Genomic DNA, 115,343 nt, shown 5'->3' with positions numbered 1-115,343 from the left:
CGTGGCCGGGTCGAAGGGGTCGAGTTCCTCCTCGGCCGATCCATCGGGACGCAGTACCTCCAGCTCCACGCGGGAGCGGTGCGGGTCCCCCGGAACGGTTCCGGTGGCCAGGAACAGGACGGCGAGGGCGAGTTGGGGGTGGCGCTCCATCACCTCCTGCCCGGTGCCGTAGCAGTGGGAGGTGGTCTTGGTCTCGCGGATGACCGCTGCTCCGCGCTCGGTGTAGAGGAGGTCGCAGTCGGCGATGACGACGACGTCGGCCTCGTCGTCGTACACGGTGATGCGCTGCTGGGGAAGGCAGCGGTCCCGGGGATCGAGCCGGTCGAACGGGCAGCGGGAGCGGTGCTGTCGGAGCATGGCCAGCGCGGGGGCGAGTTCACCGGCGGTCAGGCCCGGCAGTGTCTCGGGCAGCGGGGCATGCCTGCACGGCAGGCGGTCGGCATCGGCGTGCCGCTCGTTGAGCCAGGCATCGACCGCCCTGCCGCGCCGGATCCACTCGGGTTCCGGCGCGCGCTCACGCAGATTCAGGGTCCTGGTGAGGTGGTACCGCGCGGGGCATTCTTTGAAGGCCCGCAGGTCGGAGACCGAGACCGTGCGGCGCTTACGGCGGCCTGGCGCCGGGTCGACCACGCTGAGCAGACCACGGGTGCGCGGGAGTTCGGGGCAGACGGGCAGCACCTTGCAGTCGACACAGCCGTCGCCGGGACGTCGCTCGCTCCCCGAAGTTGCCGGGGTGATCAGCGGGGCGGCGTGCCGGTTGAAGAGGTCTCGCGCCTCCTGGGCCGTCCAGTCGGCCTGCCTCCCGTCCTCCTCGGCGGCCAGCACCCTCACCTGCCCGTCGCCGAGGCCGAAGCCGATGATCCGCACCCGTTCCGGGACGGACGCGGCCGGCTCGATCGGGACCCGTGCGGCCTTGTAACTGCTGGTGTCGCACGGTCTGCCGTAGACAAGTACGCCGGCCGCTGCCGCGAGTTCGGACAGGGGGCGGGTGGGCTTGAGCTGCGAGAGGTGCGGAATCCATAGTTCACGGATGGAACCGTCGCTGGTGGCGTACTGCCGCCCCCACACCTCGAGTTCGTAGGTGTGGACGCCGGGCACGTCGTCGACCGACCGACTGGCCACCCAGCGGTCGAGCACAGGGATGGCGCGTGAACTACCCAGCACCTCCTGCTCCTTGAGGAATCGTTCACGGGCACCGAGAAAGATCCGCGCCGCCTGCCGCCCCCACTCCTCGTGCGCGGGTGCGACGACGGCGCTACCCCGGCGCCGCCGCCGTTCCCCCGGGAACTCGGCGGCGTCGATGAGGTGCTCCGCCGGGGCGAACCAGAAGTCCTCCACGGGAGAGGGACGCCACCCATCCCCCGAAGAGCCCACCAGGGGGCGCGACTTGAGGGATCGACGCTGCGGACAGGCCCCCTCGTCCGGCCGCAGCGCGGGCAGCCCGACCCGCACCAGTGCACTGTCCCCGTTCACACCGGGCGGTTTCTGCCACATCGGCACAGCGGACTCCTTATGCTCCAGAAGGACCAGCGAGAGAAGAGTCCCGCACTTCGTGAACAGAGTCAATGACCGTTTCGCGCGATCAGGTCGGCACCTGCCGCTATTCTTGTCCGGGAACAGTCGCACCCCGCAGCCCCTGCGCCACCACACCTGCACCAAGAACCCCAAGGAGGAGAAGTGCGGTCGATGGAGTTCCCGCCTGACGGAGCGTCATGGCTGCTGAGCGACCGGTTCAAGATCACTGGTCCGCTCGGCAGCGGCGGCATGGGCATCGTCCACCGAGCCATCGACCTGGAGACTTCCGCACACGTGGCGGTGAAGTTCCTCGCCCCCAGCGGACCGGACGAGAGCAGCGTTCTGGGCCGCCTGCGCCCCACCCCCGGTGACCTCAAGCGCTTCGGCCGGGAATGCCGGATGCACGTGGACCTCGGTGGCGACGGCGTACCCGCGCACGTCGCCCACCTGCTGACCGGCCCCTCCCCCTACCTCGTCACCGAGCTCGTGGACGGCGTGAGCCTGTACACGTGGCTGCGGACCAACCGCCCCTCGTTCGCCGCCTCCGTATGCGTCCTCCTCCGACTGGCCCAGATCCTGGACCGGGTGCACGCGTGCCGCGTCGTCCACCGGGACGTGAAGACGCTCAACATCCTCATCAGTACGAAGGGGGAGATCTTCCTGGTCGACTTCGGCATCGCGCTCCCCCTCACCCCGGGAGCCACCCGGCATACCGACAAGGGCACCCGCACCCCCGGAAGCCTCGGCTATATGGCCCCCGAGATCATCAACGGCGAGCGCAATCCCACTCCCGCTGCCGACGTGTACGGAGCTGCCTGCGTCTTCTTCCAACTGGTCACCGGCCGCACGGTGTTCGTGCCCAAGGGCGGTGAGTACACCGTCGAGAAGCAGCACTGCGAAGACGTCGCACCTCGCCTGTCCGAGTTCGTGCCCGGCAGTGTTCCCGCCGAGGTGGACGACCTCGTCGCACGCATGCTCGCCAAGGACCCGGCGCTGCGCCCCACCGCCCGCGAAGTCGCGCAGATCCTCCTCGCGCACGTGCCCCCACCCGACGCACCGGCGCCGCACCCCGTCCTCTCCCCGGACCCGACCCTGCCCCGCCGCAGGCAAGACCCGGACACCGCCGCCTCCGGCGCACCCGCCCGCGCCCGGTCACGCCCTTCCGTGCGCAGGCCGGCTTCCGGCGGCCTGACCAGGTCTCAGCTGCGCGCCGCCATGGCTTCAGCCGCCGAGGAGGTGGCCGAGGGCGAACCCGGTGTGCACACCCGGCAGCTGGCCGGTCTGCTCGCCAAGGCCGGCCAGAAGTGGGGCGAGGACGACAGAGAGGTTCTTTCGGCGGTCCTGCTGTGCGCGGACGGTGACCGATGTGTCGGTGACATGGTGACGGCCGGTTCGCGCTACCGGTCGGTCGGACGCCTCACTGCCTCGGTCGCCGAAGGTTCCCCCGTGTACACGGTCGCTCTGGCGGCCCGCCTGGGTGCGGCGGAGTGCCGGCTGTCCGAGGACGAGGAGGGCGAAACCGTGCTCCCGGTGTGGGTGGACGTGTGCCGGGCCGTGCTCGCGATGGGCCCGACCGCACCCGCCGAACTGACCGAACGCTTCCGGGAATTGGGGGACGATCTCGCGGAGCGCGGCCACGAGACGACCGTGGCCGCGTGGCTCGGGCGGCTGCGCGAGCACTGATCCGCACAACCCGCCGCGATGGGACGCACCTGAATACCGGCACCGGGGCCGTGGGCAGGGCCGCCCCGGCAATCAGCGTCCGGCCACCGGCCTGCGACACCGCCCGTCAACCGGCATCCGCTCCCTCGGCCGGCCCCACCCGCCCCGCGGACAGCAGCCCACCGAGCGCCCCGCTCAACCGCGCGCCCATGGCACTCACCTCGGCGACGCTCTCCTCGAAGGCGGCGAGTCGACGGTGGGCCTCACCCAGGCGCCGCTGGTCCTCTACCGGCAGGCGCAGCACGTGCAGACGCCGTACGTCGATACGCGAGGAGACCGAGGCGTGCGTCCCGGCCCGGCGGGCGTTGGCCCGCACCCTCAGGCATGCGGCCAGGAAGAACGGGTCCAGGATGGCGTTGTCGACCCGCAACCGGTACAAGTACGGGCTCAGCACCCGGGGTTCACCCGTCGCCACCCAGGCGTCGAACCCCACCGGGGTGCCGACGACGACAACGTCGCCGAAGCGGGTGAGCACCGCTGTGCCATCCCGTTCCAGGCCATACGCGGTCTCGGCGTCGACCCACTGCCGCTCGCGCTCCTCGTGCGCCTCAGTGGCGAGCATCGACGGAGGCAGGGTCAGCAGTTCCGCTGCCGAGTCGCCCGACATCCGGTGACCACGCTGGACCAGTTCAGCCGGGAGCGCCACGCCCACGGCCAGAGTGAGCGCACCGCTGCGCTCCAGTTCCGCCACGGTAACCGTCGGCAGCTCTGCCTCCTGGTCGGCGACCGCGAGCCGGCGCAGGGCAGCGCCGGCGTCCGTCAGCTTCAGCACGGCACCGTCGAGTCCGGCCCACATCCGGCGCACATCCACTGCGGAGGCAGCCTCTTCTGTGCGCACGTGCCGCGCCGGGGCCAAGTCCGTCTCGTCACCGATCAGTTCGACCACCGGCACACGAGCCGTGCGCTCGGTGCCCAGCAGGCCGCGCAGTGCGCCAACTGTCCGGTCAAGGACAGTGCCCCAGTCGATGGCAGCCGCCCGGCCACCGGTCTGGGTGGTCCGGCAGTCGGCCGCATCCACGAACGCCACGGGGGCGTCGGCTCCGGTCGCGGACGGAGCCGCGAGCAGCCAGAGATGAAGGCCGACCCCGTACGGTGCCGCCGCGCCGGCGGGCAGCGCAACGACCCCCCGTACCGTGCCGGCCCGCAGGAGGGCGGCCCGGATGCGCCGCCCCGCCCGCCGGGAGGCAACCGCCGGGGGCAACAGCACGACGGCCACGCCGTCCCCGGCCAGCTCCGAGAGAATGTGCTGGACCCAGGCCAGCTCGGACTCGGTGCGCGGCGGCTGACCGAACTGCCAGCGCTGGTCCGTGGCAAGTTCTCCGTAGCCCCATTCCCGTTCATTCGACGGCGGGTTGCAGAGCACCACATCGGCCTCCTCCGCCAGGGACAACGGCCGACGGAGAGTGTCGCTCGCAGCGATGTCCAGGCTCGCCCGGGGCGCCTTCAACGCGAGGCGGGCGCGCGCGAGCCCGGCCAGTACGGGGTCGATGTCCACGCCGGAGAGCAGCATCTTGTTCCGCACGCCCCATTGCCGTACGGCGGCGGTCAGCAAACTGCCCACACCACAGGCCGGGTCGGCGACGTGCCGGACCGGCACGTCGCCGCGCAGCTCCGCAGCGATCGCTGTCATGGTGTCGGCAAGCTGGGATGGGGTGACAGCGACCTGCCGCACGTGGGTGGACAGCCAGCGGTCCATCAGCGCGTCGAAACCGGCCCGGCTGCCGTTCCTGTCGGCGAGGATCAACGCCTCGTCCACCAGGGCGCGTTCCCCCTCCGTGAGCTCTGCAGGATCCACCGGGCCCGGCCCGTCACGTCCCGCCAGACGGTCCCCGACCTCGATGACGATGCGTCCCATACGGTGACGGTCACCCAGGTCCTCGATCTTCGGCCACAACCGGTCCCACCCCGTTGACGACGCGTCGACCTTCCCGTGCCGCACGAGCCATGCCTCGATGTCGTCGAGGGAGAACTGCGGGCTGGCATCGGATCCGCCGATGGGCTGCGGGAAATCGTCACGGCGCCGCCGCCAGTTGCTCACCGCCGCACGCCCCACTCCGGCCATGCGTGCTACGCCGGCCAGGGTCAGCGTTACCGGTGCGTTCTGCTGGGGCATGGGGCCTTCCTCGGATCCGGGACATCGCGATGGCGGGGCGGTCGTTCCCAGTATGCCGGTCACGATCACACGCGGCCATGACCTTACAGTCAACGCATTGACTACGCTCACACGCGGGTGGGTGGTACGGGCCCCTCCCGGAACGGCGCCCAGCACCGTCCTGGTGTCACACGGCTGCCACTCCCGTTGTCATGGCGAGCAGCGACAGTGCGTCCCGGCGGCTGAGGACGTCGTGGAAACGCTGGTTACGGTAGCTGCGCAGACAGGCGTAGCAGCTGCTTTCCTGCCCGCACTCGCAGCCGGCGACGCGGACCGCGGCGGCTGTCACCACGTCGACCAGATGATCCGCGATGCGCACGGAATTTCCTGCGCCGCCCGGCGTGGTGTCGAAGACGAGCAGGGACGGCAATCCGTCGGGTCCCGTGTGTACGGTGCCGTCGATGTCGTCGCGGCTGATGTCGAGCGTGGTGGCGGCCCCGTCGAGCAGGGCGTACAACCCTGAACGCAGTTCGGCAGGCGTGGCGGTCATCGCGGTCAGGGAGTCCAGATGGATCTGGAGGAAGTCCGTCTGGTAGCGGTGAGCGAGGGCGACCACGCGCAGTGGGCCCGAGCAGGTGCTGTCCTTGAGAAGGTGCGGATGGCTTCTGCCGCGTGAACGCGCCGACTGCGTGTGCGGGCGGCCCCAGCCGCACCAGTCGCAGATCGCATACCCGGCGCCGCCCGGTCCCTCCGAAACGACGACCATCTCACCGCGCGTACCCGTCGACCAGGCCAGGGTGCGTCCGGGGGCGAAGTCCGTCGAGCCGTCCCGAAGATCACCGGAGCCGGCCGCCATATGGACGTCGCCGTGCCACGCGCGGCGGGGCGGGGTCGGCCCCGGTCGGCGCTCCGGGCCGCGGGCAGCGACGAATCCGTATACCGGTTCGACGTAGCGGCGTTGCGCTGTCGTGGCGACGGCGCCGCAGGCGGGGCAGGCAGGCTCGACCGGTCCGGTCGCTTCGCGGTAACGGCCGCAGGCGGAGCAGACCGCGTAGTGGCGGGCGACGAGTTCCCGGTCGGGAAGGCGGTAGACACCCGCAGCCGTCCACAACTGCCCGCCCGCCACGATCTCGCTGCCGGGCGCGTACTCGTACACGGCTGCGCTCAGGTCACGGGTCAGTTCCAGCTGGCGGGAGACGGCGCCGCTCTCCTGCGGGATGCGCAGTTCGACGGTGTCGACGGGGAAGCCGTACTTGGGCAGGACGTTGCGATTGGCGAGGGTGCCGAGCAGGTCCCGTTCGGTGAGGTTGCGGATCACCCTCTCGTACAGGTCGGCGAGGCGGAACTTCCGCTCCGCGACGGCCTCGTCGCACCGCTCGCGGTAGGCCGCGACGTCCTGCGCGAGAATCTGCTGGGCTACGCGCAGAAGTCGGTCCAGCTCGGCGACCCACCCCTGTGTGTCGACTCCGATCTCGCGCTGCACCGCTTCGGGCAGGACGCGGTGCAGCGAGGCCGCCACAGCCGGGGGCACCGGGGTGAGCCAGTCGCGGACCTGGTGTGCGGCAATCTCACCAGTGACACCGTCGGGCAGGAAGAACTCGCCTGCCTTGCGCCAGATACGCCCCCGCTCATCCTTCATGGCTCGGAAGAACGCGGCCAGGGCGATGGAATGAGCGTGTCTGCGGTCGATACGGACATTGCCGACGGGCACGACAGGCGGCCGGACCTGACCGTTGATCATCTGCTCCGGTTCGGCGTACCGGGCCAGGTCGTGCGGGCGCCGCTGAGCGTAGGTGAGCACCAGGGCGGCGGACTCCGCCCGGCGTCCGGCACGGCCCGCTCGCTGGACGTAGTTGGCGGTGGAAGGCGGCATGTTGCGCAGCACGACGGCCTGCAACTCACCCACGTCCACGCCGAGTTCGAAGGTGGTGGAGCAGGACAGGGCGTTGATCTCTCCACGGACGAACCTGCTCTGAATCTCGGCGGCCTTCTCGCCGGTCCACTGGGCGGTGTGCTCCTGGCTCGTCAGCGGCACCGGGTCGAACGTCCGGTACAGGCGGAGCAGATGCCCCTCGGGATCGGCCCCCGGCTTGTGTTCCTCCAGGCGGCCGGTGCAGCGCAGGGCCGGACACACGCCCCGCACGGAGACACCGGTGATCCGCCGGCAGCGGTCGCAGACGAAGGGCGGTGCGTCGCCCTCGCCGACAGGTGTCAGCCGCAGCCAGGCGTGGTCGAGGCGGCGTACAGAGCCGATGCCGGACTGGGTCTCGGCGGGCAGCCAGTCGGCGAGGTGCCCCTGGGTCAGGTCCGTCCAGAGGGCGGTGAGCGCGGCGAGGGCAGCGGCCCGCGGGTCGCCGGGGTGGCCGAGCCCGGCGATGACACGGGTGAGGTAGTCGACGCGCCGGTTGGTGGCACCCGGGGTGCTCGGCAGCCAACTGATGACCTTGGTGCGGGCGTCGGATCCCTGCAGGCGCAGCCAGACGGGCCCGCGGCGCGGTGCGAACACCTCGTCCGAGGCGTCGACGTCCGGGAGCATGGTGAGCGCACCCTGATTGCGTACGCTGCGCAGCAGTTCGCCGAGCAGCTGCCATGCCTCGTCGGCGCTCAGCCCCAGGCCGGTCAGTGCGGCCGGCGGCAGCCAGTGGGGTTCCCGGTCCAGGTCCACTCGGACCAGGCCGAGTCCTTCGAGGGACTGGCGGTCGTCGAGGCTGAGAACTTCCTGCATGGCCCACAGGGCGACGGTCCGCTGCCTGGTCTGGCGCGAATCGTTGCGGTGGAAAACGCCGGCGCGGTCCGCCGCACGCACGGTGTCGGCGACGAGGTCGTCGAGGTGCAGTCGTTCCCCCTGGTTACGGCCGTCCTCCAGTGCTTGCGTGATCAGCCGGCGGTGTTGGATCCGGGTGTAGGAGTCCTCCAGGTAGGGCGCGAAGTAGGCGGCGGCCTGGCGGCTGTCGCTGAAGAAGAGGAGTTTGCGGCCCTGCCCGGGCCGGGCCGCGGCCGGTCCTTCGGTGTCGGGCGGCAGCGCCTGGTAGAGGGCGGTGCCGAGCACGGACACGGCGGCCTCGTTACCGGCCTCGAACAAGCGGATGGTGCCGTGCCCGCGTGCGCCGCACGCCCGGCAGTTGGTGGGATCGCCGTCGCGCGCGTCGAGCTGGCGAACCTTGCGCAGTTCCGCGTCGGCGCAGTCGGGTCCGGTGCAGGTACCGACCGTGGCGGGATGGACGGCGGCGCAACCGGTGCACAGCAGCTTGTCGGTGGCGGAGCCGCGCGCCGTCTCCTCGAACGTCGCTTCGTCCTCGTCGACCGTATCGCTCGCGCCTGCTCCCGCGTCGAGGAGCAGCCACGTGTGCGGCAGGCCCGGGGACTTGCGGTGCGCGAAGCGCGGCGCGCCGCCGCTGTCCGTCAAGGTGCCGTGCAGATGGACCGCCCCGCATCGGCGGCACGCACCGATCTCGAAGGACGGCCGTGCACACGTCGCGCAGGTCTCGTGCCGCGCCAGCTCCAGATGCGGTCCTGCCGGGTCGAAGCAGGTAAAGGCGCCCTCGGTGGCACGGGCGAAGAGGTGGTACCGGGCCGACAGGACAGTGGCGCCGTCCGTGTCGGTGAGGGCTCCCGCCAGCTGCACGAGCGCGGTGACGGCGGCGAGCGCGGCCGGCTCACCCGGGAACACACGGCGGGCTATCTCCTCGACCGGCTGCGGGCCGTCGGCGAGGGCCCTGCGCAGGGCGACCGTGCCTGCTTCCCGGGCGAGGGCTGTGGCAGGTGCGGCGATGGAGGGATCTCCATGCAACCGGGCGGCGGCCAGGATCTCGGGTGCCGGGTCGGCACTCGCCGCGAGCCGGATGTACTCGGCGACCGGCAGCGGCCCCCAGTGGGGCCCGGGGGCGATGTCGACGCGGGTGGCGGTGACCAGGTCCTGCGCTCGCGGATCGGCCGGGTCCCACGCGAAGGGCACGTCGAACAACGCCTGGGCGAAAGCGGTGACGGCGGCCGGGTCCTCCTCGGCGCCGACGGTGGCGCTGGTGGCGATCGCCTGGAGGGGGCGGTCCGGGGCGACACGGTCCTTCAACCGGCGCAGCAGCATGCCGAGTTCGGCTCCGCGTGCTCCGTCGTACATGTGCGCTTCGTCAACCACGACGAAGCGCCAGCGGTCACCGTCCCGCTGCTCGAACAGCTCCATGTCCTGGGGCCGCAGCAGCAGGTATTCCAGCATGGCGTAGTTGGTGAGCAGGAGGTGCGGCGGCGCGGCCCGCATCTCGCGGCGGCTGAGCAGCTCGTTGACGAGCCGTGGCTCGCCCGGGTTGAGTTGCTCGAAGGTCTCCTGTGCGCGCCGCGGGTCGTCCTTTGTGTCACCCGTGTACCGGCCGAACGTGATCTCGGGGGTGTGCGACAGGAGTCTGCGCAGGCGTTTCATCTGGTCATTGGCGAGGGCGTTCATCGGGTAGAGCAGCAGTGCCCGCACGCCGGGGCCGAGGGTGCCGCGAGCGTGTTCCTCCAGGAGGGCGTCGAGGATGGGGAGCAGAAAGCTCTCGGTCTTCCCGGATCCTGTTCCGGTGGCGACGACGAGATTGCGGCCTGCCGCGGCCTTGCGCAGCGCCTGCTCCTGGTGGCGGTACAGGGGCCGGTCCGCGGGCAGTGCCGGGCCGGTGAGCCTGCGGAAGGCCGGGGTGAGGACGCCCTCGGTGATCAGGGCGTCGAGGGTGGCCCCCGGCGCGTACGCGGGGGTGGCCTCCAGGAGCGGGCCTTTGGTCAGCAGCGGGCTGGTGTCGACGGCGCGGGCGAAGGCGGCGGCCAGGACCGGCTCGCGCAGTGGCAGCAGGGATCGCAGGTAGCGCCGGTAGGTGTCGTCGATGCCGGCGGCGGTGGCGAGCGGGTCGAGGGTGTCCACGGGTGGGTGCTCCTGGCGGGGTCGGGCGGGAGAGAAGCCGGGGTGTTGCGGTCGGTGGCCGGGCAGCCATGTCGGGCTCACGGTCGACGGGCGCGGATTCAGGCGTGTCCGTTGCCGCCTGCGGCCCCTGTCAGGCGCACAGAGGTCACCAAGCCCTCGGCCAGCACCAGGTCCACCGCGGTCAGTTCGGGGGCCCGCACGGCGAGTGCGCTCCACACCGGACGGGCGCTGTGCTCCAGGCGTGCCGCCCGGCCGTCGCCCGCTGCTGCGAGCCGGGCCACAAGGGCGAAGCCGAGGGAGAGCTGCGGTACCCGCATCCAGGCCTCGTCGAGGCCGCGCAGCGGTCCGGGTGCACGGTCCCGCACGGCGTCGGCGAGCGGTGCGGCGGTCTCGGCAAGAAACCGCTCCAGCGCGTCGGTCCAGTCGCCGCCCTCCTCCCGCAGTGCAACATGACTGAATTCGCGGCGGGCGCGAAACGCCTCCCATGCCGCCGCGACACGCGTGCTCTCGTCAAGGAGCGCTGTAGGCACCGCGCCCACGCTCGCCCACAGCGCGCGCTGCTGAGGAGCGGGCAGTTCGGCCAGTGCCCGGGTCCGCGCGTCGAAGCGGCCCACGCCGCGGTGCGGGTCGGCGCCCGAGGCCAGCAGCGTCCGCAGGCCGTCTCCGGCGAACTCCCCCACCTCGTCGAGAAGGTGGACCTCCTGCGGGTACAGCTCCGCCAGTTCGTAGGCGTCGCCGCCGGCGAGGTACGGCAGGAGCGGCGCCGTCAGGAGCAGAGCGCACAGCGGAGCGTGGCGCCACACGTGGCGTACGTCGTCGGGCCGGGCCACGTCCCGTACGCGCAGGCCGGCCAAGCCGGTGGCGACCAGCACCGGAGCGATCGCCTTCGTGCTCAGCCCGGCGTCGGCGGCCGCGTACAGAGCCTCGGTCCCGGCCTCGGCGAGCAGTGCCCGGCAGTCCGCCGGGGCGGACGTGCGCGCGCCGCAGTCCTGCAGGTCGCGTCCACGTGCAGCGACGATCCAGACGAGGGGAGCGAACTGCCGTGACCATGGACGGAGTTCACCGTATCCTGCCAGATACGCGGAAATGGCGGAACCTGCGTCCTGCCCGCCGTGTACGGCCACCGGGAGGCGGCGGGCCACGAGGGTGTCCCGGCGGCGCAGGTCGGGCCAGGGCGGCGGGACGTCCGGCTCCGCGCGGGCACGTAGTCGCACGATCAGCGGGCCCGCGTCGCGCAGTGCCTGCGGAAGGGCGATACGTCCCATGTCATCGGCCTGCGCGTCGACAGCGGGCTGCCAGGGGGCGAGGACCCGGTACAGATGGGCGCCGACGCCAGCTGCCCGTCCGCCGCGCAGCACCAACTGGTGCCCCTCGGACACCACTTCTCGGGCGATCGGCTGTGTACGCAGGGTCGCGACGGGCAGGTCCTGGCCCGCGACGACCAGGTGCAGGCGCGCCTCGGTCCAGTCCCGTGCGGTGTCGGCAAGCTCGGAGAGCACGTACCGCAGGTCGCCCTTGCGGGTGCTTGCCCGGCGCTGCGGGCGGAGGGTGTGCAGGCGCACGCCGTCGACGACCAGAGCGACGACGGGTTCGACGCTCACCGCACGGTCGGGCAGCCGGACGGTCAGCACGCATCTGCGGCCGAGCTCGGCGGCTTCGACGACGAGCGGGCCGACCGTCCAGGGGCCGGGCGAACCATCGGTCTCCAGCCGCAGTTCGGAGTGCGGGACCACCAGGTGCACCCCGTGCGTCCGGCCGCTCGTGTCCCGCAGCTCCAGCGTCTTCGCAGTGTCGTACGGGCCGAGGGAGATGCTGCCGCGGAACCCGAGGAGCGGTTCGCCGTCGACACGTGCCCGGGCGGACGCGAGGCCGCCCGAGGGCGTGAACTGCCGCCACTGCACGGAGGGTTCGGCGATCACTCCCTCGGCGAGGAATGCGGCGATCGCCCGGCGAGCACGACCGGGCCCGTCAAGGCGGATCTCGTACGCTCCGACAAGCGGCCGGGGCATGTCCCGCCATGGTTCGACCAGGCTGCCCCGTGCGCCGGTCAGCTGGGCGAGCGGTGGGCCGCCCGGCCGCTGCACCGTGATCCGCCAAGGCTCTGCGGCCGTCTCGCCACGCCTGCGCGGCAACCGCAGGGCGGGCGGTTCGCTCCAGACCGCGGCCCCGTCCGATGTCCTGAGGCAGTCAAGGATCCTCCCGCCCTCCCACGCCAGGGAGGTACCGGCGGCCACGTCCCACCAGTGCCCTTCGGCTCCGTCGGTGGCACGTATCCGGTGAGTCCCGTCGAGGCTGAGGCGGGTCATCGTCCAGCCGCCCCACCCGTATGGGACGGGGAGTTCCACGCCCGCGTCGCGCCCTCCGTCAACCTGGAGCGGGCCCACGTGGAGCAGGGTGACATGCGTCGGCGGCAGCGCTTCGTGCGCGGGCAGGAGCAGACCGTCGGCGTCGAAGGCGAGCAGCGCCGTCCGCGGGTCGACGACCGGGACCACGTGCTCGCTCTCGCCCGCGGCGGTCGCGGTCACCCGGCGCACCGGCCCGGGAAGCATCCAGTACGGGGGTGTGGCGGCGCAGGTTCGCCCGTCCGCCGTCAGTTCCCACGGTCCGCCGCCGGCGGGCTCCGAGAGAGCAATCACCACGCCGGTGCCGCCCGGGCCGAGTCGTATGTCGAGATCGCCGCTCGCCCTTGAGGGGCCGTGATCCTGAGCAGTCTGTGTGCTGTGCGGCGCCGTCTCCGGTGTGGCAGAGGTGCGTGCCGCGCCGAGGTGGCGCTCGGCCTGCGCGGCCGCGCTCGCCCATCGGGCGCGCAGCGCGTCGACCGACGTCTCGGCCTGCTCGAGGGCCAGTTGCGGGTGTGCCTCGGCGAGCTGCTTCGGGACACGTTCGATCAGCTGCCGTATAGGCCCGTCCGCGCTCGCTGCGATCATCGCCGCCGCGTGGACCGTGCAGGCCGGCCAGCGGTCCGCGACAACGCCCTGGTCGAGACCGGCGGCTTCGGCCAGGGTTGCGTAGGCCGTGAGCGCTTCGACGACGAGGGCACTGCGCCCGCGCTCGCGCGTAAGCACAGCGGTCCGCTCGATGGTGCACCACACGCGCTCGCAGTCGTCGAGCAGCGCCACGGGATCGATCGGCATCCCGCCCCCTTCCCCGCTGCCGTCCCTTCGGTCGCTCTGCGCGCAACGCCTCGCTCATGGTCCGTCAGCTCCCCCTGTTCTAGCATTTCTTCACGAAAACTACACAGCCGATCTCCGTGTCGGTCATGCCGCGGTGCGCGCGAGGAGTCTGTGCAACCTCACCGCCTGATCGATTGTCAGTAACGAGTGATGCACTGAGGGCCGGGTTCGGTTCTTGTGCGAGCGAGGCACACGGGGGAGCAAGTTGACGACAGGATTCAGGCCGTCCACGGCAGCGGACGGCGAGACGGATGTGGCGCGCTTGTGCGCTGAGGTCATCCAGGCGTCCGGACCGCAGAAGGTGCTGAGTGCGATCGCCCTACGAACCGTGCTGACGGGTACGGACAGGGCGCTGCACTCCGCAGCCCTGGCCCGCGCGCTGGCCCTCGGGGTGCGGCTGCCGCCCGGCATCGCGGAGGCGTTCGGGCTGGGTGCCGTCACCGCAGTGCCCGCGCCGGCGCCGGCGCCGGTCGGTGCTGCTCGCACGGACGGCGCACCGGGCAGCGCGGCGGTCCGGCCGGTGTTCCGCCTTCGGATTCCCGACACGGCCGTCCTGGACTTCGGCGCGTTCGACGTGCGCGTCCTCGACCCGCATGCGCGGGTGCCGCGGCGACGGGCCACCTGCGCCCCGCCGCCGAATCCCGCTGCTCCCCCCGTCGAAGCACTTGGCAGCAGCACCCCCGATGCATCCGTATCCCCGGCCCGCACGGTGGCCGTGCCCGTCCCTCCCGTGGCTGCACCCACCGCCGCCGACTTCGACTGCCTCGCGTACTACCGCAAGCAGATCGGCCGCCGCGCGCTGCTCGATCACGCCCGCGAGAAGGAGCTGGCCCGTGCCGTGGAGGCGGGCCTGCTGGCCGGGGAACGGCTGAAGGCACAGCGCAAGATGGCCCCTCGCCTGCGACGCGAACTGGAGGAGATCGTGGCACGGGGCGGGCGGGCACACACGGAGTTCTTCGAGGCGAACCTGCGGCTCGTGGTGAGCATCGCCGTCCGCTACCAGGGGCGCGGCGTCGATCTCCTCGACCTGGTCCAGGAGGGCAACCTCGGCCTGCTGCACGCCATCGAGATGTACGACCATGAGCTCGGCCTCAAATTCTCCACGTACGCGACGCACTGGATCCGGCAGGCGGTGCGGCGGGCCCACGCCGACCTCGGGCGGACGGTACGGATACCGGTCCACGCCCATGAACTTCTGACCGCGTTGGACCGTGCCTCGCACGAGCTGGGGCTCGACAGGCCGCACGACGCGCTGGACCAGGTGGCCGCGCACGCCGGGACGACCCAGGACCGGGCCCGCGGGGTTCTCGGCCAGGTCCGGGAGACGGTGTCGCTTGAGGCCCTACGGGAGGAGCTCGGCGACGAATGGCTCGCCGAGGCGGCGGACCGGTCCGAGGTGCCGCAGTCGCCTGCCGACGGCCCGTACGGCGACCGGGCGGTGGTGACCGAGGAGGTCGCCGCCGCCGTCGACGACCTGTCGCCGCGCGAGATGTTCGTCCTCTCCCTGCGGTACGGGCTGAACGGCGACACCCCGCAGACCCTGAACGCCATCGGCCGACAGCTCGGCGTCACCCGCGAGCGGGTACGTCAGGTAGAGAAGAAGGCCACGGACCAGGTGCGGGCGACCGTGGCCGTCCGCGGCGTCCTGAGCCTGCCCGCACTTGCCGAGCCCAAGGTCGAGGGCAGGGGCAAGCGTCAGGGCAAACCGTCCGCGGCCCGCCGCAGGACCGTGCCGGACACCACCACCGGCCGGAAGGCAGCGGCTGAGGCGCGGACCGTCCAGCCGGGAACACGCCCCGCCCAGCTGTCGGACCTCGACCGACTCGAACCGTCCTGGGCGTCCCAGCACCGACACCTCGTCGGCCGCCCGGCTCGGCGGTACGGCCACCCCGTCACCGTCCGGTGCGATGTCGACAGCGCGGGCCGGATCGTGGTCGAGTCCCAACCGATCCTCCTGGGGCCGCGCTTCGCCCGCACGACCGTGGTCGTCATCGTCGAGGACGACATGTTCCGTGTCGTCCTCGACGGCCGCCAGATCACCACAGTCTCACGCAGGAGCGCGGCCGGGACGACCCTGCCCGTGCACGGAACGAGCACACCGGCGTGAGCGGCCGGGCGCCGTTCACCGGCCCAGGAACTCGCTGGGCGTTTTGTGGTACGTGACCGACAGCGCCTCGCGAGCGCGCGTGCAGGCGACGAAGAGCAGACAGCGTTCGGCCGCCAGGTCGGTGGCGTGCTGCAGGTGGTCGACGGCCCGATCGGTGACGGCGGGCCCGTACGGGAAGGCACTCGCGGTCACCCCCGCGACCGCAACGCAGCGGTATTCCAGGCCCTTCATGCTGTGCAGCGTCGACAGGCGCACCCCAGCCGCTCCTTGCTGTTCGCCGTCACGGATCCGGACGACCGGGATTCCGGCCCGGGCCAGACGCTCGGCGAGTTTGTCCATCAGGGTGTTGAAACGGGCGCACACGGCGATGTCGGAGGCGATGACGCCCGCCTCCAGCCAGTCCCGTACGCGCGCGACGACCGCGTCCGCCTCCGCCGCCTCGGCGTCGTATCCGGTGCAGGAGGGCTGCGCTCCGTGCAGCAGGGAACGGTATCCGGCGAGGGTGTCGTCGCCGTCGCCTCCCAGGTCGGTGACGGGGGCGCCGTCGAGCAGGGCGCGCGACCATCGCAGAATCTCTTCCGTGGAGCGGTAGTTGATGCGCAGTCGGCCGGCGCGCCCGGTGACGGGGATGCCGAGGGAGCGCAGGCTGACCCGGGAGTCGTAGATCCGCTGGTGCGGGTCGCCGGTGATGAACAGGTCGTCGGGGCCCGCGGGAACGAGGGCCCGCAGCAGCCGCCACTGCGCAGGGTGCAGGTCCTGGGCCTCGTCGACGACGACATGGTCGTACGAAACCCCGTCCGTCGCCCCCTGGCCGGCGAGCAACCGGGTCGCCTCGGCGCACAACTGCAGCCAGGTGTGGGTGCGTTCACGGGCAAGGTCGGCCTCGAACTCGGTCACGGCCTGCCACACCTGGACCCGCTGGGCGCGGCGCAAGGCACTCCCGCGGCCGTGCCGCTCGCACGCCAGGTAGGCGTCCTCGTCGCGGAGGTTCTGCGCGAGGATCACGTGCCGGTATTCCTGCGCCAGGAAGGCGGCGTTCCACGGCAGTCGGCGGCGGCGCGCGAGGCGGTCCCACCGGGTGCGCTCGTCCTTGCCGGACAGGGGGCGGCCCGGGTTGCCGCGCGCCGCCCGTACGGTGCGGGTGGCGACGGCATCGACGGTGGTGACGTCGACGCGGGCGAGGAGCTCCTCGTCATGGTCGAGGAGCAGCGCGAGGCCCGCGCGCAGCGAGCGGGCCAGGGCGCCGGTGTACGTGGTGAGCAGGATGCGGGTGCGCGGCGCGCGGCCGAGCAGGTGCTTGACGCGGTGCAGGGCGACGACGGTCTTGCCGGTGCCGGGCCCCCCGGTGATCTGGGCAGGGCCCGCGTAGGTGGGCCGGTAGGCGATGCGTCGCTGGGTGGGGTGCAGGAAGATCCGCCAGGCGTCGAAGGGCTTGGCGAGGATGTCGTCGAGCTCTTCGGGCCCGGTGACCAGAGCGATGCGGCTGCGGGTGCGGGTGACGGCGGCAGCGATGTCGTCGCCCTTCCCGGCCGCACTCGGGTCCGCAGCGTCTTCCTTCAGCCGCGGTGCCACCAAGTCACGATAGATGTCCGCGGGTTCATACCCTTCGGCCAGCAGCCACAGCGCCTCGAACTGGTCCTCGGGCATCAGCGACCCGAACGCCTCCAGCTGCCCCTTCCCGGTGATGGTGCGGGCTGCGCGCAGCGTCACGTCGTCGACACCGAGGTCGCGCAGCACGGTGTCGGACCACGGCGCGAACAGCAGCGTCGGTGCGGCGGCTGCCTCCTTCTCGAACATGGGCGTGATCTGCTCCATGGCAGTGAGGTCCCGGACCTCCAGGCAGCGGGTCACGGAGTTCACCGTGTACAGACGCCGCCGCGCCCACGCGTACGCCTTGTCGTGCGGGACGACGTGCACGAACACGAAGAGGTCGCTGCCGTCGTCGGGGGCGAGCAGCACGATCCGCAGGCCGTCGTCGACCCTGATCGTCCGCATCCGTGGATCACGCGAGCTGACGACGGACTCCAGGTGCAGCCCCTTGTCCGCGTGGAGTTGAGTGACCGTCATATTCTGGAACTTCGCCATGGCCTTGTGCACGCGGGCACGAGCAGGCTTGTCGAGCCGGTCGACCCCTTCCCAGAACGTGCTGGTGATCGCGATCTGCGGCATGCTCCCCACCTCCGTCAACAACCCCATCCAAAACAGGCGTTGACTCAGTTTACGCGGCGGAGGATGCTCCAGACGGAGACATCTTCCCTCGTGACGTTCGTACGACCCTAGGGGGCGGCCGTGCAGGCCAAGGAGACTTTGTTCGCGGATCTGGTGCAGGGCCGCGCCCAGCAGTTCCAGGTGCCGCTGTACCAGCGCACGTACTCCTGGACGGAGAAGCAGCTGCGGCAGTTGTGGAACGACATCCTCGAACAGGCGGAGATCGTCGCGTCCGAGGAGTCCGCGCACACCGCGAGCACCCACTTCCTCGGCTCTGTCGTCCTGGCACCGTCGCCGCAGTACGAGGTCACCTTCCCCTACCACCTCGTGGTCGACGGACAGCAGCGGCTGACCACGCTCACCCTCGCCCTGGCCGCGCTGCGTGACCACGTCACAGACACCCACCCCGAGGAAGCGGACCGGATCAACGAGGAGTACCTGGTCAACAAGCGCAAGAAGGGCACCGAGTACTTCCGCCTGCTGCCGACCCAGGCGGACCGGGCGGCGTTCGCCGCGCACATCCGCGGCCCACTCACCCAGGAGGGCGCGGTCGGCGGGGTGGCGACGGCGTACGCCTTCTTCCGGCGCAAGCTCGTCGAGGCGGACGACCGGGCCATCGGGCAGGACGTGTTCCGTATCGAGCAGGCCATCACGTCCCGGCTCACGCTGGTGTCGGTGACCGCGGAACGCGGTGACAACGTGCATCGCATCTTCGAGTCCCTCAACAACACCGGTCTCCAGCTCAGCCAGGCCGACCTGCTTCGCAACCACTTGTTCATGCGGCTTCCGACGCGCGGCGAGCACGTCTACGAGACGTACTGGCTGCCTCTCCAGGACAGCCTCGCCAACGACGAGCTGGAGCAGCTGATGTGGCTCCAGCTGGTTCTCGACGGCGACGACCGGGTGCGCCGCCAGGATCTGTACGCGGCTCAGCAACGCCGCTTCGAGCGCCAAGGGGTCACGGGCGAGGCCGAGATCGAGGCCTATATACGGGAACTGCACCGCCGCGGCGCGCACTTGCGTCGTCTCCTGCACCCCGAGGAGGAGCCGGACCCGGGCGTGTGCGCCGCCCTGCACCGGCTCGATGTGTGGCAGGCGACCGCCACGCACCCGGCCCTGATGCTGCTGCTCGACCGGCGCGAGCGGGGCGACCTCGACGACGCCGAACTGGCGCGGGCCCTCGCGTACGTGGAAAGCTTCCTGGTCCGCCGAATGATCTGCCGCATCCCGACCAACAACCTGAACCGCGTCTTCCAGGCCCTGCCGGGGCAGCTCCCGCTGGATGTACCGGTCGCGGAGGGGCTGCGCCGGGTGCTGTCGGCGGAGAACCGCTTCTGGCCGGACGACGAGGAGCTGCGCGAGCGGATCCGCACGGCGCCGTTCTACCAGTACGGCCGGTGGAACCAGCGGGCGTTGGTGCTCCAGCGCCTGGAGGAGAGTTACGGGCATCCGGAGCCGGTCGACTTTGCTGCGGCGCAGCTCACCATCGAGCACGTGCTGCCGCAGTCTCCGGGTAAGGAATGGCTGGCGACGCTGGCCGAGGAGACACAGGACGGCGAGAGCGCGGAGGAACTGCACGCCCGGCTGCGCCACACGCTGGGAAACCTCACCCTCACCGCCCAGAACACCGAACTGTCGAACCACCCCTTCACCCGCAAACAGGATCTGCTCGACGCCAGCCATCTGGAGATGAACCGCCGGATCGCGGCCACGGACCGCTGGGGCGCCCGCGAGATCCTGGCCCGCGCCGACGAACTCGCCGACCGGGCCGTCGAGTTGTGGCCCGCTCCTCTGGGTGGTGTAGGCCGGGCCGAGCGCGGCCGCGACTGGGGCCTGGCCCATCAGGCCCTCGCCGCGCTCCCCCACGGCACCTGGACCTCGTACGGCGACGTGGCTGCGCTGCTCGGTTCGTCGGCGCAGGCGGTCGGCCAGCACCTCGCCCAGCCCACCGGCATCATCCACGCCTACCGGGTCCTCACGTCCGAGGGACGGGTCGCCGCCGGCTTCCAGTGGCCGCCCGGATACACGGGACCGGACGTACGGGCTCGGCTGGCCGCCGACGGCGTCTTGTTCACCGTCTCCGGCGCCGCGGACCCGGTGCAGCGCCTCACTCCGGACGACCTGGCCGCGCTCGTGAGCGGCGAGGACGGGGACCAGGAGATCGACGGGTCGGCCTCCATGGAGACCGGCGCCGACCGGTTCTTCCGACAGCTGGCCGCGGACGACTCACCGGAGACAGTGGCCGCGGTCGCCGCGGTCCTCGTCCGCTGGGAAGAGCTCGGCGGCTGGATCGGTCACGGTGGCGGCACTGTCACCACCAGTGCGTTCCTGATGCTCGGCGAGGCGGGTGCCCCGGGCCGTGGCATCTGGCCGCTCACCCTCTACCCGGGCAGCGGCCGCGGCGGTACGGCGGAGGTGGTGTTCCAGCACCTGACGGCCCGCGCACCGTTCACCGACCGGGCGTTGCGCGCCGAACTCCTCACCAGGCTCAACCAGTTGGAGGGAATCGACATCCCCGAGGGCAAGTTGGAGCTGCGCCCGTCCTTCCGCCTCACGGTGCTGGACAAGGAACACAACCAGGAGCTGCTGAACGAGACCTTGGAGTGGTTCCGCGGCTGCTGGGAGCGGCGCGACGCCTCGTAGCGGGCACGCCTCGGGGCGGGCGTCACCGCGCCCGCCGGAGGTCGAACTCAGCCCAAACACTCTTGCCGCTCGGCGGGTACGGCGTCCATCCCCACCGGTCCGCGAGCGCTGCCACGAGCAGCAGCCCGCGACCGCTCTCGCCGCCCTGGACCGGGGGCGGGGCGGGCGCGCGCTCGCCGCGCGCGTCCGTGACCTCGACGCGCAGGACGCCGTCGGTGGCGAGGGCGAGTGTCGGGCGGGCGCCGCGGCCGGACACCCGGCCGTGCAGCGCGGCGTTCGCGGCGAGTTCGGCGACGACGAGCACCGCCGACTCGGCGATCTCTTCCGGCACACCCTCCCATGCGGCGAGTTCACGCTCCGCGAGGTGGCGTGCGGCGTGCGCGCCGCGCCGGGTCGCAGGGAAGCGCGTACTGAAGTGACGTACGGGACGGGCGAGTTCACGTGGGGTGAGGAGTTCGCCGGTTGCGGTGGTGGATTCCTGGTTCACCTCACCGAGCGTGACGGAGTGGCTCTACGGTGGGGAGGTCGCAGGCCGGTACACATGGTGACTGTCCGGCTGCGCAGGGTGGACTGTACGGGCGTACGGCCGTGACCGGGACGTATGCCGGGGGAAGCGGAGGTGTGCGCATGGCCGAGCAGGAGACCGACACCACGGACGAGACGGCGGACCTCTTCCGGGCGGTGGGGCGGCAGATCAAGGTGGCCAGGGAGCGGGCGAGCCTGAGCCAGAAGGAGCTGGGCGAGCGGCTCGGTTACGGGGAGGAGACCGTCTCCTCCATCGAGCGCGGCAGGCGCACACCCCAGCCTGACCTCCTGGTTGCTGTCGATGAGTTGCTGGGGTGTGGGGGCCTGTTGGCGGCCGCGGCGGAGGTTGTGGGGCGGGCGAAGGCGCGGCGGCGGGTGCGGCATCCGGAGTGGTTTCGGGATTATGCGCGGTTGGAGGGGGAGGCGGCGGAGGTCAACGATTACAGCGCCACTGCCGTCCCTGGGCTTCTCCAAACGGAGGCCCACGCGCGCGTAGTGTTCCGTACGCGCCAGCCCCTACTGGACGAGGAGACCATCGAGCAGCGGGTGGCAGCGCGACTCGCACGTCAAGAGGTGTTCGAGCGCTGGCCGCCGCCCCGCACGACGTTCGTCATCGAGGAGTCGGTGCTACGCCGCCCGCTCGGCGGCCGGGACGTGCATGGCGAACAGCTGGAAGCGCTGTTGCGGTTCGGGGAGCTGCGCAGTGTCGAGCTCCAGGTGCTGCCCATGGAGCAGCAGGAGCATCCGAGCTTGGGGGGGTCGTTCATTCTGCTCAGGCCCAAAGGGCGTGCCCAGGTTGGGTATTTGGAGGTCCAGCACGTCAGCCGACTCGTCACGGACCCGGACGAGGTGCCTATCCTGGCGGCACGTTACGGAAGTATCCGCGCCCAGGCCCTCACCCCACGCGAGTCCCTGAGCCTGATCAAGCAGTTGCTGGGAGATTGATGAGCAGCGAACAGCCCGCACAGCTACGTTGGTTCAAGAGCAGCTACAGCAGCGGCGAGGGCGGCGCCTGCGTCGAGATCGCCCCCGACCCCGCCCGCCCTGCCCTTCACGTCCGCGATTCCAAGCGCCCCGACGGCGCCCGGCTCGCGTTCACGCCGGGCGCCTGGAACAGGTTCGTCGCCGGCCTCAGTTGACCTCGTGGCGCGGCCCCTTGCCGGGCGGCGGGTCCAGAAGGGTCTGGTACTCGGCGCCGGTGGCGCGGGCCTTCGTCATGCGGTCGTAGGCGTCGAGGATGAGGTCGCGGGTGCGGTAGGTGCCGTGGGCGGCCTCGTCCCGCTTCCTCACCGTGGGGAACGTCCCCATCACGTACTCGACGTCCTCGCGGCCGAGCCCGTAGATGTGAAACATGGCGGCGTCCAGTTCGGCTCGGATGAGCTCTCGGCGTTCCTCGTTCCAGCGGAAGGGCGCGCCCTCGTCGCCGTGGTCACGGGCGAAAGAAGCCATGTCCCGGCTGGTGAAAGTGAGTTCAAGCACGCGCGGCGTGAGCCACGACGCCAACCTCGTCCCGAAGGGGCCCTCGCCATCGGGCGTCGGCACTGGAAACTGCATGACGTACCCGTAGGTCATCGACGTGCCGGCGACCTTCTGACGGACGACGTAGTCGAACACGTACGACGACAGCACTCCCGTCAGCGCTGCGGCGCCGGTCGGCACGAACATCAGCGGGAACTTGTGGCCGACCCCATGCGCGGGGAGCGGGCAGCCAATCATTGTGCGCGTGTCCGTAGACCGAGCAACATCGCGCCACCCCATCAACCACCCCCTCCACCACTCCCGCTCCGCCAGTCGCGCAGCAACCCCAGGCCACATGATCGGCTCGAACTTCTTGTTCCGCTTACCCGAGTCCACGTCGAACTCCGGCACCCAGTACCGCGGCAACGGCGCAAACCCCGGATCATCATGCTGCTGCACCGTCGCCCGCGGCAGCGTCCCCACATTCGCCTGCGCCCGGGTCTGGCCCTCGTACGTGCCGAGGCGGTGGTCGTAGTGGTGGAACATCTTCGCCTCGTACAGCGGGAGGTACCGGCGCTGGTCCCCGGCGCGGATCTCCTCCTCGCTCCGGGCAAAGATGTTGCCGGTCAACTGCCAACCCTCCGCCTCCAGTTGCTCCTTGGTGCGGAAGAGGTGGGAGTCGTTGGACATGTGGAACATGGTCATGAACGACAGGTCCCACGGGTTCGAGCCGCCCTTGCCGTCCGCGTCTGGCTCCCGCATCAGGACCGGGACGCGGCGGTAGATGCCGAGGGTGATCTCGGCGTCCCGGCGGCTGCGGAAGACCGGCAGGGTGCCAGTGTTGGGGTTGACGAGGAGGATCTCCTCGGGCGGCATCGCGAAGCGCCGCTCCTCCAGGGTCTCCATGTGGCGGGTGCCGAAGGCGAAGGACGCCTCCTCGACGCGCGAGCCGACACCCGTGGCGGTGAGCAGGGAGAAGCGGACCCGGTGGTCTACGTCGCGGCTGAGGATGAACGCCTCGTTCTCGAAGTCCAGGAACGAGGCGAGCCGCGCGGCGCGGACCAGGTCGGAGAAGAATTCCGCCGTGGTCGCGTCCGTGGCGATGCCGGTCGGCAGGACCAGGCCGAAGCGGCCCTGCGGTGCGATCCCGCGCGATGCAGTCTCAGCGAAGACGGCGTACGTGTTCACGTCGCCGCGGCCTGCCAGCGGGAAGCGGCCCGAGGCGCGCAGCAGATGGCTGACCCCCTCGGAGAGGCGGCGGGCCGCGATGAACTCGGCGTGCAGCTCGCGGTCCGTACTGTCGTCGCTGTTGGCGAGGGCGTCGATGCGGCGTTCGCGCTCCGCCTTGTTCGCGGCCTTGGCGATGTCCTCGTCGCGGGTGGCGAAGAACTCCTGTTCCTGGAGTTTGACGCGCTCCCACGGCGGATTCCCCAGCACGCAACTGAACCCGCCCCGCCACCCGGTCCGCTGGTCCACACCCGGCGCCGCCGGATCCCCCGGCACCCGGAACACCTCCGGGAACTCCAGGTGCCAGTGGAAGAACCGGTAGGCGTCGGCCAGGCCACCCACCAAGTCGACGGTGCCGTTGGGCAGTTCGCGGCCCGCGGGGTCGGCGTGCAGGGCGAGCAGGCCCTTCGTGGTGAGCGCCGGAACCCGTTCGGCCGCACCCCCCTTCGGCCACACGAACGCCGCGCACCACGCGTTGGCGAGCAGCAGTGCCCTCCGGTGGTCGCGAGACGTGGTCAGCTCGTGGTAAGCGCGGGCCTGTTCCTGGACGTCGGCCAGTATCCGCGTCTCCTTCGCGGTGATCGCCGAAATGCCCTTCCCCACACCGTCGTTGGGGTCCGCGAGGACGATCGCGTCCTCGTCGAACAGGGAGTCCTGGGACGCCTTCTTGTCGAGGGCGGTGCGCCACGCCTCCCGCTCGGCCTTGTTGCGGGCCTTCAGGGCCGTGACCCACTTACGATCGTCGCCCTCAAGGGGCTTGAACGCGTCGTCGGGCAGGCCGCCCGCGAGGAGCTTAGGCGTTGTGCCGAGCAGGCCGTTGCCGTGCTTGATGTGCGCGTCAAGGAACGTGAGGGGCCGCCCCGGCTCCATCGCCTCGATCCACAACGAGACCTTGGCGAGTTCGACGGCCATGTGGTTGAGGTCGACCCCGTACACGCAGCGCCCGATCACGTCGCGCAGCGCGTGCGTGACGACCTTGGCGTCGGGCTCGGGGTCGTCGGCGCGGATCTCGGCGAGGCGGCGGGCAATGCGTCGGGCCGCGGCGACGAGGAAGTGGCCCGAGCCGCAGGCGGGGTCGCAGACGGTGAGGGCGAGGAGGGCGTCCTCGCGTTCCTGGCGGGTGCTCGCGGAGCGGACGGCCTCGTCGATGACCGGGTCGAGCGCCGAGTCGAGGAGGCAGTCGATGAGCGGGGACGGGGTGTAGTAAGAGCCGGACGTCTTGCGGTCGTTGCCGTCGAGCTTGCGCAGGACGTAGCGGTCGCCGGTGTCGAGGCGGGGTTCGAGTTCGAGCAACGACTCGTAGACGGAGCCGAGTTCGTCGGCGCCGAGGTGGCGGTAGTCGACCTTGCGGGGACGCTTCAGCCGCTCGTCGTAGATGACGCAGAGCGCCGCCACGACGTCGTACAGGGCCTCGTTCGTGAGGCTGAGGCCGTCGAGCGCCTCGTCCTCGGGCTTCTTCTCGAACAGGCCGCCCAGCGCGGGCAGGGCCAGTTCGGGTCGGCCGCCGCCGGCGCCGAGGCCGTCGATGACCAGGCGCAGGGCCTCCCACTGGTCGCCGTGGGCGGTGCCGGTGCGGCCGGCGAGGCGGCGCAGGCGGGCCGTGGAGAAGTACTTCTCGTACGTCTCGCGGGCGCGGGGCGTCGCCTCGGGGTCGAGGAGGACGCCGCGGTCCTCGGTGACGAACAGGAACAGCAGGCGGTAGACGAGGCGGAGCAGGCCGGGGTGCAGGTCGCGGACGCTGCGGCGGCGGGCGTGCAGATCGTCGAGCAGGGCCGTGTTGTCGGGATGGGCGATCAGCCCCGTACCGATCGCCTCCAGAGCCTCCTCCACACCCTTGCGCAGCGCCTTGAGGGCGCGGGTGCCGGAGTCGATGGCCTCGGTGCGCCACTTCTCCAGGAAGCAGTCGGCGACCGGGCCGCCCGCCGTGCGCTTCTCGAAGCGGGTGCGGTGCAGCAGTCGCCACAGCAGGACGAAGTCGTCGCTGCGGTTGCCCTCGAAGATGGCCTCGAGGTCGAACTCGACGTAGGCGACACCGGTCAGGGACGCCGACTCGCGCAGCACACTGAGGAGTCGGCCGTTGGAGACCACACCCCACAGGGCCGCGTCGCCCGAGCGGTTCAGGTACTCCTGAAGCATCGACTGCGGCGCCTGGGCGGGACGGCCGTCGGTACGCCGGTCGAGGTGGACGTTCCAGCCGGTGAGGTGGACCGGGACGTGCTCCCAGCGGTGGCTGACGGGGAAGTTCTTCGTCTCGTCGTGCGCGGGCAGGCCCGGTTCGGCGATCGGTGCGAGGCCGCCGAAGCCGAGCTGCTCGAAGAGCGGCAGCAGCCAGCGCTCGCGGGTCAGGCCCACCGCGTGCACGAAGTCGTCGGCGTTCGCGCCGTCGCGGGCGAGGGCGTCCTGGTAGGCCGTCCACACGCCGCAGAGGTAGCCCCAGGAGCGCTCGGCGGCGTCGCGCACCGAGTCGCCCTTGGCGTAGAGACGGTAGTCGGCAGGCTGGGAACCGGTCTGTTCCTTGCCCTCCTTGATCCGCTCCAGGAGGTCGTACGGAAGGAGGCCGCCGACGGTGGCGACCGTGTCGGTGACCAGGGTGCGCGCGAGACTCATGCGTCCACGTCCTGCGAGTCGTCCAGCGAGTCCAGGGCCAGCGTCGGCGCCGGGAGGTAGTGGTAGACGCCGAGGACGTCCGGATCACCCTGCGACGTGACCTTCAAGCCCTGAAGGCGGGCGCGGGACGCGGTGCGCACCCGGCGATGCGAATCCTCCAATTGTTTCCCCAACTCCTTTGAACGGACGCGAAGTTCAGGCATCAGGGCATCAGGAAGCGCGTCGAGGATCTCAGCGATGCGGCCCTCGGAGGCGGCCGGTTCGGTGTTGCCGGTGGCGCGGACGTCGAGCAGGGCCAGGGCCTCCTGTTCGGTGAGCCATTCGGGGGCGGCGGCCGAGCCGCGGAACGCGACGAGGCGGGCGTCCTCCGCGAGCTGCGGGTGCACCGAGCCGTCGCGGGTGGGCAGCGCGAGCTGGAAGCGGTGCCGTATGAGGAGAAGCGTGGTGCGGCGGGAGACCGCCGTCGTACGGATAACACCGCAGCGGCGGGCCGGACGCTGCCAGGCCAGGGTCTTGGCGTCGAGGGCGGAGTCCAGGACGAAGCGGGCGGTCGCCGCCACGACCGGGTCGGTGCGGGTGAGGGCCGCCTCGCCGCGCGGCGCGCTGGGCGCGTCGTGCAGGACGACGGGGCGCGGGTGGCGCGGGCCGAGCGCGCGCGTGATCGTCTCGCGCAGCGGGCGCGGGAGGGCGTCGGTGTGCACGGTGAATCCGCCCTCCTTGCGGTCGGCGGGCACGCCGCGCAGCGCGTTCAGGGCACGGCGGGTGAAGGCCTGCACCTCCTCGACGGTGCCGAGGGCGGCCCGGACCTCGGCGACCTCCACGGCCACGTCGTCCTTCTTGATGGTGTGCTGGGCGTAGCGCGAGCGCGATGCCTTCTCGCGGTCGGCGGACGACTGCCAGGCGATCTCCAGCTGCTCGGCAGCCTCCTCCTGCGGGAACAGGCCCTCCTGCTCGTACGCGGGCCGCTCCCCGCGCAGGATCAGGCCCTCGAAGACGGCCTGCACGGCGCTCTCGGACTCCTGCGGCACCGGCACGGAGATGCCGGTGGCGCGGCGGATGCGCTCGTGCTTGCGCAGCAGGACGTTCAGGACGATGCCGTCGACCGGGTTGTCGGCGCCGTACAGCGTGAGGGCCTTCACCGTGTCGGTGCGCTGTCCGAACCGGTCGACGCGGCCCTCGCGCTGCTCGTGCCGGGTCGGGTTCCAGGCGAGGTCGTAGTGGATGACCGCGTCGAAGGACTCCTGGAGGTTGACGCCCTCGGACAGGCAGTCGGTGGCGACGAGGACGCGGCGCTCGGCGGGCGGGTTGCCGTCCTCGTCGGTGCCGGTGAGCGCGGCGATCCGGGCCAGGCGCTGGTCCGGGGAGAGCTCGCCGGTGACGGAGGTGACGGCGATGTCCCCCGGCCGGGCGCCGGGCGGGGCCGTGTCGCCCTTCTTCGCCTTGGGGTTGAGGGCCTTGCCGAGGTGCTCGGCGACGTAGTCGGCGGTCGCGATGTAGCGGCAGAAGACGAGCGGCTGGTATCCGGCGGTGAGCAGCTCGGTGACGGTGTCCGTGACCTTTCTCAACTTGGCGTCGCGGAACGGGCCTTGGAGCTTCTTGGCCGCTTCGGCCATGGCGAGCAGGCGGACCTTCTCCTTCTCGTCCACGTCGGCGCCCGGCACCTCGTCCGCCGAGTGCGCGCCCTCGCTGTCCGCCGGGTCGGAGACGGTGGCCTCGCCGGTGTGGTCGGCCTCTTCGGGGGTGTCCGCCTCGGTGACACCGGCCCGCGTGTTCAGTGACTTCACGGCGGCGGACGGGGACGAGGACAGGGTGCGCAGCAGGGCGAGCGTCGACCACCAGCGCTGGCGCTGCTGGAGCGCACCGTCGGCGGAGCGGACCGTCTCGCGGGCGTAGGCGAGCACCTCGTCCAGGAGCTTCTTGTAGTCGCGGTGCAGGGTGTACGCGGCTTCGGCGGTGTCACGGTCCGAGGGGAACAGGGCGCCGTCGCCCTCGAAGTCCTCGCGGATGTCGGCGCGGCGCCGCTGCACCAGGAACTCGGCGAGCAGGCGCCGTCCCGCGTCGGTGTCGAGGCTGACGGAGGCGAGACGGTCGTCGAGGAGGCCGATGAGGCGGCGGAAGGGCTCCTCCTTGCCGCTGTGCGGGGTCGCCGTGACGAGGAGGAGGTGGCGCTTCGCGTCGTCGGCGAGGGTGCGGATGAGGGCGTAGCGCTGCTGCGAACCGCGTCCGGTGGCACCGGCGCCGCGGGCGGTGTCGGCGACGCACGCGTGCGCCTCGTCGACGATCACCAGGTCGGGGCAGTTGCGCAGGAAGTCCTCGCGGTGGCGGGGCGACTTGATGAAGTCGGTCGACACGACGTAGGCGCCCTCGGGCCTGAACACCGACTGCCCGTACGGCGTCTCCCGCACCAGGCGGCCGATCGTCGAGGGCAGCACGAGCCGGGCGTCGATGCCGAACTTGCTGTGCAGTTCGGCCCGCCACTGCTCGGCGAGCGCGGGCAAGCACAGCACGACCAGACCCCGCGCGTCACCCTGTGCGAGCAGCTCGGCGGCGATCAGGCCGGCCTCGACGGTCTTGCCGATGCCGACGTCGTCCGCGATCAGCAGCCGCACCGTGTCCTGGCGCAGCGCCATCAGCAGCGGCACCAGCTGGTACGGGCGCGGGTCGACGGAGATCGACGCGAGCGACCGGAACGGTCCTGCGCCCGACCGGAACCCAATCCGCAGCGCCGTGCGCAGGAGGCCGGCCGCATGCTGGTCGCCCAGGTCATCCGGGGTAGGCGGCGCGAACGTGGCGGGCACCACGGTCTCCAGAGCAGGCAGCACCCCCGCGATGTCGTCGTCGCTGCCGCCGAGAGGCCGCAGGACGAGCAGATCGGCCTGTGACTCGGGCAGCACGACCCATTCGCGGCCCCGAGCGTGGACGAGAGAGCCGACCGCGTACTGCGGGGCGGCCGGCTGTGCGGCGGTGGTCATGCGGGCCTTCCGTACGGACAGGGGGCGGATGAGGACTCGGGGGCCTCGGGGGCTGTGGAATTCGGACGAGGTACCGCATTATCGCGCGCGGCGGCCCGGGGGTGGCCAGGACGTCCGAATCGCCTGTATCGATGCGCGCTCTCGTTGACGTACCGGCACACGACATGCGAAGGGGACTGCGCGCCGCTGCGACACCGTCCCGTCGCCGCGGTCGGCCACGGGACGGTGTCGTGCGCGGAAGGTGTCAGCGCGTCGCCTCTCCGAAGAGAGAGGCGTGTGCGGCGACCACCTGCGCCCAGTCGTCGTCGTAGCGGACGCGGACGACCTCCCAGCCGATGTCCTTCAGGCGCTCCTCGGCCTCGCTGTCGCGCTCGGCGACGTCCTCGTGGTCGTGGGGCTGCCCGTCGACGAACACGGCGGTCAGTCCGTACGCCGTCCGGTAGACGAAGTCCGGCTTGCTGAGCGCGTCGCGGACCTTCACCTGACTGCGGTCCGGCAGACGGTGGCCGTGCGCCTTGAGGTAGGCGATGAATCGCTCCTCCAGCGGCGAGTCGGCGTTCTCCACGAGGTGTGCCGCCTGTTCGTCGCGGGTGCGTCCCGCGTGACTGGCGCCCACCTCGCCGTCCGCGAACTCCATCAGCAGATCGCGTACGAGCGTGCGGTCGATGGCCCGGTGATGGCGCTGGTTGCCGAACGAGAGGAGGCAGTCGTAGCAGCCCTTCTCGCATGCGTCGCCCGACTTCTTCTCGTCGCCGCGGTCGCGTCCCTCCTGATCGAAGTGGCAGATCTCCAGGGCTCGGCGGGCCGCGTCACGCAGCGCGTGCTTCTCGGACTGCAGGCGTCGCAGCACACCGGCGCCGCCCTCGGCGCTCTCGATGAACAGCAGCCGCGCGCGCGGTCCCGCGGCCGGCGGCAGTTCCTCGGTGTCCAGCTCGGAGTCCTCCAGCTGGAACTCGGCCTCGATGCCGCGCTCCAAGGCGTACTGGAGGGTGATCGCGGTCGCCGGGTCGACGAGCTCGTTCAGTTTGAGGACGAGGATGTTGCGGGTGTCCTGTACGTACGGGACGACGGGCACCTTGCGGACCGCCTTGTCGGCGTCGGCGAGGCCCTCCTGCTCCTCGGCGCTCTCCCGGCCGGGCGCCGCCCCGTTCTTCCCCTTGACGGGCGCGGCCAGCCACTCACCAGTGACCGGGTCGAGCCAGAAGCCGATCTCACCCTTGGCGACGGCGCGACGGTAGCCGAGGTTGGTGAGGCGCACGGTGGCGCTGTCGCCGTAGGCCAGTTCGGCGAGTTCGCTTCCGCCCTTCGCGGTGGCCTTGGCGCGCAGGGAACCGTCGCGGCCGTCGTCCCGCTTCTTGAAGCGGTAGGAGATCTCCACCTTGTAGCCGGTGCGCTGGCGCTCCTCCTCGTCGGAGGAGATCCGGTCGCGGCGCACGGTGGACACCGTGTGCAGGTGCAGCAGCCCGGTACGCGGGTCACCCAGCTCGGCGTCACAGCCCAGGCAGGTGTTCTCTCCCTGGTCCTCCGGGGAGAGAAATCCGCACATGCCGCACACCTTGGCGGACTCGGTGGTCAGTTCGCCGGAGGTGTCGGTGGGCAGCTGGACCCGGTTCACCTTGAACCGGCTGCCCTCGTGGTAGATGAGCGCCCCGGGGCCGAACTCGCGGATCGCGATGAACCGGGACCGCTGGAGGTAGTCGCCGTCGTAGCCACGGTGGGTGCGTCCGGTTCCGGGGATGAACGCGGCGAGCGGCAGGCGCGGGAACGAGTAGCCGGGCAGGAAACCCTCGGAGGCGAAGTAGCGGTACGGGTAGAAGTCGGAGAGCACCGTGCGCTCCCCGCCCTGCGCGTTGCACAGCAGCTTCAGCTGGTTCTCGGCCTGGGCACGGCGGCGCGCCGCCTGCTCGCGGGAGCGGCCGGTGGCGGTGCGGTTACGGATGTTGTCGTGCTGCACCTCCCGCTCCTCAAGTGCCTTGCGGAACAGCTGCCGCCATCGGTCGCAGGCCCGGTTGAACCTGCCCGGCGCCTTGCCGACGACCTCCTCCAGCCACTGCTCGTGCCACCACGATGTGGCCCGCAGGTCGTCGATGCAGCCCGCGAGGACCGCACGCGCCCGCAGCAGAGCCTTGCGCTGTGCCACCTCGCTGCTGGTCTTGACGCGGGTGTCCTCGCGCAGTTCCAGCGTCGGGTACTTGCCGTCCGCGTCGATGATGCGCTCCATGGAGTTGCCCAGCTCCAGGCGTGTCTCGGCGAGCCAGACGGCGTGCACGTGCGCGGCGATCAGGTCCTCGTTGGCGAGGTCGAGGCGGGGCGGGGTGACGGCCCCGGCCACCATCTCCTTGGACCGCGTGAAGTAGTACTGGTCGTGGCTGTTGCCGGTCGCGCAGTACGTGGTGACGAGCGCGGGCTGTCCGCTGCGGCCCGCGCGGCCCGAGCGCTGCGCGTAGTTGGCGGGCGTGGGCGGCACGTTGCGCAGGTTCACCGCGTTCAGGCTGGCGATGTCGACGCCGAGCTCCATGGTCGGCGAACAGTAGAGCAGCGGCAGCGGCGTGCCCAGACTGAACAGGTCCTCGCGCTCCTCGCGGATCTCGGGGTGGACCTGGGCGGTGTGCTCGGCGGCATGCAGGCCGGCGAAGGTGGCGGCGACGTTCTGGTAGAGGCCCTTGAAGAAGGCGTTGACGCGCGGGCCGCGCGCATCACGGTAGGTGCGGCGCAGCCGGTCGACGGTGCCGTGGTCGTCGTCGCGGGCGTGCCAGCGGATCACGGTGTGGTTTATCTGGAAGCCGGGCTCCTCGCCCCGGCCGCGCGAGACGCGGGAGAGCACCCCGCCGTCGGCGAGGACGTCCAGGAGGCTGGCGATGACGGCCTGTGCCTCGTCCAGGGAGAGCGGCTGCCCCCAGTCCGGGAGCGTGCCGGGCTTGCGGACGTGGCGGCCGAACGCGCCGCGCCCGGTCAGGTTCAGCTCGCTGCGCCCGCGCCCGGTACGGCCGGGCACGCCGGGCTTGGGCACGGCGACACCGGCCGGGGGCGGCGCGGACTCGGTGTCGGCCACGGCCCAGGCGGGGTTGAGTTTCGCGGATTCCTTGCGCAGCTCGTTGAACCGGGCCTCGGTGAAGTACGGGGTGTCGACGGCGCGTTGACGGCGCAGCTCGTCCATGAGGACGCGGGCGAGATCGGTGCGGACGGCGGGCGAGGCGGCCCGCAGCGGTGCCGCGGCCTTCTCCCAGCGCCCCTCGTCCCCGGTGATCTCGTCGAGGCCCGCGTACTGGAGGCCGAGCAGCCCGGTCTGCTCCAGGTTCGGCATGGTGACGCGCCAGCCGCGCTCCAGATCGAGGAAGAGGCGGTACTCGGCGACCGCGGCCAGCGCCTCAAGGGTGACCTCCGCGAGCGAGGACACCTCGGTGGGGTTGTCCGCGTACTCGACCGGCGAAAGACCCATGGCGGCCACGACCTCCTCGCCGAGCCGCCGCCAGCGCAGCCCCTTGTCGCCCGCTTCGAGCATCGCGCGGTACAGGGCGCCGCGCAGCTGGGTGACGAGGACGAAGTCGTTGAAGTGACCGGCCTGGAGGGAGGCGTCCTGCCGGTTGTCGACGAAGGTCAGCAACTTGCGTGCGTCCTCTGTGAGTTCGCCCTCGGGCAGGCCCTTGAGGTGGCGCACGATCGAGGCGCTGATGACGGAGGTGGCTGTGGAGCGCCCCTCCTGGTCGAGGGTCATCAGCTTGGCGAAGTCACGCTCCTTCACCTGCTCGTAGCTGACCCCGCACTCCAGGCAGAAGAGGAACGGCGCCGGCAGATAAGCGGCATGCACGGTGTCGTCGGCGCGGTCGCCGGCGCGTCCGTCGGGCCGCACCCACACCGGCTGCGGGGCACGCTTCTTGCGGCTCGCGGTGAGGACGGTGGTGCCCTTCTTGTCGTCGAACGTCAGCCAGCTGTCGGGGAACCGTCGCTCCTCGACGGCCTCGCCGGGCTTCTCGGGCCACGGGTTGGCGGCGGAGATGTACAGGTAGCCCTGTTCCTCGTCCTCGTCCTCGCGCGTACGAAAATTGACAGTGCCGTCGTCGCGCTGATCGCGCGCGACCGCGAGGTACTCCTGCCCGCACTCGCGGCAGAACGACAGCGGCAGGAGCAGTTTCTCCGAGGCTCCCGGCACCCGCTGCTGGTACGTGCGCGTGATGTAGCGGGTGTCCTCGGGCTCCAGGGACACATACGCCGAGCCGCCCTTGGAGAGGAACTGGTGCAGACGGAAGGCGAACAGAGGGCGGCCGGTGTCGGGGTCCTTGGCCTGCGAGCCGGCCTGCAGCGTGGCGCGGATGGCGTCGCGGCAGGCGGTGTACGCCTCCTCGTCGGGAGAAGTGACGGGGATCTTGAATGCCTTTGCGCGCAGCAGCCGGGCAGCTCCCTCCACCGTGATCGGCTCGGCGCGCACGAGGAGCCGGGTGCCGTCCTCGTCCACGGCCTCGGTGAGCCCGAACGTCGTCTCCACCCAGCGCGCCAGCGGATCGGCGGCAAGCCGCTCGCGATCCTGCGGCGGGTTCATCTCCTGCACGCACGCGGCAAGTTCAGCCGCCGACGGATCGGCCACGCCGGTGGCCCGCACCAGCGTCTCACCGACGACGCGATCCGGCTCGATCGTGGTGTCGAAGAGGGTGGAGGCGACGCGGGCCACCTCCCTGCGCCGGGCGGCAGGGGTGCCACCGCTCGCCATGGTCGCCGAGGTGCCGACGCACTGCAGCGCGGGCGACTGACAGGCCTCGCGCACCCGGCGCACGAGCATCGCCACATCGGCGCCCTGGCGGCCGCGGTAGGTGTGCAGCTCGTCCAGGACGAGGAAGCGCAGCCCCTTCGCGCTGCCGATGAGGCGGTCACGCTCCTCGGGGCGGGTGAGCATGAGCTCCAGCATCACGTAGTTGGTGAGCAGGATGTCGGGCGGGGAGTCGAGGACGGCGTTCTTGGCATCACCCCTCTCCTGTCCGGTGTAACGGGCGTACGTCACCGGCTCGTTGCCCTTGCCGTACCCGGCGGTCAGGAACTTCTCCAGCTCGCGCATCTGGCTGTTGGCGAGAGCGTTCATCGGGTACACGATGATGGCCTTGATGCCGGTCGACGCGTCGCCGCCCTGCCGCTCCTTGTCGCGCAGGACCCGGTCGACGATCGGCACGATGTAGCCGAGGCTCTTGCCGGAGCCCGTGCCGGTGGTCAGAACGTAGGAGTCGCCGGAGCGGGCGGCCTTTATGGCGTCGTACTGGTGCTGGTGAAAGGTGACGGGGCGAACCTCCTCGCCCGGCCTGCCCTTGTTCGTACGGAAGATGTCCTTGCACTCGGGGTGCAGCAGCCCGAGTTGGTCGGCGAGATGGTCGACGGTGCCGCCGGAGGCGAAGCTCGGATTGAGCGAGAGCCAGGGGTCGGGCCACTGGTCGCCGTCGGCGAGCGACTTGGAGACCCGCTCCCCGATACGGGGGTCGTCGATGACCACCGATCCGGAGGTGTACTCCTTGTAGTCCCGGATGAGCCGACGGTGCACCTCGAAGACGTCCACGTGATCCTCACTCGCTCCTGACACGTATCCCCGCCACGGTAGTCGGCGGGGAGCCCAGCCGTGTACCTCACGCTAGGACGAGACTGTGAACACAGTCAATGTCACTCCTTGCCTGGTCGGTCATGCCGCGCCGACGGCTCGGCGCCCGCACACATGACACAATTCCCTTGCATCACTTACCAGTTGACATGACACACGGACAGAGCGGGGTCGCACGGGCCATGGACATCGGATCGCTGGTCGGCGGACGCTATCGCGTCAAGAGCCTGATCGGGCGCGGCGGCATGGGCGTCGTCTGGCTCGCCCACGATGCACACCTCGGGCGGGACGTGGCCCTCAAGACCCTGACCGTGCCGCCCGGCCTGACCGAGAGGGAGCTCGAGCGGGACGCCACCCGTTTCCGCCGCGAGGCCCAGGCCGTCGCGCGCCTGGATCACGCCGGCATCGCCACGGTGTACGACCTCGGCGATGAGGACGGGGTGCGTTTCCTCGCGATGCAGTACGTGACCGGCCCCTCGCTGGACGAGCGCATCGCGGAGGCCGCGCCTCTGCCGATCGAGGAGATCGCGTCCATCGGCGTCCAGATCGCGTCCGTCCTGGCCTCCGTTCACGCCCGCGACATCGTGCACCGTGACCTGAAGGCCGACAACGTCATCATCCGCACGGACGGCGTGGTCAAGGTCCTCGACTTCGGCGTGGCCGCCTTCCTCGCCCCCGACGTCACCAAGCTCACGGCCACCGGTGAGCGCCCCGGCACCCTCGAATGCATGGCCCCGGAACAACTCCTGGCCGAGCCCGTGGACGCCCGTACCGATCTGTACGCACTCGGCTGTCTGCTGTACGCGATGCTGACCGGCGAGCCGGTCTTCCAGCACGACTCGGACGTCCTGCTGTCCCAGATGATCCTGGACCGGACACCCGCGCCACCGCGCCGACTCCGCCCTGATGTGCCCACAGAGCTGGAAGAACTGGTGATGCAGCTCCTCACCAAGGATCGCGCCGACCGCCCGGCCCACGCGGTCGAGGTGTGGCGACGCCTGGCCACCTGGCTGCCTCCGCGCGGAACGCCCGACGAGGCGCTCGTCCCCTGGGGCGACGACGAGGCCCCGCTGCGCCCGTTCACCCACCCCATGGCACCCGACGCCCGACCGGTACGCACTTGGTTCCGCCCGCGACCTTGACGGCGTACCCGAACGAGCGCTTCGGCAGGCCCGCCGAAGCGCTCGGGGACAACCGCGCGACGGCTTCTCCAGCAGCACGGCGACCGTCCGTCTCCGGAGAGCGGTGGGCTGCCACTGCAGTCGTTGCCAGAGGCTGCTCTTTCGGGCCGCTACTTGTCGCTGCTGGAACTCACCAGATCGCCACTCTGCGCGAACGCGGCCCCGAGAGTCCGGGAAATAGCTGAACGGCTCGGACGGCAGCCGTCCACGGTCAGCCTGTGGGGCTCGTAAACTCATCGCTGCAGGTGGGAGCCAGGTGCAAGGACCTCGGCGGTGGCTGGGATGCTGCACCGGTGATCGTCTCGATGCTGTACGGGGCCACCGGACGTTGCTGTCCGTACCTGTAGTCCTGCTGCGCGGGGACACCGCCAAGGACGCCGAACTGCTGGTGCTGCGGCACGAAAACGCAGTTGTGGGTGCCGAATATAGCGTCGGTGCAGTTCAGCCCCGCTATCGCGCCGACGACAGCAATCGGCAATGATCACTGCTCATGCTCGTACGCCTGGCCTGCATCGCCGTCACTCACGGCTTCACCGCCCTGCGGCTGATCCCGATGAGCGACCACGACAAGGACGTCGAGATCCTCGCGTTGCGTCACCAGCTCGCCGTCCTGCAACGTCGGCTCGGCAACCAGCGCCCCGGTCTTCAAGCGGCAGACCGCGCCTTCCTAGCTGCTCTCCTCGCCCCGCTGCCACGAGCCGCCCTGCGCCGGTTGCGGCTCATTGTCTTCCCGGACACTGTCCTGCGCTGGCACCGCGACTTCATGAATAACCGTCATGTCCGTCTCAGCCGCAGCCGGAGCCCCGGCCGCCCCCGCACAGTCACTTCCGTCCGACGCCTCATACTCCGCCTCTCGCAAGAAAACCCCACCTGGAGCTACCGGCGCATCCACGGCGAACTCGCGCTCCTCGGCATCAAGCTGGCGCCCTCCACCGTCTGGGAAATCCTCAAGGCCGAAGGCGTCGATCCTGCGACCCAGCACTCGAACGTCACCTGGGCCACCTTCCTGCGCTCCCAGGCAGAGGCCATCCTCGCGATGGACTTCATCGAGAGCGTCACCTTCAGCGGGCAGCGCCCGTACATCCTCGCCGCCCTCCACCACGCCCGCCAAGGTGTCCGTGTGCTCGGCACCACCTCGCATCCCACCCATGCCTTGGTCACCCAGGCAATCAAGAACCTGGTCATGGACCTCGAAGATGCTGGACAGCTCGCCGCCATCAAGTTCATGATCCGCGACCGCGACGCGAAGTACCCCGAGCTGGGTGACGCGGCCGCCGACGGTCTGGCCGATCTGCCCGGCGAGCAGTGGCATCGGGTCTTCGTGTAGGGGCTTGAGTGACAGTGACACCCGTTCGCGGATCGGGTCGACGTCAAGAATTTCGGCGCTGATCTCCTGGCCGACGGCAACGACGTCGGAGGGGTGGGTGAAGGGACGCCATGACAGCTCGGGGACATTGATCATCGCCTCGAAGCCGCCGATGTCCACAAAAGTGACCCAGAATTCGGCGATCCGGGTCACCCGGCCGGTGACGGTCTCACCTCGGTGAAGAGTCTTGAGGAAGGCTCATTTCCGGGTGCTCGGGGTGCGGTCGATCTCCCAGCGGGCCCGTACCACTCCGTCACTGTCGGGCAGGACGGCGGCGAGCAGCGGGACACGTTCGTCGGCGTACACGGACAGGATCATCGCGGCGGAAGCGCCGGAGAGACGGGCAGTCAGCTCCGGGAACTCGTCCGAGTCGGCGCTGACACTGTGCATCTGGCCGTCACTGTCCTGCCAGACACACTCGACGTGGCCCTCGGCCGGGAACGTGGCGAGGACCGTGTCGATGTCGGAGGACAGGTCCGGCCATATGGCTATCCGAGCTCGAGGAGCGAGCCCGGCGCGGACCTCGTCGATATTGTCGAGGGTGAGGCGGTGCCATCGCTCGGAGTTGTGGGCGTACTGCTCTTCCAGGACTCTGGCGTTGCTCCCATGCATCGACCAGCGCAGATGGACCCAGAATTCGTCGTCGGCCGGCCGCTGGGGGCCTTCGTCCCCGGCTTCGAAGTCGTACGGAGAGGCGTCGATGCGCTCCGGAAACAACCCGAGCGCGCGTGTCCGGGCCACCGCGGTTTCGCAGGGCCGACTGCTGCCGATGTACATGTACTGGTCCCAGCCCACGTGCACGGCGAAGGTGTCCTCCACCTCCAGCCGACACCAGGCGCCACCATCGCGCAGCATGACCCGTACAAGATCCATCGCGGTACCGACCGACACCTCCGCACCATCGTGGAAACCATCCGGCCCGGTCAGGAAGAGACCGTCCAGCCCGTAGCCGTCCAACGGTGGCTCCAGCCCGAAGCTCACGCATGGCACCGGGAGGTGCGGCGCACGCACGGCCAGGCGCTCGACGCCGGTGTCCGAGGCGAACGCCTCGATCACTTGAAGGTAGGCACCCTCGACCTGGCCGTGATCGCTGACCGTGTCCTCGGCACCGGTGTAGTGGCCTTGCTCATCACGGTCGGCGGGGTCGTACTTGGTAACGCGATAGACACAGGGCAGCACGCCCCCATCTTCCAGCATGGTTCGGACGCGGCCCTGCGCAATGCCACTACGCACCAAAGGGCCAGGCACTCAGTCCGCGAATTCCGAGCCGATGTTGTTCCACATGAAGTCGCTCCTCCAGTCCGTCCTGCCGGCAGCCCAGCCCAGCAAGGCGGTCAGGACCTTCTCCTGGGAAATGGTCCGCGTCTGATAGTGCTCGGCCGCTACGCCGTCCCGGAACTCGAGTTGGTACGTGTTGTCGTCGCGCAGCAGTACCTGGATGTACCAGTTGCCCTCAATGGCCTCCTCCACGCTCTCCAGGATCAGATGAGCGTTCCCACGACGGAGGTTCGCCAACATCCTTCCTATCGCCGGCTTCGACGGCTTCTCCTTCACGAGCCCAGCCTCGTCGGTTGCAATCAGCATGGCGTGATCCTCCACCATCGCTCTGACAGTGCCTCGATGAGCGGGCAGAACGGTCCTTGGCATCATTGGCTGGTGACCACATGGATGCGCTGCTACTGGGACGAGGAAGACACCTGGTTCTACTTCGAGGTCGATGCCGAAGGCTGGGTGATCCGGCAGATCGAGCTCGAAGGGCCTGACCTGACCCCGATCGCGGCTGCCTCCCTCGAAGAATGGCAGCAAGCCCACGACGCAGGTCGCCTCAACGAGTACGACAGCAGATTCGGGATCACTGCCGAACTACCCGTCTCCGAGTGGGAAGGTCACGAGCCACAGCCGCTGACCGCAGAGAAATTCGAGGAGGTCTGGAAGACCGCTCGTCGGCAGATCGCCGCCCGCTCGTCATAACTCCCGAAGTGCTCGTCAGGAATCGCCACTCGTCCTGCGACGAGAGCCCCCGGCCACTGCGTGAGACAACCTGAGAAACAGCGGCTCAGCTTGTTCTTTATGGTCTGAGTCGGTTTCGTTCGGTGATGCTCTCGGGTCGGCTTCACGGTCTTGCCCACGTCGTAGCGGGTGGCGGGCCACCGGTTCCTCAAGCCAAGTGCCCTCCCAGGTCCAGGCGTTGAGGCTTTAGGCGCACGGGCCGGGCAGGTGAGATGTGGGCGGAGGTTTCTGAACCCTCGGCGGACTCGGGCCGGGGTGAGTCGGCCGGGCTCGGCGCGCTTCTCCCACGGCCGCCGCAAGTCGGCAGCGGCCCCGCGCAGGAGGCGGATCTGGGTGTGCGCGGCGATGATCAGCCAGGTCCAGCGCTCGCCAGCTCTTCCCCAACCCCGTCGTCGCCGAGTCCCTCCTCGACCGGGTCATCAACACCAGCCACCAAGTCATCACGAACGGTCCCAGCTACCGTCCCAACAAGCGTCCCAGGAGTGGAAGTTAGTCTCGCCTCACCCAAATCAAGGAGGTTCGGATGCTCGAAGGAGTACTGATCGCTGAAAGCCTGCGGGTCGGATCCCAGCTGGCCGGGATCCCTCTGCAGGTCACCAAACTGTCGCGGATCGAGGTGACGAGCGCGGCGGATGACCAGCCGCGGCTCTGGACACTGCTGGACTTCACCGCCGACGATCCCGAAGCCCAGCAACTCGCGGATCAGCTGGCTTCCTGCCTCTCAACCGGAACTTGGTACACCGACTTTCACACTTCGACCGACACATTTGTGATCTTCGCCAACAAGGTCTTCCGCTATCCCCGTGGGCAAGCCGAAGGCCGACATGAGGCCCAGGACTACGGGCGATCCGTCGGAATCCCGGAGCAGCAACTCGACTGGCGGGACTGACCCCCGGGCTCCGCGAGAGCGGAGCCCGCTCCCCAGCCCCTGGGGAATTACGTGAACTCAGCCCTGGGGAATTACGAGAAGTTCCACAAAGCCCAGCCATCTTGAAGTCGCAGGCGATCAGGGTGGCATGGTGTCGTATCAGGATGCTTGTGGTGGATGTGTTCGGGAAAATGCAGTCTTGATCCTCTGTCAGGATGCGACATCCTGTCCCGCTCTGAAATACGATTCTGGTTCTGGTCTGCAGCTTCTCCGCGCAGGGCTGCTCTTGCCAAAAACTCATCCGTCCTGGTGGGAGCCAGTGTGCGGGGTCTGGCGCGTGGCAGCTGTGGCTGATGACGCCGCGGCTCTCGCCCGGCTGACGAGAGCCGCAGCATGATGATCCACCATACTGCTGCGACTGGCCTACCTCGGTGCGGCGAACACGTTCGCGATGCTGCGCCTGCTGCCGATGAGCGATCGGGACAAGGCCGTCGAGATCCTCGCCCTGCGCCACCAGATCACGGTCCTGGAGCGCCAACTCGGCAAGGAGAAGGTGCGGTTCAGCCCAAGTGATCGGGCATTCCTGGCGGCGCTGCTGCACCGGCTTCCGCAAGATGTGCTGCGCAGGCTGCGGCTGCTGGTCCGGCCGGACACGGTGCTGCGCTGGCACCGCAACCTGGTCGCACGCCGCCACGCTGCCGCGTCGCGACCGAAGCGCCCCGGCCGGCCGCGCACCGTGCACTCCATCCGCGCTCTGGTCCTGCGCCTGGCCCGGGAGAATCCCAACTGGGGCTACCGGCGCCTCCACGGCGAACTACTGGTCCTCGGCGTGAAGGTGGCCGCCTCCACCGTCTGGTAGATCCTGCGGGAGGTCGGGATCGACCCGGCGCCCGAACGAAGCTCGAGTACCTGGGCGGACTTCCTGCGCTCGCAGGCCGAGGCCCTGCTGGCCTGCGACTTCCTGGAGACGATCACCTTGTCCGGGGCACGGCTGTACGTCTTCGCGGTGATCGAGCACGGCACCCGCCGGGTCCGGGTCCTGGGCGCGACCGCGCACCCGACCACCTCCTGGGTGGCGCAGGCCGCGAAGAACCTTGTCATGGACCTCGAAGACGCCGACTCCAAAGCCAAGTTCCTGATCCGGGACCGGGACGGCAAGTTCCCCGAGCTGTTCGACGCCATCCTTCGAGACGCGGGGATCGAGGTCGTGCTCAGCGGCGTCCAGATGCCGAGAAAGAACGCAATCACGGAAAGGTGAGTGCAAACCTGCCGACGCGAACTCCTGGACCACACCCGGATCTGGAACCAGCACCATCTCCTCCATGCCCTTAGGGAGTTCGAAGACTTCTATAATTCCCATCGGCCTCACCAGGGCATCGCGAACGCCCGCCCACTGCGTCCCGCGCCTGTGCCAGTCGCCGATCCGACTGGCACCGATCCTCAACGCAGCCCGATTGCCTTGACGAAACTCATGGGGCCCCTGGGCCTCACAGAACTCGGTGTGCCGATCGGCCACCATTCCTACTCACCGGCGCGCCTACAGCCGGACAAGCGCACAGCGTCCGCTCAGCACGCCGAACAACCGTCGGTGGCCACGACCAGACAGCAATCGGCTCCCCCCAGCCGCCCACGTCTCCAAAGTTCCCCACAAGACCCACCCTCGCGTTCAAGATCTCCATGCATCCCGCAACGTCCACCACCAAAATCCGACATACCGCCCAGCTGAAATCGGAACTGGGGCCAAGATTTCGCATGGCCCCATACCGTCCGTTCCGGCTATGGGGACGCCACTCCCAGCCCTGCTCCCACTGGGAGCGAGTGTGACCTGCGCGAAGAGCGGAAGCTCATACCCATCAGACCCCCCGAACGACGGGGAGCCAACAGTCACAAAACAGACACGAATGTGAACACGTGGGCAAGAAATCGAATATGTGCGCAGCGGCTCGAGTGGGAGCAATCCGTTAAGGGGACTGGGAGGGAGCGTGCTCCCTCCCATCGCTCCCAGGGAGCGAACCCGGAAACAGAAAAAGGGCCGTTATGAAAACGGCCCTTCACCTGCGACGTTCGATACGTTCGAACTGTCGGGACGACAGGATTTGAACCTGCGACCCCTTGACCCCCAGTCAAGTGCGCTACCAAGCTGCGCCACGTCCCGGTGCTCGTCTGACCTGGGCTTTCCCCTGGCCGAACGCGCACGGAAACCATACCGCACTCGGAGCCGTGGTCGCGCATCCCTTTCCCGACGGCCGATGCTCGGCAGATCACTCTTGACCTCAAGCAGACTTGAGGTTGCACGCTCGTGTCATGACAACGACAGCGGCACGTACAGCGGCGGGCCCCTACAGCTACGAAGACGTTCCGGCCCTCATGGGACGCATGACCGGCGACGAGAAGCACGGCCCCGCGGCGACCTCCACCCTCGATGTCCTGTGGGTGCTCTACGACCGGGTGCTGCGGGTGACGCCGGACGGCGTGCGGGATCCGGAACGTGACCGGTTCCTGTTGTCGAAGGGCCACGGTCCCATGGCGTACTACGCCGTACTCGCGGCGAAGGGTTTCGTGCCGGAGGAATGGCTGCCCGGCTTCGGGTCGTACGACTCCCCGCTCGGGCACCATCCGGACCGGGTGCTCATCCCCGGCGTGGAGATCGGCAGCGGGTCCCTGGGGCACGGGCTGCCCATCGCCGTCGGGACCGCGCTCGGACTCCGTGCGCAGGGCCTCACGGGACCAGCGGTCTGGACGCTGATCGGGGACGCCGAGCTGGACGAGGGCAGTAACCACGAAGCCATCGCCTACGCGGGACCCGCCGGCCTCGACCGGTTGCACACCGTCGTCGTCGACAATTCCTCCGCCAGCCACGCCAGGCCCGGTGGCATCGCCGCCCGCTTCGAGGCGGCCGGCTGGTCGGCCACGGCCGTCGACGGTCGCGATCACGCGGCGCTGTACGAGGCCTTCACCGCGCCGCACCCGGGAAAGCCGCGCGTGGTGGTCGCCCGCGTGGAGCCCAAGAACGCCTGAGTCGCGCCGGCCCCTCTTCGGCCGACCCTGTTCCTTCTTCTGTTCCTTCTTCTGTTCTCTCTCGTGTTCTGTCTTCTTCTTCCCTGGAAGGACACCCGCGTCATGGAAACCATGCGTGATCGATTCGCCCCCGTCGTCTCCCGACTGCTCGACGAGGACCCCCGGGTCGCCGTCGTGCTCGCGGAGATCGGCAGGGATCACTTCGTGGAGGCGGAGCGCAGGCACCCGGACCGGGTGATCAACGTGGGCATCAGGGAGCAGCTGCTCATCGGGACGGGCGCTGGGCTCGCGCTGACCGGACTGCGGCCCGTCATGCACACCTTCGCGAGCTTCCTGGTGGAGCGCCCCTTCGAGCAGGTGAAGCTCGACCTCGGGCATCAGGACGTGGGTGGGGTCCTGGTGAGCGCCGCCGCCTCCTTCGACTGGCCATCTGGCGGCGTCACGCACATGGCGCCGGGCGACGTGGCGCTGCTCGACACCCTCGACGGCTGGACAGTGCATGTGCCGGGGCACCCGGACGAGGCCGAGACGCTGCTGCGGCACGCGGTCGGCGCCGGTGACGATCGCGTGTACGTCCGCCTCTCGGTGCAGTCGAACAGGGAGGCACTCGCCGTCGACGGGGAGCGCTTCCTGACCGTCCGCGAAGGCCGCCGCGGCGTCGTGGTCGCTGTCGGGCCGATGCTCGACGCGGTCCTCGCCGCGACGGAGGGCCTCGACGTGACCGTGCTCTACGCGACGACAGTGCGGCCCTTCGACGCCGGGGCGCTGCGGCGTGCCGCGGGCGCGGCCGATGTCGCCGATGTGGTGATCGTCGAGCCGTATCTGGCGGGTACGTCGACGATGGCTGCGAACGACGCGCTCGGCGACCTGCCGCACCGGGTGCTGGGGCTTGGCGTGGGCCGCCGTGAGCTGCGCCGGTACGGACAGATCGAGGAGCATGTGGCCGCGCACGGCCTCGACCCCGCGTCGCTGCGGGAGCGGATCAGCGGCTTCCTCCGCGGGCGGGCTCGCGGCTAGCGGGGGCCTTGCGCGGGCTCCCGCCGGGCACGGTGCTGTCGACCCGTATCAGGCCTCTGATCGCGGGGACGGAGAGCAGGGCAGCCGCCACGAGGACGGTCGTCACGCCACCGACGAGCAGGACGTGGCGGGTGCCGAAGACTTGGGCGGCGGGTCCCGCGAGGGCCTGGCCGACCGGTGTCATAGCGAGGGAGCCGGCGACGTCGTAGGCGTGTATGCGGTTGAGGACGTCGCGCGGGACCTGGGTCTGGATGCTGGTCGCCCACATGACGCCCCAGAACGACATCCCCGCGCCCGCGACGACCGCGCCCGCCGCCATCCACTCCACGCTTAGCCCGGCACCCACCGTCGCCGGGAACAGGCTGAACCCGAACAGGGCGACGGCCCCGGCGCGCAGCATCCGGCGGGGGCGCAGCCGCAGGGCGAAGACGCCGCCGATGACCGTGCCGAGCCCGAGCGCCGAGTTGACCAGGCCATAGACGCGCGGGCCGTGCTCCTGCACGACCTGCGTGGCGATGAGCGGGACAGCCGGGCCCCAGGCGGCGATCATCAGCACGCACCAGATCGCGATGACGCCCCAGAGCCACGTGCGCGATCTGAACTCCCGCCAGCCCTCGACGAGATCGGCCCGGAACCCGCTGCCACGGATCGCCTCGGTGCCCGGTTGTGCCGCGGGCAGCCGGAGCAGCAGCAGACACAGGGCGCTCAGCCCGTACGTGCCTGCGTGGGCCGCGAAGACGACTCCCGGTGAGGCGAACGCGACGAGCAGGCCGGCGACGGCCGGGCCCGCGAGCTGTGCCACGGACTCGGCCACGCGTATCGCGCCGTTCGCCGCCTGGACGTCGGCGGCGAGGCGCGGGACGGTGCTGGCGACGCCGGGCTGGAAGAGCGCGGACGCCGCGCCGTTCACCGCACCGATCACGCAGATCTCCCACAGCACCACGTGCCCGGAGAAGAACATGACCGCGGCGAGGGACTGGGTGACGAGGCGCGTGACGTCGGCGCCGATCATCAGCAGTCGCGTGCTGAACCGGTCCGCGAAGACACCGCCGAAGATGACGAGTCCCGCGAAACAGGCGACGGAGGCGGCCATCGCGAGACCGACGGCGCCCGCGCCGTACCCGTGCTGGAGCAAGCCGGCGGCGAGCGCCACCGGCAGCATGGTGTCCCCCAGCTTGGCCACGGCACGCGCCGAGAAGAACAGCCCGAAGTCCCGCGACCAGATACCGCCACGGGGCCGCTTCAATTCACCGGGGCCAGGATTCGACCCCTCAATCGAATCCCGCGGCCGCCTCGGTTCACGAGGACCAGGAATCGACCCCCCAGTCGAACCCCCGGTCCGCTCCCGCTCCTCCCCCGATCCCCGTGGCCCTTCCTTCGACATTCCGCCCATGCCTGCCCGTACCCTCTCCGGCGGCGCGGCGGCCCCAGCGGCTCCGCGTCCCCCACCCCTGCCGGATCATGCCACGCAGCACTGACAACGCCCCGGGAATATCAGTCCGTCGGCTCCGGCGGGCCCAACTCCGGGTGGGCGTCCAGGAGTCGGCCCGGGGCGGCCTGCCGCCAGGAGTCGGTGAGGATGTCACGCAGCTCGTCGCCGTCGTCGAGCGCGGCGAGCCGCACCCGCACCCACGCGAAGCCCGCCTCGTGGTCCGCGATCCAGAACTTCTTGGGCTCCGCGAGAACCAGTTCGTCGCGCTCCACCTTGGGGCAGCGCACCGCGATGGAGGTCTCCTCCTCGGGCATCGTGGCGAACATCTTCCCCGCGACCCGGAACGTCGGCATACTCCAGGCGATCTTCTCCGTCACCTCCGGCAGGGCGAGTGCGATGGAACGTACGTCGTCGGCGTCTTGCATGGAAGAAACCTAGCCAAGGCCACTGACAACCGCCGGTCGGAGCGCATACGCGGACAGTCGCCCACCGGTTCGGGAGTCACCGGCGCCGGGTCCCCGCCCCGTCCGCGTCCCCGCGAACGACGACCGGCCCGCCCACCACTTGAGACGCCACCGCCATCGCCACCGCCACCGGCCCTCCGCGATCGCCGGCCAACCGCTCAACCGGTTCACCGGCGACTGCAACCCAGTCCCCGCGTCGCGACTGCCACGCCACCCGCTCCCCCGTGATCGCGGCACCCCTCCGCGCCCCCTGGCCCGTTCCGACCCATTGACCCCTCTCCGCCCGGAACCTACGCTGTGCGATGCCATCGGGAAAGCGCTTTCTAAGCTTCGGCTTCCAGGCGCTCCGGCATTCCCGCAGCACTCACCGCACGCCCGAGTCGGCCAATCGGCCAACAGCCCAGGGAGCGCCATGAGTTCTACGAGTTCCGCCACACCCGTACCGTCCGGGAGACACGGTCCTCCCGCGTCCGTCATGCGAAGCCCCCGAAGGCGACGCCGTCCATGCTCGCCCTGGACCGTCCTCCTCGCGCTGATCGCGCTCGTCGTCGGCCTCGGTCTGGCGTCCCCGCCGCGGGCCGAGGCCGCCGCCTCGTACCGCGTACTCGTCTTCTCCAAGGTGACGAACTTCGCGCACGACTCGATCCCGGCGGGCATCGACGCGATCAAGAAGCTCGGCAGTGAGAACGGCTTCGAGGTCGAGGCGACCGACGACGCCGCCGCTTTCACCGACGAGAACCTCGCCCGCTTCAAGGCGATCGTCTTCAACAACACCAACTCGACGCCCGAGAAGGGCGATCTGCTCGACGCCGACCAGCGCGCGGCCCTGCAGAAGTACGTGCGTGGGGGCGGCGGCTGGGTAGGGCTGCACGCCGCATCGGCCAGCGAGCGGGACTGGGGCTGGTACGAGGGGCTCGTCGGGGCCATCTTCGACCAGCATCCCGCCGTACAGACGGGCCGGATCAAGGTCCTCGACCACGCGCACCCGTCCACGAAGGGGCTTCCGGAGCTCTGGGAGCGTACGGAGGAGTGGTACAACTGGCGCACCAATCCCACCGGGAAGGTGCACACGCTCGCGCAGATCAAGGTGCGCGACGGGGTCACCGGCCTCGACGAGGGCGTCGACCATCCGTGGTCGTGGTGCCAGAACTACGACGGCGGCCGCTCCTGGTTCACCGCGGGCGGTCACGCCAAGTCGGCGTTCGAGGAAGCCGGTTTCCTTCAGCACATCCTCGGCGGCATCCAGTGGGCGGCCGGTGACAAGCCGGGTGACTGCTCGGCGACCAGGACCGGCAGCTTCCAGCGCACCCCGCTCGCCACGGCCGACCTCGCCGACCCCTTCGAGCTGGCCGTCGCACCGGACCGGCGCGTGTTCTTCATCCAGCGGACCGGCAAGCTGAAGATCATCGACCAGGCGACGCTGAAGGTCACCACGGCGCTCGACCTCGCCTACACGCCCGAGATGACAAGCCAGTCGGACGGTCTGCTCGGGCTCGCGCTCGATCCGAAGTTCCGGGACAACCACTGGATCTATCTGTTGAACTCCGACAAGACCGAGAAGCGGATCAATCTGTCGCGCTTCACCGAATCCGGTGGCAAGGTCGACCCCGCGTCGGAGAAGCGCCTGCTCACCCTGCCGACCTGGCGGGGGGAGGGACGCGCCAACTCCCATATGGCGGGCTCCATCGCCTTCGACAACAAGGGTGACCTCTACATCGCGACGGGCGACAACACCGACCCCTTCGCATCGGACGGGTTCAACCCGATCGACGAGCGCGAGGGCCGTCGCGCCTGGGACGCGCAGGGCACCGCGGGCAACACGAACGACCTGCGCGGCAAGGTGCTGCGGATCACTCCGAAGGCCGACGGGACGTACGGCGTCCCCGAGGGGAACCTGTTCGCGCCCGGCACGGACAAGACGCGCCCGGAGATCTACGCGATGGGCATGCGCAACCCCTTCCGGATCACGACCGATCCGGTCAGTGGCGCGCTGCTCATGGGTGACTACGGTCCCGACGCGCGCGACGCGGTGGCCGACCGCGGGCCCGAGGGCACCGTGGAGTTCAACCGCATCACCAAGGCGGGGAACTACGGCTGGCCGTACTGCATCGGCGACAACACCCCGTTCAACGACTACGACTTCGGGACGGGGAAGTCCGGGGCGAAGTTCGACTGCGGCCACCTGGTGAACGACTCGCCGAACAACACCGGCCTGCGCGACCTGCCACCGGCGCAGGCGGCGACGGTCTGGTACGCGTACTCCGCATCGGAGCAGTTCCCGGAGCTCGGTACCGGGGGCGGTGGCCCGATGAGCGGTCCCGTGTACGCCTACGATCCCGCGAACCCCAACAAGACCAAGTTCCCCGAATACTTCGACGGGAAGTGGTTCAACTACGAGCTGACCAGGCAGTGGTTCAAGACCTTCTCGATCCAGGAGAAGGACCAGACGTTCACGGATCCGCGGTTCGCGCCCGCCGAGGCCGGCGATGTGCAGTCCATCAACTCCGTGTTCTCCGACATGAAGTGGAACCAGCCCTTCGACGCGGACTTCGGTCCCGACGGGGCGCTGTACGTCATCGACTTCGGGCTCGGCAGCGGTACGGGCCGCGGCGGCAGCAACGAGGGCGCCGGCATCTACCGGATCGACTACGTCGCCGAAAGCCGTCTCCCGGACGCGCGGGCCGCGGCGGCGCCGGACAGCGGCTCCGCTCCCCTCGCCGTCACGTTCTCCAGCGCGGGCTCGGGCCTGCCGGACGGCAAACCGGTCACGTACGCCTGGGACTTCGACGGGGACGGCACGACCGACTCGACCGACGCGAACCCGAAGTACACGTATACGAAGAACGGCGTGTTCACGGCGCGGCTGACGGTGACCGGGCCGACGGGGCTCACCGGTCTTGCCGTGCAGGACATCACCGTGGGGAACACGCGGCCCGTGGTGACGATCCAACAGCCGCCGAGCGGTGGGACGTTCAGCTTCGGCGACACCATTCCGTTCAAGATCAAGGTGACGGACCGGGAGGACGGGCGTCCGATCGACTGTTCGCGCGTCGTGGTCCAGTCGCAGCTCGGCCACGACTCCCATCTGCATCCGCTGGACAACTACACGGGATGCGCCGGGGAGATCGTGACGGACGCGGGTGACAGCCACGGTCCCGGCCAGAATCTGTACTACGGCATCAGCGCCCAGTACGAGGACAAGGGCGGGGCGGGCGGCGTGCCCGCGCTGACCGGGTCCGCGTCGCTCTCGCTGCGCACCTCGTTCCGTGAGGCCGAGCACTTCACGAAGACCGGTGGCGCGCACGACGGTGTCGTGGTCGCGAGCCGCGCGGACGCGTCGGGCGGCAAGCGGCTCACCGAGATCGAGGACGGGGACTGGGTGTCCTTCGACCCCGTGCATCTGAAGGGCGTCGACTCGGTGACCGTGGGCGCCGCGTCGGGCGGGATCGGCGGCGACGTCGAGTTCCGCGTGGGCTCCCCCACCGGCAAACTGCTCGGCAAGGTGTCGGTCCCGAACACGGGAGACTGGGGCAACGTGGTGTCCCCCACCACCCAACTGGCCGACTACGACGGCACGTTCACGCTGTACGCCGTCTTCACCAACCCGCAGTGGAGCGCCGACAAGCCCGACCTGTTCGCGGTCGACTGGCTGCACTTCAACGGGCCCGGAGTGGAGAAGCACGCGGGCGCCAGGGTGAAGGTGACCGCGACACCCGAGAGCGGCGCACCGCCGCTCACCGTCGCCCTCAAGGGGACGGTGAAGCTCCCGGAGGGCCGTACCGCGGCCTCGTACCACTGGGACTTCGGGGACAACGGCAAACCGAGCGGTACGGAGGGCGCGGACGCCCAGCACGCGTACGCGCGCGCGGGTGCGTACACGGCGCATCTGACCGTCACCGACGACAAGGGCGACACGACCACCGGCTCGGTCCGGATCACGGTGAAGTGAGGGGTGAGGAGTGGCATGAGAAGCAGCAGAAGGGCCTTTCTCGGTACGTCGCTGGGGCTCGCGGCAGCGGTCGGCACGGCGCTGCCCGCGTCGGCCGGGCAGCGGCGGCGCATCCCGCGCGGCGGCATCGGCATGCACCTCTACACGATGCGTGACGTCCTCGCGACGGACTTCGCCGGCACCGTGGAACAGCTCGCGGAGATCGGGTACGCGACGGTCGGCGTGAGCGGGCGGCACGGGTACGGGGCGCCGGACATCCGGCGGATGCTCGACGCCGTGGGTCTGCGCGCGGTCCTGGAGCATGTCGCGTACACGACGCTCACCGGCAGCGGTCTGCCGCAGGCACTGGAGGATCTGCACACCCTGGGCGCCAAGTGGCCGGTGGTGCCCAGCCTGCCGGGCTCGATGCACAGCGCGGCCGGATACCGGGAGGCGGCAAGGGAGTTCAACCGGATCGGGGCCGCGTCACGCAAGGCCGGGCTCGGCCCCGTCCTGTTCCACAACCACGACGGCGACCACGACGTGGTGGACGGGGAGAACCTGTACGACATCCTCGTCCGCGAGACCGATCCGCATCTGGTCGCCTTCGAGCTGGACGTGTACTGGGCGTCGAAGGGCGGCGCGGACCCCGCCACGTACTTCGTGCGGCACCGGCGCCGCTTCCCCGCCCTGCACGTGAAGGACATGGCGCCCGACGGCGGGTTCGCCGACGTGGGGTCGGGGACGCTCGACTTCGCCGCCATGTTCGACAAGGCGCAGGCCGGTGGCGTCAGGCAGTGGCTGGTGGAGCACGACACCCCGAAGGACCCGTTCGCGACGGCCCGTAACAGCTACGCGTATCTGGCGGCGCTGCGGTACTGAGGAGGCGGGAAGGAGAAGGGACCCCGCGTCCCGTGACGCTCGCAGAGGGCTCACGGGGTGCGGGGTCCCTGCCGTGCTCCGAGGCCTGGGTGCAGGCCTGCACGTAGGAGCTAGTCGTGCGCCGAGATCGCTCCCAGGAGCTCGCGGATGCGGCCCGTCGCCGTGCGGAACTCGGGGGTCGCGAGTGTCTGCGCGTAGTCCCGCTCGGCCGGCAGGCCGACGTCGATGATCTCGGTGACGGTTCCGGGGCGCGGGCTCATGACGACGACCCGGTCGGCGAGGTAGACGGCCTCCGGGATGGAGTGGGTCACCAGGAGGACGGTGGTGCGGGTCTGCCGCCAGATGCGGTTCATCTCTACGTTGAGCTGCTCGCGCGTGAGGGCGTCGAGGGCGCCGAACGGCTCGTCCATGAGCAGGACGGGCGGCTCGTGCAGCAGGGCCCGGCACAGGGCGACGCGCTGCTGCATACCGCCCGACAGCTCGTGCGGATACGCGTCCTCGAAGCCGGTGAGGCCCGTCATCCGGATCAGTTCGTCGGCACGCGCGCGTGCCTGGGCGGCGGGCATGCCGCGCATCTCCGCCTGGAGCAGGATGTTGCGGCGCGCCGAGCGCCATTCCAGGAGGGCCGCGCGCTGGAAGACGTAGCCGATGTCGTGGCGCGGGCCGCGCACCTGCTCGCCGTAGAGGCTGACCTCACCGGACGAGGGCGAAAGGAGCCCCGCGACGAGCTTGAGGAGCGTGGACTTGCCGCAGCCGGACGGTCCGACGATGGCGACGAACTCGCCGGCCGCGACGTCCAGTGAGACGTCGGCAAGGGCGGTGACGTCCTTCTTCTTCGTACGGAAACGGACGTCGACGTCCGCCACGCGCACGGCGGTCCCGACATGTCCGGCGCGTCCGCTCGCTCCGTCGGCCTTCTTCAGTGTCGCGTCCTTCGGCATCGTGCGGCTCTCCTTGTGAGCTGTCCGGAACGGGTTCGCAGTCGGGTTTGTCAGCCCTTGATCCCGTTGGCCGAATCCCAGTAGTCCGCCACCGGCTTCGGGCTCTTGACCATGCCCGCCTGGGCGAAGACGTCGATGGTCTGCTGCCAGTCGGCCTCGGTGTTGGCGCCGGGTGCCTTGCCCTGCGTGGCGTCCGTGTGCAGGAGGGTCAGGGTGGTCTTGAACTGCTCGGACAGCACGGTCTCCGGCGGGAGTTGCTCGGACGCGCCCTTCATGGAGGCGACGGCCGGCTCGGGGCTCTTCTCCGCGGCGGCCCAGGCCTCGCTGACTGCCTGGGTCATGCGCTTGGCCAGATCGCCCTTGCCCTGAAGGGTCTTGGAGCCCGCGATGAGGCCGTTCGAGTAGAAGTTCAGGCCGTGCTCGGAGAAGCGGAGGTACGAGACGTCCTTCTTGGCCTTGTCCTGCATGGTGGGGCCCTGGTCGCTCGCGTAGCCGAGGAGGGCGTCCGTCTTTCCGGAGATGACGGCGGCGATCTTGCCGGCGGGGTCGGTGTTCTGGACCTTGACGTCCGACTCGGCGAGGCCGTTCTTCTTCAGGAAGATGGGGAACGTCTTGGAGAGCGCGTCGCCCGCCGTCCCCGCGATGGTCTTGCCCTTGAGGTCCGCCGGGGACTCGATGTTCTGGCTCGCGAACGACTGCACCGAGGCGGGTGTCGTCTGGAGGAACACGCCGAGGCTCTTCACGTTGACGCCCTGGTCCACGCCCGCGAGCACGGCGGGGGTGTCGGCCCAGCCGAAGTCGGTCTGACCCGCGCCGGTGGCCTGCACCGTCTTCTGCGAGCCCTGACCGGCACGGATCTCCAGGTCGATGCCGTGCTTCTCGAAGATCTTCTGCTTCTTGCCGTAGTAGAACGGCGCGTGCTCGCCGTACGGGTACCAGTTGAGCGTCAGCGTGACCTTGTCGAGCTTCTTGCCGGAGTCACTGGTCGACGTGGAGCCGGAGTCGTCGCCGCAGGCCGTCACCGTCAGGGCGACGAGCGTCAGGGGGACGAGACCGGTCAGGAGTCTGCGCGCGTGCATGGGGCGGCCCTTCTGGCGGCGGTCGGTGGGTGGTCCGGGGAGGCCCCCGGGCGGTGCCGGCGTTCAGTACGCCGTGGTCGCCGCGACGTCGCGGCGGCTCGCGTGCCACGGCAGGAGCAGCTTCTCGGCGATCTCGACGAGGACGAACAGCACGACGCCGATCAGGGACATGACGAGCAGGCCCGCGAAGAGCATCGGGGTGTCGAGGTTGCCGTTGGCCTGGAGGATGACGTAGCCCAACCCCTCGTTGGCGCCCACGAATTCACCGACGACGGCGCCGGTGACGGCGAGCGTGACGGCCACCTTGAGGCCGGAGAACAGGTGCGGCAGGGAGGCCGGGAAGCGGATCTTCCGGAAGGTCTGCCAGGGGCTGGCGCCCATCGTCGCGGAGAGCTGGAGCATCTCCGGGTCCACGGCCTTGAGTCCGGTCACCATCGAGATGACGACCGGGAAGAACGCGATGAGTACGGCGATGAGGATCTTCGGCGCGATGCCGAAGCCGAGCCAGACCACGAACAGCGGCGCGATCGCGATCTTCGGGACGACCTGGGCGAAGAGCAGGATCGGATAGAGGGTCTTCTCGACGGTCGACGAGTAGACCATGATCACGGCGGAGAAGATGCCGACACCGACGGCGATGACGAAGCCGAGCAGTGTCTCGTACGTGGTCACCCAGGTGTGCTGCCAGAGGTAGTCCGGCTTGTCGAGGATGACGTCGAGGGTCCGGCCCGGTGACGGCACCAGATAGGGCTCGACCAGCTCCGCCGCGGCGATCACCCACCAGGCGACGAAACAGACGACGAGCAGCGCGACCGGGCGCCAGCTCCGCTCAGCCATGTCCGCGGCGCGCCGGCGCAGCCCGGGCGCCTGCCGGTCGGCAACTCCCGCCGTCTTGGCGGAGGTTGCGGGCAGCGTGCTCTGACTCACGATGAACTCCTACGGAATCGGGAGGCAGTTGAGGGGAGCCGAGGTATCAGGATTCGCGAGGTGACGGAACAGCAGGCGGGACGGTGACGAAGACGGGAAATCGCTTTCAGAAAGCGCTTTCTGGTACGATGTCAGCCACGCTAATGACTCGTGGAGCACAGGGTCAATAGGCCGTTCCGAAGTTTCCTGTGACCGGTGCCGCAACCGGAATCCGAGGGGGCAGGGTGAGCGAACCGCACGGGCATCCGCAAGAACCGCACGTGACCCTCGACGCGGTGGCCCGCACGGCGGGGGTCTCCCCCGCGACGGCGTCCCGCGCCCTGAACGGCACCACCCGCGTCCGCGACGACCTGTTGCACCGGGTCCGCGCCGCCGCCGACGAACTCGGCTACATCCCGAACGCCCACGCGCAGGCCCTCGCCAGCGCCTCCAACAACACCGTCGGCGTCATCTGCCACGACGTGGGCGACCCGTACTTCGCCGCGATCGCGAGCGGCATCATGGCGCGCGCCGCCGAGCGCGGATTGCTGGTGATGCTGTCCAGCACGTTCCGCGCGCCCGAGCGCGAGATCGCGTACATCTCGATGCTTCGGGCGCAGCGGGCCCGCGCGATCCTGCTCATCGGATCCGGTTTCCAGGATCCCGCGTGGGAGCGTTCACTGGACTCCGAGATCGCTCCCTATCTGCGCGGCGGGGGCCGGGTCGCCGTCGTGAGCCGGCACCGCAGTCTGCGCGTCGACACCGTGCTGCCGGAGAACCGGGCGGGGGCGGCGGCGCTGGCCCGGGCGCTGCTCGGCCTCGGGCACCGGGAGTTCGGGGTGCTCGCCGGGCCCGTACGGCTGACGACCGTCGCGGACCGGCTGACCGGCTTTCGGCAGGGGCTCGCCGAGGCGGGGGTGCGGATCGCGGACGGGTCCGTGGCCGAGGGCGCCTTCACGCGCGACGGCGGTTACGCGGCGGCGAGCGAACTGCTGCGCCGGGGCCCGCGGCCCACGTGCGTCTTCGCGGTCACCGACGTGATGGCCGTCGGGGCACTCGCCGCGTTCCGCGACCACGGGCTGCGCGTCCCTCAGGACATCTCCCTCGCGGGCTTCGACGACATCCCGCTGGTCCGCGAACTGACCCCGCCCCTCACGACGGTGGCCCTCCCCCTGACCGGCATGGGCCGCGCCGCCCTCGACCTCGCGCTGCGCGAACCGAGGGGGCCGCGCTCGCGGGTGGAGCGGATCGTGGGCGAGGTACGGATACGGGCGAGCACCGGGGCGCCGGGATGACCCAGGGCCTGTGGACCCGGATTACTCCGCCGCTTCCCCGAGCGCCTCAAGGACCGGCCTGATCAGGGGGTGCTCCTCCGCTCCGCAGCGGACCGCCGCGAAGACCCTGCGGGTCGGGGCGACCCCGTCGACCGGACGGACGACCGCGTCGGACAGGTCCATGCCGCGTAGCGCCGAGCGCGGCACCAGGGCGACGCCCGCGCCCGCCGAGGCGAGGGCGACGACGGCGCGGAAGTCGTCCGAGGAGTGTTCGACGCGCGGCTGGAAACCGGCGTGCTCGCAGGCCAGGACCACCACGTCGTGGCACGGGTTGCCGGGGAACGGGCCGATCCAGGTGTCCTTGGCCAGCTCGGCGAGCGGCACCCGGTCGGACGGGGCGAGCCGGTGCGCCGCGGGAAGCACCGCGTCGAACGGCTCGGCGTACAGCGGTACGCGCGTGAGGCGGGCGTCGTCCGCGCCGGGCGCGCCCCGGTACTCGACGGCGACCGCGACGTCGACCTGCCGGTCGAGGACCATCGGCAGGCTCGCGTCACCTTCGGCGTCCTGGACGCGGATGCGGATGCCGGGCGCCGTCCGCGCGAGCCGCGTCAGGGCCGGGGCGACGACCAGGCCGATCCCGGTGGCGAACGCGGCGACGGTGACCGTGCCGGCCGCCCCCGAGCTGTACGCGGCGAGCTCGGCCTCCGCTCGCTCCAACTGGGCGAGGACCGCGTTCGTGTGCATGAGCAGGATCTCGCCCGCCGGGGTGAGCCGGACGCCTCTGGCACCCCGCTCGACGAGCCGGTGTCCGGTCTCCTGCTCAAGGGCACTCAGCTGCTGGGAGACCGCCGAGGGGGTCAGATAGAGCGCGGCGGCAGCCGCCGTCACGGTGCGGTGGTCGGCCACCGCACGGAGGATGTGCAGCCGCCGCGCTTCGATCATGCGACCGATTCTCCCAAATGTGCCGCCGATGTCCGAACCGGGGGCCTGTCCGGCGGATCAGGCCGGAGCCAGGTGGGCCGTGAATGTCCGTGCTGGCCAGACCCCGCGCCCCGGCACGATCCACCGGACGGGCCGCAGGTCAGCTCGCCGCCCCGGCGGGCTCCGCGTCGAGCTCCGCGCGGGCGGCGACGAACGCGTCCACGGCCCGGTTCACGTCCTCGGTGGAGTGCGCCGCGGAGAGCTGGACGCGGATCCGGGCCTGGCCCTGCGGGACGACGGGGTACGAGAAGCCGATCACGTACACGCCGCGCTCCAGGAGCAGCTCGGCCATGCGGCCCGCGACGGACGCGTCGCCGATCATGACGGGCGCGATGGCGTGGTCGCCGGGCAGGATGTCGAAGCCCTCCTGCGCCATGCGGGTGCGGAAGAGCGTCGTGTTCGCCGTGAGCCGCTCGCGCAGCTCGCCCGCCGACTCGATCAGGTCGAGGACCTTCAGGGAGGCGGCCGCGATCACCGGGGCGAGGCTGTTGGAGAAGAGGTACGGGCGCGAGCGCTGGCGCAGCAGCGCGACGATCTCGGCGCGGGCCGCGACGTAGCCGCCGGAGGCGCCGCCGAGCGCCTTGCCGAGGGTGCCGGTGATGATGTCGACGCGGTCCATGACGCCGTGCAGCTCGGGGGTCCCGCGGCCGCCGGGGCCGACGAAGCCGACGGCGTGCGAGTCGTCGACCATGACCATGGCGTCGTAGCGGTCGGCGAGGTCGCAGATCTCGCGCAGGGGCGCCACGTAGCCGTCCATGGAGAAGACGCCGTCGGTGACGACGAGTCGGCGGCGGGCGGACTGCGCCTCCTTCAACTGCCGCTCCAGGTCCGCGAGATCGCGGTTGGCGTAGCGGAAGCGGCGGGCCTTGGAGAGGCGGATCCCGTCGATGATCGAGGCGTGGTTCAGCGCGTCGGAGATGACGGCGTCCTCCTCGCCGAGGAGCGTCTCGAAGACGCCGCCGTTGGCGTCGAAGCAGGAGGAGTAGAGGATCGTGTCCTCCTGGCCGAGGAACGCGGACAGGCGCGCCTCGAGCTCCTTGTGGACCTCCTGGGTGCCGCAGATGAAGCGGACGGAGGCCATGCCGTAGCCCCAGCGGTCGAGCGCCTCGTGGCCGGCGGCGACGACCTCGGGGTGGTCGGCGAGGCCGAGGTAGTTGTTCGCGCAGAAGTTGAGGACCTCGCCGGGGCGGCCGCCCGTGGTGACGGCGACCGTCGCGGACTGCGGGGTGCCGATGACGCGCTCGGGCTTGTGCAGGCCCGCGGCGGCGATCTCGTCGAGGGTGGCCTGGAGACCGTCGCGTACGGAGTCGAACATGGTGACTTCCTTTGAAGAAGAGGTCGGTCAGGAGGTCGGGGGCTCACCGAGCCGGAGATTCAGGCAGTCCAGTCGAGGATCACCTTGCCGCCGCGGCCGCTCGCCGCGTCGTCGAAGGCCGCCTCGAAGTCGCGGTGGCTGTAGCGGCCCGTGATCACGGGGGCGAGGTCGAGGCCGCCCTCCAGGAGGACCGACATCGCGTACCAGGTCTCGAACATCTCGCGGCCGTAGATGCCCTTGATCGTGATCATCGAGGTGACGATCCGCGACCAGTCGACGGCGAAGTCCTCGGCGGGCAGGCCGAGCATGGCGATCTTGCCGCCGTGGGTCATGTTGGCGAGCATGTCGCGCATGGCGACGGGGTTGCCCGACATCTCCAGGCCCACGTCGAAGCCCTCGCGCAGGCCGAGGGAGCGCTGGCCGTCGGCGATCGTCGACTCGGCGACGTTCAGGGCGAGGCTGACGCCGATCTTGCGGGCCAGGTCGAGCCGCTCCTCGCTGACGTCGGTCACGACGACGTTGCGGGCGCCGGCGTGCCGGGCGACGGCCGCCGCCATCAGGCCGATGGGCCCGGCACCCGTGATCAGGACGTCCTCGCCGACGAGCGGGAACGACAGGGCGGTGTGCACGGCGTTGCCGAACGGGTCGAAGATCGCGGCCACGTCGAGGTCGACGGGCACGCGGTGCACCCACACGTTGCCGGCGGGCAGGGCGACGTACTCGGCGAACGCGCCGTCGCGTCCGACGCCGAGCCCGACCGTGGAGCGGCACAGGTGGCGCCGCCCGGCGAGACAGTTGCGGCACTTGCCACAGACGAGGTGGCCCTCGCCGCTGACGCGGTCACCGACGGCGATGTCGGCGACGTCACGGCCGGTCTCGACGACCTCGCCGACGAACTCGTGGCCGACGATCAGCGGCGCGCTGATCGCCTGCTGCGCCCAACCGTCCCAGTTGCGGATGTGGAGGTCGGTGCCGCAGATCCCGGTCCTGAGGACCTTGATCAGCACATCTCCGTGGCCGATGGACGGCTCGGGCACGTCCGTCAGCCACAGACCCGGCTCGGACTTCTCCTTGACCAGCGCCTTCAACGCACGGCTCCCGTCGTCGCACCCCGCGTCACGGCATGCCGGGACCGGCCGCCGAGCGAGGGGAAGAGTGAAATGACAGCACGGGCGGGCGCCTTCGTGCGGCTACGGCGCGCCCTGCTGCCGACGGGGCAAATCTGCCGTACGGCGGCGCTCTTGGTCCATCGAGGATTTCTTAAGCGCCGCCGCAGGTTTCCTTCAGGCCTTCACCGGTGCGGGAGCTACGGGTGGACCAGGACGTGGGCGAGGGCCACGCGTCCCGTTCCCGTGAGCTTGATCCGTACGTAGCGGGCCTCGGTGCCCTTGCCGGCGTCCAGGACGGAGGGCCGCAGGGCCTTGCCCGGGACGTGGAGCGTGGTGGCGTCGGCGAAGTCCGCCGTGCGGGACAGCTGGACCTCGAAGCCGGTCGTCGTCATCGAGGTGTTGTTCCAGACCTCGACCTGGCCGACCTGCTGTACGGATCCCAGGTCGACCTGCCACCAGGCGCCCGGCTCGGACAGGGTGCGGGTGTCGGTCGAGGTGTCGCCGTCGGTGGCGTACGTCGCCGCCGCGGTGCCGTCCGTGGAGGACTGGGTCGCGGTGCCGCCTCGCGCGAGGTCGGGGCGCAGCTGTTCGACGCGGCCGTGACCCTGAGCGCCCGCCGCGGCGGCCACCTTCAGCGCGTCGGCGGGGAGCCGGTCGAGCTTGGTGTGGTTGTCGGTCATCGCCGATCCGGTGCCGGCGAGGGCAGGGGCGTCGGTGTCGGTCCAGTTGCCGGTGGCGTGGTTGTCGATGCCGTAGTCGGCCCAGTTGGAGACCCACTTGTAGCCGAGGCGGGTGAGGACGTTGCCCTCGACGCGGATGTGGCTGGACTGTTCGTCGAGGTAGATGCCGTTGCCGTCGCGCTCGGTGTTCCCGAAGGCGCTGCGGTTGATGTAGTTCCCGGAGATGACGGTGCCGGGCTGGGCGCCCTGGGTGTAGATGGCGCCGCCGTCGTGCTGGTCGTGCTCGACGCGCATGACGTTCGTGATCCGGTTGTCCGTGATCCGGTTGTCGCGCAGGACGGACTTCTGCGCCTCGGGCTGGTTCCACCCCCAGCCGACGGAGATGCCCGAGTAGGGCAGGTCGTCGAGGGTGTTGTGGTCGATGACGGTGGCGGCCTCGTAGCCCGCCCAGATACCGGCGGCGTCGGTGAACTCCACACCGGTACTGCGGATGGTGTTGTACGCCACCGTGTTGCGCGCACCCACGAGTTCAGGAGCCGGCATGGGTTCCGTGTCCCCTATGTAGGCGGCTCCGGAGGACAGGTCGATGAAGTGGGAGCGGGTGACTTTCGAGTCCTGCGTACCGGCCTCGAACACGACGCCGGCGCCGCCGAGGTGGCTGAACTCGACCTGGTCGACGGTCACATGCCTGCCGCCGCGCACGGTGAGGGCCGCGGAGGGCTTGGTGTAGTAGCGGCCCGCGTGGTCGACGGGGCCGGTGGCGCCGGTGAGCACGAGTCCCGCCTGCATACCGGCGTAGCCCTCGTCGGTGGAGGGCTGGTGCCAGGCCGCGTACCGGAGGCCGATGCCCTCGACGCGTACGTCGTGGGCGCCGTCGAGGACGAGGAGACGCTCGGTGGCGGGGGTGACGGCCTCGGCGTGGCGCATGTCCTCGCCCTTACGCGGCAGGTACGTGAGGGTGCGGGCCTCCGAGTTCCAGACGAACTCGCCCGGTTGGTCCAGGAGTTCGGGAGCGTTCTCGAAGTGGTCGACCTTCGCGTAGCGCGACGAGTCGACCGTGGTGGTGTCCCAGGCGGGGCCCGTGCGGTCGGTGCCGGAGGCGGAGTTGGTCCAGCAGGGTTGGGCGAAGGTCAGGACGTCGCCGGTGACGGAGTCGATGCGGCAGTGGTAGTTGCGCCAGCGGACGCTGATGACGGCCTCGGCGTCGGCGGGGCGGGCCCAGGAGGCGATGCCGGTGGCTTTCGCGCCGGTCATGCCGGTCTTGGTGGCGTCGCACACGGAGGCGGCGCACGAGGCGCCGCGTGCGCGCACGGCCCGTACCCCGTCGACGAAGAGCTGGCGAGGTGTGACGCCTTCGGGGGCGTGCGTGGTCCAGGTCCCGTCGCTGTTCCTGTCCCATCCCTTCAGGGTCCTGCCGCCGGAGAGGACGGGGTGGGCACCTCCCTCGGCCGTCCAGGTGACGGTGTGCCCGTCGCGCCCGGAGTCGGCCGCGCCGAGCTCCAGAGGTCTACTCAACACGTAGGTGCCGTCGGCGAGTTCGACGCGTACGTCGCGTCCCTCGACGGTGCGGGCGGCGTCGCGGGCGCCGTCGAGGGAACAGGGGCGGCCGTGGGTACAGACGGTGCCGGAGCCGTCGGGGGCGGCGTGCAGGACGCGGGGGGACGGGTCGGCGTGTGCGGCGGGGGTGGTGGACAGCAGGGCGGCCGTGGCGGCGAGGGCTACGGCGATGCGGGTGCTGTTCATGGTCGGCGTCAGCTCCAGTCGGGGTGGCCGGGCATGGGCGGGTTGTCCTTGCTGAACAGCCAGTCCTCCAGGAAGGGCCGCAGCGACGGATCGTGCGTGACCCGTACCGCGTTGTCGATGAAGTCCTGGGAGTCGGCGTTGGCGTGCCGGTGCTTCGTGAGCCAGGACTTCATGATCGCCTCGTAATCGGCCTGCCCTACCTGCTGGTTGAGGGCGTAGAGCACGACGGCGGCCCCGTCGTAGATGTTGAACCCGCCGAGTTCGGTGGGCAGTCCGGGCGGACCGTCGGTCTTGCGCACGGCGTCGAGCTTTCCGTACGCCGTCCGCATCTTGTCCTCCATGGAGGCGGTGCCCTGCTGAGCGGCCCACAGGGCCGCGTAGTAGACGGCGGGGCCCTCGTTCAGCCAGGCGCTCTGCCAGGTGGTGGGCGTGACGGAGTCGCCGAACCACTGGTGGGTCATCTCGTGGACCATGACGTTCGTGTACGTCGTCGACGTGGACGCGTCCTTGAACCAGCCCGGCCCGAACAGTGACAGGGTTTGGTTTTCCAATGCGTCGCTGTAGCCGTCGCGGACGATCTGCATCCCGTAGGTGTCGAACGGGAAGCGCACGCCGAGGGTCTTCTCCAGCCAGGCGATCTGGCCGCCGGTCTGCTCGACGATCGGCCGGTACGTGGCCACCTGGTCGTCGGGTACGTAGTGGCGCAGCCTCACTCCGTGCGGCCCCTTACCGGTGAGGAGCGTCTGCCTCTCCACGGAGATGCCGAGGAGTTCGGAGGCCATGGGCGCGTCGAGTCGGAAGTCGGAGGTGGTCTTCCCCACCCCTGCCGGGCGGGTGCCGGTCGCGGTGCCGTTGGCGCCGGGTGTCCAGCCGTCGGGGGCGGTGAGGTGGAAGGTCCAGCTCGCCTTGTCCTTCGTGGTGTCGTTGACGGGCGCGAAAGTGTCGGCGCGGGACGACTGCGCCGCAGAGGCGAACCCTCCGTCGCTCATGTAGCGCCAGCCGGGGACGCCGACGGGCTTGGTCCTGCCGTTGCCGTGATAGATGACGGCGACCTCGAAGGACCGGTTGTCGTGCAGTCCGCCGGCCGGGGTGACCGTCAGCTCCTGGCCGCTCTTGCCGAGCGACACGGCGAAGGCCGCCTCCTTGCCGTTGACCTTCACCGCGTCGATGGCGAGCGAGTCGACGTCGAGGTTGAAGGAGGAGAGGTCCTGGGTGGCCTTCGCGCTGATCTTCATGGTGCCGGTGAAGTCGTACGTCACCGGCGTGAAGTCGAAGGACAGGTCGTAGTGCCGGACGTCGTAGCCGCCGTTGCCGAGCGTCGGGAAGAGCGGGTCCCCCACGCCGTCCGCGCCGGGCTTCGGGTCGAACGGGTGGGCCTGCGCGGGCGCGGCCAGGGCGAGGGTCGCGGCGGCCGCGGCGATGGCGATGGCGGCGCGTACGGTGCGGTTCACTTGCCGGCTCCCTTCTGGGCGGCGTCCTCGAATTCGGAGCGGCACTGCTCGCCGCCCTTGGCCAGGTAGTCCTTGACCAGGGCGTCGTAGTCCTTCATGGACTTGCGGCCGGAGACGATGTCCTTGATCCCGTCCCCCTTGAGGGTGAGCAGGCTGCCGTACCCTTTCGAGTCCCAGGTGGGGGACGTGTAGTCCAGGTGGTCGGACTTCTTCAGCATCGGGATGAGCTTCGTGTACGCCTCGTGCGCGTACGTCACCGCGTCCTTCGACGTCGGCGAGAACAGGGCCGGAATGCCGGAAGCGAGCTTGCCCCAGGGAACGCCGATGTCCTGGCTGCCGGTGGGCGTAAGTACGGGGATGCCCTTGGCGTCGCGCTTGAAGTCGGCGCCCTCCACCCCGAAGTTGATGAGGGTGTACTCCTCGGTGCCGAACGGTGCGGCGATGAAGTCGAGGAGGCGGAGGATCTGCTCGACGCGCGCCTTGGGAGCCTTCTTCACGAAGGACTCGCTGAGCGTGGCGTTGTCGGTCCAGGTGACCGCCTTGGTGCCGATCGGTACGAAGGGCCGCACGTCGTAGCTCTTGTCGATGGCGGCCATGGCGTCGACATAACCACTGGAGGGCTGAAGATAGGCGGGCATGCCGTCGTAGACGAAGGCGCCCTTGCCGTTCTTGAAGAGGTCCGTGTACTGGGCCTTCTGGGCGCCGGTCATGGCGAGGGTGCCGGGGTAGTAGCAGCCGGCCTTGTAGAGCTTGGCCGCCATCTCGACGGCGGAGCGGTACTCGTCGGTCTCGAGGTCGGCGGTGAACTTGCCGGTCTTCTTGTCCATCGACCAGAAGTAGGGGGCGCCGGCCGACATGGCGAGCATGGTGACGGCGTTGGCGATGATCGCGTACTGCTTCTTCTTCGGCTGCGTCAGCTCCTTGCAGACCTCGAAGAAGCGGTCCAGGTCGGCGATCTGGTCGAGACTGTCGACCCCGACCTCCTTGAACAGGTCGTGCCGGTAGAAGCCGGCGCCGGAGGTCCCGTAGCGGGTGACCGGGACGCCGTAGAGCTTGTCTCCGTAGAGGGCCTGCTGCCAGGCGCTCGCCGGGATCGCAGCCAGGTTCGGGTACGCCTTGACCTTGTCACCTGACAGGAACGGGGTCAGGTCGGCGCACTCGGCGGCGAGGAAGGCGGCCTTGTGGTCGACGCCGCCCGTCTCCGGATACATGAAGACGTCCGCGAGGTCACCGCCCGCGACCATCGTCGAGAACTTCGCCGGATAGTCGTCGGCTGCCACGGCGGTGATGTCGACCGTGCCGCCGAGCCGCTTCTCGATCGCCTGCCAGGCGGCGTTCCTGCCGCGGGCCGGAGCGGGCGGCGCGTAGGTCTCGGTGAACGCCTTGACGGTCCTGGCCCCCTTCAGCGGAGTGCCCTGCACCGAGCGGACCGGGGTCTTCGGGTAGCCGTAGAAGGCGTTGGGCACACCGGCGGCCGTGCCGGGGAGGTCGGCCTTGACGCTGTTGGCCGTGACGGTGGACGGCAGCACCTTGCGGCTCTTCGCGGCGGACTTCTCGGCGGCGCCGCCGTCACCGCACGCGGTCAGCAGCGGGGCCGCGGCGAGTCCGAGGCCCAGGCCGAGGGACGTCCTCAGCAGGTTTCTGCGATTGATGGGGGTGGAGCGCGGCACGGTGAACTCCTCGGTGATGGAGGGAACATGGGCGCGGGGGGGTGCGAGCGGGGGCTGTGCGGGGTCAGCCCTTGATGGCGCCGGTGAGGACGCCCTTGGTGAAGTAGCGCTGGAGGAAGGGGTAGACGCACAGGATCGGCACGACGGCGATCACCAGGACGGCCATCTGCACGGCCTGCTGGGGCGCGAGGGCCTCGCCGGCGGAGGCACCTTCGAGGGACTGACCCTGGAGGACGAAGGTGCGGAGCACCATGGAGAGCGGCCACTTGTCGTTGTCGCTCAGGTAGAGCATCGCGTTGAAGAAGGCGTTCCAGTACGTCACCGCGTAGAACAGGCTGATCACGGCGATGACGGCCTTCGACAGGGGCAGCACGATGCGCACCAGGGTGCGCAGGTCGCCCGCGCCGTCCACCTTCGCGGCGTCGTACAGCTCCTCGGGCAGGTTCATGAAGAAGGAGCGCAGGACGACCAGGTTGAACGCACTGACCATGGTGGGCAGCACGAGCGAGGCCAGGGTGTTGTACAGGCCGAGTTCCTTGATGGTCAGGAACTTGGGGATGATGCCCGGGTCGAAGAGCATCGTGAACAGGGCCGTCATGAGGATGAAACGGGAGCCGGTGACCTCGCGGCGCGAGAGACCGTACGCCATGCCGATGGTGACGAGGACGCTGGTCGCGGTGCCCACGAGGGTCACACCGATGGAGACGAGCAGCGCGTGCGTGACGACACCGCCGCTGAAGACCGTGCGGTACGCCTCCAGCGTCGGGTGGTCGGGCCACAGGACCAGGCCGGGGCTGCGGATGATGTCGGACTGCGAGGCGAAGCTCGTGCCGATCACGCCGAGCAGCGGGTAGGCGACGGCCGCGACCACCAGGACCAGGACAAGTCCCTTGAGGAACAGGCCCGTTCGGGTGGGCTTCTCCATCCAGGGCGGGCGGCCGTCGCTCACCCTGATCCCGGCTTCGGCCGGGGCGGCAGGCTTGCGTGCGTGGCGTCCGGTGGCCGCCGTCTGCGTCTCAGCGGTCAGCACCGCGGTACACCCCTTCGTGGCCGAGCCGGTGGGCGAACTTGTTCGCGCCGAGGACGAGGACGGTGCCGATGACCGCCTTGACCAGGCCCACGGCCGCCGACGTGCCCCAGTCGTTGTTCTTGATTCCGTGGAAGTACACGTAGGTGTCGAGGACTTCACCGGCGGCGGGACCGACCGCGTCGCGCTGGAGCAGGATCTGCTCGAAGCCGACGGAGAGGATCTGCCCCAGGTTGAGGATCAGGAGCAGGATGATCACCGGGGAGATGCCGGGCAGCGTGACGTGCCACAGGCGCCGGGCGCGCCCCGCCCCGTCGATCGCCGACGCCTCGTACAGGCCGCGGTCGATGTTGAGCAGGGCGGCGAGCATGATGATCGTGCCCCAGCCGGCGTCCTTCCAGGCCACCTGGAGGGTGAGGAGCCAGGGGAAGGCGGCCGGGTCGGTCGTCATGTCGTAGCGCGGCAGGCCGAGTTGGGCGAGCAGGTCGGGCAGGACGCCGGCGCCGCCGAGGATCTGCTGGAAGATCGAGACGATGATGACCCAGCCGATGAAGTGCGGCAGGTAGACGACGCTCTGCACGAACCGGCGGACCCTGTCGCTGACGATGCTGTTGAGCAGCAGCGCGAGCGCGATGGGGACCGGGAAGAAGAACACCAGCTGGACGAGCGCGATCTTCAGCGTGTTCCCGGTCGCCGACCAGAACGCCGGGTCGGCGAAGGCGGACGTGAAGTTGGAGACGCCCGACCAGGCACTGTGCATGTAGCCCAGATACGGCTGGTAGTCCTGGAACGCCACCACGTAGCCGAGGAGCGGCACGTAGTGGAACACGCAGAAATAGAGCAGGCCCGGCAGGGTCAGCAGCAGCATGACCTTGTCCCGCTTGAGCCGCTGCCCCAGCGAGAGGCGGTGAACTGCCCGCGGCGGGGAGGGCGTTGTGTCAGCCATGGGGCGGCAAGTTAGTAATCGGTTACCCCTTGCGTCAATAGGTCTGGGCAACACCTGTGGCAATCGCGCTTTTCAACTGCCCTTTCCTGACGGGAATTTGGCGTTATCTCACTCCATGGCGGGTGCGGGTCAGGGTCGGCGTGCTTGACGCTCACCCCTCGTGATCCCTAGCGTGCGGTGACTTCATAGAACACGTTTACTGTCCGGAGGCAGGGTGCGTACCACTGACGAGTCGCCGGTCCAGACCGACTCCGCCGGCTCCACACGGCCCCCACGCAGACCCCGTACCGTCCTGGCGATGGACGCGGGCCTGCTCGACGACGTCTTTCCGCCCGCCGTACGGCTCCGGCTGGAGGAGTCCGCGGACATCCGGCCGCCGCAGGTGGTGAGCGAGTTCGGGAGCCCCGAGGCGGTGGCCGCGCTCGCCGAGTGCGAGGTCCTGCTGACCGGCTGGGGCTGCCCGCCCGTCGATACGGACGTGCTCGACCGGGCTCCGCGGCTGCGCGCGGTGATCCACTCGGCGGGCACGGTCAAGACGTTCCTGACCCCCGAGGCGTACGGGCGCGGCATCGCGGTGTCGTCCGCCGCGGCCGCCAACGCCGTACCCGTCGCGGAGTTCACGCTCGCGGCGATCATCATGGGCGCCAAGCGGGTTTTCCCGCTCGGCCACCTCTTCCGCTCCCGCCGCTCCCACCGCACGGCGGCCGACCTCGACCGCCACCACTGGCTCGGCACGCACGGCATCACCGTCGGCGTGGTCGGCGCGTCACGCACCGGCCGCAGGGTCATCCAGCTGCTGCGCTCCATCGACGCCGACGTGCTGCTCCACGACCCGTACGTGAGCGCCGCCGAGGCGGAGCTGCTCGGGGCCACCCGCACAGACCTCGACACCCTCGTCGCCACCAGCGACGTCGTGACCCTGCACGCGCCGTCCACCCCCCTCACGCACCATCTGCTCGACGAACGGCGCATCGCACTGATGCGCCCCGGCGCCCTGCTGATCAACACCGCGCGCGGCCCTCTCGTCGACACCCGGGCCCTCACCGCGCACCTGGTCAGCGGGCGGATCGACGCCGTGCTCGACGTCACGGACCCCGAGCCGCTGCCCGCCGACCACCCCCTGTGGGACCTGCCCAACGTCTTCATCACCCCGCACCTGGCGGGGGCGCAGGGCAATGAGGTGGGGCGGCTCGGCGCCCTCGCCGTCGACGAACTCGCCCGCTACGCGCGCGGGGTGCCGCTCAACCACCCGGTACTCCTCGAGGAACTGGAGCGCATCGCGTGAGCGAGCGCCCAGCGGACCCCATAGGCTCTGCCCACGGGAGGGCCGTGGGGTCCCCCGCGCGCAGTGGTGACCAGGACGGTCAGGACGACCACGACGACCAGGGGGAGGTCCGGATGCCCCGGCAGGGCTCGACGGCGAACGGACGGCGCGCGACCGTCGTGGACGTGGCACGTCTCGCGGGCGTGTCGACCGCGACCGTGTCCCGCGTGATGAACCGCAACTACCCGGTCGCGGCCGCCACCCGCGAGCGCGTCGAGGAGGCCATGCGCGAGCTGGGATATGTGGTCAACGCCCATGCCCGCGCACTGGCCGGTGTCTCCGGACGCACGGTCGGCATCATCATCAGCGACGTGGTCGACCCCTTCTACGCCTACATCGCACGCGGCGTGGAAGGCGAGGCGACAGCGGGCGGCCGGCTCTGCCTGGTCTGCAGCACCCAGGGCGACCCGCAGCGCGAGCTGGCCTTCATCGAGCTGATGCACGAGCGCCGCGCCGACGCCGTGATCCTCGTCGGCGGCAGCGTCGCCGACCGGGGCTACCGCACGGAACTCGCCCGCCGCGCCCGCGAACTGGACGCCGGCGGCTCGAAGCTCGTGCTGTGCGGCCGCCCCTCCCTCGGCAAGGACGCGCCGACGGTCGGAGTCGAGTACGACAACGAGGGCGGCGCCTTCGCGATCACCGACCACCTCCTGACACAGGGGCACGAGCGGATCCTGTACCTGGGCGGGCCGCCGGGACTGTCCACCACCAAGGAACGGATCGCCGGACACCGGCGCGCCCTGGAACAGCGCGGGTTGCCGCGCGATCCGGCACTCGTGCAGCCCGGGGCGTTCAGCCGTCAGTTCGGGCACCGTCGGATGACTGAACTGCTGCGCGACGGGCCGGAGTTCACCGCCGTCTTCGCGGCCAACGACATCGTGGCGGCGGGCGCCGCCCAGGCCCTGGAAGAGGCCGGGGTGCGGGTGCCGCAGGACGTCTCCCTGGTTGGCTACGACGACGTACCCGTGGCTCAGGAGCTGCGGCCCCGCCTCACCACCGTGCACATCCCGCTCGAGGAGATGGGCCGCCAGGCCGTCCGCGTCGCCCTCGCGGGCGGCGACGAGGACGACTGGCGGGCCCCGACGACCGGCACGTTGCGCCTCGGGACGCATCTGGTCGTCCGCGATTCCGTGGCGCCGCGTGGGGTGCGGCGGCGCCGGGGGTGAGGCGGGGCTGCCGGCGTTCCGCTCAGGGCTCCGCCTGGCGTTCGCCTTGACGGACCGCCAGGCACTCCCCTTGGCGATCCGCCAGGCAGCGTTCAACGGCTCTCCGCCCGGGCGCTGTTCACCGGTTTCCTCCCTCAGAACGTAGTAACAGACAGAAACTTGCCGGGCCCTCTTGCGGCGGGATAGCAAACGCTTACATGCTGGCGCGCAGCCCGCACATCACTCCGATGCTGTTGATCCCCATGGGAGTCTCCGGATGCGCCCTGCCCGTATGCCTTTCCCCGACTCGGCCGACGCCGCTGTCCGCGCCGACACCCCCGTCACCTCGGGCTTCTCCCGTCGTGCGGTGCTCGCCGCCCTGGCCGGCACCGGAGCCGTCACGCTCCTCGGTACCGGCACCGCGAGTGCCCACGCCGCGCGCGGTGTCACCGTCCCGCTCACCGCGCGCCCCTCTGCCGAGGCCGAGCGGCTACGGCTCGGACAGGCCCTGCGCGCCACCGAGTTCCAGCCGACCGGACAGTACGTCCCACCCGGGACCGCCCTGCGCATCGACGTACTGCCCCACGACGGCCTCGTGCCCACGCTCTGGATCGGGCAGTGGGACTACTACGGCACGGTGACGGAGCCCCGCGGCTACGCCCTGAAGCCCGGCGCCAACACGGTCACCGATCCGCACGGCGGTCCCGTCTACTTCTCCCTCGAAGGCCACGGCGAGCGGGCCGCCGTGACGTTCAGGTCGGGCGCCACCGCGATGCCGGTCTTCACGCTCGGCCGGACCTCCGAGGCCGACTACCAGCGGCAGTTGGACACCCTCACCGACGTACCCGTGGTCGAGCTGCACGCGCCGCGCACCATCATGACGCTGACACGCGACGGCGCGCTCCAGTACCGCGACCAGGACCACGCGGCGCTGCTCCGACTCGTCGAGGAGATCATCGAGGCCGAGTCGCGGATCAGCGGGCTCGACGGGTCGAAACCGGTGCACCGGCCGAAGGCGGGCGGCTACCACTTCACCGAGGTGTCGGTGGTCCCGTCCGGCGTCGGCGCCTACGCCACGCACGGCTACAACGGCTTCCCGCGCGCCTACCTCGACCGCGCCACCACCGTCGATGGACTGCGCACCCGGGGCTGGGGCCTGTACCACGAACTCGGCCACCTGCATCAGCAGATGGCGTACAAGCCGACGGGCCTGACCGAGGTCACGGTCAACATCTACTCGCTCGCGGTGCAGCGGGCCCTCGGCCGGCCGTCGAACCTTCTGACCGTCGACCCGAAGACCGGCCTCAACCCCTTCCAGTCCGCGCTCGCGAAGTTCGGCACGGACGGGCTGACGTACGAGAACTCCTTCGGCGCCTACGAGAAGCTCGTGCCGCTGCGGCAGTTGGAGCTGGCCTTCGGCGACGACTTCTGGCCGCGGTTGCACCGGCTCGTGCGCGAGGAGAACCCCCAGTCCGACTACACGGAGACGGCCAAGCGGTACCGCGCCCTTTCGACCTACGCCAGCCGGGTCTCCGGGCGCGATCTCACGGACTTCTTCGTGCGTGACTGGGCCTTCCCCATCGACGACACCGGACGCGCTGAGATCGCCGCGCTCCAGCTGCCGAAGCCGACCGTCGAACCGGCCACGCTGACCGACTGACGTGAGCAACGCGCCGACTTGACCGACCTGCCGGCCCGACCGACTCGAGCGACCTGCACCTGACTGACCTGACCGACCCGGAGGGACCCACCGAGCATGGACCTCACTCGCAGACAGACCCTGGCCCTCGCAGGCGCGTCGGCCGCGGCGGCGCTCCCCCTGACAGCGTCCGTCGCCGCGGCGACGGACGCCGTAGAAGGCGCGGACGCCCCTGCCGCCGACGCCTTCGACGAGCTGCTGGCGCGCGCCGAGGAGCAACTCACCGGCGGCGCGTTCGACACCGCCGATCCGGACTTCGCCGCCGCGGTCGAGGCCCTCGACACGCAGGCGTCCGCCTGGTGGAAGGACCTCGACCGGAGCGCGGACAGGAAGGCGCTGTGGGCCGACCTCTCCCCCGCGTCGGACCCCGGAATGTTCGGGCAGAGCTATCCACGCCTGCGCACCCTGGCCACCGCCTGGGCCACCCCCGGCACCTCGCTGACGGGCAGCGCAGAGGTCGCCGAAGCGCTCGTCGCGGCGCTGGGATTCCTGGGCTCCACCGGCTACAACCCGGCCCGCGGCGAGTCCGGCAACTGGTGGTTCTGGGAGATCGGCGCGCCCCGCGCGCTCATGGACACCTGCGTACTGCTGCGATCGCAGCTGCCGGCCACGGACCTGGCCGGGTACGTCGCCACCGTCGCGAAGTTCTGCCCGGACCCCGACCGCCGCACCAACTCCCCCTCCTTGTCCGAGACCGGGGCGAACCGCGCCGACAAGGCCGTCATCGTGGCCCTGCGCGGGCTGCTCGCCCGGGACGCGGCCACCGTCGCACTCGCCCGCGACGGCCTGTCGGACGTGCGGGACAACGGGCGCCGCAGCCCGTTCACGTATGTCACGTCGGGCGACGGCTTCTACGAGGACGGGTCGTTCGTCCAGCACGACAGCGTCGCCTACACGGGGACGTACGGCAGTGTGCTGCTCGGCAGCGCGGGGCAGCTGATCGCGCTGCTCGCCGGGTCGGACTGGGCCGTGAACGACCCGAAGGTGTCGGTGCTGTATGAGGCGGTGGAACGGTCGTTCTCGCCCGTCATGTTCGACGGGCTGATGATGGACGCGCTGCGCGGGCGGGCGATCTCCCGCGAGCGCGCCCGCGACTACGACGACGGCGCCGTGACCCTCACCTACGTCCTCCAGCTCGCCGCGGGCGCCCCGGCCCCGTACGCCGACCGCTGGCGCGCGCTCGCCAAGGGGTGGATCAGCCGCAACAGGGCCAACCCGTACGCGGGCCTCGTCGGCATCCCGGCTCTGGCGCGCGCGAAGACCGTCCTCGACGACAAGGCGATCCCGGCGACGGAGCGTCTCACCGGTCACTTCTCGTTCGCCGACATGGACCGCGTGGTGCACCGGCGGCCCGGCTGGGCGCTCGCCCTGTCGCTCTCCTCGAAGCGCATCGCCGCGTACGAGGCGGGCAACGGCGAGAACCTGCACGGCTGGTACACCGGCGACGGCATGGCGTATCTGTACGACGGCGACGACCTCGGCCAGTTCGGCGACGGGTTCTGGCCGACCGTCGACCCGTACCGCCTGCCGGGCACGACGGTGGACACGCGCGCGCGTGCGGATCTCGGAACGGGCGCCGGCACCGGCACGTACCGCCCGAAGAACGCCGTGGCGGGCGGCGCCGTCCTCCAGGACCGCTACGGTGCCGCCGCGATGGAACTCATCGCCGACGGCAGCACCTTGCAGGCACGGAAGGCGTGGTTCTGTCTGGACAACGCGGTCGTCGCGCTCGGCGCGGGCATTACCGCGAGCGACGGCCGCACGATCGAGACCGTCGTCGAGAACCGCCGTCTGCACACGGACGGAGCGCCGCGTCTCCTGGTGGACGGGCGGCGGCAGCCCGGCGAACAGGGCTGGTCCGCACCGCTGCCCGACGCCGACTGGGCACATCTGGAGGGCACGGGCGGCTACGTCTTTCCCGACCATCCGGGCCGGAGGCCGGGCCGCGGCGTCACACTGCGGGCACTTCGGGAGGAGCGCACCGGCACGTGGGGCGCCCTCAACTCCGGCGCGGACACGGGCGGCGGCACCGACCCGGTAACCTGCCGCTACGTCACGCTGTGGTTCGACCATGGCTCCTCCCCCACCGACTCCTCGTCCGCCTATGTGCTCCTGCCGGGTGCGAGCGCCGTGGCGACCGGGGTGTGGGCGCACTCACGGCCCGTGCGGATCGTGGCCAACGACGCCACGGTGCAGGCCGTCGAGGCGCGCCGCCTCGGGCTCCTCGCCGCGCACTTCTGGGGTCCCGGGAGCGCCGCCGGCCTCACGTCGTCCGGTCCCGGCACCGTCCTGGTGCGGCGGCACGGCGACGCCATCGCCGTCTCTGCGGCCGACCCCGGCCGCACCGGGTCGACACTCACGGTCGAACTCCCCTTCCCAGTACGCAAGATGACACGCGCCGACGACACGATCACGCTCACCCCGGGCCGCCGCCCCGTCCTGACCATCGATGTCGCGGGCTCACGCGGGCACAGCCACACGGCGGAACTCGCATGAGGCCATGTCCGTCGATTCCGACCGTCGACGCCCGTCCCCGGCGCGCATAGGGTCGCCCCCGGCCCGCCACTTCCGATCAAGGAGCGACACGCCCCCATGCCCGCACCGCACCTCTCGCTGCCGCCCACCGACCGTGTCCTGTCCCCGCTCACGGGCTGGACGCGCGCCCACTGGGAGGCGCTCGCCGACCGGCAGTTGGAGGCGCTCGTCCCGTACGCGACGCCGGGTTTCGCGCAGTACCGGCTGCCGGGGCGGGCCAGCTGGTCGGGGCTCGTGTCGGACGGCCTGGAGGGGTTCGCGCGGTCATTCCTGCTGGCCTCCTTCCGCATAGCGGGCGCGGGCGGGGACGTGGATCCCCGACTCGTAGAACGCTACGCGGAGGGTCTGACAACCGGCACTGACCGCGGTCGCGGCACGGGCCTCGACGGCGAGGCGTGGCCCGAACTCACCGACTGCTCCCAGCAGATGGTGGAGGCCGCGTCGATCGCGATCGGGCTGCACGAGACCCGCCCGTGGATCTGGGACAAGTTCGACTCCCGGGTCCAGGAGCGGATCGTGGACTGGTTCTCCGGCTTCGTCGGCGGCCGCACCTGGGACAACAACTGGCGTCTGTTCCAGGTGGTTTCCGAGCAGTTCCTGGCTTCGGTCGGGGCCCCGTACAGCCAGGACGACATCGACGGCGGCCTGGACCGTATCGAGGACTGGTACGTCGGCGACGGCTGGTACACAGATGGGGACGGCCGCAACTTCGACTACTACATCGGCTGGGCCATGCATCTGTACCCGCTGCTGTGGGCGCGGATGGCGGGCCCGGACGGCGACGGCGGCCGCGCGAAGGTCTACCGGGAGCGCCTGTCGCAGTTCCTCACCACCTACCCGCAGTTCTTCGGTGCCGACGGCGCGCCCGTGCATCAGGGCCGCTCACTGACGTACCGTTTCGCCGCCACCGCGCCCGTGTGGATGGGCGCGCTGGCGGACTGCACCCCGCTGGAGCCGGGGCTCACGCGGCGCCTCGCGTCGGGCACGGCGCGGCACTTCGTGGAGCGCGGCGTCCCCGACGAGCGCGGTCTGCTGCCGCTCGGCTGGTACGGGACGTTCCTGCCGACGACGCAGTCGTACTCGGGCCCGGCCTCGCCGTACTGGGCGAGCAAGGGGTTCCTCGGACTGCTGCTGCCCGCGGACCATCCGGTGTGGACCGAGCGCGAGGCGCAGCTGCCCGTCGAGAAGTCCGAGCGGGCCATCCAGTACACCGCGCTGCCCGCGCCCGGCTGGCTGCTGCACGGCACGCGCCACGACGGGATCGTGCGGCTGATCAACCACGGCAGCGATCACAACCCGCCCGACGGTCCCGCCACGGACGATCCGCACTACGCGAAGCTCGCCTACTCCACTGCTACGGCGCCCGAGTCGGCGCCGCACGCCTGGAAGCGGACCGTCGACAACCATGTGGCGCTCCTCGCGCCGGACGGCACCCCTTCGCGTCGGCGCCGGATCCACCCGCTCACCTGCGAAGGGCGCGTCGCCTCGTCCCGCCATGACGCCCAACTGCCGGGATTCGACGAGGAGTTCCCCATCGAGTCGACGACCGTGCTGCACGGTCCGTGGGAGATCCGCGTGCACCGGGTGCAGGCTCCCGCGGGCGTGACGGTACGCGAGGGCGGCTACGCGGTCGCCGACGAGACCAGCGTCCACGCCGAGCGGGGTCCGGGCTGGGCACTGGCGCATACGGAGTCCGGGGCGACGAGTGCGGTGGTGGCGCTGCACGGATGGGACGAGGAGTCCGGTATCGCACGGGAGGTGGAGGCCAACGCCTGCGGCCCGCACTCGGCGACGCCGTACCTCCGCTCGACCGGCCACCCCGGAGGATCCAGCGTGCACGTCACACTCGCGGTCCTGACGCGCGACGTCGTGCATCCGCAGGCCCTGCGCGAGTCGATCTCATGCGTGGCGGCCCCCGGGGACGGCGGGCAGGTGCGGATCACGTTCCCCGACGGCGGGACGGTCACCGTCTGACGCCGTCATGTGTGAGCCCCGTACGTCTGGGCCGGGGCGTGCGCGAGCAGATGCCTGACGAGGGTGAGGAGGGTCTGGATGCCCGAGCTGGAGATCCGCGCGTCGCACCGCACGACGGGCACCTGCGGGTCGAGGTCGATGGCCGCCCGTACCTCCTCCGGGTCGTAGCGGTAGGCGCCGTCGAACTCGTTGACGGCCACGATGAACCCCATGCCGCGCTCCTCGAAGAAGTCGACGGCCGCGAAGCAGTCCTCGAGACGGCGGGTGTCCGCGAGGATCACCGCGCCGAGCGCACCCTCGGAGAGCTCGTCCCACATGAACCAGAAGCGTTCCTGTCCGGGCGTGCCGAACAGATACAGCACGTGTTCCGGGTCCAGGGTGATCCGCCCGAAGTCCATCGCGACCGTCGTCTCGACCTTGTTCTCGATGCCTTCCAGGTCGTCGGTCTCGGCGCTGACCGTGGTGAGCAGCTCCTCCGTGCTCAGCGGGGCGATCTCGCTGACCGCGCCGACGAAGGTCGTCTTGCCGACACCGAAGCCACCCGCGACCAGGATCTTCAGCGCGGTGGGGAAGGCGTCAGAGCTGTCGTCGTAGTCCATCGAGCACTGCCTCCAGTAGGGACCGGTCAGTGGGGCTGTCATGGAACATGGGGGGCTTGGTGGTGATCGCCCCGCAGTCGACGAGGTCGGACAGCAGGACCTTCGTGACGGCGGCGGGGAGTTTCAGATGGGCCGCGATCTCCGCGACGGATGTGGGGTGGGCACACAGTTTGAGTGCCTCGCCGTGTTCGGGCCCCAGGTAGCCGAGAGGGGTGGCCCCGGTCGCCATCACCAGCGACAGGAGATCCAGCGAAGTGGTCGGCTGCGTCCGCCCGTTGCTCACCGTGTACGGGCGGACGAGGCGGCCGGCCGCGTCGTCGAGCCACGGCCCGTCCTGCGGGGCCGTCATGGTCAGTTCCTCATCGCCGTGGGTTCGGCCGCGTGCTGGCGGGGCGCGGTCATCAGATACGGGCGGACGCTCTTGACCAGCATGGCCATCTCGTAGCCGAGCACGGCGGCGTCCGCTTCCCGCCCGGCGAGCACGGCCAGGCAGGTGCCGGAGCCCGCTGTGGAGACGAACAGCAGGGTGGAGTCCAGCTCTACGACGACCTGCCGGACCTCACCCCCGTCCCCGAAACGGACGCCCGCGCTGCGGCCGAGTGAGTACAGCCCCGACGCCAGGGCCGCCATGTGGTCGGCGCTGTCGGCGTCGAGGCCGTGGACGGACTTGACCAGCCCGTCGGACGAGAGGAGGACGGCGCTGCGGGTGTGCGGCACACGCTGGACGAGGCCGCTCATCAGCCAGTCGAGATCGGACACATGACCCGTCGGCACATCGCTCGCCATGGGGGATCGACTCCTTGGTGGACTGCTGGGGGTGCGTTGACTGTGGGAAGTGCGGGACTGCTTGCGGCACTTGGCGGGCGCACAGGGTGTTGGCGCACTGGGTGTTTGCGCACTGGGAGTTGGTGCACTGAGGGGTGGCGCAGAGGGGACGGGGACGGGAGCTCAAGGGACGGGCGTACGTCATCCGGCCGTATCGCTCCCGTCGTGCCGTGTGTCCGGTTCGTAGGCGGCGAGCGAACCGGTGGCGGGCCCGCCGGCCGGCTCGGGACCGGCCTGAGGCAGGTCGCGCACCCCGAGAGTCAGGTCCCGTGCCTCGGCCGCCTCCGCGAGCCCGATGCCGCGTTGGAACGCCGCCATCAGACCCGGGTCGTGGAGTACGGGTGCCTCGTTCTCGGGACGCTCCTGCCGCTGCGCCGGGCCGCCCCTCAGCTGCGGCGCGAGGTGTTCCTGGATGCGCCTCTTGGGGAGTTGGGGGCGCCCCATGGTGCCGCGCACGGCGCCGTTGACCGGGGTCGGCGGGACGGGCGTGTGCTCCCCGGCGGTCTGCCGGTCCTTGGCCGCCTGTTTGTCCTCGGCGGCCTGCCGGCCCTCGGCGCGGATGCCGGGGAGCGCGTCGGCAGGGGTGCGGCGCTCGTCCCTGGCGGTACGCAGTGGGAGGGGCGGCGCGACGCCGTTCGCCCCGGAACGCCCTCCGCCGAAGGCGCCGCCCTGAGGTTGCCGCGGGACGACGGCGACGCCTGCGTGCGGGGCCTCGCGGGGCGGAGGGAGCTGACGCGGCGCCTCGGACGGCTGGGGGTCGTAGGGCTGAGGGTGGGACTGGAGGTTGGGCTGAGGGTGGGACTGGGGGGGACGGTGGAGCTGGTTCTGGTGATGGCTCTGAGGCTCGGGCCGCGGTTGCAGGGGGTGGGACTGGGGTTGGGGCAGTGGTTGAGGCACAGATTGCGGCTGAAGCTGGGGCAGAGGTTGCGGCTGGCCTTCGAGCTGGTACTGCCGTCCTTGCCGGCTCTGGTGTTGTGAGAGCCGCCGTTCGTGCGCCTGGTGCCGCTGGTGCATGGTCTGTGCGCTGTCGTCCGTCGCGTCCGCGGCGCTCCGCGGCCTCGGCTCGGGCTCGTTCTCGTCGCCGCCGAGCAGGCTCTGCGGCACGACGAGGACCGCCTGCACCCCGCCGTAGATATTGCTCTGGAGCCGGACCGTGATGCCGTGTCGGCGGGCGAGCTGCGAGACGACGAAGAGGCCGATGCGCCCGTCCTGGAGGAGGCTCGCGACGTTGACCTGGTCCGGGTCCGCGAGCAGCGCGTTCATCCTGTTCTGCTCGGTGACGGGCATTCCGAGGCCGCGGTCCTCGACCTCGATGGCGAGACCGGACGTGACGGTGTTGGCACGGAGCAGGACTTGGGTGTGCGGGGCCGAGAACACCGTGGCGTTCTCGACGAGTTCGGCGAGCAGGTGGATGCAGTCGGCGACCGCGTGCCCGCGCAGGGTGCCGTCGACCGGCGGGACGAGCTTGACGCGTGAGTACTGCTCGACCTCCGCTATGGCCGACCGCATGACCTCGGTCATGGAGACCGGGCTGCTCCACTGGCGCCGGGACACGGCGCCGCCGAGCACGGCCAGGTTCTCGGCGTGCCTGCGGATCCGGGTGGCGAGGTGGTCGACGTGGAACAGGCCTTTGAGCAGGTCGGGGTCCTCGACGTCGTTCTCGAGTTCGTCGAGGATCGAGATCTCGCGGTGCACGAGGGACTGCAGACGCCGGGCCAGATTGACGAAGACCTCGACCTTCTGTTCGCTGCCCGCGTGGCTGGAGAGCTGGGACGCCTGGACGACGGCGGTGACGGCCACGTCCTGGGCGCGCGTGATGTCCGCGGCCAGCAGGTCGAACTCGTCGCCGTCCGGGGCGGCCCCGGGGGTCTGCCTGCGGGGCGGCGGCCCCTCCCCCTTGCGCAACTGCTCGACGAGCCCGCGCAGTTCACCCTGCCCGCGCGCGCTCGCACGGCGCAGGACGCCGACCCGTTCGCGTACGGACCTGGCGGCCCGGTCCGCGGCCACGGCTGCGATCACGATGCCGGCCAGGGTCACGAGGAACGCACCGGCGAGGACGGCCCAGAGAGCGGGGCCGGGGCGGGCGCCCGTGGAGCGGACGGTGAAGAGAACGGCCGCGCTGGCGCTCAGGGCGACGGCGAGCGGCGGCAGTACGGCGAGGCGCAGAAGCTGGGGCCGTATGTGGGTCTCGGGTTGCGGGGGGACGGACCGGCCGCCCGGCCTGCCGTGCCGACCGCCCTCTCGGCGGTCTGCGCGGGCGGCCGGCGGGCGAAGGTGAGACATTCGGCGTCCTCGTACGTGGGGGCTCCTGCGGTCGGCGCGAGGCGGGCACGCGGCATCGCGTTCCCGGCCGGGAACGGGTGGGAATGCCGCCGCTGCGTCGCTCAGCGAGCACACACGGTAGTCGGGGACGGCTCACATGCGGTGGGCAGTTGCCAAAGTCCGGCGGCCTGGATCCCGCTCTGGTATGAGGCTTCGTACGACAGACCGATAACAGGTGTGGACGCCTGACTGATCATGGGTACGGGTGTTCCATCGCCCGAAGAGACGTTCACCCGAAGGGCAGTTGCATCGGGGTGGGCGGCGCGGTCGGAGGCAGGGCGCACTGCGAGCACCCGTCGGACGCAGCCACGAAGGGCAGCATCGCCGGCATGCATCACCTCGGCGTCAGCCATTCCACCGGCGAGGAGTTCGACGACAGATCGCAAAGCTAGATTTGACCCATATTGGCACCGTCAATGCCGATAGCGCACATTTCTCATGGTTTCATCTCGCCATGGAGGAGATGAAATGATGACTGGAGACACACAGGCGGTCACGTCTCGGCGACGCGTGCTGGCCGCTGCCGCGCTGGCACCGGTGCTGGCCGGGGCGGGGCCGGCCAGCGCTCACGCGATGCCCGACGGGGCGATGGTCAAGCCGGTGATCACCACCGAGTCGGACTGGGCGGCCGTAGCGAAGGTACTGGGCCGCAGCGGCAATCTGCTGCGCGGGACGACATACCACACCCCCTTCCCGCGCGACGATCTTCGCGTCGTCGTCGAGGGCCACGTCGCCATCACACCGGAGCTCGCACTGGGTGCGCACGTGGCCTTCGTCCGCTACGCCGACGGCAGCACGATGTGCATGGGCGATGTGGCGGTCACCGAGAGGGAACTGCAGCGGGTGATCGACGCCTGGCAGGCGAACGGAATCGCGGTGACCGCGCTCCACAAGCATCTGCCCGCCCACTGGCCCGACATTTGGTGGGTCCATGTCCACGGACACGGCCATGACGAACTGGCCCTGGCGCGCGGCCTGCGCGCGGGATTCGACCGCACCGGCATCCCGCCGGAGACACCGGCCGGCCCGCCGAGCCCCGTCGACCTGGACGCTGCCGGAATCGACGCTGCGCTGGGCGCCAAGGGTTCCAGCGACGGCGTGGTCTACAAGGCCGTCTTCGCCCGCCGCGAGACGATCTACGACGGCCATCTGGTCCTGCCCGCCGGCCTGGGCGCGACCAGCGCCTTCATTTTCCAGCCACTGGGACACGGCAGGGCAGCGCTCAGCGGCGACTGCGTCATGCTCGCCGAGGAGGTCCAGAACGTACTGGGAGCCTTGCGGCGGGGCGGGATCCAGCTCGTCGAGCTGCACAACCACCACTTGACGGAGAGCCCCCGCCTGTTCTTCACCCATTTCTGGGCCGTGGGCGACGCCGTCAAACTCGCCAAAGCGCTGCGCCCCGCAGTGGATGCCACCAACGTGGTGCCGACCAGCGGGAACTGACGGACAGTCGGCGGACTGCTGCCCCCGCGGCGTCCCGCAGGTCGATTCTCGCCATCCACGTCCGTCGGCCGCTTCTCCACCTTCAGCGGCTCGGCGCCTCCTCGCTTCACGGCGGCGATCACCTTCGGGACAGTCCGCAGTTCCCCGGCCTCGTCGACTGCCACCAGTGGGGCCCGGCTCCCGTGACGTCTCAACTCCCTTGCGAGCGATGCGCGGTGCCATGTGGCGCAAGCGGAGCTGTCGTCACAGGTGACGGTTGCCGTAGGCCTTGTCGGCGTGAAGCTTGGCGGGGCCTACGGCATTGCCCGCGGACGACTTCACCGGCGCATCGCACTGCGGGCGAGGATGCCGTCGATCGCGCGCACGGCCATCTGCCGCTCCGCTCACGCCATTCCGGCGAACACACGCCTCAGCGCACGCGGGCTCTCGTCTCGGCCCGCCGTCACAGCTCGCCGGCAAGATCCAGATTCTGGCTCTGGGGTTCGTGGGTCATGACCGCTTCCTTCGGCTCACGTCGCCGCAGGCGTGCAGACGGGTGGGCAACGGGCCGCCACCAAGGGTCGGTGGGAACCGTCCCCGCAGGTTCGAAGGGCTCGCCCGGACACGGGACCGCGACCTTGGCCCCGGCCTGATCCGCCGCCGCGAGCGTGCCCTCGCCGGGCTCGGCCCACGGGTGCGGCGCCAGATTGAACGTGCCCCAGTGGATCGGCAGCATGGGCCCGCCGCCGGGCCCGCCCTGGAGGTCGAGGTGGGCGCGCATGCCCTCCTCGGGGCGCATGTGGATGTCGGGCCAGAAGTCGCTGTACGCGCCGATCTGGATCATCGTCGCGTCGAACGGCCCGTGCTCCGCGCCGATGCCCTTGAAGCCGGGGAAATAGCCCGTGTCACCGCTGTGGTAGACGCGGTGCTCGGGACCGGCGACGACCCAGGACGCCCACAGGGTGTGCTGTTCGTTGCGCAGGCCGCGGCCGCAGAAGTGGCGCGCGGGCGTGGCCGTCAGGGTCAGGCCCGCCACCTTCGCCGACTCGTTCCAGTCGAGCTCGCGGAGGCGGTCCGCGGGGACGCCCCAGTGCTCCAGGTGCGCGCCGACGCCGAGCGGCACCGCGAACACCGTGTCCGTGTCGGCCAGTGCCTGGATCGTGGGCAGGTCCAGGTGGTCGTAGTGGTCATGGGAGATCACCACGACGTCCACCGGGCCCAGCGCGGCGAGCGGCAGCGGTACGGGGTGCAGCCGCTTGGGGCCCGCGAAGGGGAACGGCGAGCAGCGCTCGCCCCAGACGGGGTCGAAGAGCACGCGTCGGCCGTCGATCTCGGCGAGGACGCTGGAGTGCCCCATCCAGGTGAGCCGCAGGCCGCTCGCCGGGGGCTTGGCGAGGTCGGCGAGGGTCGTGGAGTGGACGGGGATGGTGCCCGTGGGCGCCCGGCGGACGCGCCCCTCCTTGGCGAAGAAGACCTTCGCGAACTCGATCATGGAGCCCGTGGGCCTGGTGCGTGCGCCCAGCGGGTTCTGGAAGCTGCCGTCCGCGAAGTTCGGCGACCTGCGGATCCGCTCGAGTCGCTCTCCCGCCGGGTCCGCGCCGAAAGCGGCAGGCCGCAGCGGGCGGAGCCCGGAGCTCAGGGAACGTGACACAGCGCCTCCCGGTGGGTCGATCAGGGTTTCCCGATCAGGGATTCCATTATGGGCGGCCCCGCTGACACTGCCCGATCCGGGACCCGGACGCACAGGGAATTCCAAGGCGCGGCGGGGTCCCGCCGCTCCCGCATCGCTCCCGCACCGCTCGCGCGCCACTCTCCGTTACGGCTGGTGACCGGCTCGCGTCCCGCTCGGCACCCGCGCGCACGGGGAGGGCGGACGTCTCGTCGCGGGCGCGCCCAAAACTGATCCATCATTCAGTAGCCGCTGCGTTGACACCGCCCTTCGAGGCCTCGGATACTGACTGGCGATTCAGTAATCGGTTCAGTGATCCGCCGGCCAGTGACCCACCTGTCAGTGATCCCCCGGTCGATATCCGTCAGTTTCTGGAGGCACCGTGTCAGAGCTCCCCATCGAGCTGGTCCCCCTCACCCCGGAGCAGCGGGACATCGTGGACCTCACGAGGACGTTCGCGCGTGAGGAGATCAGGCCGCGCGGGCGCGCCGTGGACGAGGCGGACGTGGAGACGCCCTGGGATCTGTGGCGCGCTGCCGCGAAGGTCGGCATCACCGGATTCATGCTGCCCGAGGAGTACGGGGGCGGCGGGTTCACCGACGTGTTCACGCAGGTCCTCGTCCAGGAGGAGCTGTGCGTGGGCGACCTGGGGATCGGCAACCTCCTGTGCTCGAACGGTTTCTTCGCCGACCCGGTCATGGAGCTCGGCACCGACGAGCAGAAGCGCGCGTGGCTGACGCCGCTGGCCGGTCCCGACACCCCGATGACCTCGCTGGCGACGACCGAGCCGGGCTCCGGGTCCGACGCCGCGTCGATCGTGACGACCGCGACGCGCACGGCAGGCGGCTACCTCCTGAACGGCCAGAAGGCGTGGATATCGAACGCGGGCGAGGCCGAGCAGTACGTCGTCTTCGCCAAGACCGACCCGGCACAGCGCTCGCGCGGTGTCACGGCGTTCCTGCTGCGGAAGGGGGCCGAGGGGCTCACGTTCGGTGAGCCGATGCGCAAGATGGGCCAGCGCGCGATCGTGTGCCGCGAGATGTTCTTCTCCGACGTGTTCGTACCCGACGCCGACCGTCTCGGCGACGAGGGGCAGGGCTTCGCCGGGCTCATGCGGACGTTCGACATCTCGCGCGCCGTCCTGGGCGCGGCCGCTACGGGTGTGGCACGGGCCGCGTACGAGTACGCGCGTGACTACGCGCGCACGCGCGTGCAGTTCGGCAAGCCGATCATCGAGCACCAGGCCGTGGCGTTCCGGCTCGCGGACATGCGGACGCGGATCGAGCAGTCTCGTCTGATGACGTGGCGCGCCGCGCGGCGCCTGGACGCCGGTCTCGACGCGACCGCCGAGGCGGCCATGGCCAAGCTGACCGCGTCGGAGACGGCGGCGTACTGCACCTGGGCGGCCGTGCAGACGCTCGGCGGCTGGGGCTATTCACGGGAGTTCCCGGTCGAGCAGTGGATGCGGGACGCCAAGCTGGAGGAGATCGAGGAAGGCACCTCGGACATCATGCGCCTGGTGATTTCGAGGTCTCTGTGACCGGGGAGCCGATGAACGAGGAGACGGTGACTGACGAGATGCGGACGTCGACCGGCGGCGAGGCGCTCGTCAGGGCGCTCGCCGCCCACGGGGTGTCCACCGCGTTCGGTATTCCGGGGACTCACAACCTGGAGATCTACCGGCACCTGGCGGCGTACGGCATCGCGCATGTCGCGCCGCGTCATGAGCAGGGTGCCGGGTACGCGGCCGACGCCTACGCGCGCGTGACAGGCGATCCCGGCGTGGCGATCACGACGACGGGGCCCGCCCTCCTGAACATCGCGGCCGCCGTGGGGCAGGCGTACTCGGACAGCGTGCCGCTTCTCGTGGTGTCGCCGGGCATGCCGCTGCGCCATCCGCGCCAGTCGACGGGCCTGCTGCACGAGATGCGCAGCCAGACGGAGGCGCTGCGCAACGTGGCGGCGTTCAGCCATCGGGTGTCCTCGGTGGAGGAGATCGGGGCGGCGGTGGCGCGGGCGTTCAGTCTGTTCCGTACGGAGAGGCCGCGGCCCGTGCACATCGAGGTGCCGCTCGACCTGCTCGAGGCGACGGAGCCCACCGGGCCGGTACGGCGCGCTCCGCTGCTCGCACCCCGCACGGCGGACGGTCCGTCGCTCGACGCGGCGGCCGCGCTCCTCGCCGGCGCGGTGCGGCCCGGTCTGGTCCTGGGCAGTGGCGCACGTGGCGCGGCCGAGCAATGCCGGGCGCTGGCCGAGCAGTTGGGCGCTCCGGTGGCGACCACGGCGAACGGCAAGGGCATCGTCGACGAACGGCATGCGCTGTCCCTCGGCGTGTCCTTGCACAGCGCCTCCGTACAGAAGTGGCTGGCCGACTGCGATGTCGTGCTCGCCGTCGGGACGGAACTCGCCGAGTCGGACCTGTGGTCCGCGCCGCCTGCGCTCGACGGCCGGCTGATCCGCGTGGACGTCGATCCGGCGCAGATGTACGCGGGCGTTCCCGCGGACGTGGCTCTGGTAGGCGACGCGAAAGCCACGATGCAGGCGCTCAAGGAGCGGCTCACCAAGGTTCCGGGGCCCGCTTCCACGGACGCGGCCACGCGGACCACGGCCGCCGTACGTGCCGCCCGCGATGACGAGACACGCGCGCGTGACGCACGTTGGGTGCCGTACCTCGAAGCGATCAGGAGTGTCCTCGCGGCCGATGCCGTGGTGACCTCCGACAGCGCCCAGTGCTGCTACTACGGCGCGATCCCGCATCTCCCCGTCGGCCCCGAGGGGCGCTATCTGCACCCCACCGGGTTCGGCACGCTCGGCTACGCGCTGCCCGCCGCGATCGGCGCGAAGACCGCCTGCCCCGACCGGCAGGTGGTCGCGATCAGCGGGGACGGCGGGCTCCAGTTCTCCGTGCAGGAGCTGGCCACGGCCGCGCAGCTCCAACTGCCGCTGCCCGTCGTCGTGTTCGACAACGGCGGCTACGGCGAGATCCGCGACGAGATGGCCGCGCGCGGCGACGCACCGGCGGCCGTCGACCACGCGCGCGTGGACCTGGCCGGCCTCGCGCGGGCCTTCGGGGGCAGGGGCGCCTCCGCGTCGTCCCCCGGCGAACTCGCCGCGCTCCTGACCCGGGCCCTGGCCACCCCCGGACCCACCCTGATCACCGTCCCCGAGGAGACCGCATGACCGCGCCCGCCACCCCCCTGATGTCGCTCACCTGGACCGACCACGTCACCGGCAGGCACGGCTACCTCGTCGTCGACCGGCTGGTGCGCGGCGTGTCCAGCGGCGGGCTCCGGATGCGTCAGGGCTGCACCCTCGACGAGGTCGCGGGCCTCGCGCGCGGGATGACGATGAAGGAGGCCCTGCACTACAACCCGCAGGGCCGATACATCCCGCTGGGTGGAGCCAAGGGCGGCATCGACTGCGACCCGCAGGACCCGGAGGCGTACGGCGTCCTCGTGCGTTATCTGCGCGCCATGCGGCCCTACATCGAGTCCTTCTGGACCACCGGCGAGGACCTGGGGCTCACTCAGGACCTCGTCGACAAGGCGGCCGACGAGGCCGGACTGGTCTCGTCCATCCAGGCCGTCTACCCGCTGCTCGACGACGAGGCGGCCGCGCGCAGGCGCCTCGCCGACGCCTTCGCGGTCGACGTCGACGGCATCGGCCTCGACGAGCTCGTCGGCGGCTGCGGGGTCGCGGAATCGGTGCTCGCGGCCCTGGACCGCGCGGGCGTCCCGTACGAGGGCACCCGGGTGTCGGTGCAGGGTCTTGGCACCATGGGCGGAGCGACCGCCCGGTTCCTGGCGCGCGCGGGGCTTCGGGTCGTGGCGGTCGCGGACGTGAAGGGGACCGTCGCCAACCCCGAAGGCCTGGACGTGGACGCGCTCCTCGCCGCCCGCGACGCCTACGGGACGGTGGACCGTTCGGCGCTGCGCGAGGGTGACCGTGAGCTGCCGGGCGACGCCTGGCTGTCGGCCGACGCCGAGGTCCTCGTGCCCGCCGCCGTGTCGTACGCGGTGGACGCGGCGAACCAGGAACTGATCGCGGCGCGCTGGATTGTCGAGGCCGCCAACATGCCCGTACTGCCCGACGCGGAGGAGCTGCTCGCGCGGCGCGGCATCACCGTCCTGCCCGACGTCGTCGTCAACTCCGGTACGAACGCCTGGTGGTGGTGGACCCTGTTCGGTGACATCGATGCCGACGCGGACGAGGCGTTCGCGTACACGCGGCGTTCCATGCGCGCGCTGATCGACCAGATGCTGGCGCGGGCCGAGGCGGACGGGACGACGCCGCGTGCCGCCGCGCACGCGATCGTCGCGGACCGGCTTCCGGTGATCGCGGAGCGGTTCGGGTGGTACAGGTGACACCCCCACCGGATGCCGGTGTGCACGCGCGCGTGGGACTCGACGCGCTCTTCGACCCTCGGTCGGTCGCCGTCGTCGGAGCGTCCGACAATCCGGAGAAGTGGGGCTACTGGCTGGCGTCGGGCGCCCTGTCGGGCCGCGACCGCCGGGCGGTCCACCTCGTCAACCGCCGCGGGGGCACCCTGGACGGTGAACCGTTCCTGCCGGATCTCGCGTCGCTGCCCGTACCGCCCGAGCACGTCGTCGTCGCCGTGCCGCCCCGCCATGTGCGGCCGGTGGTCATGGACGGCCTCGCGGCGCGCGCCCGGTGTTTCACCGTGATCACGTCGGGCGGCGCCACCGCCGACGAGGAGCGGGCGCTCTCGCGGCTCGTCACGGCCCGGGGAGCGCGGCTGCTGGGCCCGAACTGCATGGGCGTGGTGGACACGACGAGCGAACTGCGTCTCAGCTGGGGCGAGTTCCCCTCGGGCGGACTCGGTCTCGTGTCCCAGAGCGGCAATCTCGCCCTGGAGATCGGCCGTCTCCTCGCGCGCGCCGGGCAGGGCTTCTCCCGGTTCGTGTCGCTGGGCAACCAGCGGGACATCGACGCGGCGGACGCCCTGGAGTCGCTGATCGCGCACGGACCCACGAGAGCGCTCGCCGCGTACATCGAGGACTTCCGCGACGGCCGGCGTCTCGCGCGGGTCCTGAGTGCCGCGCACGCCGCCGGGAAGCCCGTCCTGCTCCTGACCGTGGGACGCAGCGCCGCGTCCGGGCGGGCCGCCGCGTCCCACACCGGCGCTCTGGTGAGCGCCCGCGCCACGGTGGAGGCGGTGTGCCGCGACGCCGGTGCGCTACTGCTCGACACTGCGGGCGAACTGGTGGACACAGCGGCGTACTTGCTCGCGCAGGGCGTACTCCACGGCAGTGCGGGTCACCCGGCCGGAGCGTCGTCCAGCCTCCGTCGCATCGCCGTGGTCGGGGACAGCGGCGGCCAAGGCGCCCTCGCCGCCGACGCGTTCGCCGCCCACGGCCTCGATGTGCCCGCCTTCGCGCAGGGCACGCGCGAGGCGGTGTCGGAGCAACTGCCTGTCGGCGCCGGGTGCGGCAATCCGGTCGACCTGGCGGGCGCGGGTGAAGCCGAACTCGGCAGCTACGCGCGCGTGGCGGGCGCCTTGCTGCACTCGGGAGACACCGACGCCGTCGCCCTCACGGGCTACTTCGGCGACTACGCGTCCGCCAACCCGGCCCAGGCGGACCGCGAATGCGAGGTCGCGCACGCTCTGGCGGACGCCGCCGTCTCATCCGGGCGGGCCCTGGTGGTGCACACGATGGCCCGTGACACCCCCGCCCTCACGGTTCTGCGGCAGCGCGGTGTGCCCGTCTACGAGCGCATCGAGCAGGCCGCGTCCGCAGTCGCGGCGGTGGGCCGCCTCACCGTTCCCGCTCTCGCCGGCGCGGAATCGCCGACCCCGGCGGCGTACAGGCTGGCGGACGGCGGTTACGAGAGCGTGCGCGAGCTGCTCGCGTCCTATCAACTCGCCTTTCCCACAGCCGAGTTCGTCACAGATGCGGACGGGGCCGTGGAGGCGGCGGAGCACCGGACCGGGTATCCGCTCGTCCTCAAGGCGATGGGGCTCGCGCACAAGACCGAGGCGGGCGGGGTCGCCCTGTCGATCGCCGACGCCGTCGCCTTGCGGGCCGCGTTCGCGCGCATGAAGGCGGCGACGGGCGCGGAACGCTATGCCGTGGAGGCCATGGCCACACCGCCGTACGGACACGAACTGATCGTCGGTGTGCGGCGCGACCCGTCGTTCGGGCCCGTCGTCATGGTCGGCATCGGAGGGGTCACCGCCGAACTCCTCGCCGACACGGCGCTGGCCCTCGCGCCCCTGACTCCCGCACGCGCGCGTGCCCTGCTCCTGCGGCTGCGGCACGCGCCGTTGCTGACGGGCTGGCGCGGCGCGCCCGGAGCGCATCTGGACGCGGCGGCCGCCGCCGTGTGCGCGGTCGCGCGTGCCGCTGTCGACCATCCGGAGCTGGCCGAACTGGAGGTCAATCCGCTGCTCGTACACCCGGGCGGGGCGATCGCCCTCGACGCACACGGGGTACTCGACCGGGCCGGCGCCTCAGCGGCGCCCCTTCATGGCGTCGGCGAGGAGGGCGGCGGTCTCCTGGTCGAGCGGTAGGAACGCCTCCAGTTTCAGCTCGGCGAGCGTGACGTCGACCGCCGTCCCGAAGTGGGTGAGCGTGCTCAGGAGGCGCAGCTCACGGCGTTCCGTGCGCAGCCGCAGCGGGACGGCGAAACCGAGGTAGTCCGGACCGGCCTGTCGGGGCCGGTCCGGCACCATGCCCTCCAGTTCGGCGACCAGCTCCGTAAGAGCACGGTTGGAATTACGGACGGACTCGTCATGCAGACCGTCGATGACGTGCCAGGCCCACTCGTCCAGGTTCACGATCCGCGGCGCGAGGCCGCGCGGATGCAGCAGCACGCGCGATGTTCACCGGCGACGAGAGCAGAGCGGGGGCGACCCCCTCGGTGAGCGCGTCGAAGGCCTCGTTGCACGAGACGAGATCCCCGCGCCGGTCGATGATGACCGCCGGATGCGGCAGATGCGCCGCCATGACGCGCTCCAGCGCCGTACGGACGGCGGACAGTTGCGGGCCCCCGTAGTGCGACTCCTGGTACGCAGGCGCGTAATCCGTCGCAAGGAGAAGGGCGTTGCGCTCCCTGAGCGGCACCTTCAGCGCCTCCGCCAGGCGTACGACCATGGCGCGGCCCGGTACCGAACGGCCGCTCTCCACGAAGCTGACATGCCGCTGCGTCGTTCCCGCGCGCGTGGCCAGCTCCAGCTGACTGACGCGCCGCCGCACGCGCCACTCTCGTAACGCGTCACCGAGCCCGTCCCGCGCCGCCCTGCCCGAGGGCCCTGCCCTTGTCCCCGTCTCAACTGATCCTGTCACCGGCTCAGTTGGTTCCGCCTGCGTCGTCACCCGACCGTGTCTACCCGAGAGCCAGGCCTGCGGGCCATTCCCTGCGGGGAATTGTCGCGCCGCACGCCTCGGCGAGCGTGCGGCGCTGTGTGAACCCTCTCCAGCGCCGCGGCCGGCGGGCCGGGGCCTGATCGAGGACAAGACGGCCAGCGAGGCACTGCTGCGCCAGAGCGATCTGACGGACCGCCCCAAGAGGGCCTTGGTCCGGGTAGTCCCTGAGAGCGAGAAGCTGGGCATGAGGGACATGATCTCGCGCGCCGACTCCGCGGCATGGATGCTCAATTCGCTCCACTCCCAGGAGTACATCCACGCGGGAGTCGTCCTGGCGCGGTAGCGAAGGCGACTGCGATTCAACGGTCTGGCGGCCGTTGAATCCGCCGTCTTCGCTCCATGCAGGAAGCGCTCAAGTTCCTGACAGGTTTGGCATGTCGGAGCGCGGGAGACCTTCCGGGACACGTTCGGCTGCTGGACCTGGTGCAGTACGTGATGGTGTTCACGTGTGCAGGGTGGGCCGGTAGGTGAGCTCTTGAGTGTGGCCGTCGAACGTCCGGCTCTCGATCAACTTGAGGTCGAAGTCGGCCGCGCCCTCGAAGATCGGGTCGGTCCCGGTCTGACCGCTGATCACGGGGAAGAGTGTCACCTGGACGCGGTCGACGAGCCCTGCGGCCATCAGCGCTCGGTTCAAGGACAGGCTCCCGTGCGAGCGCAGCGGCACTGCGGACTCCTTCTTGAGCCGGGTGACCACGTCGACGGCGTCGCCGGCCACGACGGTCACGTCCGGCCAGGTGGAGGGTCCGGCGAGCGTCGTCGACACCACTGTTGTCGGCATGCTTCGCATCCGGGAGTTCACCGGGTCGAGGTCGGCCTCCGGGATCGGGCCCAGCAGCTCCACGAACTGCCGAAAAGTGTTGGCCCCGAGAACCATCCGCTGCTCCTGGCTGATCACGGCAAGGCGGTTGTCGAGGAACTCGGTGCCCTGTTTTCCCCAGTAGCCGCCCCAGTCGCCGTCGGGACCGTAGGAGCCGTAGCCGTCGAGGGTGGAAAAGACGTCCCAGGTGTAGATCGCGGTCATGGTGCTCTCCTCGGCTGCGGTTCATGGCGCGTTGTGGATGCAGACGAGGAACAATGACGAAACTCATCGCACCTGGGCTCCAGGTTTCGGTTCGGGGTGCGCTCGGGAAAGATCACGTGCCGCGCGTCATGACCCGTAGCGGCTGAATCCTGGAGTGCGCCATTCCCGGCCGTCGGATAGAACCGCGAGTGCTTCGTAGCCGTCCAGCGATTCCACCCATCGTTGTGCTCCGTCGCCACGGGCGAATGCGGCGGTGGCGTACGTGTCGGTCAGGGTCAGGCGGGGCCCGACCAGTGTGAGTGAGGCCAGCGCGACGGCGGGTTGACCGCTGTGCGGATCGACGATGTGTGCGCCGCGCTCGGCGGTGCCCGAGGTGGCCACGGCCAGATCGTGGTGGGCGGTGATGACGGTGGCCAGGTCGCCGGGGCGCAGCGGGTGGGCGATGCCGATGCGCCACGGTGCGCCGGGGGCTGCCTGGCCGCGGAGTTGGAGGTCGCCGCCGCCGTTGACGCAGGTGTGATGTGCACCTGCGTCGTAGAGGAGTTGGGACGCTGCGTCGGCGGCCCAGCCTTTGACCAGTCCTGAGGGGTCGAGAGTTCCGGAGGGCGTGATGCTGAACCAACCGTCGCTGATCCGGGTGGCCTCTTCGCACAGGGCGAGGACTTCGTGGACCTCTGGCGGGCAGTCGCTGAGGCGGATTTCTCCGCGGTCGAGGCGGCTGATGTGGCTGTCGGGCCGGTAGGTGGAGAACACGGCGTCGACTCGGTGGAGATGGCGTACGGCCTCGGCGAGTGCGCGGTGGATGGCGGTGGTGGGCTTGTCGCGGATGTCGAAGGTGAAGACGGTGCCCATGACGTGCTCGACGTGGCGCAGTCTGTGTGCGGTGTCAGGCATGGGCCTGGTCCAGGGCGCTCTGGAGGGACCGGATGTAGCCCTCGCTGGTGTAGCTGGCTCCGGAGATTGCGTCGATGTGTGCGCTCTGCGCGCCGATCGCCTCTTCGGTGAGGCGGGGTAGCGCGTAGGACGCGATCTGCTGGTCGCGGCCGTTCTCGTTCGGGGCCTGGAGGACCTTGACAGTGGTGATCTTCCCCTTGGTGAGGGTGACGGCCACCTGTACAGGGCCGTACTGGGTGTCGATGGGATCCCCGGTGAAGGTGCCCGTCCCGGTGGACGAACCAGGTGAGGCTCCTGCGGAGGTGTGCGGTGAGGGGGTGGTGGAGGAGCGAGGGAGCATCCCTGCCAGGGCGGGGAGCTGGTGGGGTTTGAGGGCGAGCAGTGCCACGGTGAGGGTGCTGATTCCGGTGGTGGCGAGGACGGCTCGGCGCATGGCGGTTCTCCTCAGAACGCGAAGGACTCGTGGTGGATGCGTCGTGCCGGGACGCCGGCGTCGCGCAGGGCTGTGCTCGCGGCCTGTGTCATGCCGGGCGGGCCGCACAGGTAGACGTCGTGTGCGGCCACATCCGGTATCAGGGCGGTGAGGCCGGGGCCGGTGAGCGGTGAGGAGTATGCGGCGGGTTCGTCGACGACGTAGTGCACGGTCGCTCGTCGGCGGGCGGCTATCGCGTCGATCTCACCGCGCAGCGCGAGATCGTCGGCGCGGCGCGCCCGGTAGACGAGGGTGACGTCGCCCGGCAGCGTCTCGAACAGCGTTCGCAAGGGGGTGATGCCGACGCCGCCGGCCAGGAGCAGCACCTTGGGTGCGGTGCGGCGGTTTGCGGTGAGGGCGCCGTACGGTCCCTCGGCCCAGACCCGGGTGCCGGGTGCCAGACGGGCGAGTGCGGCGCTGTGTCCGCCGGCGGTCTTGACCGTGATGCGCAGGTGGTCTGGGCGCGCGGGGGCAGAAAGGGAGTAGGGGTTCGCGGTCCACCACAGGCCGCGGATCAGGAAGCGCCAGCGCAGGAACTGCCCTGGCTCGCCGCCCAGTTCGTCCAGGTGTCTGCCCGTGAGGTGGACGGAGACTACGCCCGGCGCTTCGGGGTGGACGGCGGTCACGCGGAGTTGGTGGCGCAGTCCGCGCCGTATGGGCATGGCGAACCGGTACCAGGCGAGCAGCGCGGCGACTGTGATGAACAGGGTGTACCAGGCGGCTTGTGCGGTGCGGTTGCCGACGAAGTCGGCGCCGTTGGACAGCTGGTGGCCGAAGGTGAGGAAGACCGCCAGGTAGGTGGCGAAGTGCAGATAGTGCCAGGTCTCGTAGCTCATCCTGCGGCGGGCCGCGCGGGCTGAGAGGGCTCCGGTGACCAGGAACAGCAGGAATCCGACCGTTCCCTTGAGCAGATCGGGGTAATGGAACACGAGCGTGGTGGCCTGGCTCACCACGTCCGTGTGCGAGGTCGCCGAGTAGCCTGAGATGATCAGCAGGGTGTGGGCGAGGGCCAGGGAGACGGTGCAGCGGCCGCCGAAGGCGTGCCAGCGGGCCAGCCGGTCGGTGCCGACGGTGTGGTCCAGGAGCGGTATGCGGGCCATCAGCGCGAGCAGGACCGCGCAGGCGTAGCCGGCCAGGAGCCCGGTGATGCGTCCCGCGCCGGTCAGCCAGCCTGCCGGGCCGATGACCGAGGTGGTGTCGCTCCACCACAGGGCCAGCACCGTTGCGGCGCCGGCCCAGATCACCCACTGCACCAGCAGGGGCACGACGCTGCGCCACCGGCGCGGGCGCCGATGGCGCAGCCCCCGGCTCGCATACGTGGCGGTGGACGTGGTGGTCATGAGGCTCCTCCGGGCAAGGGGCGCTTACGGTGACGGGGCGGCCAGCCTCACAGCCCAACCTTTGTGAACCTTCTGAAACCGCCCCGGCCGCCCGCCTCAGCCCCGATTCAGAGGAAACTCAGAGACGCCGCTCGTCCTGCCGCGGCCCGCTCTGAGGGAAGCTGAATGGACCATGGACGAGCCGCGCATCACACCGCTTCTGCACCGCCCCGACGGCGAACCCGTACGGGTCCTGGTCGTCGACGACGAGATCGACGTCACCGACGTCCTCTCCGGAGTCATGACCGGCGAGGGCTGGCAGGTCCGCACCGCTGCCGACGGTGCGACCGCGCTCGCCATCGCCCGTGAATTCCGGCCCGACGCGGTGGTTCTGGACTGGATGCTGCCGGACCTCGACGGCCTGCAGATCCTGCGGGCCCTGCGGTGCGAGACGCCGAGCGTGTGTGTCCTGTTCCTCACCGCCCGTGACGCGGTCGAGGACCGGATCGCGGGCATCACCGCGGGCGGCGACGACTACGTCACCAAGCCCTACAGTCTGGAAGAGGTTCTGGCACGGCTCCGTGGGCTCCTGCGGCGGGCCGGTATGGCCACCGGACCGGGGCAGAACGTGCTGGCCGTCGGAGACCTGACCATGGACGAGGACGCCCGGGAGGTCAGGCGAGGTGGTGCCACCGTCGGCTTGTCACGCACCGAGTTCGAGCTCCTGCGTTTCCTCATGCGCAATCCGCGCCGGGTCCTGTCCAAGGAACAGATCCTCGACCGGGTGTGGGCGTACGACTTCGGTGGCCGTGCCCATGTCGTCGAGCTCTACATCAGTTACCTGCGCAAGAAGATCGACGCCGGGCACGCCCCAATGATCCACACCGTGCGAGGCGTCGGCTACGTCCTCAAGCCGGGCACCGCATGAGGCGGCTACCACCGCGGACCCTGCGCGGCCAGCTCACTGCCGGGCTCGTGATCCTGCTGGCCGTTGCCTGCCTCGCCGTCGGCGTCACCACCGACCTGGCACTGCGCGGTTTCCTGATGGGGCGCCTCGACGAACAACTCACCGCGTCCGGTGGGCGCTTCGCCGCCAGCCTGGAACACGAGGCCGAGCCCGATGCCGACAATCGCCCCGACACCCGGGGCCAGGCCGAATCAACCTTCGGCGCACGCCTCTTGAACGGCACGGTCACCGCGGCAGGCGTCGTCGACGACGCGACCGACCGCTCCCTCCAGCTCAATGACGATGACCGACGCGTGCTGGCCCGAATCCCGGTGGACGGAAACGGGCACAGCATCCGCCTCTCCGGCCTGGGCAAGTACCGCGTCACGGCCGTAGACGGCGACGACCAAGACGTCCTGATCACCGGCCTGCCCCTGCACCCGCTCGAAGAGACCGTCCACCGGCTCGAAGCGGTAGAAACCGTGGTCTTCGGCGCTGCTCTGCTGGCCACGGCCATTGCAGGTGCCCTGTGGGTGAGCATCTCCCTGCGCCCCCTGCGACGGGTCACCGCCCACGCGGCGGAGGTCGCCGCCCTACCACTCGCCAGCGGAGAGGTCGCCATGCCCGGACCGCTTCCGGACACCGACCCGCGCACCGAGGTCGGCCAGGTCGGCACCGCCCTCAACCACATGCTCGGACACGTCGAAGACGCCCTCACCCGCCGCCAGGCCAGCGAGGAGCGCCTGCGCCACTTCGCCGCCGACGCAAGCCACGAACTGCGCACCCCCGTCGCGAACATCCGAGGCCACGCCGAACTCGCCCTGCGCCACAACGGGCCCGTCCCCGACGACGTACACCACGCCCTGGAACGCATCGACAGCGAGTCCCAGCGCATGACCCGCCTCGTCGACGACCTACTCCTCCTCGCCCGCCTCGACGCCGGACGCCCCCTCGACCACGAGCCCGTCGACCTGACCCTGCTGATCCTCAACGCAACGGACGACGCACGCGCCGCGAGCCCCGACCACCACTGGCTCCTCGACCTCCCCGAAGAACCCGTCACCATCACCGGAGACTCCCACCGCCTCCAGCAGGCGATTGGCAACCTCCTCGCCAACGCCCGCACCCACACCCCGCCCGGCACCGACGTGACCATCGCCCTCACCACCGACCGGAGCAGCGTCCGCGTGAACGTGAGCGACAACGGTCCAGGCATCCCGGAAGAGGTCAAGGCCGAAGTCTTCGAACGCTTCGTCCGCGCAGACCACACCCGCTCCCGCAGCACCGGCAGCACCGGTCTGGGTCTCGCCATCGTCCACGCCGTCATCACGGCCCACGGCGGTACCGCCACCGTCACCAGCCGCCCCGGACACACCATCTTCCGCCTCACATTCCCCTGCTGAACTGCCCAGGCCCACCGGTCCTCCTCCCGCCCCGCCCGCCGCCACGCGCCACAGCCGCAGCCCGTTGAGACCGACGAGCAAGGTGGAGCCCTCGTGGTCCGCGACGCCGAGCGGCAGCATCAAGTTGCCGATGAGGTCGCCGCATGGCAGTGGACGAGGATGGCGACTCATTCCCGTGCCGCTTCGGCCCCATGCGCGTGCTGTTGGCCGAGGAGGACCCCGGTGTGGCCTTGTGCGATTTCCTCGCGGCGGGCACTCCACAGCGCCTTTTCGACGAGCGCGGGTCTCCTCCACGCCACCCGTGACGAGGGCCTCCAGGACCGTTAGATGCGCGCGGTCGTGGCGGTCACACTCTGCCCGACTCCCCGATCGGCTTGGTAGAGGCGCCGACGGGAGGGAGGAGGCCAATGGCCTCCTCCCTCGGCCGTCAGGCGCCGGTCTGGACGTCGACGTGGTCGGTGTAGAAGGCAACGTGACCGGCGATGGCCGTGGGCCAAGTTCTATGAGATCCCACAGCTGCGCCGCGAGTGGAAGCCCGGTCCCGCACGGATCGGTCGTGCAACCCGTTCTGGAGATCTCCGCCGGCGACGACTTCGCGCTCTGGCCCGTTGGCGAGCAGGAATCGGATGGCTACCTCGTGCTGAACGGGGGGCTGACTCCGGCGGAGGTCGGCACGGCGGTTATGCAGATCGCCGCCTGCAACGACTTCGAGCCGGAGGAGGAGCATGGGCCGTGCCCGACCGACCCGCTCGGCACATTCCTGCACGGGCTGCTCACCATGCCTGATCTGTTCGCCGCCGGAGGGTTCAGGGTGACCGAGAATGCCACCGACACCGTCTTCGTCGAGCCGGGCTGCTGCAACGGCCTGGACACCTGGCGGGACTGGCTGGAGGTGCTCGACGGCACCGGCTGCTCCTACTTCGGCCACGATCCGTCGTCGGTGGCCGAACGCGTTGGCGACATGGTCCGGCTGACGTTCGACGCTTACGGGACGGACGGCAGCCCGGTGATCGAGCTGTCGGTAGACCAGGCACGCAGGCTCGTCGCGGGCGCCCAGCAAGACTTGCAGGACTTCCTCGGTCTTGCCGGAACCTGGGCTGAACAACACCTGCCGGCACACGCCGCCGCCGTCACTGCCGCCCTCGTGCTGTGGCTCGCGCGGGCGGAGGAGTACGCCGCGCAACGCCGGGCGCAGAAGCGGGCCGGGCGGCGGGCCGTAGCGAACCCGCGACCGTGGTGGCTGCGGAGCTGGTGGGAGAGCCCGAACCGCGCCTGGTACGAAGATCCGTTTCGCCATCCGTCGCTGCGGCTGCCCGAGTATGTCCGGCGACAGAACGCGATTCTGGACGGCGCCGATCTCCCCGGCTGCCCCGCCTGCGGGGACGAGAGACCGCTGATGTCGAACTCGACTGGGCACGGCTGGGTGGAGCTGTGCCGTGGGTGCGCGTGGGTGCTGGCGCCATGTCCGTGCGGGCAGCGGCACCGTTTCGTCCCGGAGACCCCGTTCAACTGGAACGGGATCTGGCAGCGGGCGCACATGAGCGATGACGGCACGCCGAACCCACATCGGCCTGCGGTGCTACCGACGAAATGTGGCTCGTTGGGTGACGGAATGTCGCGGGTCGGCGATCTGGGCGGCCGGCACGTGTTGTGACCGTGCGCCGTAGGCGGCCTGTAGGGCCCGGTCCTGGGTCACCAATCGCAGAGATGCCGCAGGTGTCCGGATGGATCAAGGTGTGGGCGAGGCCTCGGTGAGTGCCATCCACTCTCGGATCGTCTCCTGGTGGGATCCTTTCGCCGTACTCGCAGCCACCGCTTCGGCATTTTCAACGGAGCACGGCGTTCCTGCTCGGGTGAGCAGGAGGAGCGGCCACCCAGGGCCCGCGCCGGCCGGCTCCCCGTCGAAGGCGGTCCAGTCCCAGGGCCCGTCGAAGCGCCATGCCCGGCCGACGGCATCGGCGACCTCGTCGCCGAACTGGAGGGATGCGTATGGGCGCATCAACAGTTCGAAGGTGAGGGGGGTCCCGTCGCCAGGATGGATGGTGTACCCCGAGCCAACAAGATGGCTCCCGTCCGGGAACTCGCGATATGACAGACCTCGGGGCAGCACGGTCACGGTCTGAGCGGGATGTGGCAGCCAGGCCGTCTCCAGCGGGGGGTCGTGGTGTTCGACGTCCGTCACGTGCACGACGGTGGGTGGCACGCCGACCCGGCAGACGTCTCCCGCCTTCAGCTGTTCGGGCGGCGGGTCCGTTCGAAAGAGCTCGGCCTCCACCTCAGGCGAGATGCTCCCGCTGCTGTTCACGCCGAGAGCGACGACCCCGTTCCAGTGCGCGAACTCGTTCTCGGTGTCGATTTCCCACCACGGCCATCGCACCGACACGTGATCCCGTGTGAGGCCCTGCTCGACCCTGGTAATCGTGAAGGGACAAGCAACCGACAGCACATCACCGACCCGGAAGTCCCCGTCGTCAATCATTCGGTCAGGGTAGACGGGTCCGCTTGGCGGCATACGCGGGCCTTCCGGCCAGGGGTCCAGATCAGGCATGCGGGCCGTCACCGGACTGAAGTTCACTGGGAACCACACCCCAGCACGGAAGTCCACACCTCACGGACCACGTTTCCGCAGGTCAACGAATTCTGTCGGTAGCCCCTGCGGGCTAGCCAGTCGGATACGGCGCGGCGAGCGCTCGAAAATCAGGTCCCGCCAGCTGAGCCGGAACCCGTGCGCGGGGCCGCCGCAGCCACCACCTGGCACGCAAGTTCCGGCCTATCAACGTTCAGGAATCCGGGAACCTGCGCGCTTACGACCAGGACCACTTCAAGGCCATCAACGACACCTTCGGCCACACGGCCGGTGACACCGTCCTCGCGGCGACCGCAGCCCGGGGCTCACCGCCTGGGCGGGCCCGCACGCCGCCCTCGGCCGCCTCGGGGGCGATGAGTCGCGATCGTCCTGCAGGCGCCCCACGGCCGGCGCGAGGACCGCCTCGCACAGCTCATGAGGATGCTCCACACGCCGGTGCACCTGGACGACGGGCAGACCGTCGACGTCGCCGCCTCCGTCGGCGCAGCGACGCCCGACATCCTCAACACCCGCGACCTGTCCGTGCTCCAGCAGGCCGCCGACGCTGCCCTGTACGACGGCAAGCACTCCGGCCACGCAGTCCTCGCCGACGCCCGACACGCAACGCACACGTCCATCAACGGGCGCCGCGCCGGCCGCCCCGGAACCGGAATCAGGGCGCGAGCCGCATGAGCATCGCCACCCTGCCCGAGGGCGACTGAATCCGCGGCATCACGATTCGCCAGCCCTATGCAACCTGCATCCTCTCCGGGAAGAACCCGCAAACAGGCCCCGGCCCTGGCCGGGGCGGCGCTCGGTCCTGATCCACGCCGGGCAGAAGCTGGAGCACCCGCCCTGCGTGACCCGCTAGGTGTGCTGTTCGGCCGATCATGCGGCCGATCCGGGCACCGGTCCGATCCGGGAGGTGGGGAAACGGGCAAGCGCCGGGCCGGGGGATTCTTGGCGCGCTGGCCTGGTAAAACAGTGACCGATGGGTACCCAAGAGCGCGACCGCAAGGTGTACCGGCCGCTGCGGCGGGCCGGTCTTGAGGTGATTCCGGACGCCGTGCCGGACGGCACGATGCCGTTCGTCGCCGGATACCGTGCCGAGGACGTGGCCGGCGGCTTCTCCCACCGGTACGACACCCCACGGCTCGTCGAGCGGCTCAATGGGGACTGGTACGACCTCGCCGTCTCCTCGGGTCTTCTCGATGACCGGCGTGAGTTCCTCGTCCAGCTCCCACAGGGCACCCGCACGCACCGGGCCGCCGTGCAGAACCTGCACAGCGGCAGCGCCGCACCGACGCTCTGGACCCGGGTTCGACTCCTGGACCACTGGGACATCATGGGCCGGGGCGCGGCATCGGCGTTCCTCGGCATACATGCGGGCCACCCGGGCTTCGCCATGATGGCTCTCGACGGCAGCGTGTACGTCATTGCCTCGACGGGCGAGATCGGCATCGACGTGTTCGCGGTGCGCCACCCGGACCGCTCGGAGAACATCCTGCAGTACCTGGAACAGATCACTCTTCGCGACAGTCCCTACGTCAACCGCGAGTTCAAGGAGCGGATCGCGGTCTGGCTCGCGGGCCGCGCACCTAGCGCTGTCAGCCGTTCAGACCGATGACCCCGCGGCCCTGGTGGCCGAGGCCGGCAAGGGTAGTTGCTGTTGCTGTTGCTGTTGCTGTTGCTGTTGCTGTCCAGCTGATCATGTGATTACTCCATTGCCGACTCGTTCACCTGGACATGTGGCGGGGTGGCTCTGTTCGCGAGTTTCGGCAGCAGGTGTTTACCAGTTTTGACAGCACCCCTGGGGCCCGCGGAATCGAACGGGTCCGGCTCGCATCAGTCGGGGGTCCGGAGGGGATGCCATTCGGCCAGCAGGATGGTGGCGTCGTCGGTCAGGTGTCCGCTGTGGTCGAGGATGTCGCGGCTGAGACGGCGCAGGGCCTCGGGCGCGGGCTCGCCGGCGGCGGTGGCCCGCACGACGGTGTCGACCAGGCGGTCTTCGCCGAAGAACCCGCCGGCCGGTGAGCGGGCCTCGGTGACGCCATCGGTGTGAATGAGGATCCGGTCTCCGGGCTCGAGCTGGAAGCGCTCGACCGGAGGGGCAGAGTCCGGGTGGCCGAGGCCGAGGCCGAGGGGGAGGTTGGGGTACCGGGCCAGGGCGCCGGCCACGACGCGCTGGCGGCGGATCAGCAGCGGGGGCGGGTGGCCGCAGTTGACCCAGGCAAGTTCCCCGGTCACGAGGTCGAGGTCGGCGAAGACGGCAGTCAGGAGCCGGTCCGGAACCCAGCAGTGCAGGGCCTGGTCGACGACGGGGGCAATGTCGGCGAGGGTGCCGTCGGTGCGGCGGGTGGAGCGGCAGCCGGCTAGGGCGAGTGCCGCGCACAGGCCCGAGGCGGTGTCGTGGCCCATGGCGTCGACCACGGCCAGGTGCAGTTTCCGCTCGCCGAGCGCGTGGTCGAACGCGTCACCGCCGATCTCGTAGGCGGGTTCCAGCACGGCGCTGGACGTGACCGCCGTGGTGCCCAAAGTGCGGGGCGGCATGAACGCCCAGGCGAGTTCGGCCTGCAGCGTCATCGGGCGGGTGCGCACCGTGGTGAGCAGGGTGTCGCTGTACAAGGTCTTGGAGACCACCAGCAGGGCGGTCAGGGACGCCAGTGCCTTGGCGCGCTCCAGGGTGTTGGGGTCCAGGTGGGGTGCGGTGAGGCGGAGCACGCCCATGCGCTCGATGCCGTCGACCAGAGGTAGCCACAGCACCAGGTGGGGTGTGTCCGTGGCCAGGCGCTGGGAGCGGGTGCGGTAGCACCAGCCGGCCAGGGTGCCGTCCACGGCCAGCGCGGCGTCCGCGCCGCCGTCCGACGGAGCCAGGGGGATGAGGTGGGTCTGCTGGACGTCGGCGAGGTAGACCGTCGCGCCGGCCAGGCCCAGGTCGCGCGCGCCATGGTCGATGAGCGCGGCGAGCTCGCCCGGTGCGGTGTCGTGCGACCGCTCCAGCAGGCCGGCCAGCACCGGGCCGAGCACGGAGTCGTCCACACCCTCCACCATCCTCTGCCGCCTTCCGGCCTGCCACCGCGTGCCTGCCCTGGGGCCCCGCTGAGCGTTCACCGGGCCGGTGGCACTGTCTGCAGCGGGCCACGGCACGCTTCTGCCAGCGGGTCGGCCGCTCCAACCACCCCCCACCGCCGCCCGAATATGACCGAGCCGAATCGAACGCCACCCAGGACGGCTGCTGTCGAGACTGGTGAACATCTGCTGCCGAAACTCGCGAACAAAGTCAGGCGGGGTGACCTGAAGGTTTGCCGAGTGGGAACGGTTTCGGCCCTTCGTACCGGTCAGCAACGGGCGTTGTGGCAGGTGGCGGGATCACCGGCAGGTGATCGACGGGATTCTGCACCGGGTGCGGACGGGCGTTCAGTGGCGTGACCTGCCCGAACGGTTCGGCCCGTCGAAGTCGGTCTATGAACGCCACCGGCTGTGGTCGGGCGACCGCACCTGGGATCGTCGGCTCCGGCAGGTCCAGGCCGAGGCCGACGCGGCGGGTGAAATCGACTGGGATATCTCGGTGGACTCCACCGTCGTCCGCGCGCATCAGCATGCGGCTGGCGCCCGCACCGACCCGCCGTCGGCACCCGCCTCAAAGAGGGCCGAAGAGGTGGAACACCAGGACGAGACACCGTGGCAGAGCCTCGTCGGCCGCCTGGTGGAGGTGGTGCTGGAGGTGAGGGCTTGGGCCGCTCGCGCGGCGGGTTCACCAGCAAGCTCCACCTGAGTGCGGACGGCCGCTGCCGCCCGCGGTCACTGGTCGTCACCCCAGGCCAACGGGTGGACTGCACCCGATTCACATCGGTTTTGGAGAACATCCGCGTCCCCAGGGTGGGCCCAGGCAGGCCGCGCACGAAGCCGGACAGCCTCGCGGCCAACAAGGCATACAGCAACGGCCCGTGCGGTGACTACCTGCGGCGCCGGGGCATCCGTCACACGATTCCGGAGAAGACCGACAGTCAGGCGGTCCGCCTGCGCAAAGGGCCACGGGGGGGGACGGCCACCGGGCTTCGACGAGGAGCGGCTGAGGGGGGAGTCGTGCGCGCGGTCGTCCAGGAAGCCCAATGGACGCGCCCGGCGAGCCCTCCGTGGAATGGGCCGTCGACTACACGTTCAAGACGACCCTCTGGGAGCAGTAGCTGCCGCCCCGGTCAGTCCGCCTCCGCACACCAGACATGCTCCAGAAGCTGCACGTATAGCCGCAGCCATGGTTCGGCCACCGGCGGGCACTTCGACCACGTCCGCGTCACCTACAAGGACTGAGCGTCGCGTAGTGCGCTCGCCGCGGCACCCCCACATTCCTGTCGGGCCTACGAGTTGAGGTCCATCACCGGCGTACCGAGGCCCTCGTAGTCCAAGGGGGCGATGGTGGCGACAAGCGCACCGTCGGGACGGTCCAGGGTAGGACGTGCGGCGTGCACTGCGGCCGCCACGCCGAACGGGACGTTCCGGCGGTGCAGGTCGGCGATGGCGTGGGCGGCCTCGTAGTCGGTGTCCAAGGTGTGCAGCACGTCGAGGATGCCGAGGTAGTCGACGATCCCGGTCCGTTCCCGCTCTGCTTCCAGCGCGGACACGATCGGCACCCACAGCCGCACGGTGGGATCACCGGCTGCGACATGAACGAGCCCGGAGACCTGCTTGTGTCCGCCCAGGGCGAGGAGGGTGGCACTGTCCAGGATGTAGTGCTCGACGATCACGCTGCCGTGCCCCGCACCCGCGACTGGTGGGCGGCCTGCGCCTGACGCATTCGCTCACGCAGCGCACCGGCATCATCCTCGCTGACCCGATGGCCGAACTCCGAGACCAGGAATGCGTCCGTGCGCTCCGCCCGTTCCTGCAGCTGCGCGGGCGTGAGCGCAGTCGCGACGAACTCCTCAATCAACGCCCGCATCGACATGTTGCGGGCCTCGGCCAAGGCCGCAAGCTTGTCCCGAGTCTCGGCACCGATCTTGATCGTCGTATCCATACCGCGAGTATACCGAAGTGAATACCTCGGCGCTGGCGCGCTTCGACTCTCGGCATGCGACGGGACCAAGCCACGATCCGCAGGAGAGGAATGAGTTCGGCAGGCGACGGTGCGCGGCCTCGAGCATGTCCACGCGAAGCACCGTGGCCACCTGCGCAATGACGAACGGCATGACGCTTGGGGCGCTCGTCCCGCCAGGCATCCAGCCGAGCGGCCTTGCGCCCGGCAGCGTCACGTGCCTCCGTCCTCGAAAACCTGCTCGTCGTGCAAGACAGTGAAAGCCGAACTGCCCCTGCACGTCCGAGTGTTCTCCTGCGACGCGTGCGGCCTGGTCATCGACCGGGACGAGAACGCCGCCCGCAACCTCGCCGACCTCGCATCGGCCAGCACAACCGGTACCGGAGTGGCCGGAGACCGGGGCACGCCCAGCGCACCGAAACCGCGTGGAGCCGACCAGAAGACCCGCGCCAGCCGAGCCAGCCACAAAGCTGACCCGGTGCGGGCAGGTGGCGCAAACCGCCCACAGGCGGAAGGAACCGCGAGACCTTCAACCGGACACCACCGCCCAGCTCGGGCTGTGGTGACACCGTTAAGGACAATCTGTGCGTAAACGCACAGATTGCTGAGATCTGACTATGACCTCAGCAACGGGTTACCGACTCCTGCCTTCTCCTCTCCTACTGCGGCGGCCAGCCGCTGTAGGGCGCCTGCTGTCCGTACTGCGGGGGCTGCTGCTGTTCGTACTGCGGAGGTTGCTGCTGTCCGTACTGCTGGTGCTGCGGTGCGCCGTGCGGGGGCTGGGCCTGGCCGCCGTACCCGGGCGCCTGCTGTGCGTACTGCTGCAGTGACTGGCCGTGCTGCGGCTGGGAGCCCGGCAGCAGGTGGAAGACCTGGCCGGGGGCGGGCTCGTGGCGTACGAAGCCCGCCGCCTGGAGGTACGCGCCGGCCTTCTTGTGGCGCAGGAAGTTGATCCATATACCGACGCCGGCCAGGACGGCCATGCCGCACCCATAGCCGAGGGCGAGGCCTGGAGAGCTGCCCAGGAAGGTGAGCGAGCGCAGGAACGCCAGGAGAACGATCACCCCGACGACCGGCAGCCGCTTCAGCAGCGCGGCCTTGCTGCTCAGGTCGAACAGCACGCGCTTCTTGTTGAGTTCCAACGTCTGCGGCGGGATCCCGGGCATCTGCGGCGCGTACGGCCAGCACTGCGCGGCGCGTGCCTGCGCCTGCGGGCTCGGGTCGGGGGTGAAGAGCAGTTTGATGGAGAAGATCTCCTGCCGGGCTCCGGCGTACTGATAGCCGAAGAGCTCGGCGGTGGACACCAGCGTCGCGAGCCGCTTCATCATCGACATCTTGGTCGTGAACTCGAACGGCATGCCCCTGCGCATGTGGTCAAACAACTGGACCGTCTGGCGATCTGCCATGCGTCCTCCGTCCCCCGTCTTGGCACGCCCGGCACTGCCGCACGCCGCCGCTGTGGCAAACATTCAGGAGGGGCAGCCTAGCCAGCCATGCTGTCCAGGCCACCCCTCCCCTTCTGGAAGGCTGAACTGCTAAGCGCAGAGGAACACCGGGTTCGTGGACGCCGCGGGTAAACCCGGCAGGCCCGGGACCACCGGCGCGTGCCGGACCTCGGCCCGTACGTAGGCTGAGTTCAACGAGGTTCTCGCGTCGGGGCGCGCTGAGGCCGAGGAGGAGCGGTGGGCCTACATCATCGTCGACCGCGAGTGGCTCGAAGAGCATCGCGTCTACTGAGGGACCCGCCTGCTACATGCCGCGTCGATCGGGAGCGTGGGCCGCCTCCGAGTGGCCCACGCTCCCTGCCGAGCAAGATTCATTCTCTCTGACGGTCACATTTTGAGGGCTGGCGCTCCTTGGGCGAAGAGCAGGTCGGGCCGATGCCGTGGCCGGCCGACGACCCCGCCGATGGCGGGGATCTTGTGGCGCTGATCCCACACGCCGGCCTCGTTCCAGGCGGCCAGGCGCCGCCAGCAGGTCATGCCTGAACCGAAGCCCAACTCCTGGGGCAGGTACTCCCATTGGATGCCGGTGTGCAGGACGAACAGGATCCCGCAGAACGCTTGCCGGTCCGGTACCCGAGGTCGGCCCTCGACCAGCTTCGGGCCCGGCTTGGGCAGTAACGGCTCGATGAGCGACCACAGTTCGTCCGACACGATCCACGGCCGCGACTGACGTTTCCCCATGAACAGACCAACGACCAGACAAGCCAACAGCCACATGATCAACAGCTTTTGTTAGAGCCAGTGAGGGGAAGGCCCTCCTGTGTGTCGTCTGCGGCTACTTGCCCACCCGCCTGCGCGTCCTCCCACCCATCGCGTAGAAGACGAGCCCGATGCCGACGAAGAGCAGCAGGGGCACCACCTGGCTCAGCGTGTACTGCGTGCGCTGGCCGGCGAACGACTCCGGCAGCGAGTCCGCCGCACTGCCCGCCGAGCCGAACCAGCCGACCCCGAAGCCCGGCCAGATCAGCACGATCACGGTGAACGCCACGAACCCGGTGGCGAGGACGCTCACGACCCAGGCGCCCACGCGTCCGCCCGGGACGGCGTACGGGCGTGGTGTGTCCGGGTACTTGCGGCGCAGCACCGCGAGGCTGGGGAACGTGATGACGTACGAGATGAAGGTGGTGCAGATCGTCAGACCGAGGCCCGCCGCGAAGTACTTCTCGCCGTTGCCGCCCGTGAGGTTGAGGGCGACGACGAAGAGGATCGAACCGAGCACGGCGGAGAGGAGGTTCACCCGCACCGGCGTCCCGTGCTTCTCGGAGATGCGGCCGAGCCATGCCGGACCCGCGCCGTCCGCGCAGGCGACGGCCTGCGCGCGGTGGGCGCCCATGGCCCAGGTGACGCCCGAGGTGAGCAGGCCGATGATCAGGCCCGCCGCGGCGACCCCGCCGAACACGGAGCCGAGTCCGGTGAGCGTGACCGTGCCGTCGGCCGCGATCGACCCGCCGTAGACCGTGAACACGGCCTTGCAGGCGTCGATGAAGCCGCCGAGGCTGCCGATCTCCTGGCTGGGCAGCACGAAGAGGATGCCGAGGATCGGGCCGCCGTAGAGGAGCACCGCCGCGAAGCCGGAGCGCAGGATCGACAGGGGGATGTCGCGCCGCGGGTTCGTCATCTCCTCGGCCGCGGAGCTGGGCAGTTCGAAGCCTACGTAGTTGAAGATCAGGACCGGGACCAGCGCCACGAAGCCGGCGTACGTCGGGACGAAGTCACCCGTGGGCAGCGCGTGCACTCCGTGCTGGACGGCGAACACCACCACGGAGACCAGGAAGAACCCGAGGAGCACGATCCGGGCGACGGCGCCCGCGATGGGCACCCACTTGCCGATCCGCACGGACTGCACGACGGCCAGTGCGCCGCCCCAGATGAAGACGAGCCCGGCCGCGTACTTCCAGAGCCCCGGCAGCGGGGTGAAGAACTCCTCCCATGTGGTGAGCGCGATGATGCACAGACTGCCGCCCACCCAGACGGGGTTGGAGATCCAGTACAGGAGCTGGTTCACCCCGGCGACGAGCCGCCCGAACGCCAGGCGCGTCCACACGTAGGGGCCGCCCTGCACGGGGAAGGCCGAGCCGAGTTCGGCCACGAGCAGCCCGTACGGGAGGAAGAACGCGAGAGCGAGGATCGCCATCCAGGTCAGGCCCTGCGGACCCTGCGCGGCCACGGAACCGATCGTGTCGAGGCCGACCAGCGTGCAGATCAGGAAGAACAGGACGTCCAGCCTGCGCAGGTCCTTCTTGAGCCTGGAGCGCTGTTCACCCCAGCCCTCCGACAGGTCAGGCGGGTCGGGTGCGTCCATGGACGGCTCGGTCGGCCCGGACAGCCCGGTCGGCTCGGTCGGTGGTTTCGGTGGTGTCGGCGGCGCTTGGGTCACGGGGAAACTCCTGCTGCAATGCGGGGCACGGGGCGTGACGGTTGTTCTCAGGACGACCTATTGACTGAACGGCCAGTCAGTAAGCGAGACTGTGGCGGGCGCCACAGGGAGCTGTCAAGGGTCGTGCACGAGGCGTTCGCACCGCCTTCGCCGCTCAGCGCCGGACGTCGGCGCCCGTGTGTACTGTTACCGCGTGGCAAGAGTGCGGTTGAGTGTGGCCGAGCGGCGCGAAGAGTTGCTGGGGGCCGCCATCGAGCAGATCGAGGCGCGGGGCGTGGCAGCCGTGCGCATCGCCGACGTGGCCGCAGCGCTCGGGGTGAGCAACGCGCTGGTTCTGTACCACTTCTCGACGAAGGAGAAGCTCGTCGCCGCCGCGTTCGCGCACGCCGCCGAGGGCGACCTGGCGCATCTGCGCAAGCTGCTCGGCAAGCGCACGACGGCGCTGCGCCGGCTGCGCTCGGCCGTGCGGTGGTACGCGCCGACCGGACAGGCCAAGGGCTGGCGGCTGTGGATCGAGGGCTGGTCCGCGGCGCTGCGTGAGCCCGCGCTGCGGGAGGTCACCCGCGACCTGGACAAGCAGTGGAAGGCGGCGCTCACCGAGGTCGTCGCGGAAGGCGTGGCGGCGGGCGAGTTCCGCTGCCCGGACCCGGCGGGCGCCGCGCTGCGCCTGACGGCGCTTCTCGACGGTCTCGCGGTGCAGATGACCGCGTACACGGGGACGGTCTCGCGGGCCCGCATGCAGGAGTGGGTCGACGACGCACTGGCCCGGGAGTTGGGGCTTGAGCGGTCGGACCTGACGGCTACGACGGCGACGTCGGACTGACGCCACCGCGACATCGGGCTCCGACGGGAGCCCGGGGTGACCGCGCGGAAATGACGCGGGGGAGCCGCCCCGCAAAGGCAAGCTCCCCCATCACGCGCCCGGCTGCCGTCAGAGCGGCAGCAGATCCGGCCGCTTCGCCGCCACATGATCGCCGGACGACTCGCCGCGCAGCCGCCGGCCGATCCACGGCACCAGGAACTCCCGCGCCCAGTGGATGTCGTCGCGCCGCACTTCCAGCGTGCCGCGCGGCGGCTGCGCCGGCCACGGCTGGTCCGGGTCCGCCGGCACCTCGACGCCCAGCGCCTGCCCCGCCCGCAGCGCCACCCGCGTGTGCCCCTCGGGCGAGAGGTGCAGCCGGTCGCCGTCCCAAGCACGGCGGTCCTGGACGGTCTTGAGGGACCACAGGTCGAGCACCGGGCAGCCGTAACGGTCGGCGACGGCGCGCACATGCCCGTTGTACGTCGCGATCTTGCCGCGCAGATGCTTGAGGACCGGGACGTCCCGGGTGTCGAAGCCGGTGGTCACCATGACCGTGCCGACGGCGGAGGTCAGCCGGGCCACGGCCTTCTCGAAGCGCTCCGCGACGTCGTCGGGGTCGGTGCCGGGACGGATGATGTCGTTGCCGCCGGCGGCGAAGGTCACCAGGTCCGGGGCGAGTTCGACGGCGCGCGGGAGCTGGTCCTCCACGATCTGGTCGAGAAGCTTGCCGCGCACGGCGAGGTTCGCGTACCGGAAGGAGTGCTCGGGGGTCCGGTCGTCCAGGAGGACGGCGAGACGGTCGGCCCAGCCCACGAAGGCCCCGTCGGGACCGGGGTCCCCGACGCCTTCGGTGAAGCTGTCCCCCACCGCCGCGTAGGACCGAATCGTGCCGCCGCTGAGTGATCTCGATTCGTTTGCCACGACCACACATCTTTCACCCTGCGATGTGACCTACGCGACCGTAGGAAGGGGTTGACGGGTGGTGATATAGCCCACCCGGTCAGTTTCGCGATTTCAGGAATACGACGGAATACGCCGAAGGGGCGGGCCCGCGTCGGACCCGCCCCTTCACGTCACACCTTGACGTCACGTCATCGAGGTCAGAGCGAGACCCCGTGCTCGCGGAGGTACGCGGCCGGGTCCAGGTCCGAGCCGTAGCTCGCAGTGGTGCGGATCTCGAAGTGCAGGTGCGGTCCCGTGACGTTGCCGGTCGCGCCGGAGAGGCCTATCTGCTGGCCCTCGGTCACGGTCTGCCCGGACGAGACGGAGAGGGACGACATGTGGGCGTACTGCGAGAACTTGCCGTCGGCGTGCTGGATGACGACCTCGTTGCCGTACGCGCCGTCGAGGCCGGCCGACACGACGGTGCCCGCGGCGATGGCCTTGATCGAGGTGCCCGTCGGGACCACGAAGTCGACACCGGTGTGGTAGCCGCTGGACCACATGGCGCCCGCGGTCTTGTACGCCGTGCCGATGGAGGCGCCCTGGACGGGCAGCGTGTAGCCGGTGGCGGTCGCCGCCGCGGCCTTGGGCGCGGAGGCCTGCGTGGCGGTGGCCGGGGACTTCGCGGCGGGGGCCGCGGCCTGCTGGCCGATCGTCAGCTTCAGGCCCGGACGGATCACGGACGGGTCACCGCCGATGACCGAGCGGTTGTCGGCGTAGAGCTTCTTCCAGCCGCCGCTGACGTGCTGCGCGTCGGCGATCTTCGAAAGGGTGTCCCCGTCCTTCACGGCGTAGGTCTTGGCCGCGGCAGGAGCGACGGCGGCCTGTGCGACCGAGTGGGCGGCGGGGGTCGCGGCATGGGCGCCGGTGGCACCCATCAGCGGCAGCGCGAGCGCGACGCCGCCCACTCCGGCCACGGCGATCGAGCGCGCGAAACCATGGGACTTGGGACGGCGGTGCTTACCCTTCGCGGGCATGGGGGATTCCTCTCCGTCGCCTGCGAGGTGAGCTGTCGGGTTCGGGCTGGAGCTGCCCGGCCGCGCCCCTTGAGGGCACGGCTTCACCCCGAGCCGCGTCCGGTGTCCCGGAAACGGCGATCCACCTGGGTCCCCCGCCCCTGCCGAGTACGGATCGATGTGCGGATTCCGGGCGGCGGCAGGATTAGGCGGTCCGTCCGGATTGCCCCGAACGTAAGCGAGCGGGGAGCGCGGGGACAAGGCGCGAATCCCCTTGGGCATTCCGGTTCTTGATCCTTGAATGACCCTTTCCGGAAAAATCCGTCACACTCCGTCTATTCATGATCTTTGCAACTGCGATACCTGCGGGAAATCCTCCCGGCCCGGCCGCCACACACGGTCACCGCTATGACTCCGCTCACGTGACGCCCATTATCTGCCCCTATTTCGGGGCGAGTTATTCCATGTAGGGCACTTCACCGCATAATGGCATATTTAGGACATTCGACATGCAATCAGCTGCCGCCCTCTCACACGGTTGCCCCTGGCAGCCATGTCGTATCGTCGAGGGCGCCCGCAGGCGAGCAGCGCCGCGGCCGACCGGGAGGAGCCCCCGTGACGCAGCAGGTCCCGTCCACCGAGCCCGAGTTGGCCGGAGTGCGCAACTTCCGCGATGTGGGTGGTCTCCCGACCGTGGACGGCCGTCGGGTCAAGCAGGGCGTGCTGTTCCGCAGTGGTCACCTCGCGCACGCCACGGACGAGGACGCCGCGTTCCTCTCCTCGCTCGGGCTGCACACGATCTTCGACTTCCGTAACGCCGCCGACCAGCGTCTCGAAGGGCCCGACGTCACGCTGCCCGGCGTGCGGAACGTGAATCTGCCGCTGACCGACCCGGCGGACGGCGCCGAGTTCTGGCAGATGGTGCGCAACGGCCACCTCGACGAGTTGCGCGCCGCCCTGGCCGAAGGCCAGGCCGCGAACCGCATGATCGAGTCGTACCGGGCGATCATCACGGAGCGCACCGCCGAGCACGGCCAGGTCCTGCACGCCATCGCCGAGGACAGCGTGCCCGCACTCATGCACTGCGCGGCCGGCAAGGACCGCGCGGGCCTGTCGATAGCGGTCACGCTCCTGGCCGTGGGTGTGGAGCGCGACGCCATCGAGGCGGACTACCTGGAGTCGAACGCCACGCACCGCCGCTACAAGGTGCACCGCAGCAGCACCTCGAAGGACGCGATGTCCCCCGAGGTCATGGAGCTGCTGAGCCCCCTGTTCGACGCGCGCGCCACGTATCTGGCCGCCGCCTTCGAGCAGGTCGAGCAGACCTGGGGCTCCACCGACCGCTACCTGGAAGAAGGCCTCAAGCTGTCCCCCGCCCAGCGCGACCGGCTGCGCGAACGCCTCCTCGACTGAGGCTCACCGGCCCGCGCGCGGGCGCGTCACCCGCGCGACGCCCCCAGCGTGAACAGCAGATAGATGAAGCCCGCGACGAGATGCCCGGCGAAGACGTAGACGAGCAGGCGCACCCAGATGCCGCGCGGGAGCTTGTCCTCGATGTCACGCCGGGCGGGGTGCCGCTCGGGCTCGGTCACGTCGTTGGGCTCTGCGCTCATCGAGGGCCTCCCTGGGTCCGTTCGCCGCCGCCCGTCGCCGGGCCGAGACACAGCGCGGCGGACGGGCTCTGCAGCAGGGTGTGTACGAAGAGGAGCTCGGCGCCGTCACGGTCGGCGGCGGCGATCCGGTGCGGGGTGAGCGAGTCGAAGTGCGCGCTGTCCCCCGGCGCGAGCGCGTACGCGGTGTCCCCGAGCCGCAGCCGCAGCCGCCCTTCGAGGACGTACAGCCACTCCTCGCCGGGGTGGACCCGCACGATGTCGCCCTGGGCGCCGTACGGCACGTGGACGCGCAGCGCCTGCATGCCGCGCCCCGGGGCGCCCGCCTGCCGGTAGATCCAGCCGCCCGCCTCGGTGGCCTCCATGTCGCCGGAGCGCACGACCGCGTCCCGGTCGGCGGGCGTCTCGCCCAGGAGTTCGGAGACCGTCGTACCGTAGGTGCGGGCGAGGGCGAGCAGCATCGGGAGCGAGGGCTGGCGGCGCCCCGTCTCCAGGCGGGAGAGGTGCGCGGGCGAGAGCCCTGCGGCGCGTGCGGCGGCTTCCAGGGTCAGGGCGGCGCGGCGCCGGAGTTCGCGCAGCTGCGGGGCGACGGCGGGCAGCTCCGTGGGTTCCGGAGCCGGCTCCTCAGGGGCAGGGCTCATACCGTCGATTGAGCCAGAGCCCTGCCTCTGGGGCAAATTTATTGCCCCAGAGGCAAGCAGCGTCCTTCTTCAAGGAAGCACCCTACGAAACCGAGAGGCGCCCCTACGGAGCCGTCAGCGGTTGGCGACCGCCTGCTTCACCAGTGTCTTGCCGAAGTCCCACATCAGGCCGCCGCCGGAGTGCGCGTCGTCCATGACGGCGGTGAACGCCTCGACGAAGCGGTCCACCTCGCGCTCCCCGATGATCAGCGGGGGGATCAGCTTGATGACCTCCAGGTGGTCGCCGGAGACCTGCGTGAGGATCCGGTGCTTCTGGAGCAGCGGCACGACGACCATCTGTGCGAACAGGCCCTTGCGCGCGGCCTGGAGCATCGTCCAGCGGCTGCGTAGCTTCAGTGACTTCGGCCGCCCGAACTCGATGCCGATCATCAGGCCACGGCCGCGTACGTCGCTCAGCAGCTCGTAGCGGTCGACGAGCGCGGCGAGCCGGGACCTCAGGAGCTCACCGGTCGCCCGGGCGTTCGCGACGACCTCCTCGTTCTCCATCACCGAGAGCACGGCAAGCCCCGCGGCCATGGCCTGCGCGTTCGAGCCGAAGCTGGCCGAGTGCACGAGGACCCGGTCCATGGACGAGTAGACCTTCTTGAAGATCCAGTCCTTGCCGAGCGTCGCGCCGACGGGCACATAGCCGCCGGAGAGCGCCTTCGCCACGCATACGAGGTCGGGTTCGACGCCCTCGTCGTGCTGGTAGGCGTAGAAGTCGCCCGTCCTGCCGAGGCCCGTCTGCACCTCGTCCGCGATGAGCAGCGCCTTGTGCTGGTGGAGGAGTTCCTGAGCGGCGCGCAGATAGCCGGGCGGGCTGCCGTGGACGCCCTTGCCCTGGATGGGCTCGACGATCAGCCCGGCCACGTCGCCCTTCGCGAGTTCCGCGCGCAGGGCGTCGAGGTCGCCGAGCGGCACGGCGGTGTCCGGCAGGAGCGGAGCGAAGCCGTCCCGGAATCCGGACTCGCCGTTCACGGACAGAGACCCGGTGGTCAGCCCGTGGAAGGCGTGACCGCAGTACAGGATCCGAGGCTTGCCCGTCGCGTACCGGGCGAACTTCAGCGCCGTCTCGACGGCCTCCGTACCGCTGTTGCCGAAGAAGACCCGGTCCAGGTGCGGGCTGTGCGCGAGCAGCTTCTCGGCGAGCAGACCCGGCAGCGGCTGGCAGTCGAAGCGGGTGAGGTCGGCGAGCGAGGCGTCGAGGACGTCGTGCAGCGCCTTGCGGACGACGGGGTGGTGCCGGCCGAGGCCCATCACACCGAACCCGGCGAGCATGTCCAGGTAGTCGTTGCCGTCCTCGTCCCAGAAGTAGGCGCCCTCCGCCCGCTCGTAGACCTTGTCGAAGCCGATGGTGTGCAGCATGCGCGGGAGCTGGTGGTTGAGGTACTTGGCGTGCAGCTCGTAGCGCTCGGCGCCGCGCTCGGCCAGGAGTCTTGCGAGATCGAACTCCTTGCTCATACGTCGTCGCTCTCCTTGTCGGCCACCAGGGCCCAGGTCTCGGCCTTCAGGGCCATGCTGGCGCCGATCCGTCCGGCGATCTCGACGGGCGTGAGCCCGATGTCGGCGAGCACCTCGCCGCGCTTGGCGTGCGCGAGGAACTGGTCGGGGATCCCGAACCGCCTTACGGGTACGTCGACTTCGGCCTCGCCGAGCGCGAGCGCCACGGCGGATCCGACGCCGGCCGCCTTGCTGTTGTCCTCGACGACGGCGACGAGCCGGTGCCGCGCGGCGAGCGGGGCGAGTTCCGGGTCGACGGGTTTGACCCAACGCGGGTCCACGACCGTGCAGTTGATGCCGCGCGCCGCCAGGAGTTCCGCGACCTGGAGGCACACCGGCGCCATCACACCGACGGAGACGAGAAGGACGGCCGGGTCGTCGGCCTGGTGCAGTATGTCGAGGCCGCCGATCCGCTCGACCGCCGGGATCTCGGGGCCGACCGACTCCTTCGGGAACCGGATGAGCGTCGGGGCGTCGTCCACGGTGACCGCTTCGCGCAGCTGCGCCCGCAGTTGTTCGGCGTCTCGCGGTGCGGCGATGCGCAGGCCTGGCACGACCTGGAGGACGGACATGTCCCACATGCCGTTGTGCGAGGCGCCGTCGACGCCGGTCACGCCGGCCCGGTCGAGGACGAAGGTGACGCCGCACTTGTGCAGCGCGACGTCCATGAGGAGCTGGTCGAAGGCGCGGTTGAGGAAGGTGGCGTAGACGGCGACGACGGGGTGCAGGCCGCCGGTCGCGAGTCCGGCCGCCGAGACCGCCGCGTGCTGCTCGGCGATCCCCACGTCCCACACCCGGCCGGGGAACTCCTCGGCGAACTTGGTGAGTCCGACCGGGTGCAGCATCGCCGCGGTGATCGCCACGACGTCGGCGCGGTCCCGTCCTATGCGGGCGATCTCGTCGCCGAACACCGAGGTCCAGGACGGGCCGTTGGACGGCGCGAGCGGCTCGCAGGTGAGCGGGTCCATCACGCCGACGGTGTGGAACCGGTCGGCCTCGTCCGCGAGGGCGGGCTCGTAGCCGCGGCCCTTCTCGGTCAGGCAGTGCACGACCACGGGCCCGTGGAAGCGCTTCGCACGTCGCAGCGCCGACTCGACCGCGCCCCTGTCGTGCCCGTCGATGGGGCCCACGTACTTGAGTCCCAGGTCCTCGAACATGCCCTGCGGCGCGAAGGCGTCCTTGAACCCCTTCTTGGCGCCGTGCAGGGACTCGTACACGGTGTGGCCGATGACGGGGGTGCGCAGGAGGACGTCCTTGCCCCAGGCGAGGACCTTCTCGTAGCTGTCGGTGGTGCGCAGTGCGGCCAGGTGGTTGGCGAGGCCGCCGATGGTCGGGGCGTACGACCGTTCGTTGTCGTTGACGACGATGATCAGCGGGCGGTCCTTGGCGGCCGCGATGTTGTTGAGCGCCTCCCAGGCCATGCCGCCGGTGAGCGCCCCGTCGCCGATGACGGCGACGACGTGGCCCCGCTCCCCCAGGACCTGGTTGGCCTTGGCGAGGCCGTCCGCCCAGCCGAGCGCGGTGGACGCGTGGCTGTTCTCGATGACGTCGTGCTCGGACTCCTCGCGCGAGGGGTAGCCGGACAGGCCCCCCTTCCCGCGCAGCTTCGAGAAGTCCTGACGACCTGTCAGCATCTTGTGTACGTAGCTCTGGTGGCCGGTGTCCCACAGGATCCGGTCCACCGGCGACTCGAAGACCCGGTGCAGGGCGATGGAGAGTTCCACCACCCCGAGGTTGGGTCCCAGATGGCCGCCGGTTCTCGCGACCGCATGGATCAGGAACTCCCTGATCTCCGCGGCCAGTTCGCCGAGCTGTTCCTCGCTCAGCGCCTTCAGATCGCGCGGCCCCCGGATGCTTTCCAGAATTGTCACGCTCGGGCCCCCTCTCCGGTTGTTCTCAGCTCACGGTGACGTCGGGCGCGCCCGAGGCCACCCCGGCGTCCGTCATCCGCTCGGCGATCTTCATCGCCTCTTCGATGAGGGTCTCGACGATCTTCGACTCGGGGACGGTCTTGATGACCTCGCCCTTCACGAAGATCTGACCCTTGCCGTTGCCCGACGCGACGCCGAGATCCGCCTCGCGCGCCTCGCCGGGACCGTTGACCACACACCCCATGACGGCGACCCGGAGGGGCACCTCCATGCCGTCGAGGCCCGCGGAGACCTCGTCGGCGAGCTTGTAGACGTCGACCTGCGCCCGCCCGCACGAGGGGCACGACACGATCTCCAGGCGCCGCTGCCGAAGCCCCAGCGACTCCAGGATCTGGATGCCGACCTTGATCTCCTCGACGGGCGGCGCGGACAGCGAGACGCGGATCGTGTCGCCGATCCCCTCACTCAGCAACGCCCCGAAAGCGACGGCGGACTTGATGGTCCCCTGGAAGGCCGGACCCGCCTCGGTCACGCCGAGGTGCAGC

At 70.3% G+C, this 115,343-nt stretch carries 78 protein-coding genes, 1 tRNA gene, 7 pseudogenes and 1 riboswitch (2 of these 87 only partly in view); of the genes and pseudogenes, 35 read left to right on the top strand and 51 right to left on the bottom strand.

Annotation, left to right across the window (positions count from 1 at the left end):
- Positions 1-1,494, bottom strand: the 5' portion of a protein-coding gene (locus ACIPWY_RS03290) for a PD-(D/E)XK nuclease family protein (protein ID WP_401532164.1). The gene continues 171 nt to the left of window position 1, outside the view; only the first 1,494 of its 1,665 coding nucleotides appear in the window; it begins with the start codon at positions 1,492-1,494; its stop codon lies off the left edge, out of view.
- 192 nt (positions 1,495-1,686) lie between these two features.
- Between ACIPWY_RS03290 and ACIPWY_RS03285 the strand changes: the two genes are divergently transcribed.
- Entirely contained in the window at positions 1,687-3,198 is a 1,512-nt protein-coding gene (locus tag ACIPWY_RS03285; RefSeq protein WP_401532093.1) for a serine/threonine protein kinase, read from the top strand.
- A gap of 106 nt (positions 3,199-3,304) precedes the next feature.
- On the opposite strand, the gene ACIPWY_RS03280 is transcribed toward ACIPWY_RS03285, so the two are convergent.
- From ACIPWY_RS03280 to ACIPWY_RS03270, 3 genes are all read right to left on the bottom strand, one after another.
- Entirely contained in the window at positions 3,305-5,350 is a 2,046-nt protein-coding gene (locus tag ACIPWY_RS03280) for an N-6 DNA methylase (RefSeq protein ID WP_401532092.1), read from the bottom strand.
- A 166-nt stretch (positions 5,351-5,516) separates the two neighbouring features.
- On the bottom strand, positions 5,517-10,217 hold the full coding sequence (locus ACIPWY_RS03275; protein WP_401532091.1) for a DEAD/DEAH box helicase: 4,701 nt from the start codon (positions 10,215-10,217) through the stop codon (positions 5,517-5,519).
- Between the two features lie 98 nt (positions 10,218-10,315).
- Positions 10,316-13,351 carry a hypothetical protein gene (locus ACIPWY_RS03270; protein WP_401532090.1) on the bottom strand — a complete coding sequence of 1,012 codons (3,036 nt, stop codon included), beginning with the start codon at positions 13,349-13,351 and terminating at the stop codon, positions 10,316-10,318.
- 301 nt (positions 13,352-13,652) lie between these two features.
- Here ACIPWY_RS03270 and ACIPWY_RS03265 point away from each other — a divergent pair, with 301 nt between their 5' ends.
- On the top strand, positions 13,653-15,497 hold the full coding sequence (locus tag ACIPWY_RS03265) for an RNA polymerase sigma factor RpoD/SigA (RefSeq protein ID WP_401532089.1): 1,845 nt from the start codon (positions 13,653-13,655) through the stop codon (positions 15,495-15,497).
- A 15-nt stretch (positions 15,498-15,512) separates the two neighbouring features.
- Here ACIPWY_RS03265 and ACIPWY_RS03260 read toward each other — a convergent pair whose 3' ends face one another.
- On the bottom strand, positions 15,513-17,666 hold the full coding sequence (locus ACIPWY_RS03260; RefSeq protein WP_401532088.1) for a UvrD-helicase domain-containing protein: 2,154 nt from the start codon (positions 17,664-17,666) through the stop codon (positions 15,513-15,515).
- 120 nt (positions 17,667-17,786) lie between these two features.
- Between ACIPWY_RS03260 and ACIPWY_RS03255 the strand changes: the two genes are divergently transcribed.
- Entirely contained in the window at positions 17,787-20,348 is a 2,562-nt protein-coding gene (locus tag ACIPWY_RS03255) for a DUF262 domain-containing protein (RefSeq protein ID WP_401532087.1), read from the top strand.
- A 22-nt stretch (positions 20,349-20,370) separates the two neighbouring features.
- On the opposite strand, the gene ACIPWY_RS03250 is transcribed toward ACIPWY_RS03255, so the two are convergent.
- A complete protein-coding gene (locus ACIPWY_RS03250) occupies positions 20,371-20,835 on the bottom strand; it encodes an ATP-binding protein (protein ID WP_401532086.1) in 465 nt (154 codons plus the stop codon).
- A gap of 140 nt (positions 20,836-20,975) precedes the next feature.
- Between ACIPWY_RS03250 and ACIPWY_RS03245 the strand changes: the two genes are divergently transcribed.
- Both ACIPWY_RS03245 and ACIPWY_RS03240 read left to right on the top strand, forming a co-directional pair.
- A complete protein-coding gene (locus tag ACIPWY_RS03245) occupies positions 20,976-21,818 on the top strand; it encodes a Scr1 family TA system antitoxin-like transcriptional regulator (RefSeq protein WP_401532085.1) in 843 nt (280 codons plus the stop codon).
- Complete coding sequence (locus tag ACIPWY_RS03240) at positions 21,818-22,012, top strand: DUF397 domain-containing protein (protein WP_401532084.1); 195 nt, start codon at positions 21,818-21,820, stop codon at positions 22,010-22,012. Before ACIPWY_RS03245 ends, ACIPWY_RS03240 begins: the two co-directional genes overlap by 1 nt.
- Here the strand turns inward: ACIPWY_RS03240 and ACIPWY_RS03235 are convergent.
- The 3 genes from ACIPWY_RS03235 to ACIPWY_RS03225 form a co-directional block, all read right to left on the bottom strand.
- The gene (locus ACIPWY_RS03235; RefSeq protein WP_401532083.1) at positions 22,005-26,165 is read right to left on the bottom strand and encodes a DNA methyltransferase; all 4,161 of its coding nucleotides are present in this window, start codon (positions 26,163-26,165) and stop codon (positions 22,005-22,007) included. The genes ACIPWY_RS03240 and ACIPWY_RS03235 overlap by 8 nt on opposite strands.
- Positions 26,162-29,137, bottom strand: a complete 2,976-nt coding sequence (locus ACIPWY_RS03230; RefSeq protein ID WP_401532082.1) for a helicase-related protein — start codon at positions 29,135-29,137, stop codon at positions 26,162-26,164. Before ACIPWY_RS03230 ends, ACIPWY_RS03235 begins: the two co-directional genes overlap by 4 nt.
- Positions 29,138-29,381: 244 nt before the next feature.
- Positions 29,382-34,673, bottom strand: coding sequence for a DEAD/DEAH box helicase (locus tag ACIPWY_RS03225; RefSeq protein ID WP_401532081.1), 5,292 nt, complete (start codon positions 34,671-34,673; stop codon positions 29,382-29,384).
- Positions 34,674-34,861: 188 nt separating this feature from the next.
- On the opposite strand from ACIPWY_RS03225, the gene ACIPWY_RS03220 reads away from it, so the two are divergent.
- The gene (locus ACIPWY_RS03220; RefSeq protein ID WP_401532080.1) at positions 34,862-35,854 is read left to right on the top strand and encodes a serine/threonine-protein kinase; all 993 of its coding nucleotides are present in this window, start codon (positions 34,862-34,864) and stop codon (positions 35,852-35,854) included.
- A 529-nt stretch (positions 35,855-36,383) separates the two neighbouring features.
- Positions 36,384-37,220: a helix-turn-helix domain-containing protein gene (locus ACIPWY_RS03215; protein ID WP_401532079.1), complete on the top strand. Its 837-nt coding sequence runs from the start codon at positions 36,384-36,386 to the stop codon at positions 37,218-37,220.
- A 15-nt stretch (positions 37,221-37,235) separates the two neighbouring features.
- Here the strand turns inward: ACIPWY_RS03215 and ACIPWY_RS03210 are convergent.
- The 3 genes and pseudogenes from ACIPWY_RS03210 to ACIPWY_RS03200 all read right to left on the bottom strand — a co-directional run.
- A pseudogene (locus ACIPWY_RS03210) lies at positions 37,236-37,424 on the bottom strand (S1 RNA-binding domain-containing protein); the annotation flags it as partial.
- A 33-nt stretch (positions 37,425-37,457) separates the two neighbouring features.
- The gene (locus ACIPWY_RS03205; protein WP_401532163.1) at positions 37,458-38,492 is read right to left on the bottom strand and encodes an RNA-binding protein; all 1,035 of its coding nucleotides are present in this window, start codon (positions 38,490-38,492) and stop codon (positions 37,458-37,460) included.
- Positions 38,493-38,507: 15 nt separating this feature from the next.
- Positions 38,508-38,843 carry a hypothetical protein gene (locus tag ACIPWY_RS03200; RefSeq protein ID WP_401532078.1) on the bottom strand — a complete coding sequence of 112 codons (336 nt, stop codon included), beginning with the start codon at positions 38,841-38,843 and terminating at the stop codon, positions 38,508-38,510.
- Between the two features lie 84 nt (positions 38,844-38,927).
- Here ACIPWY_RS03200 and ACIPWY_RS03195 point away from each other — a divergent pair, with 84 nt between their 5' ends.
- Complete coding sequence (locus ACIPWY_RS03195; RefSeq protein WP_401532162.1) at positions 38,928-39,230, top strand: hypothetical protein; 303 nt, start codon at positions 38,928-38,930, stop codon at positions 39,228-39,230.
- 97 nt (positions 39,231-39,327) lie between these two features.
- On the opposite strand, the pseudogene ACIPWY_RS03190 reads toward ACIPWY_RS03195, so the two are convergent.
- Positions 39,328-39,646, bottom strand: a pseudogene (locus ACIPWY_RS03190) (transposase); the annotation flags it as partial.
- 146 nt (positions 39,647-39,792) lie between these two features.
- Here ACIPWY_RS03190 and ACIPWY_RS03185 point away from each other — a divergent pair.
- Both ACIPWY_RS03185 and ACIPWY_RS03180 read left to right on the top strand, forming a co-directional pair.
- On the top strand, positions 39,793-40,158 hold the full coding sequence (locus ACIPWY_RS03185) for a hypothetical protein (protein ID WP_401532077.1): 366 nt from the start codon (positions 39,793-39,795) through the stop codon (positions 40,156-40,158).
- Between the two features lie 385 nt (positions 40,159-40,543).
- Positions 40,544-41,563 (top strand): annotated as a pseudogene (locus tag ACIPWY_RS03180) (integrase core domain-containing protein); the annotation flags it as partial.
- A 655-nt stretch (positions 41,564-42,218) separates the two neighbouring features.
- Here the strand turns inward: ACIPWY_RS03180 and ACIPWY_RS03175 are convergent.
- Positions 42,219-42,292, bottom strand: a tRNA-Pro gene (locus ACIPWY_RS03175).
- A 149-nt stretch (positions 42,293-42,441) separates the two neighbouring features.
- Here ACIPWY_RS03175 and ACIPWY_RS03170 point away from each other — a divergent pair.
- Together ACIPWY_RS03170 and ACIPWY_RS03165 are read left to right on the top strand one after the other, a co-directional pair.
- Positions 42,442-43,155 (top strand): transketolase, encoded by a 714-nt coding sequence (locus tag ACIPWY_RS03170; RefSeq protein ID WP_393704483.1) that lies wholly within the window; start codon positions 42,442-42,444, stop codon positions 43,153-43,155.
- A gap of 102 nt (positions 43,156-43,257) precedes the next feature.
- Positions 43,258-44,172 carry a transketolase family protein gene (locus tag ACIPWY_RS03165; protein ID WP_393704481.1) on the top strand — a complete coding sequence of 305 codons (915 nt, stop codon included), beginning with the start codon at positions 43,258-43,260 and terminating at the stop codon, positions 44,170-44,172.
- Here the strand turns inward: ACIPWY_RS03165 and ACIPWY_RS03160 are convergent.
- Both ACIPWY_RS03160 and ACIPWY_RS03155 read right to left on the bottom strand, forming a co-directional pair.
- Complete coding sequence (locus ACIPWY_RS03160) at positions 44,138-45,418, bottom strand: MFS transporter (RefSeq protein WP_393704479.1); 1,281 nt, start codon at positions 45,416-45,418, stop codon at positions 44,138-44,140. The two genes, ACIPWY_RS03165 and ACIPWY_RS03160, sit on opposite strands and share 35 nt — an antisense overlap.
- A gap of 248 nt (positions 45,419-45,666) precedes the next feature.
- A complete protein-coding gene (locus ACIPWY_RS03155; protein WP_266557574.1) occupies positions 45,667-46,029 on the bottom strand; it encodes an MmcQ/YjbR family DNA-binding protein in 363 nt (120 codons plus the stop codon).
- Between the two features lie 514 nt (positions 46,030-46,543).
- Here ACIPWY_RS03155 and ACIPWY_RS03150 point away from each other — a divergent pair.
- Together ACIPWY_RS03150 and ACIPWY_RS03145 are read left to right on the top strand one after the other, a co-directional pair.
- Positions 46,544-50,017, top strand: coding sequence for a ThuA domain-containing protein (locus ACIPWY_RS03150; RefSeq protein ID WP_401532076.1), 3,474 nt, complete (start codon positions 46,544-46,546; stop codon positions 50,015-50,017).
- A gap of 15 nt (positions 50,018-50,032) precedes the next feature.
- Positions 50,033-50,878: a sugar phosphate isomerase/epimerase family protein gene (locus ACIPWY_RS03145; protein ID WP_393704474.1), complete on the top strand. Its 846-nt coding sequence runs from the start codon at positions 50,033-50,035 to the stop codon at positions 50,876-50,878.
- A 110-nt stretch (positions 50,879-50,988) separates the two neighbouring features.
- On the opposite strand, the gene ACIPWY_RS03140 is transcribed toward ACIPWY_RS03145, so the two are convergent.
- The 3 genes from ACIPWY_RS03140 to ACIPWY_RS03130 form a co-directional block, all read right to left on the bottom strand.
- Positions 50,989-51,819 (bottom strand): ABC transporter ATP-binding protein, encoded by an 831-nt coding sequence (locus tag ACIPWY_RS03140; RefSeq protein ID WP_393704472.1) that lies wholly within the window; start codon positions 51,817-51,819, stop codon positions 50,989-50,991.
- 50 nt (positions 51,820-51,869) lie between these two features.
- A complete protein-coding gene (locus ACIPWY_RS03135) occupies positions 51,870-52,898 on the bottom strand; it encodes an ABC transporter substrate-binding protein (protein ID WP_393704470.1) in 1,029 nt (342 codons plus the stop codon).
- 63 nt (positions 52,899-52,961) lie between these two features.
- Positions 52,962-53,825, bottom strand: a complete 864-nt coding sequence (locus tag ACIPWY_RS03130) for an ABC transporter permease (RefSeq protein WP_393704468.1) — start codon at positions 53,823-53,825, stop codon at positions 52,962-52,964.
- 260 nt (positions 53,826-54,085) lie between these two features.
- Between ACIPWY_RS03130 and ACIPWY_RS03125 the strand changes: the two genes are divergently transcribed.
- The gene (locus tag ACIPWY_RS03125; RefSeq protein ID WP_362902096.1) at positions 54,086-55,099 is read left to right on the top strand and encodes a LacI family DNA-binding transcriptional regulator; all 1,014 of its coding nucleotides are present in this window, start codon (positions 54,086-54,088) and stop codon (positions 55,097-55,099) included.
- A 21-nt stretch (positions 55,100-55,120) separates the two neighbouring features.
- Here the strand turns inward: ACIPWY_RS03125 and ACIPWY_RS03120 are convergent, their stop codons facing one another.
- The 8 genes from ACIPWY_RS03120 to ACIPWY_RS03085 all read right to left on the bottom strand — a co-directional run bounded on the left by ACIPWY_RS03120 (position 55,121) and on the right by ACIPWY_RS03085 (position 66,000).
- Complete coding sequence (locus ACIPWY_RS03120; protein WP_393704466.1) at positions 55,121-56,020, bottom strand: LysR family transcriptional regulator; 900 nt, start codon at positions 56,018-56,020, stop codon at positions 55,121-55,123.
- A 139-nt stretch (positions 56,021-56,159) separates the two neighbouring features.
- Positions 56,160-57,374, bottom strand: coding sequence for a glycine C-acetyltransferase (locus ACIPWY_RS03115; RefSeq protein WP_393704464.1), 1,215 nt, complete (start codon positions 57,372-57,374; stop codon positions 56,160-56,162).
- Between the two features lie 59 nt (positions 57,375-57,433).
- Positions 57,434-58,462 (bottom strand): L-threonine 3-dehydrogenase, encoded by a 1,029-nt coding sequence (gene tdh, locus ACIPWY_RS03110; RefSeq protein ID WP_362901969.1) that lies wholly within the window; start codon positions 58,460-58,462, stop codon positions 57,434-57,436.
- 218 nt (positions 58,463-58,680) lie between these two features.
- A complete protein-coding gene (locus ACIPWY_RS03105; RefSeq protein WP_393704461.1) occupies positions 58,681-60,906 on the bottom strand; it encodes a right-handed parallel beta-helix repeat-containing protein in 2,226 nt (741 codons plus the stop codon).
- Between the two features lie 8 nt (positions 60,907-60,914).
- The gene (locus tag ACIPWY_RS03100) at positions 60,915-62,357 is read right to left on the bottom strand and encodes a M1 family metallopeptidase (protein WP_393704459.1); all 1,443 of its coding nucleotides are present in this window, start codon (positions 62,355-62,357) and stop codon (positions 60,915-60,917) included.
- Positions 62,354-64,027, bottom strand: a complete 1,674-nt coding sequence (locus ACIPWY_RS03095) for a hypothetical protein (protein WP_401532075.1) — start codon at positions 64,025-64,027, stop codon at positions 62,354-62,356. The genes ACIPWY_RS03100 and ACIPWY_RS03095 overlap by 4 nt, the downstream gene beginning before the upstream one ends.
- Positions 64,028-64,091: 64 nt before the next feature.
- Positions 64,092-64,952 carry a carbohydrate ABC transporter permease gene (locus ACIPWY_RS03090; protein WP_393704497.1) on the bottom strand — a complete coding sequence of 287 codons (861 nt, stop codon included), beginning with the start codon at positions 64,950-64,952 and terminating at the stop codon, positions 64,092-64,094.
- A 91-nt stretch (positions 64,953-65,043) separates the two neighbouring features.
- Entirely contained in the window at positions 65,044-66,000 is a 957-nt protein-coding gene (locus ACIPWY_RS03085; protein ID WP_362901961.1) for an ABC transporter permease subunit, read from the bottom strand.
- Between the two features lie 298 nt (positions 66,001-66,298).
- On the opposite strand from ACIPWY_RS03085, the gene ACIPWY_RS03080 reads away from it, so the two are divergent.
- The 5 genes from ACIPWY_RS03080 (at position 66,299) to ACIPWY_RS03060 (ending at position 74,677) form a co-directional block, all read left to right on the top strand.
- Positions 66,299-67,285, top strand: coding sequence for a hydroxyacid dehydrogenase (locus ACIPWY_RS03080; protein ID WP_393704495.1), 987 nt, complete (start codon positions 66,299-66,301; stop codon positions 67,283-67,285).
- Positions 67,286-67,398: 113 nt separating this feature from the next.
- Entirely contained in the window at positions 67,399-68,490 is a 1,092-nt protein-coding gene (locus tag ACIPWY_RS03075) for a LacI family DNA-binding transcriptional regulator (RefSeq protein ID WP_383881112.1), read from the top strand.
- 271 nt (positions 68,491-68,761) lie between these two features.
- A complete protein-coding gene (locus ACIPWY_RS03070; protein ID WP_393704455.1) occupies positions 68,762-70,129 on the top strand; it encodes a M60 family metallopeptidase in 1,368 nt (455 codons plus the stop codon).
- A 96-nt stretch (positions 70,130-70,225) separates the two neighbouring features.
- Positions 70,226-72,664 carry a polysaccharide lyase 8 family protein gene (locus tag ACIPWY_RS03065; RefSeq protein ID WP_401532074.1) on the top strand — a complete coding sequence of 813 codons (2,439 nt, stop codon included), beginning with the start codon at positions 70,226-70,228 and terminating at the stop codon, positions 72,662-72,664.
- A gap of 96 nt (positions 72,665-72,760) precedes the next feature.
- Complete coding sequence (locus ACIPWY_RS03060; RefSeq protein WP_393704451.1) at positions 72,761-74,677, top strand: DUF2264 domain-containing protein; 1,917 nt, start codon at positions 72,761-72,763, stop codon at positions 74,675-74,677.
- A gap of 5 nt (positions 74,678-74,682) precedes the next feature.
- On the opposite strand, the gene ACIPWY_RS03055 is transcribed toward ACIPWY_RS03060, so the two are convergent.
- The 4 genes from ACIPWY_RS03055 to ACIPWY_RS03040 form a co-directional block, all read right to left on the bottom strand.
- The gene (locus tag ACIPWY_RS03055) at positions 74,683-75,276 is read right to left on the bottom strand and encodes an ATP/GTP-binding protein (protein WP_362901953.1); all 594 of its coding nucleotides are present in this window, start codon (positions 75,274-75,276) and stop codon (positions 74,683-74,685) included.
- Entirely contained in the window at positions 75,254-75,625 is a 372-nt protein-coding gene (locus tag ACIPWY_RS03050; RefSeq protein ID WP_362901951.1) for a DUF742 domain-containing protein, read from the bottom strand. The genes ACIPWY_RS03055 and ACIPWY_RS03050 overlap by 23 nt, the downstream gene beginning before the upstream one ends.
- Positions 75,626-75,627: 2 nt before the next feature.
- Positions 75,628-76,062 (bottom strand): roadblock/LC7 domain-containing protein, encoded by a 435-nt coding sequence (locus ACIPWY_RS03045; protein WP_100591713.1) that lies wholly within the window; start codon positions 76,060-76,062, stop codon positions 75,628-75,630.
- Positions 76,063-76,242: 180 nt separating this feature from the next.
- Positions 76,243-78,384, bottom strand: coding sequence for an ATP-binding protein (locus ACIPWY_RS03040; RefSeq protein WP_393704448.1), 2,142 nt, complete (start codon positions 78,382-78,384; stop codon positions 76,243-76,245).
- 507 nt (positions 78,385-78,891) lie between these two features.
- Between ACIPWY_RS03040 and ACIPWY_RS03035 the strand changes: the two genes are divergently transcribed.
- Positions 78,892-79,866, top strand: coding sequence for a DUF1259 domain-containing protein (locus tag ACIPWY_RS03035; RefSeq protein WP_362901948.1), 975 nt, complete (start codon positions 78,892-78,894; stop codon positions 79,864-79,866).
- A gap of 442 nt (positions 79,867-80,308) precedes the next feature.
- On the opposite strand, the gene ACIPWY_RS03030 is transcribed toward ACIPWY_RS03035, so the two are convergent.
- Complete coding sequence (locus tag ACIPWY_RS03030; protein WP_393704446.1) at positions 80,309-81,496, bottom strand: MBL fold metallo-hydrolase; 1,188 nt, start codon at positions 81,494-81,496, stop codon at positions 80,309-80,311.
- Positions 81,497-81,896: 400 nt separating this feature from the next.
- Here ACIPWY_RS03030 and ACIPWY_RS03025 point away from each other — a divergent pair, with 400 nt between their 5' ends.
- From ACIPWY_RS03025 to ACIPWY_RS03010, 4 genes are read left to right on the top strand one after another with little or no spacing between them, the layout of a single operon-like run.
- Positions 81,897-83,054 (top strand): acyl-CoA dehydrogenase family protein, encoded by a 1,158-nt coding sequence (locus ACIPWY_RS03025; protein WP_362901945.1) that lies wholly within the window; start codon positions 81,897-81,899, stop codon positions 83,052-83,054.
- A gap of 11 nt (positions 83,055-83,065) precedes the next feature.
- Positions 83,066-84,694 carry a 5-guanidino-2-oxopentanoate decarboxylase gene (locus ACIPWY_RS03020; RefSeq protein WP_393704443.1) on the top strand — a complete coding sequence of 543 codons (1,629 nt, stop codon included), beginning with the start codon at positions 83,066-83,068 and terminating at the stop codon, positions 84,692-84,694.
- Positions 84,691-85,878 (top strand): Glu/Leu/Phe/Val dehydrogenase dimerization domain-containing protein, encoded by a 1,188-nt coding sequence (locus tag ACIPWY_RS03015; RefSeq protein ID WP_362901941.1) that lies wholly within the window; start codon positions 84,691-84,693, stop codon positions 85,876-85,878. Before ACIPWY_RS03020 ends, ACIPWY_RS03015 begins: the two co-directional genes overlap by 4 nt.
- The gene (locus ACIPWY_RS03010; protein WP_393704441.1) at positions 85,875-88,046 is read left to right on the top strand and encodes an acetate--CoA ligase family protein; all 2,172 of its coding nucleotides are present in this window, start codon (positions 85,875-85,877) and stop codon (positions 88,044-88,046) included. Before ACIPWY_RS03015 ends, ACIPWY_RS03010 begins: the two co-directional genes overlap by 4 nt.
- Here ACIPWY_RS03010 and ACIPWY_RS03005 read toward each other — a convergent pair.
- From ACIPWY_RS03005 to ACIPWY_RS02985, 5 genes and pseudogenes are all read right to left on the bottom strand, one after another.
- Positions 87,987-89,088: pseudogene (locus ACIPWY_RS03005) on the bottom strand (helix-turn-helix domain-containing protein). The gene ACIPWY_RS03010 and the pseudogene ACIPWY_RS03005 sit on opposite strands and share 60 nt — an antisense overlap.
- A gap of 256 nt (positions 89,089-89,344) precedes the next feature.
- The gene (locus tag ACIPWY_RS03000; protein WP_362901936.1) at positions 89,345-89,923 is read right to left on the bottom strand and encodes a dihydrofolate reductase family protein; all 579 of its coding nucleotides are present in this window, start codon (positions 89,921-89,923) and stop codon (positions 89,345-89,347) included.
- Between the two features lie 126 nt (positions 89,924-90,049).
- Positions 90,050-90,817, bottom strand: a complete 768-nt coding sequence (locus tag ACIPWY_RS02995; RefSeq protein ID WP_393704439.1) for an FAD:protein FMN transferase — start codon at positions 90,815-90,817, stop codon at positions 90,050-90,052.
- A complete protein-coding gene (locus tag ACIPWY_RS02990; RefSeq protein ID WP_362901932.1) occupies positions 90,810-91,250 on the bottom strand; it encodes an FMN-binding protein in 441 nt (146 codons plus the stop codon). The genes ACIPWY_RS02995 and ACIPWY_RS02990 overlap by 8 nt, the downstream gene beginning before the upstream one ends.
- 11 nt (positions 91,251-91,261) lie before the next feature.
- A complete protein-coding gene (locus ACIPWY_RS02985; RefSeq protein WP_401532073.1) occupies positions 91,262-92,629 on the bottom strand; it encodes a ferric reductase-like transmembrane domain-containing protein in 1,368 nt (455 codons plus the stop codon).
- Between the two features lie 172 nt (positions 92,630-92,801).
- Here ACIPWY_RS02985 and ACIPWY_RS02980 point away from each other — a divergent pair, with 172 nt between their 5' ends.
- From ACIPWY_RS02980 to ACIPWY_RS02970, 3 genes are all read left to right on the top strand, one after another.
- Positions 92,802-93,536: a response regulator transcription factor gene (locus ACIPWY_RS02980; RefSeq protein WP_401532072.1), complete on the top strand. Its 735-nt coding sequence runs from the start codon at positions 92,802-92,804 to the stop codon at positions 93,534-93,536.
- Positions 93,533-94,957: a sensor histidine kinase gene (locus tag ACIPWY_RS02975; RefSeq protein ID WP_401532071.1), complete on the top strand. Its 1,425-nt coding sequence runs from the start codon at positions 93,533-93,535 to the stop codon at positions 94,955-94,957. Before ACIPWY_RS02980 ends, ACIPWY_RS02975 begins: the two co-directional genes overlap by 4 nt.
- A 556-nt stretch (positions 94,958-95,513) precedes the next feature.
- Positions 95,514-96,611, top strand: a complete 1,098-nt coding sequence (locus ACIPWY_RS02970) for a hypothetical protein (protein WP_401532070.1) — start codon at positions 95,514-95,516, stop codon at positions 96,609-96,611.
- Between the two features lie 75 nt (positions 96,612-96,686).
- Here the strand turns inward: ACIPWY_RS02970 and ACIPWY_RS02965 are convergent, their stop codons facing one another.
- A complete protein-coding gene (locus ACIPWY_RS02965; RefSeq protein ID WP_401532069.1) occupies positions 96,687-97,436 on the bottom strand; it encodes a hypothetical protein in 750 nt (249 codons plus the stop codon).
- Between the two features lie 272 nt (positions 97,437-97,708).
- On the opposite strand from ACIPWY_RS02965, the pseudogene ACIPWY_RS02960 reads away from it, so the two are divergent.
- From ACIPWY_RS02960 to ACIPWY_RS02950, 3 genes and pseudogenes are all read left to right on the top strand, one after another.
- Positions 97,709-97,783: pseudogene (locus tag ACIPWY_RS02960) on the top strand (hypothetical protein); the annotation flags it as partial.
- Positions 97,784-97,958: 175 nt separating this feature from the next.
- Positions 97,959-98,216, top strand: a complete 258-nt coding sequence (locus ACIPWY_RS02955; protein ID WP_401532068.1) for a hypothetical protein — start codon at positions 97,959-97,961, stop codon at positions 98,214-98,216.
- A 298-nt stretch (positions 98,217-98,514) separates the two neighbouring features.
- A complete protein-coding gene (locus ACIPWY_RS02950; protein WP_362901917.1) occupies positions 98,515-99,150 on the top strand; it encodes a hypothetical protein in 636 nt (211 codons plus the stop codon).
- 218 nt (positions 99,151-99,368) lie between these two features.
- Here the strand turns inward: ACIPWY_RS02950 and ACIPWY_RS02945 are convergent, their stop codons facing one another.
- On the bottom strand, positions 99,369-100,562 hold the full coding sequence (locus tag ACIPWY_RS02945) for a PP2C family protein-serine/threonine phosphatase (RefSeq protein WP_362901915.1): 1,194 nt from the start codon (positions 100,560-100,562) through the stop codon (positions 99,369-99,371).
- A 277-nt stretch (positions 100,563-100,839) separates the two neighbouring features.
- Between ACIPWY_RS02945 and ACIPWY_RS02940 the strand changes: the two are divergent.
- A pseudogene (locus ACIPWY_RS02940) lies at positions 100,840-101,298 on the top strand (transposase); the annotation flags it as partial.
- 583 nt (positions 101,299-101,881) lie between these two features.
- Here the strand turns inward: ACIPWY_RS02940 and ACIPWY_RS02935 are convergent.
- Both ACIPWY_RS02935 and ACIPWY_RS02930 read right to left on the bottom strand, forming a co-directional pair.
- A complete protein-coding gene (locus tag ACIPWY_RS02935) occupies positions 101,882-102,268 on the bottom strand; it encodes a hypothetical protein (protein WP_362901913.1) in 387 nt (128 codons plus the stop codon).
- Entirely contained in the window at positions 102,265-102,537 is a 273-nt protein-coding gene (locus ACIPWY_RS02930; RefSeq protein WP_362901912.1) for a hypothetical protein, read from the bottom strand. The genes ACIPWY_RS02935 and ACIPWY_RS02930 overlap by 4 nt, the downstream gene beginning before the upstream one ends.
- Before the next feature lie 109 nt (positions 102,538-102,646).
- Between ACIPWY_RS02930 and ACIPWY_RS02925 the strand changes: the two genes are divergently transcribed.
- A complete protein-coding gene (locus ACIPWY_RS02925; RefSeq protein ID WP_362901911.1) occupies positions 102,647-103,147 on the top strand; it encodes a zinc ribbon domain-containing protein in 501 nt (166 codons plus the stop codon).
- A 67-nt stretch (positions 103,148-103,214) separates the two neighbouring features.
- On the opposite strand, the gene ACIPWY_RS02920 is transcribed toward ACIPWY_RS02925, so the two are convergent.
- From ACIPWY_RS02920 to ACIPWY_RS02910, 3 genes and pseudogenes are all read right to left on the bottom strand, one after another.
- Positions 103,215-103,961, bottom strand: a complete 747-nt coding sequence (locus ACIPWY_RS02920; protein WP_362901910.1) for a hypothetical protein — start codon at positions 103,959-103,961, stop codon at positions 103,215-103,217.
- A 510-nt stretch (positions 103,962-104,471) separates the two neighbouring features.
- Positions 104,472-104,741: pseudogene (locus tag ACIPWY_RS02915) on the bottom strand (transposase); the annotation flags it as partial.
- 94 nt (positions 104,742-104,835) lie between these two features.
- Complete coding sequence (locus tag ACIPWY_RS02910; protein ID WP_393704418.1) at positions 104,836-106,437, bottom strand: APC family permease; 1,602 nt, start codon at positions 106,435-106,437, stop codon at positions 104,836-104,838.
- Between the two features lie 193 nt (positions 106,438-106,630).
- Here ACIPWY_RS02910 and ACIPWY_RS02905 point away from each other — a divergent pair, with 193 nt between their 5' ends.
- Positions 106,631-107,260, top strand: coding sequence for a TetR/AcrR family transcriptional regulator (locus tag ACIPWY_RS02905; protein ID WP_362901908.1), 630 nt, complete (start codon positions 106,631-106,633; stop codon positions 107,258-107,260).
- A gap of 108 nt (positions 107,261-107,368) precedes the next feature.
- Here ACIPWY_RS02905 and ACIPWY_RS02900 read toward each other — a convergent pair whose 3' ends face one another.
- Together ACIPWY_RS02900 and ACIPWY_RS02895 are read right to left on the bottom strand one after the other, a co-directional pair.
- Positions 107,369-108,160, bottom strand: a complete 792-nt coding sequence (locus tag ACIPWY_RS02900) for an SGNH/GDSL hydrolase family protein (protein WP_100591834.1) — start codon at positions 108,158-108,160, stop codon at positions 107,369-107,371.
- Between the two features lie 179 nt (positions 108,161-108,339).
- Positions 108,340-109,158, bottom strand: coding sequence for a LysM peptidoglycan-binding domain-containing M23 family metallopeptidase (locus tag ACIPWY_RS02895; protein WP_362901906.1), 819 nt, complete (start codon positions 109,156-109,158; stop codon positions 108,340-108,342).
- A gap of 4 nt (positions 109,159-109,162) precedes the next feature.
- Positions 109,163-109,328, bottom strand: a riboswitch (cyclic di-AMP (ydaO/yuaA leader).
- Positions 109,329-109,752: 424 nt separating this feature from the next.
- Here ACIPWY_RS02895 and ACIPWY_RS02890 point away from each other — a divergent pair.
- Positions 109,753-110,550, top strand: a complete 798-nt coding sequence (locus ACIPWY_RS02890; RefSeq protein ID WP_362901904.1) for a tyrosine-protein phosphatase — start codon at positions 109,753-109,755, stop codon at positions 110,548-110,550.
- 26 nt (positions 110,551-110,576) lie between these two features.
- Here ACIPWY_RS02890 and ACIPWY_RS02885 read toward each other — a convergent pair whose 3' ends face one another.
- The 5 genes from ACIPWY_RS02885 to ispG form a co-directional block, all read right to left on the bottom strand.
- The gene (locus ACIPWY_RS02885) at positions 110,577-110,750 is read right to left on the bottom strand and encodes a DUF6126 family protein (RefSeq protein ID WP_362901902.1); all 174 of its coding nucleotides are present in this window, start codon (positions 110,748-110,750) and stop codon (positions 110,577-110,579) included.
- Positions 110,747-111,388 (bottom strand): XRE family transcriptional regulator, encoded by a 642-nt coding sequence (locus ACIPWY_RS02880; RefSeq protein ID WP_362901900.1) that lies wholly within the window; start codon positions 111,386-111,388, stop codon positions 110,747-110,749. The genes ACIPWY_RS02885 and ACIPWY_RS02880 overlap by 4 nt, the downstream gene beginning before the upstream one ends.
- 114 nt (positions 111,389-111,502) lie before the next feature.
- Entirely contained in the window at positions 111,503-112,888 is a 1,386-nt protein-coding gene (locus ACIPWY_RS02875; protein ID WP_362901898.1) for an aspartate aminotransferase family protein, read from the bottom strand.
- Positions 112,885-114,798 (bottom strand): 1-deoxy-D-xylulose-5-phosphate synthase, encoded by a 1,914-nt coding sequence (dxs, locus tag ACIPWY_RS02870; protein ID WP_362901896.1) that lies wholly within the window; start codon positions 114,796-114,798, stop codon positions 112,885-112,887. The genes ACIPWY_RS02875 and dxs overlap by 4 nt, the downstream gene beginning before the upstream one ends.
- A 25-nt stretch (positions 114,799-114,823) precedes the next feature.
- A protein-coding gene (gene ispG / locus ACIPWY_RS02865; RefSeq protein WP_362901894.1) for a flavodoxin-dependent (E)-4-hydroxy-3-methylbut-2-enyl-diphosphate synthase crosses the window boundary here: on the bottom strand, positions 114,824-115,343 show its 3' portion. 647 nt of this gene lie beyond the right edge of the window; the window shows 520 of its 1,167 coding nt (coding positions 648-1,167); its start codon lies beyond the right edge, outside the window — the gene reads right to left on this strand; its stop codon occupies positions 114,824-114,826.

The organism is Streptomyces sp. NPDC090032 (assembly GCF_044748025.1).
GTDB lineage: Bacteria > Actinomycetota > Actinomycetes > Streptomycetales > Streptomycetaceae > Streptomyces.
Note: the sequence above shows the minus strand (reverse complement) of the source record. Positions and strands in the feature narration are given on the sequence as shown.

Bases quoted from the DNA above. Each gene is read 5' to 3' on its own strand.
- ACIPWY_RS03285 (WP_401532093.1), top strand. From the start codon at position 1,687: ATGGAGTTCCCGCCTGACGGAGCGTCATGGCTGCTGAGCGACCGGTTC.
- ACIPWY_RS03280 (WP_401532092.1), bottom strand. From the start codon at position 5,350: ATGCCCCAGCAGAACGCACCGGTAACGCTGACCCTGGCCGGCGTAGCA.
- ACIPWY_RS03270 (WP_401532090.1), bottom strand. From the start codon at position 13,351: ATGCCGATCGATCCCGTGGCGCTGCTCGACGACTGCGAGCGCGTGTGG.
- ACIPWY_RS03260 (WP_401532088.1), bottom strand. From the start codon at position 17,666: ATGCCGCAGATCGCGATCACCAGCACGTTCTGGGAAGGGGTCGACCGG.
- ACIPWY_RS03245 (WP_401532085.1), top strand. From the start codon at position 20,976: ATGGCCGAGCAGGAGACCGACACCACGGACGAGACGGCGGACCTCTTC.
- ACIPWY_RS03240 (WP_401532084.1), top strand. From the start codon at position 21,818: ATGAGCAGCGAACAGCCCGCACAGCTACGTTGGTTCAAGAGCAGCTAC.
- ACIPWY_RS03235 (WP_401532083.1), bottom strand. From the start codon at position 26,165: ATGAGTCTCGCGCGCACCCTGGTCACCGACACGGTCGCCACCGTCGGC.
- ACIPWY_RS03230 (WP_401532082.1), bottom strand. From the start codon at position 29,137: ATGACCACCGCCGCACAGCCGGCCGCCCCGCAGTACGCGGTCGGCTCT.
- ACIPWY_RS03220 (WP_401532080.1), top strand. From the start codon at position 34,862: ATGACACACGGACAGAGCGGGGTCGCACGGGCCATGGACATCGGATCG.
- ACIPWY_RS03215 (WP_401532079.1), top strand. From the start codon at position 36,384: ATGCTCGTACGCCTGGCCTGCATCGCCGTCACTCACGGCTTCACCGCC.
- ACIPWY_RS03200 (WP_401532078.1), bottom strand. From the start codon at position 38,843: ATGCTGATTGCAACCGACGAGGCTGGGCTCGTGAAGGAGAAGCCGTCG.
- ACIPWY_RS03195 (WP_401532162.1), top strand. From the start codon at position 38,928: ATGCGCTGCTACTGGGACGAGGAAGACACCTGGTTCTACTTCGAGGTC.
- ACIPWY_RS03185 (WP_401532077.1), top strand. From the start codon at position 39,793: ATGCTCGAAGGAGTACTGATCGCTGAAAGCCTGCGGGTCGGATCCCAG.
- ACIPWY_RS03170 (WP_393704483.1), top strand. From the start codon at position 42,442: ATGACAACGACAGCGGCACGTACAGCGGCGGGCCCCTACAGCTACGAA.
- ACIPWY_RS03165 (WP_393704481.1), top strand. From the start codon at position 43,258: ATGGAAACCATGCGTGATCGATTCGCCCCCGTCGTCTCCCGACTGCTC.
- ACIPWY_RS03155 (WP_266557574.1), bottom strand. From the start codon at position 46,029: ATGCAAGACGCCGACGACGTACGTTCCATCGCACTCGCCCTGCCGGAG.
- ACIPWY_RS03150 (WP_401532076.1), top strand. From the start codon at position 46,544: ATGCGAAGCCCCCGAAGGCGACGCCGTCCATGCTCGCCCTGGACCGTC.
- ACIPWY_RS03145 (WP_393704474.1), top strand. From the start codon at position 50,033: ATGAGAAGCAGCAGAAGGGCCTTTCTCGGTACGTCGCTGGGGCTCGCG.
- ACIPWY_RS03140 (WP_393704472.1), bottom strand. From the start codon at position 51,819: ATGCCGAAGGACGCGACACTGAAGAAGGCCGACGGAGCGAGCGGACGC.
- ACIPWY_RS03135 (WP_393704470.1), bottom strand. From the start codon at position 52,898: ATGCACGCGCGCAGACTCCTGACCGGTCTCGTCCCCCTGACGCTCGTC.
- ACIPWY_RS03120 (WP_393704466.1), bottom strand. From the start codon at position 56,020: ATGATCGAAGCGCGGCGGCTGCACATCCTCCGTGCGGTGGCCGACCAC.
- ACIPWY_RS03115 (WP_393704464.1), bottom strand. From the start codon at position 57,374: ATGTTCGACTCCGTACGCGACGGTCTCCAGGCCACCCTCGACGAGATC.
- ACIPWY_RS03105 (WP_393704461.1), bottom strand. From the start codon at position 60,906: ATGAACAGCACCCGCATCGCCGTAGCCCTCGCCGCCACGGCCGCCCTG.
- ACIPWY_RS03090 (WP_393704497.1), bottom strand. From the start codon at position 64,952: ATGGAGAAGCCCACCCGAACGGGCCTGTTCCTCAAGGGACTTGTCCTG.
- ACIPWY_RS03085 (WP_362901961.1), bottom strand. From the start codon at position 66,000: ATGGCTGACACAACGCCCTCCCCGCCGCGGGCAGTTCACCGCCTCTCG.
- ACIPWY_RS03080 (WP_393704495.1), top strand. From the start codon at position 66,299: ATGGACGCGGGCCTGCTCGACGACGTCTTTCCGCCCGCCGTACGGCTC.
- ACIPWY_RS03075 (WP_383881112.1), top strand. From the start codon at position 67,399: ATGCCCCGGCAGGGCTCGACGGCGAACGGACGGCGCGCGACCGTCGTG.
- ACIPWY_RS03070 (WP_393704455.1), top strand. From the start codon at position 68,762: ATGCCTTTCCCCGACTCGGCCGACGCCGCTGTCCGCGCCGACACCCCC.
- ACIPWY_RS03065 (WP_401532074.1), top strand. From the start codon at position 70,226: ATGGACCTCACTCGCAGACAGACCCTGGCCCTCGCAGGCGCGTCGGCC.
- ACIPWY_RS03060 (WP_393704451.1), top strand. From the start codon at position 72,761: ATGCCCGCACCGCACCTCTCGCTGCCGCCCACCGACCGTGTCCTGTCC.
- ACIPWY_RS03055 (WP_362901953.1), bottom strand. From the start codon at position 75,276: ATGGACTACGACGACAGCTCTGACGCCTTCCCCACCGCGCTGAAGATC.
- ACIPWY_RS03050 (WP_362901951.1), bottom strand. From the start codon at position 75,625: ATGACGGCCCCGCAGGACGGGCCGTGGCTCGACGACGCGGCCGGCCGC.
- ACIPWY_RS03045 (WP_100591713.1), bottom strand. From the start codon at position 76,062: ATGGCGAGCGATGTGCCGACGGGTCATGTGTCCGATCTCGACTGGCTG.
- ACIPWY_RS03040 (WP_393704448.1), bottom strand. From the start codon at position 78,384: ATGTCTCACCTTCGCCCGCCGGCCGCCCGCGCAGACCGCCGAGAGGGC.
- ACIPWY_RS03035 (WP_362901948.1), top strand. From the start codon at position 78,892: ATGATGACTGGAGACACACAGGCGGTCACGTCTCGGCGACGCGTGCTG.
- ACIPWY_RS03020 (WP_393704443.1), top strand. From the start codon at position 83,066: ATGAACGAGGAGACGGTGACTGACGAGATGCGGACGTCGACCGGCGGC.
- ACIPWY_RS03015 (WP_362901941.1), top strand. From the start codon at position 84,691: ATGACCGCGCCCGCCACCCCCCTGATGTCGCTCACCTGGACCGACCAC.
- ACIPWY_RS03000 (WP_362901936.1), bottom strand. From the start codon at position 89,923: ATGACCGCGATCTACACCTGGGACGTCTTTTCCACCCTCGACGGCTAC.
- ACIPWY_RS02995 (WP_393704439.1), bottom strand. From the start codon at position 90,817: ATGCCTGACACCGCACACAGACTGCGCCACGTCGAGCACGTCATGGGC.
- ACIPWY_RS02990 (WP_362901932.1), bottom strand. From the start codon at position 91,250: ATGCGCCGAGCCGTCCTCGCCACCACCGGAATCAGCACCCTCACCGTG.
- ACIPWY_RS02985 (WP_401532073.1), bottom strand. From the start codon at position 92,629: ATGACCACCACGTCCACCGCCACGTATGCGAGCCGGGGGCTGCGCCAT.
- ACIPWY_RS02980 (WP_401532072.1), top strand. From the start codon at position 92,802: ATGGACGAGCCGCGCATCACACCGCTTCTGCACCGCCCCGACGGCGAA.
- ACIPWY_RS02975 (WP_401532071.1), top strand. From the start codon at position 93,533: ATGAGGCGGCTACCACCGCGGACCCTGCGCGGCCAGCTCACTGCCGGG.
- ACIPWY_RS02965 (WP_401532069.1), bottom strand. From the start codon at position 97,436: ATGATTGACGACGGGGACTTCCGGGTCGGTGATGTGCTGTCGGTTGCT.
- ACIPWY_RS02955 (WP_401532068.1), top strand. From the start codon at position 97,959: ATGAGGATGCTCCACACGCCGGTGCACCTGGACGACGGGCAGACCGTC.
- ACIPWY_RS02950 (WP_362901917.1), top strand. From the start codon at position 98,515: ATGGGTACCCAAGAGCGCGACCGCAAGGTGTACCGGCCGCTGCGGCGG.
- ACIPWY_RS02930 (WP_362901912.1), bottom strand. From the start codon at position 102,537: ATGGATACGACGATCAAGATCGGTGCCGAGACTCGGGACAAGCTTGCG.
- ACIPWY_RS02920 (WP_362901910.1), bottom strand. From the start codon at position 103,961: ATGGCAGATCGCCAGACGGTCCAGTTGTTTGACCACATGCGCAGGGGC.
- ACIPWY_RS02895 (WP_362901906.1), bottom strand. From the start codon at position 109,158: ATGCCCGCGAAGGGTAAGCACCGCCGTCCCAAGTCCCATGGTTTCGCG.
- ACIPWY_RS02885 (WP_362901902.1), bottom strand. From the start codon at position 110,750: ATGAGCGCAGAGCCCAACGACGTGACCGAGCCCGAGCGGCACCCCGCC.
- ACIPWY_RS02880 (WP_362901900.1), bottom strand. From the start codon at position 111,388: ATGAGCCCTGCCCCTGAGGAGCCGGCTCCGGAACCCACGGAGCTGCCC.
- ACIPWY_RS02875 (WP_362901898.1), bottom strand. From the start codon at position 112,888: ATGAGCAAGGAGTTCGATCTCGCAAGACTCCTGGCCGAGCGCGGCGCC.